The organism is Streptomyces sp. NPDC059917 (genome assembly GCF_042730635.1).
GTDB lineage: Bacteria > Actinomycetota > Actinomycetes > Streptomycetales > Streptomycetaceae > Streptomyces.
Map to the genome: position 1 here is coordinate 54,786 of NZ_JBHWLC010000011.1, position 102,450 is coordinate 157,235.

The following is a 102,450-nucleotide window of genomic DNA, read 5'->3' on the forward strand; positions in this document are numbered from 1 at the left end:
TAACTTACAACCCTTTCTTCCATATCTTCTTCCACGCGGTTTGGGGTTGTGTGTTTTTTTTTTCACCCCCCCCCCCCCCCCCCCGGCGCCCCCCCCCCCACGCCCCCCACCACCCCCCCTCAGGTCCACTGCTCCGACGGCGACTTGCCCGGCAGGGGCTTGCCGATCAGGGCCAGGGCGGAGAAGAAGTTGACCTGGCCGATCGCCATCGTCAGGGTGGCGAGTGCCTTGGGGTCGTACTGGTCGGCCGCTCGGGCGTAGAGCTCGTCGGAGACGCGCTCGCCCTGGGCGTTCGGCAGGATGACCGCCTCGAGCAGTTCCAGGGCCACTCGCTCGGCCGGGGTGAAGAACGGCGCGTCCCTCCAGGACGCGACGGCCGTGATGCGCTCCTCCGACTCGCCCGCCTTGCGGAGCAAGGTCGAGTGCATGACCGTCAGGTAGGTGTTGCCGACGATCTGCCCCGCCCGCAGCTGGATCAGTCCGATGGTGGAGCGCGGCACCGAGCGGTTGCCCGTCGCCTTGAAGAGCGCGCCGGCGATGGTCGCCAGCTCCGGGATCAGCTCGGTCGGGTCGGACATCCGCGAGCCCGCGATCCGCTCCACATCGGTCTTCGTGTCCATGGCGTTCCCCTCTCACGGTGGCGGCTGCGCCGCCCCTCTCGTCGTCTACACACCCATGACCCATCTCGACGCACGGATGTGACAGGACTGCGGAGGAAATCCGCGACTAGTTCGAGAAGGCCGCCGTCGCCAGGTCCACCACGCGCTTGCGCTGGAGCGCGCCGGGCGCTTCGGGACGGGGGTTGAGGGCGTAGACGAGGTGGCGGCGCAGGTCCTTCGTGGCGAACATGCCGCTCGTCCAGGCGGTCCCGCTGGAGCCCGTCTTGCCCCAGACGGTGACGCCGCCCGGCAGGTCGACCTTCATCAGGCCGCCCGCGCTGAAGCACGCGGCGCGGGTGAGGCAGGTGTTGGTCCCGGCGCCCGGGACGGCCGGGACCTCGAAGAGGGCCGCCTGTTGGGCCGGGGGCAGCAGGCGGCCGCGCAGCAGGGCCGTCTGGAAGCGGTCGAGGTCCGCCGCGGTGGAGACGAGGCCGCCCTCGGCCCAGAAGTAGGCCACCCGCGGGTCGGTGGAGAGGCCCGTGTCGCGCAGGCCCAGGGGGCGCAGGACGCGGCGCTGGAGTTCCTCCGCGTACGTGCGCCCCGCGACGCGCTCGACGAGGAGGCCGAGGACGAAGTAGTTCAGGCCGTTGTACTGCTGCTCGGCGCCGGGGGCCGGGGTGTGGGTGTCGGCGGCGAAGGAGGCGGTGACCAGGGTGCGCGGGTCGCCGGGCACCTGGGTGGCCATGGGGAAGTCGCTGGTGTGGTCCAGGAGTTGGCGGACGGTGACGGTCGAGTACGCGGCGGGGAGCAGCTCGGGGAGGTGGCGGCGTACGGGCTCGTCGAGACCGATGCGGTGTTCGGCGACGAGCTGGAGCACCACGGCGCCCGTGAAGGTCTTGCTGACGCTCCCGATCGGGAAGCGCGCGTCGGCGGGGACCCCTGCGGCGGTGCCGGTCCACGGTGTGCGCAGGCCCGCGCCCGCCACCCGGGCGAGGCCGCCCGCGGTGACGTCGTCCGGGAGCCTGCGCAGCAGGTCCGCCACCGCCGCGGGGTCGTAGGCGGGCACGGCGGCGCGGGTCCCGCTCGGCGCCGGGGCCGCCACCGCCGCGGGGACGGCCGCTCCGGCGGTGACGGCGGCGAGGACGAGGCCGGCGGCGGCCAGCTGGCGGAACCTGCGCATGGGGTGCTCCTGGAGGGGCGTCGGGGATGTCTTCGGCGACGCCAACTCTGCTGGTCACGGCGCGTGTTTCCCATGGGTGACGGCCCTGGCGCGACCCCGAGGCCACCCTTGCCCCGCCTCAGGGGTCAGGCGTCGAGGCTGACCGGCATCAGGAGGGAGAAGGTGTCCTCGCTGTCGGGGCGCAGCACGACGAGGGGGGCCTTGGGGCCGACGTACTCCAGGAGGAGTTCGTCGGCGGCGAGGGCCTCCAGGAGGTAGCCGGGGTTGACCCCGACGCGCTCGCCGGTCGGCTCGTCGTCGCCCCCGGCGACGGTGACCGCGTCCGCCGTCAGGACGAGGGTGCACACGTCCTCGGCCCGGTCGGCGAGCGCGTCGCGCAGGGCCGGGACGTCGAGGGGGATCCGGCGGCCCTCGGGCAGCCGGGTCAGGCGCCGGTAGTCGGGGAAGTCCTCGCCGAGGCCCTGCCCCGCGGCCTCGCGCCCGCGGGTCTCCAGCTCCACCCGGTCGCCGGCCACGGTGAGGCGGGCCGGGGCGTCGTCGTCGGTCAGCAGGGCGCGCATGGCGTCGACGAGCGGGGTGGGCACGGTCACCTGGACCCGTTCGCCGTCGTGGCCGGTGGTGGCGGTGCGGGCGACGGCCATCCGGTAGCGGTCGGTGGCCACGAGGTGCAGGTCGCGCCCCTCGATGTCGAAGAGGACCCCGCCGAGCAGCGGGAGCTCGGGGTCGCTGCCGGCGGCGAAGCGGACGGCGTCGAGGGCGGCCGCGAGGGCGGCGGCGGGCACGGTCAGGCGGGCGGTGCTGGTGGTCACGGAGGTCCCCTTGGGTGCGAGTAGCGCTCGTATCGCGGAGAACTCCGTGCGCGCCTCGGTGAGGCCGCGCTCCAGGCGGCGCAGATGGCCGTCCAGCAGGCTCGGCACCAGCCCGGTGTCCGCGCCGGACCAGCCCGCGAGGACGAGCCGGATGTCCGCCAGGGGCATCCCGGCCCGGCGCAGCCGGGCCAGGACGCGTGCCTCGTCGAGCTGCTCGGGCCCGTACCAGCGGTATCCGGTCGCCGGGTCGACCCGTGCGGGCATCAGGACGCCCGCACGGTCGTAGAACCGCAGGGCGCTCACGCCCAGGCCGCTGTCCCGCGCCATTTCGCCGATGCTGCGCATGGCGCGCTCGTCGCGCATGTCGTTCTCCACGCCCTTGACTGTGCGACCTCCACCAGGTCGAGGGTCAAGTCTGCGGGCGCCGGTGCGTCAGCGGGGGCGGCGGGTCAGTGGCCCGCGGGTGCGCCGCCGACCTTCGGGGTCTTCGGCAGGCCGGTCTCCAGGGCGGTGCCGGTGCCCGCGAGGGAGCTGTCGGTGGCGTGGGCGGAGGTCTTGGCGGCGCCGGCGGCCACGCCGACGGCGGTCTTCGCGTCCTTGACGGCCCCGCTCGGGTTGTCGACGATCTCGCCGAGCCGCGCGGTGATCGGCGGGCCCTGCGGCGTCGTCTGGTCGGCGGCCTGGGCGAGCCCGGGGGTGAGGGCGATGGCGGCGCCGCCGGAGAGGACCAGGGCGGCGAGGGTGCGCTTCATGGCGTTCATGCCCCGCCCAACGACCCCGGCCCCCGCGGGTCACCCCGGCTCACCCCGCCTCGCCCCGGCCCGTTGACGTACGGGTCACCCGGGCCGTCGACGGGTCGGGCCCGCCGGTGCGGGGTTCGGGTCAGTCGTTGACGACCAGCGAGGGGGTCGCCTTGGTCAGGACGCGGCCGCGGAAGAAGTCGGGGCTGCGGCGTTCGGTGACCAGCATGACGATCAGGCCCAGGAGCAGCAGGCCCACGCCGATGACGAAGACGCTGCCGACGCCGAGGACCGTGGAGCCGGAGCCGTAGGACGGGTTCCACATGTCGATCAGGGTCTTGCAGAAGACGGTGGCCAGGAGCAGCCCGCCGGCGACCGGGAAGACGCCCTTGAAGAGCAGGTCGCGGGTGGAGCGGCGCAGCTCGCCGCGGAAGTACCAGGCGCAGGCGAAGGCCGTCAGGGAGTAGTAGAAGCAGATCATCAGGCCGAGCGCGAAGATCGTGTCGGTGAGGACGTTCTCGCTGATCAGCGTCATCACGGTGTAGAAGGTGCCGGTCGCCGCGCCCGCCATGACGGTCGCGCGGCCGGGGGTCTTGAACCTCGGGTGGACCTTCGCGTACGCGGGCGGCAGGGCCTCGTAGGTGGCCATGGCCAGGACCGTGCGGGCGACGGGGATGAAGGTCGTCTGGAGGGAGGCGGTGGCCGAGGCGAGGACCGCGATGAAGAGCAGGACGCCGAGGCCGGGGCCCATGACCGGGCCGGCCAGGGCGGCGAAGACGTTGCCGGAGGTCTCGGGGTTGCCGAGGCCGAGGCCCTTGTCGCCGGAGCCGACGGCCATCTGCGCGACGATGCCGGTGGCCAGGTAGGAGCCGACCAGGACGACCATCGCGATGAGCGAGGCGCGGCCGGGGGTCTTCGCGGAGCCGGTGGTCTCCTCGTTGGTGGCCAGGCAGGCGTCCCAGCCCCAGTACATGAAGATCGAGAGCGAGAGTCCGGCGGTGAAGGAGGCCATGGATTCGACCGCGAAGGGGTTCATCCACTGCCAGGAGAAGTCGAGCCCGGTGTCGAAGGTGCCGGCGGAGGCCTTCTGGAGGGCCATCGCGACGAAGACGGCGAGCACGACGAGCTGGAGGCCGACCAGGGTGTACTGGATGCCCTTGGTGGCGGTCATGCCGCGGTAGCTGATGGCGGTGGCGACCGCGATCAGGCTGAGGCAGGTGGCGATGTGGACGAGTTTGTTGTCGTCCAGGGCCGCGATGCCCGGATCGCCGGTGATCTCGCCCGCGAGGAGCCAGAAGTAGGAGGTGGCGACGCCCGCCAGGTTGGAGAGCACGATGATCGTGGCGATCACCAGGCCCCAGCCGCACATCCAGCCGACGCGGGGCCCGAAGGCCTTGACGGTCCAGGTGAAGGAGGTGCCGCAGTCGGGCATCGCCTTGTTCAGCTCGCGGTAGGCGAAGGCGACGAGCAGCATCGGCAGGAACCCGGCCAGGAACACGGCGGGCATCTGGACGCCGACCTCACCGGCGGTGGAGCCGAGGGTGGAGGTCAGGCAGTAGACCGGGGCGACGGTGGAGATGCCGATGACGGCGCTGCCCAGGAGGCCGACGGAGCCCTTGCCGAGGCCCTTGCCGCGCACGCCGCCGTCCGGGCCCGCCGTGCCGGCGGCGCCGCTTACCGTGTCTGCGACCCGAGGCCGAGCGTCCAGCTGTGTCATGTGAAGGGACGTTAGACGGTGCGGTTTCCACATCCGGAGGACATAAGTCCGGTTCAAAGGTCCCGGAATTCCCTTTGAATCTTGAGGTCAATAGACCGGGCGATCACTTAATGAAAGGTTCACGGTCCCGCCGATCATCGTTTCGGCGGGACCGGATGCCATCTTTCGGCATACGGAAACCGCAGCCATGTCCGATATGCCGGACTTCAAACTTTCCCGATCAAATTTTGGTCAAGCGTGCATCAAGTCCACACGATGGACTGGATCTCGCTGTAGGCGTGCAGCGCGTACGAGCCCACGTCCCGCCCGACCCCGCTCCGCTTGAAGCCGCCGAACGGGGCCTCCATGTTGCGGCCGATCGTGTTCACGCCGACCCCGCCCGCGCGCATCCGCCGCGCCACCCGGAAGGCCCGCGCCGCGTCCCCGGACCACACGTAGTGCAGCAGCCCGAAGTCGCTGTCGTTGGCCAGCGCGATCCCCTCCTCCTCGTCGTCGAAGGGGACCACCACGACCACCGGGCCGAAGATCTCCTCCCGGACCACCCGCATGTCGTTCGTGCAGTCCACGAGCAGGGTCGGGGCGACGTAGAAGCCCTTGCCGTGCGGCCCCACCACCGGGCGCTCGCCGCCGTGCGCGATCCGCGCCCCTTCCTTGCGGCCCAGCTCGACGTACGACTCCACCCGGTCCCGGTGCGCCGCGGAGATCACCGGGCCGACCACCGTGCCGCGCTCGCCCGGGTCGCCGACCTTCATGAAGCCCAGGTAGCCCGTCAGCTTCTCGACGAGCTGGTCGTGGATCCCGCGCTGGGCGATCACCCGGGTCGGGGCCGTGCAGATCTGGCCGCTGTAGAAGGAGAAGGTGGTCCCGATCCCCATCACCGCCGCGTCGAGGTCCGCGTCGTCGAAGACGACCGCCGCGCCCTTGCCGCCCAGCTCCATCAGCTGCCGCTTCATGGTCCGGCCGCAGACCTCCGCGATCTTCTGCCCGACGCCCGTCGAACCGGTGAAGGACACCATGTCCACGTCCGGGCAGTCCACGGCCGCCTCGCCGACCTCCACCGAGGTCCCGTTGACCACGTTCACCACCCCGGGCGGCGCACCGGCCTCCTGGAGCGCCGCCGCCATCTTGAACACCGACAGCGGATCCTGCGGGGCGGGCTTGACCACGACCGTGTTGCCCATGGCCAGCGCGGGGGCCACCTTGCCCGCCGGGTTGGCCCAGGGGTTGTTGTAGGAGGTGATGCAGGTGACCACCCCGACCGGCTGGCGGATCTCCAGCGCGCCCAGGACGCTGGCCGCGCCCATCGGTCCGGCCTCGGTGACCTGCGGCGGCAGACCCCGCTCGACCGGTTCGAGCGCGCCCTTCGCGTACCGCCGGAAGCGGGCCACCCCGACGCCGACCTGCATGCCGCGGGCGATGCCGGTGGGGGCGCCGGTCTCCGCCTGGGCGAGGCGCGCCCACGGCTCGTACTCGCGCTGCATGATGTCCGCGGCCCGGTCCAGGATCTCGGCCCGCTCCTGCGGCTTCGTACGGGACCAGCTCGCGAAGGCGTCCCGGGCCGCGGCGGCGGCCTCGTGGACCTGCTGCCGCGAGGCCTCGGGGGCCAGGCCGACCACCGACTCGTCCGCCGGGTTGACCACCTCGTAGTGGCCGCCCGCGGGCGCCACCCATTCGCCGTTGATCAACAGCTGCTGCGGCCGGTCCCCCGCACCTGCCTGACCTGTGGTGCTCAACGCGTGCTCACCGTCCTCGTGTCCCGGCCCGACCGGAGCACGATCCCCGGCACGGCCCCCGTCACTTCGTCGTCGCGGATCGTCTCCACCCCGTTGACCCGTACGGACACGACGCCGATCGCCCGCGAGTCCAGCCGCGGGCTGTCCCCCGGCAGGTCGTGCACCAGCGTGGCGGGGCCCGCCTCGATCCGCTCCGGGTCGAAGAGGACCAGGTCCGCGTGCCAGCCCTCGGCGATCCGGCCCCGCTCGCGCAGCCCGAACAGCTGGGCCGGGTCGTCCGTCAGCATCCGCACCGCCTGCTCCAGCGGCACCAGCTTGCGCCCGCGCAGGCAGTCCCCGAGGAAGCGGGTCGTGTACGGCGCCCCGCACATCCGGTCCAGGTGCGCGCCCGCGTCCGAGCCGCCCAGCATCACGTCCTCGTGCTGCCAGGTCTCCTGGCGCAGCGCCCAGCTCGCCGGGTCGTTGTCGGTGGGCATCGGCCACAGCACGGTGCGCAGCCCGTCGGCCGCGCAGATCTCCACCAGGCAGTGGAAGGGGTCCTGGCCGCGCTCAGCCGCGATGTCGTTGACCACGCGGCCCGAGAGCCCGGCGTTCTCCTCGGTGTAGGTGTCCCCGATGACGTAGCGCCCGAAGTCCGCGAGGCGCCGGAAGACCCCGGCCTCCTTGCTGTCGGCGCGGCGCAGCATCTCGGCCCGTACGTCCGCGTCGCGCAGCTTCGCGATCCGCTCGGGCACGGGCAGGCCGAGGACCTCGCCCCAGCCGGGGATCAGGTTCAGCGCGCAGAAGGTGCCGAGCGACATGTTCATCGGGGTCAGGATCGGCATGGTGAGCGCGACGATCCGGCCGCCGGCCTTGCGGGCCCGCTCGCTCGGCAGGAGCTGGCGCGGTACCCGCTCGGGGACGGCGGCGTCGATGGTCAGCACGTTCCAGTTCAGCGGCCGCCCGGCGGCGGCGCTCATCTCGACGAAGAGGTCTATCTCCTCGTCCGCGAACTGGTCCAGGCAGCCCGCGACGATCGCTTCGAGCTGGGTGCCCTCGTGTTCGCCGACCGCCCGGGAGAGGGCGAGGAGTTCCTCGGGCCGCGCGTGCCGGGAGGCGACGGGGGCGCCCGCGCCGTCGGAGTGGGTGGCGGACTGGGTGGTCGACAGGCCCCAGGCGCCCGCGTCCATCGCGTCGTGGAAGAGGTCCAGCATCTGCTGCATCTGCTCGGGCGTGGGCTGCCCGCCCACCGCGTCCTCGCCCATGACGTGGCGGCGCAGCGCGCAGTGGCCGACCATGAACCCGGCGTTGACGGCGATCCGGCCGTCGAGGGCGGCGAGGTACTCGTCGAAGCCGGACCAGCTCCAGTCGACGCCCTCCTCCAGGGCCTTGAGGGCCATGCCCTCGACCTTGCTCATCATCCGGCGCGTGTAGTCGGCGTCCTCGGGGCGGTCCGGGTGGAGGGGGGCCAGGGTGAAGCCGCAGTTGCCGCCGGCGACGGTGGTGACGCCGTGGTTCATGGAGGGGGTCGCGTAGGGGTCCCAGAAGAGCTGGGCGTCGTAGTGCGTGTGCGGGTCGATGAAGCCGGGGGTCAGGACGAGGCCGTGCGCGTCCTCCGTGGTCCGGGCGGGCTCGGTGACGGTGCCGGGCTCCGCGACGACGGCGATGCGGCCGTCGCGTATCCCGACGTCCGCCACGCGGGCGGGGGCGCCCGTACCGTCCACGACGGTGGCGCCCCTGATCAGGTGGTCGAGCATGACGTCCCTTCTGGCGGTGCGGTGCGGTGTGGTGCGCGGTCGCTCGGGTGCCTCCGGCGGCGCCTCAAACGCCGGCGGGGCTGGATTTCCAGCCTCGCCGGCGTTTGAGGCGTGGGGGATCAGACCGCGTCGCGGAAGCGGGTCGTCCGGTGGACCGGGTCCGTGTCGATCTTCGGGATCACGTGCTCCCCGATGAGCTTGACGGTGTTCATCGTGTCCTCGTAGGAGACGCCGGTCGGCAGGCCGAAGGACAGCTGGTCGGCGCCGGCCTGCTCCCACCGCTTGCACTGCTGGAGCACCTCGGACGGGTCGCCGCAGATCAGCAGCTCCTCGGCGATCAGCAGCTCGATGATCTCCGCGTTGTACTCGGGGAGGATCTCGGGCCACTGCGGGATCGCCTCGGGCCGCGGGAAGGTGTCGTGGTAGCGGAAGACCAGCGACTGGAAGCGGTTCATGTTGGCGTTGACCGCTATCTCGACGGCCTTGTCGTGGGTCTCGGCGCAGATCGCGGTCGAGGTGACCATGACGTTGTCGTTGACGAAGGCGCCGATGGCCTTCGCCTCCTGGATGGCCGTCTTGTACTGCTCCAGCACCCAGGCCATGTCGGAGACCTTCTGGACGCTGAAGCCGAGGACGCCGAGGCCCTTCTTGGCCGCCATCGCGTACGAGGCCGGGGAACCGGCGGCGTACCACATGGCCGGGTGCGCCTTGCCGTACGGCTTGGGGAAGATCTTCCGCGGCGGCAGCGACCAGTGCTTGCCCTGGAACCCCTCGTACTCCTCCTGGAGGAACATCTTGGGGAACTCCGCGATGGTCTCCTCCCAGATCTCCTTGGTGCCGTTCATGTCCTCGATGCCCGGGAGGAAGCCGAGGATCTCGTGGCTGCCCGCGCCGCGGCCGGTGCCGAACTCGAAGCGGCCCTTGGAGAGGTGGTCGAGCATGGCGACCTTCTCGGCCACCTTGACCGGGTGGTTCACCGGGGCCAGCGGGTTGAAGATGCCGGAGCCGAGGTGGATGCGCTCCGTGGCGTGGGCGAGGTACCCGAGGAAGACCTCGTTCGCCGAAAGGTGCGAGTACTCCTCCAGGAAGTGGTGCTCGGAGGCCCAGGCGTACTTGAAGCCGGACTTGTCGGCCTGGATGACGTACTCGGTCTCCTCGATCAGCGCCTTGTGCTCTGCCTCGGGGTCGACCTTAGAACGCGCCTCAGCCACGTATCCCTGCACAAAGAGCCCGAATTCCAAGGGGTTCACCGTCCTTAGGTTTCTGACGTTGCGTCAGATTTGATGGGCCTGACTGTTCCACCGAGCACCGGAGCCGTCAATACCTGACGCTCCATCAGATGCGGGGTCAGAGGATGCTGACGCCGGCCATCCAGCCGCCGTCGATCACGAACGGCTGGCCGGTGATGTACGAGGAGTCCTCGCTGGTCAGGAACAGGGCCAGGCGCGCGATCTCGTCCGGGCGGCCCACCCGCCCCATCGGCACGACCCGCTTGTAGAGGTCCGCCATCGCGTCCCGGGCCTCGTCCGTCATCCCCGCCGGGTCCAGCAGCCCGGGGTTGGCCATCGGCGTGTCCACGGCGCCCGGGCACATCGCGTTGACCCGGATGTTCTTGGCGGCCAGCTCCAGCGCGGCCACCCGGGTCAGGCCGAGGATGGCCGCCTTGGTGGCGGCGTAGCCGCCCACGTAGGCCATGCCCGTCAGCCCCGTGTAGGACGAGGTGTTGACGATGGTGCCGCCGCCCGCCGCCTCGATCTCGGGGGCGACCGCCTTGATGCCCAGGAAGGCCCCGACCTGGTTGACCTGGATGATCTGCTGGAACTCCGCCAGCGGGGTGCTCACCAGCTCGTTGAAGCGCAGGATGCCGGCGTTGTTGACCAGGCCGTCGATCGCGCCGAAGGCCTCCTTCGCGGCGTCCACGGCGGCCGCCCAGTCCTCCTCCCGGGTCACGTCCAGCCGCACGTACCGGGCCCGCTCCTCCCCTATCTCCTTGGCCACGGCGGCGCCCTGCTCGTCCAGCACGTCGCCCAGCAGCACCTTCGCGCCCTCGGCGGCGAAGATCCGGGCCTCCTGCTCGCCCTGGCCGCGCGCCGCCCCCGTGATGATGACGACGCGCCCGTCCAGCTTGCCCATGCCGATGCCCCTGTCAGTCGTTGAGGAGGGGGCCGACCTCGGCCCCGAAAGCGCTGATCTGGTCGACCAGTTCGGCCCGGTCGCGGCTGCGGAAGCGGACCTGGATCTGGTCCATGCCGAGCGCCTTGTACGCGCGCAGGGACTCGGCCAGGGCCTCCGCCTTGCCGGTGAGGGTGCGCCGACCGGTGTCCCAGCCGGGCTCGCCGACGTACAGCGCCTCCGTGATCGCGCCCATCTCGATGGGCGCGGTGACCCCGGCGGCCGCGCGCAGCTCGCGGATGCGGGCCACCTGCGCCGGGAGCTTGTCCCGCGGATCGCCCTGCGGCAGCCAGCCGTCACCCCGTACGGCCGCCCGGCGCACGGCGGCGGGCGAGGACCCGCCGACCCACACCGGGATCCGCTCCTGGGCCGGGCGCGGCAGCTGACCCAGGTCCTTGAAGGCGAAGGTCTCCCCCTCGAACTCCGGGTACTCCTCGGGCCCGAGGGCCGCCCGCAGCGCGTCGAGGGTCTCGTCGAGCAACGGGCCGCGCCGGGCGAAGTCCACGCCGAGGGCCTCGAACTCCTCCTGCACGTGCCCGGCGCCGACGCCGAGGATCAGCCGGCCGCCGCTGAGGTGGTCGAGGGTCGCGTACTGCTTCGCGCTGATCAGCGGGTGCCGCAGGCCGACGATGGCCACGTGGCTGAGCAGCCGTACGTGGTCGGTGATCGCGGCCAGGAAGGACAGGGTGGCGACCGGGTCGTACCAGACGGTGCTCATCGGCCCGGCCATCCGCCGGGGTATCGCCACGTGGTCGCAGGAGGCGAGGTACCCGAACCCGGCCCGGTCCGCGGCCCGTGCGACCTCGGCGAGGTCGGCGGCCCCGGCCGACGCCTCCCAGGGCTCGGCGTAGATGGTGCTCTGCGACTGGATCGGGAGCTGCATCCCGTAGACCAGCCGACCTTCCGGAAACACACGCGCCATGCCGTCCCCGCCTCGCCTTCGCCGTCACCACCACCGCGACCGCCTCGCCATCACCTGACGATTCGTCATACGGATGCCGGGGCCCATCGTCGTAGCTGACGGACCGTCAGGCAAGGGGTACGACGGCACGGGGACGGTGGGGGCGGGTCGGCGGTGGCGGGTCGGCGGGGCGCGGGCGGGCGGGGCCGCGGTGGACCTCGGCCGGTCAGCGGGCTAGGGTGCGGCGCCAGAGCCGGCCGCGGCGTGCGGGTCCGGGGTGGCGCGAGCGCGGGAGACGTGCGTGGAGCTGTTCCTGACCCTGGTCAGCGGGATCGCCTGGACCATCGTCTACGTCGAGGCCATCCGGCTCGGGCTGCGCCAGCGGACGTACGCGATGCCCGTGGCCGCGCTCGCCCTGAACTTCGCGTGGGAGACGACGTACGCCGTCAACGACGTCCTCGGCGGGATCTCCGCCCAGGGAGTCGTCAACATCGTCTGGGCGCTCGCCGACGTGGTGATCGTCTACACGTACTTCCGGTTCGGCCGGGCCGAACTGCCCGCCTTCGTCACCCGGCCCCTCTTCGCCGCCTGGGGCGTGCTGGTCTTCGCCGCCGCCTTCGCCGTGCAGTGGCTCTTCCTCGCGCACTTCGGGGCGAGCGACGCCTCCCGCTACTCGGCGTTCCTGCAGAACCTGCTGATGTCCGGCCTCTTCATCGCACTGTTCGCCGGGCGCGGCGGGGCGCACGGGCAGAGCCTGCTCATCGCCGTCGCCAAGTGGCTCGGCACCCTCGCCCCGACCGTGCTCTTCGGGGCGATCGAGGACGCGCCCTTCATCCTCGGCCTCGGCGTGCTGTGCGCCGTCTTCGACCTCGCCTACATCGCGCTGCTGGTCCGCGACCGGCGAGCCGGGGCGGCGGCCCGGCCGTCGGCCGTCAGAACCCCGCCGGTCCCATCACGATGACCGGCTTCGCCGCCGGGTCCAGGGTCTCCAGGACCTTGCGCATGCCCTCCTCGGGAATGCCGACGCAGCCCTGTGACGGGCCGTCGTGGTCCACGTGCAGCCAGATGTTCCCGCCCTTGGTCTCGCCCTCCGGCTTGGTCGGGTCGAGCGGGGACGCGCCCTTCTTGCGGTTGAAGTCGACCGCGACCACGTAGTCGAAGGACCCGGCCAGCGACTCGCCGTTGACGCCGCGCCCCGAGGGGACGAAGGAGCTGTCCTTGTCGTACGGGAGCCGGGTGCCGGGCGGGGCGGAGAGCAGCCCGCCCGCGTCGGTGAGCGAGAACACGCCCTGCGGCGAGGTCAGATCGCCGTACGTGCGCTCCGTGGACCACCCCTTGGCGCCGTTGCGGGCGGGCCAGCTGCCCACCGGCGACCAGCGCCCGCCCGCCTGCGCGCGGGTGTAGAGCGCGGCGGTGCCCTCCGAGGAGTCCTTGGCCTTGCCGGTCACCAGGACCAACTGGCGCGCGTCGGCCGGAATCCTGGCCCGGGTCGCGTCGCTGACGCCCGGCAGGCCGCTCAGGTCCTCCCGCTCACCGCCCCGGGCGGCCCGCGCCCCGGCGCCCGTACCGTCCTTGCCGTCCCCGCCGGCGCGCGCGTGCGCGTCCAGCGCCGCCTCCGTGCGCCGCTCCCGGTCGCCCCGGTCGTGCACGGCGTACGCCCACCCCGCCGAGCACGTCAACAGCCCGAGGGCGGCGGCCACGACCAGGCTCCGGGAGGATCGGGAGGACCGGGTACGGGTGCGGGTGCGGGGCGCGGTGCGGGGTCGGGCGTGCTTGCTCATGCGTTCGACCGTACACAGCCGGCCCCCGATTCCCTTCACCGGTCAACCAGTGATCATCCGGGGCGTCAGCCCGTCAGGGCCCGGCGGACCTCGCTCAGACGGGGGTTCACCATGGTCCGTTCCGTGCCGGTGGCGCTGCGGACGCGGACCGTGGGAACCGTCTCGTTGCCGTCCGCGACGCTGCGGACGAAGGCCGCCGCCTCCGGGTCGCGCCATATGTTGACGGGGCGGTAACGGGTCCCGGTCAGCCGCATCTTGAGCCACAGCTTCATGCAGAACACGCACCCGGGCCGCCAGTAGACGGTGATCTCAGCGCTCATGTCGCCACACCCTACGGGCGGCTCCGCGGCGGTCCCCCGGGTGGGCCCGGCGCGGGGCCCTGCGCCGGGCCGGTCGCAGGGAAGCGGACGCTGATCGTCAGACCGCCGTCCGGAGCCGGGTTGGCCGCGGCCGCCAGCTCCGCGCCGTGCGCCCGCGCGATCGAGGCGACGATCGAGAGCCCCAGCCCGGCGCCCTCCCCCGCCGTGTGTCGGCGCTCCGCGCGCCGCCGGAACGGCTCCATCAGCCGGGCCACGTCCTCGGGCGGGATCACCGGGCCGGTGTTCGAGACCGTCAGCACCCCGCCCGCGGAGGTGCGCAGGGTGATCCGGCCGCCGGGGCGGTTGTGCCGGACCGCGTTGGCCAGCAGATTGCGGACCAGGTGGCCGAGCAGCAGCCGGTCCCCCTTCACGAGCAGCGGCGCCAGCTCCCGCTCGACCAGCAGCCCGGTCGCGCCCCTGGTCCCCGCCCGCGCGCCGTCCGCCCCCGCGCCGGGCGACCACTCGGCGGCCGACGGCTCCACCGCGGAGAGTTCCGCCGCCGCCAGCGCCGCGAGGTCCACCGTCTCCGTGCCCTCCAGCCCCTCCTCGGACACCGCGAGCAGCAGCAGCGACTCGATGAGGTGCTCGCTGGAATCCGCGACCCCGATCAGCTTGTCCCGGATCCGGGCGACCTTCTGCGGATCCGGATCCCCGGCCAGCCCGATCTCCGCCGCCGCCCGCTGCACGGCGAGCGGGGTGCGCAGCTCGTGGGCGGCGTTCGCCGCGAACCGCCGCTGCGCGCCGACCAGGTCCTGCATCCGGTCGAGCATCCCGTCGAAGGTGTCCGCGAGCCGCTTGAGCTCCCCCGGCGGGGCGTCCAGGCCGATCCGCTCGTGCAGGTTCTCCCCGGACAGCCGCCGGGCCGTCTCGGTGATCACCCCGACGGGCCGCAGCACCCGCCCCGACATCCACCAGGCCAGCCAGATCGACAGCGCGGCGAAGACCGCGAGCGCGACGAGCGACACGGTCAGCAGCTCGTGCAGGGCGGCCTGCTCGGCGGCGCTGCTGAGGTTGCGCGTGGCCGTGTACACCGCCACCTGGTCCGGCGAGGAGGGCAGCACCTGGCCGGGCGGCCGTTGCGCGGGCACGGGGACGTGCTGCCCCTCCTGGAGCACCTGGGTCTGGTTGAGCGCCGGGACGTAGGTGGTGACGGCCTGGTTGATGCGGCGGAAGAGGCCCTGGCGCACGAGCACGTTCAGCAGCGCCACGAGACCGCCGCCCGCGAGCACCAGCAGCGAGCCGTACAGCGTGGTCAGCCGGGCCCGCTCGCCGCGGGGCAGCAGCCGGGCCCAGGGGGAGCGGCTCACCGCGCGATCCGGTAGCCCGCGCCCGGCACCGTCTCGATCAGCGACGGCTCCCCCAGCTTGGCCCGCAGCTTGCTGAGCGTCACCCGCACCGCGTTCGTGCTGTAGCTGGTGTCCGCCTCCCACACCTGCTCGATCAGGTCCTCGTTGCTGATCACCGCCCCCTCCGCCCGCAGCAGCGTCTCCAGCACCGCGAACTCCTTGCGCGACAGCGCGAGCCGGTGCCCGTCGCGGACCGCGCTGCGCCGCGCCGTGTCCAGCGCGATCCCGGCGGCCTCCAGGACGGGCGGCAGCGCGGGGCGGGCGCGCCGGCCCAGGGCGAGGACCCGGGCGAGCAGCTCGTCGTAGGCGAAGGGCTTGGTCAGGTAGTCGTCGGCGCCCAGCCCCAGGCCCTCGACCCGGTCGCGGACCGTGCCGGAGGCGGTGAGCATCAGGACCCGGGTGAGCAGGCGCTCGCGGACCACCTGGCGGCACACCTCGTCGCCGTGCAGCCCGGGCAGGTCCCGGTCCAGGACCAGGACGTCGTACTCGCCCAGGCGCAGCCGCCGCAGGGCCTCCAGGCCGTCGCTCGCCTCGTCCACGGCCAGCGCGTCGCGGCGCAGCCCCTCGGCGATCATCTCCCGGAGGAACTCCTCGTCCTCCACCACCAGAACTCGCATGGTGTCCTCTTTACCCGAGAGCGACATTTCGCCGTTGTAAGCGCGGAGCCTTAGAGAAGCGAAACCCCCCTCTCGCGCACGCTTCGGCGCATGAAGCAATCCACGACCATGACCACGGCCGCGCTCCTCACCGGGATGGCCCTCTTCGTCACCGCGTGCGCGGGCGGTGTCGGCGGCTCGGACGGCAAGAAGGACGACAAGAAGGAGTCGTCGAACTCCGCCTCGGGCGGTGGCGGCAACAGCGGCGCGGACGCCGACAAGGCGCTCAAGACGCGCAAGTGCCTGCGCGACAACGGCATAGACGCCCCCGACCCGAAGGCCGGCGAGGACCCGCGGGGCATGACCCTGGGCGGCGGCTCCCAGGATTCCGAGGCGTTGAAGAAGGCCTTCGAGAAGTGCGGGATCCAGGCCCCGGGCGGCGGCGGCGAGGTCCCGCAGGCGACCAAGGACCAGGCGCTGAAGACGGCCAAGTGCATGCGGGACCACGGCTTCGACATGAAGGACCCGGAGTTCAACGGCAACGCGATGACCGGGACGACGATCCCGGACGGTGTCGACAAGGACGCCTTCATGGCCCAGATGAACAAGTGCAGCGCCGAGAAGTGAGTCGACGCGGCAAGTGGGTCCTGGGGTCGGTGGCCGTCGTCCTGGCGGTGTCGGGCGGCGGGTACGCCGTCGTCGCGCAGGCCGGGACGGACGGCAAGGACGCGAAGCAGCAGCGCTCGGACGGGCTGCCGGGCGCGACGGCGCCGGTCACGCGCGGCGACCTGAGCTCCGGGCTCAAGGTGGACGGCACGCTCGGGTACGCGAAGGAGCGCAAGCTCAGCGCGGCGGGTGCGGGTGCGGGTGCGGGTACGGGTGCGGGCGGTAGCGGCTCGGGCGGCGGCTCCGCGTCCGGATCCGGCGGCGGCTCCGGGTCTCCCCAGGGCGGCTCCGGCGGCTCCGCGACCTTGACCTGGGTCGCGCCCGCCGGCTCCTCGATCGAGCGCGACGGCAAGCTCTACGAGGTCAACGGCAAGGCGGTGCGCCTCATGTACGGCACCACCCCCGTCTACCGGACCATGAAGAGCGGGGACAAGGGCGACGACGTCAAGCAGCTCAAGCGCAACCTCCAGGCCCTCGGCTTCGGCGTCGGCCTGGACCCCTCGGACGGCACCTTCACCGACGGCACGGCCACCGGCGTCAAGCGCTGGCAGAAGTCCCACGGCCTCAAGGAGACGGGCGAGATCGGCAAGGAGGACATCGCCTTCGCCTCCGGTCCGCAGCGCGTCCAGAAGAACGACATGGCGGTCGGCGACGAGGCGGGGTCCGGCAAGCCCGTCATGACCCTGACCGGCACCGAGCGCATGGTCCGCTTCCAGCTCGACGTGGCCAAGGCGGGCGCGGTCAAGACCGGCGACCCGGTGAGCGTGGGCCTGCCCGGTGGCGGCACCGCCGACGGCAAGATCGAGTCGGTGGGCAGCACCGCCAACCCCGACGATCCGCCCACGGGCGGCGGGGGCGGCGGCGGCGGGGACAAGAAGCCGAAGGTGCAGGTCGAGGTCACCCTCGACAACGCCGCCGGGGCCAAGGGCGCCGACCAGGCACCGGTCTCGGTGAACCTGACCGGCGAGGTCCGCAAGGGCGTCCTCTCGGTACCGGTCAACTCGCTCCTCGCCCTGGCCGAAGGCGGCTTCGGCGTCCAGGTCGTCGAGAACGGCAAGGTCCGCGAGGTCAAGGTCGAGCTGGGCATGTTCGGCAAGGGCCGGGTCGAGGTGAAGGGGGACGCCCTCAAGGAGGGCATGCACGTGGGAGTCCCCGCATCATGACCGACCCCTCGAACCCGAACGACCCATCGCACCCGAACGACCCCGCGCACCCGACCGACCCGGCGCACCCCGTGCACCCCACCGAGCACACGCTCCCGATCGCCCTCGCCTTCCCCGACGGGGATCCGGGCGCCGAGCGGGACGCCGCCGACCGGGACGCCGACCGGCGGGACGTCGGCCCGGACGCCCGGTACGCCCACCCGGTCGTCGAGCTGACCGGCGTCACCAAGGAGTACCCCGGCGGGGTCGCGGCCCTGCGCGGGGTCGACCTCACCGTCCTGAGCGGCGAGCTCCTCGCCATCGTCGGGCCGTCGGGCTCGGGGAAGTCCACCCTGCTGCACATCGTGGGGACGCTGGACCGGCCGACCGCCGGACGCGTCGCCATCGCCGGGTACGACATCGCCACCCTCTCCGACCGGTCGCTGTCGGCCCTGCGCTCGCGCCACGTCGGCTTCGTCTTCCAGTCCTTCCACCTGGTGCCGGGCATCAGCGCCCGGGCCAACGTCGCCGAGGGACTGCTGTACTCCGGCCTCTCCCGGGCCGAGCGCGGGCGCCGGGCGGAGCGCGCACTGGAACGCGTCGGCCTCGGCGACCGCATGGACCACCGGCCGCACGAACTGTCCGGCGGCCAGAAGCAACGCGTGGCGATCGCCCGCGCGGTCGCGGGCGAGCCGGACCTCCTGCTCGCCGACGAACCGACGGGCGCCCTCGACACCGCGTCCGGCGAATCGGTGATGGAACTGCTGCACGAGCTCAACCGGGACGGGGCCACCATCGCCGTGATCACCCACGACAACGAGATCGCGGCGAGCCTGCCCCGGCAGGTCCGCATCCGCGACGGCGAGGTCGTGGCGGACGTGTGGAACGCGGGCGCCACCCGCACCGGCGCGGCGGGGGTGGCGTGATGGGGGCCCGTACGAAGTCCCGCGCCCGCAAGCTGTCGCCCCCGCGCCTGGGGCCCCGGGACGTCCTGCACGTCGGATCGGCGGGGCTGCGCTCCCGCCCCATGCGCGTGTTCCTCTCCGCGCTCGGCATCGCGATCGGCATCGCGACGATGATCGCCGTGGTCGGCATCTCCTCGTCCAGCCAGGCCAAGCTGCTCCAGGAGCTCGACAAGCTCGGGACGAACATGATGGTGGCCACCCCGGCGCCGTCGATGTTCTCCGGGCAGGACACCCGGCTCCCGAAGGAGGCCCCGGGCATGATCGCCCGGATCGACGGGGTCGAATCGGTCGGTACGACGGGCGACGTGAAGGAGTCGGTCCGCCGCAGCGAGAACATCCCCGCGGAGGACACGGGCGGCATCGCCCTCAAGGCCGCCAAGGACGACCTGCTCAAGACGCTGCGCGCGCGGATGCGCAGCGGCACCTGGCTCAACGAGGCGACGGGCCGCTACCCCTCCGTCGTCCTCGGGCACGTCACGGCCGAACGCCTCGGCATCACCCGGCCGGGCGGCCAGGTCTTCATCGGCGGCCAGTACTTCACCGTCATCGGCGTCCTGGACCCGATCCCGCTCGCGCCGGAGATCGAGCGCTCGGCGCTGATCGGCTGGCAGGCCGCGCAGGACCTGCTCGGCTTCGACGGCCACCCCACCTCCATCTACGAGCGTTCGACGGACGACCGCGTGCAGGCGGTCCGCGGTCTCATGGGCAGGACCGCCAACCCGGCCACCCCGAGCGCGGTCGCCGTGACGGACCCCTCGGCGGCGCTCCAGGCGAAGGCGGCCACCGAAGGCGCCTTCAGCACCCTCCTGCTCGGCCTGGGCGGCATCGCCCTGCTGGTGGGCGGGGTCGGCGTGGCCAACACGATGATCATCTCGGTGCTGGAGCGACGGCACGAGATCGGGCTGCGGCGCTCCCTGGGCGCGACCAAGGGCCAGATCCGGGTGCAGTTCGTGACGGAGTCCCTGCTGCTGTCGGGGCTCGGCGGGCTGGCGGGCATCGCGCTCGGCGCGATCGCGACCCTGGTCTACGCCCGGGCCGGGGACCTGCCCTGGGTGGTCCCGCTGTGGGCGGTCACGGGCGGCTTCGGCGCGACGCTGGTGATCGGTACGGTCGCGGGCCTCTACCCGGCGGTGCGGGCGGCCCGGCTGTCCCCGACGCTGGCGCTGCAGGCCGCGTAGGCCGTGGCCGGGGGCGGACCGCGGGTCGGGTCGTGGGGGTGCGTGCACACCCCTACGGCCCGCACGGGGTCCCGTCGTACATTGATCTGATGAGAACTCCACGGCAGGCCGCGAGAATTGTCGTCCTCTCCCCCGACGGATCCGTCTTCCTCTTCCGCGAGAACAACGTGGAGGTCGGGATCCACTGGCTGCCGCCCGGCGGCGGGATCGATCCCGGCGAGAGCCCCGAGGAGTGCGTGCGGCGCGAGCTGCGCGAGGAGACGGGCTGGACGGACCTCGCCCCGCAGCGGCTGCTGTGCACGTGGGAGCACGACTTCACCCACCAGGGCATCCCGGTCCGCCAGCACGAGCACATCTACCTCACCACCGGCCCGCACCGCGACCCCGTCCCGGAGGACCCGGCCGCCCACTGGCAGTGGCTCTCCCCGCGGGCCCTCGCCGCCCTCGGCGAACCCCTGTGGCCCCCGCTGCTCCCGACCCTCCTGGCCGCCGAACCGACGAGCGGCCCGGTCCACATGGGGCTGGTGGAGCAGGTCACCCCCTAGGCCTTCCCGCATCACCCCGGGCCGGTCACGCCTTGGGGGCGGTGGCCTTCGCGTAGAGGGCGCCGGCCCAGTCGCCGAAGACGGTGCTGGTCGAGACGTCGTCGGTGTCGCCGCCGGTCAGGATGCCGATGATCTTTCCGTCGCGGGCGATCCAGGCGCTGCCGCTCGTGCCGCCGGGGAAGTCCGCGCAGTCGAAGCGCTGCTCGGTGGGGCTGTCCCGGATCGTGACGGCCGTGCAGGTGCGGGGCACCTTGCGGTCGGCGGGGTAGCCGGTGACGGTGACCTCCTCGGCCGACCGGCCGGAGACGTCGAGGGTCGCGGCGCCGGTGACGTCCTCGACGTCGCGGCCCGCGGAGTCCGGGGCGAGCCGGGCGAAGGCGAGGTCGAAGGCGTCGTCGTTGCCGTCGGACCAGCGCGCGTCCTCGAAGACCTTCTCGATCTTCCAGGTGCCGTACGGGGCCGCCCCGTTCGCGTACGCGGGTGCGAAGACCGGACCGGCGTCGCCCTGGTCCCCCTCGACCAGGCAGTGCCCGGCCGTGACGATCATGTTGCGGCCCGCGCTGTGCACCACGGTCGCCGTGCAGAAGTGGTCGCCGTCCAGCCCGCCGGTGAACAGCGCCCCGGCGATGGCCGTGGGCTTGCCGGGCGGGGACGAGGGCGCGGGCTTCCCCGAGGCGGAGGGTGCGGATGAGCCGCCCGGGGCCGGAGTGGTCAGCTGTGGCTGCGTGGACGATTGCGATCGCGACGACGAGGGGGTCGGACGCTTGGGTGCGGGCGCGGCCTTGACCTGTACGGACGGCTCGGCCCCGGGGGCCGGTACCACTTCGGTCATGGCCGCGGAGGCACCGAGCGCCGCCACCGCGCACAGCACCACCGTCACCACGGTCCGCTTGTCCACCACAGCCGCTCCTCCCTCTTTGCTCCGGCGAAGCATGCCCTGAGGTCAACACGACCGCAAGGGGTACTTCGTTGGTGGAGCCCCGGGCCCCACCATCTCACTTCCGGAGCAGGAGGGTTGACGCCTCGCCGGGATGCCGCGGGGCCGCCCGGGTGACGGTCGGTCGGCCGCCCCGCGCGGCACCGCCCACCACCCCTACCCCGCCCACAGCCCTTCCGGGGTCAGCCCCAGCAGGTCGATCGCGTTGCCGCGGACTATGCGGTCGACCACGTCCGGGGCGAGGTGGCCCATCTGGGCCTCGCCGACCTCGCGGGACTTCGGCCAGGTCGAGTCCGAGTGGGGGTAGTCCGTCTCGTACAGGACGTTGGCGACCCCGATCGAGTCCAGGTTCTTCAGTCCGAAGGCGTCGTCGAAGAAGCAGCCGAAGACGTGCTCGGCGAAGAGTTCCGACGGCGGCCGCAGCACCTTGTCGGCGACGCCGCCCCAGCCCCGGTTCTCCTCCCAGACCACGTTCGCGCGCTCCAGGATGTAGGGGATCCAGCCGATCTGGCCCTCCGCGTACATGATCTTCAGGTTGGGGAAGCGCTCGAACTTGCCGCTCATCAGCCAGTCGACCATCGAGAAGCAGCAGTTGGCGAAGGTGATGGTGGAGCCGACGGCGGGCGGGGCGTCCGCCGAGGTCGACGGCATCCTCGACGAGGAGCCGATGTGCATGGCGATGACCGTGCCGGTCTCGTCGCACGCCTGCAGGAAGGGGTCCCACTCGTCCGTGTGAATGGACGGCAGGCCCAGGTGCGGCGGTATCTCGGAGAAGGCGACCGCCCGCACGCCGCGCGCCGCGTTGCGCCGGACCTCGGCGGCGGCGAGCCGCGGGTCCCACAGCGGGATGAGGGTGAGCGGGATCAGCCGGCCCTGCGCGAGCGGGCCGCACCACTCCTCCACCATCCAGTCGTTGTAGGCCCGCACGCCGAGCAGCCCCAGCTCACGGTCCTTGGCCTCGGTGAAGGTCTGCCCGCAGAACCGCGGGAAGGTGGGGAAGCACAGGGCCGACTGGACGTGGTTGACGTCCATGTCGGCGAGGCGCTCGGGAACCGAGAAGGACCCCGGGCGCATCTGCTCGTAGGTGATGACTTCCAGCTTGATCTCGTCGCGGTCGTACCCGACCGCCGTGTCCAACCGGGTCAGCGGCCGGTGCAGGTCCTCGTAGACCCACCAGTCGCCGATCGGCCCGTCGTCGCCCTTGGCGCCCATGACCGGCGCGAACTTGCCGCCCAGGAAGGTCATTTCCTTCAAGGGGGCGCGTACGACGCGGGGGCCGACGTCGTGGTACCTGGACGGGAGCCGGTCCCGCCAGACGTGGGGGGGCTCAACCGTGTGGTCGTCCACCGAGATGATCTTCGGGAAGGTCTCCATGACCCCCACGGTAGCGCCGATCTGACGATGCGTCAGCTAGTTGGACGGCGATCGGTCCACCGCGGACTGACGTCTCACCGCAAGACAGGGCAGACTGGCCACCACACCGACGGAAGGCAGGGGGGACGAGAGATGCAGGGCATACCGGCCATCCCGCACCAGCGGAACCACCCCGAAGCGGCCCGACCCGGCTCCGCGGCAGCCCGATCCGCCGTCCCGCCCCCCGCTCCCGCCGAACCGGAACGGGACCCGGCGCCCACCGCGCCGATCCCGGAGGCCACGAAGGCCCCGAAGGCCCCACCCGGGCCCACGGTCCCCACGGCCCCCACGGCCGATTCCCGGTTCGCCGTGCTCGGCCCCATCCGCGCCTGGCGCGGCAGCGAGCCGCTGTCCTCCGGCAGCCCGCAACAACGCGCGCTGCTCGCCGCCCTGTTGCTGCGCGACGGCCGCACCGCCACCGCCCCCGAGCTGATCGACGCGATCTGGGGCGAGGACCCGCCGCCGCAGGCCCTGGCGGCCGTACGGACCTACGCCTCCCGGCTGCGCAAGGTGCTCGACACCGGCCTGCTCGTCAGCGAGTCCGGCGGGTACGCCATCCGGCTCGGCTCCGCCGCCGCCCTCGACCTCGGCGTCGCCCGCTCCCTCACCGCGGACGCCGACAAGGCCCGCGCCGCCGGTGACCGCGCCCTCGCCCGGACCCTGCTGGCCCGCGCGCTGGACCTGTGGGACGGCGAGCCGCTGGCCGGGGTGCCCGGGCCCTACGCCGAGACCGAGCGCGTCCGGCTCGGCGAATGGCGCCTCCAGCTGCTGGAGACCCGCCTCGACCTCGACCTCGACATCGGCCACCACGCCGAGGCCGTCTCCGAACTGACCGCGCTCACCGCCGCGCACCCGCTGCGCGAACGCCTGCGCGAGCTGCTCATGCTCGCCCTCTACCGCAGCGGGCGCCAGGCCGAGGCCCTCGCCGTCTACGCCGACACCCGCCGCCTCCTCGCCGACGAACTGGGCGTCGACCCCCGCCCCGAACTCGCCGCCCTCCAGCAGCGGATCCTGCGCGCCGACGCCGAACTCGCCGTCGCCGCCGACCCGGCCCCGACCGCCACCCCGGTCCAGATCCGCCCGGCACAACTGCCCGCCACCGTGCCCGACTTCACCGGCCGCGCCACCTTCGTCACCGAGCTGAGCCGGGTGCTCGCCGGAGCCGACGGCCAGGTCATGGCCGTCTCCGCGCTCGCCGGCATCGGCGGCGTCGGCAAGACCACCCTCGCCGTGCACGTCGCGCACGCCGCCCGCCCGCACTTCCCCGACGGACAGCTCTACGTCGACCTCCAGGGCACCGAGGCCCGCCCCGTCGAGCCCGAGGCCGTCCTCGGCGCCTTCCTGCGGGCGCTGGGCACCCCCGACGCCCGCATCCCCGACTCCCCCGCCGAACGGGCCGCGCTCTACCGCTCCACCCTCGACGACCGCCGCGTCCTGGTCCTCCTCGACAACGCGCGCGACGCCGCCCAGGTGCGCCCCCTGCTCCCCGGGACGGCGGGCTGCGCCGCCCTGGTCACCAGCCGGGTGCGGATGGCCGGGCTGGCCGGGGCCCACCTCGTCGACCTGGACGTGATGAGCCCCGACGAGGCCCTGCTCCTCTTCACCCGGATCGTCGGCGCCGAGCGGGTCGGCGCCGAGCGCCAGGCCGCTCTCGACGTGGTCGGCGCCTGCGGGTTCCTGCCGCTGGCCATCCGCATCGCCGCCTCCCGGCTCGCCGCCCGCCGCACCTGGACCGTCTCCGTCCTCGCCGCGAAGCTCGCCGACGAACGCCGCCGCCTGGACGAGCTCCAGGCCGGCGACCTCGCCGTGAAGGCCACCTTCGAGCTGGGCTACGGCCAGCTGGAGCCCGCCCAGCAGCGCGCCTTCCGGCTGCTGGGCCTCGCCGACGGCCCCGACATCTCGCTGTGCGCCGCGGCCGCCGTGCTGGACCGCAGCGAGCACGACACCGAGGACCTCCTCGAAGCCTTAGTCGACTGCTCCCTGCTGGAATCCGCCGCGCCCGGCCGCTACCGCTTCCACGACCTCGTACGCCTCTACGCGCGTGCGTGCGCCGAACGCGACGAGCAGCCCGCGAGCGAGCGGACCGCCGCCCTGGACCGGCTCCTCGACTTCTACCTCGCCACCGCCTCCCGCGTGTACGCGCTGGAGCGCCCCGGCGACCGCCTGGTGGCCCACCTGTCCCCGACCCGGTACCCGGGGCGGGACTTCGCCGACCCGCGCGCCGCCCTGGACTGGCTCTACGCCGAGGCCGACACCGTCCTCGCGTGCGTGCGCCAGACCGCCGCCCGCAGCGCGCCCCCCGCGGCGCCGGGCGGCGCGCCCGACGACGTACTGCGGCGCGCCGTGGACCTCCTGTGGGCGGCGAAGGACCTCGCCGAATCCGGGGCCAACTCCAAGCAGTACGAATCCACGGCCGGCGCCGTCCGCGACGCGGCCCGGGCCGCCGGCGACCCGCGCGCCGAGGGACGGGCCCGCACCACCCTCACCACCGTCCACCTGATCGCGGGCCGCTTCACCGCGGCCGACGGCGAGGCCCGCCAGGCCCACGCCCTGGCCAAGGCCGCCGGAGACCCGCTGCCCAGCTGCTGGGCGCCCAACGACCGCGGGATCATCGCGCTGCACCAGGGCCGCTACACCGACGGCGAGCGCTTCCTGCTGGAGGCCATCGACAACTTCCGCGCCGACGGGAACCACGTCGGCGAGGCCTCCGCCCTGTGCAACCTCTCCCGCATCCACGTGGAGCTCGGCCGACTGCCCAGCGCCATAGAGCTGGCCCAGCAGGGCATCGCCATCTACGACCGGATGGGCCTGAGCCTGCGCCTCGCCAACGGCCGCTACGCGCTCGGCATCGCCCTGACCCAGGCCGGTCGGCTCCAGGAGGCCCAGGACCAGCTCACCGAGGCGCTGTCGCTCTTCCACGAGAACCGGCAGCCCCTGTGGGAGGGCGTCACCCACTACCGGCTCGCCGAGGCGCACCTGGCCGCGCGCCGTCCCACGCTCGCGGCCTCGCACGCCGAGCAGGCGATCGCGCTGCGCGGGATCGGCGGCGAGTGGCGGCGGGCGACCGTGCTGACGGTGCTCGGCAAGGCGCTGCGCAGCCTGGGGCAGACGGACCGGGCGCGGGTGTGCTGGCGGGACGCGGAGTCCGTGTTCGAGCAGCTCGGCTCCTCCGAACTGGCCGAAGTGCGCGCACTGTTGGCGTCGGCGATCGCCGCGTGAACACATCCGGCCAGCGGACGCCCCGGCCCTGACCTGGGGCGGGCGGAGATGAACGGCTCGTTCATCGTTCGTTTATCGCCGCCCGCCACCATGAGTGCATCGACTCGTCGCTTCGGGGGAGGCGGGTCGGCTGGACCACCCGTTCGGCGGTCGCGGGGGAATCGCCGAACGGGCCCGACCCATCATCAGGAGTGCGCGATGACGACGAACGAGAACGCCCTGCCGAACGTGCCGAGCGTGACGGCCGTACCCAAGGCACCGACCGCGCCCGGCCTGCTGCCGCTGACCGATGACGGCGAGCTGAATCCGCTCGACAACCACGCTTCCGGTGGCGAGACGAAGCCGCTGGACAACCACGCCTCGGGCGCCGACACCAAGCCGCTCGACAACCACGCCTCCGACGAGGAACTCCGCACGATGGACAACCACGCGTCGGGGCCGCGTCCGTAGGGACGCCCACACGTCCGGTCCTCACCCGTCACAGGGGGTCACGGGTAAGGGCTGACGAAGGTACGGGGGACGGCGGTCGCGATGGCCCGGAGGGGGAGCCATCGCGGCCGCCGCGTACGTGTGTCCGCACCCGGATCCGCGCGGGCGGCCGTACCCGTCGTACGGGCGGGCGGGCCGTCGTACGGGCGGGCGGGCCGTCGTACGGGTGGCTCGCGGGGAGCCGTGGCGGTCAGCCCCGCTGGAGCAGCCGTTCCACGCCGCGCGCCGCCTCCAGCAGGGCCGGGGCGTACGCCTCCAGCTCCTCGCCCGAGGTCAGGAAGGTGACCGTGCTCAGGCCCAGCCCGCCGATGGGCGCGCCGTCGCGGTCGAAGACCGGGGCGGCCATGCAGCGCACGGAGACCTCGTTCTCCTCGTGGTCCAGCGCGTAGCCGCGGGCCCGCACCGCGACCAGCTCGTCCGCGAGGCGCTCCACCGTGGTGATGGTCCGCCGGGTCATCGGCGCCAGCCCGGTCGCGAGCGCGAGCGCCTCGACCTCCGCGCCGGGCAGGTGGGCCAGGACGGCCTTGCCGATGGCGCTGGCGTGCAGGGGCAGCCGCGTACCGACGCGGGTCGAGGTGCGGAAGGCCCGGTCGCTCTCGGCCTTGCGGACGCAGGTGAGGCCGCTCCCGCCGTCGTAGAGGGCGAGGTGGACCGACTGGCCGGTGCTGCGCTGGAGGAATTCCAGCAGCCGCACGATGCCCTCGGGCCGGTCGGCCCCGACCTGGGCGGCGAGCGTGCGCAGCTGGAGGCCCATGCCGTAGCCGCCCTCGCCGTCGGTGACGGCGTAGCCCTGCTCGACCAGGGAGACCAGGACCCGGTAGGTGCTGGACTTGGGGACGCCCGAGGAGGCGGCCACCGATCCGAGCCGGTGCGGGCCGCCGGGAGCGGCCAGCGCCTCCATGATCCGCAGGGTCTTCTCCAGCGCACTTCCGGCCGCCGGGGCGCGGTCGGCCGACCGCGGGGCCGCCACCCCGGTCCGTATGGCATTCACCACGAAATCCTCAAGAATTGGCAAAGTCGTCTGTTTCACCCTACGACACGCACCGCGGGCTCCCGGGCGGGCCGAAGGACCCGAAATGCCGGTCCCTACGGCGTTAGGCTGAGCCGGTGTTCACCACCGAGGGTCCGAGCGTGCGCGAGCTGGCCGTACAGGCCCTGTCCTCCGTCGAGCGGGGTTACGACCTGCTCGCACCCACCTTCGACCACACCCCCTTCCGCACCCCCGACCGGATGCTCGACGCCGTCGAGGAGACCCTCGCCCGGCACGAGGGGTCCTTCGGCGCCGGGCTGGACCTGTGCTGCGGCACCGGGGCCGGGACCGGGATGCTGCGGCGGCTGTGCCGGGACCGGGTGACCGGGGTCGACCTCAGCGGCGGGATGCTGGAGCGCGCCCGGCTCGCCCACCCGGGCGGGGCAGGGGAGGCCGGCCGGGGCGGTCCGGACGCGCCCGAGTTCGTACGGGCCGACGTCCTCGCCCTGCCCGCGGGCTTCGCGGACTGCTACGACCTGGCCGTCAGCTTCGGCGCCTTCGGGCACTTCCTGCCCGCCGAGCGGCCCGCCCTCTTCGCCGCCGTGCACGGCGCGCTGCGTCCCGGCGGGCTCTTCGCCTTCCCCATCGGGGCCCCCTCGGCCCCGGGCTCGGCGGCCTGGTGGGTCACCGCCGGCTTCGACGCGGCGATGCGGGTGCGCAACGCGGTGTGGCGGCCGCCCTTCGTCATGTACTACCGGACCTTCCCGCTGGGCGCGGTCCGCACCGACCTCGCGGCGGCCGGCTTCGCCGTGGAGACGGCGCCCCTGGAGCACTTCGGACGCCGCCCGCGCGACGGCAGGCCGAACTGGCGGCTCGTCCTGGCCCGCAAGGCGGCCTGACGCCCGGCCGCGGCGCGGCGGCGCCCACGACCGGGCGCGACCGCCGGCCCGTTCACGACCGGGCGCGCAGCTCCGTCTTGAGCACCTTGCCGCTCGCGTTGCGCGGCAGGTCCGCCACGAACTCCACCGACCGCGGCACCTTGTAGTTCGCCATCTCCCGGCGCGACCAGGCGATCAGGTCGTCCGCGGTCAGCGTCGAGCCGGGTCGGCGCACCGCGTACGCCCGGCCGACCTCGCCCAGCCGGGGATCCGGTACGCCGATGACCGCCACATCCGCTATGTCCGGGTGCAGGCCGATGAGTTGCTCGATCTCGGCCGGATAGGCGTTGAAGCCGCCCACGATGAACATGTCCTTGATCCGGTCGGTGATCCGCAGGTTCCCCGCCGCGTCCTGCACCCCGACGTCACCGGTGCGCAGCCAGCCCTCGGGGGTGATGGCCCGCGCGGTCTCCCCGGGATCCTCGAAGTACCCCCGCATGACGTGGTGCCCGCGGACCCAGACCTCGCCCGCCTCCCCCGCGGCCCGCGCGCCGCCCTCCGCGTCGACGATCATCACCTCGGTCCCGGGGATGGGCCGACCCGAGGTGGCCGCGATGGTCTCGGCCGGGTCGCCGCGGCGGCACATGGTCACGATGCCGCTGGCCTCGGAGAGCCCGTAGGCCGTCAGGACCGTGGCGATCCGCAGCTCGCCGCGCAGCCGTTCCACCAGCCGCAGCGGGACCACGGCGGCGCCGGTCACCACCAGGCGCAGCGCGGAGAGGTCGTGGTGGTCGCGGGAGGGGTGGTCGAGGATCGACTGGTGCAGGGTGGGCGGACCGGGCAGGACGGAGATCCGCTCGGCGGCGACGTTGGCGAGGACGGTGTCCACGTTGAAGACGGGTTGCGGCACCATCGTTGCCCCGCGCATCAGGCAGGCGATGATGCCCGCCTTGTAGCCGAAGGTGTGGAAGAACGGGTTCACGATCAGGTAGCGGTCGCCCTCGCGCAGCCCGGCCAGCTCGCTCCACACCTGGTAGCAGCGCAGGGTCTGGGCGTGCGTGATGACCGCGCCCTTGGGGCTGCCGGTGGTGCCCGAGGTGAAGATGATGTCGGAGGGGGCGTCGGGGCGCACCGCCTCGGCGCGCGCCCGCACGGTGTCCGCGGTGACGGCGTCGCCGCCCGCCAGGAAGTCCTTCCAGGTGCGGAAGGACTCGGGGGCGTCGTCGGCGAGGACCACGACGTGCTCCAGGTGGGCCAGCCCGGGCAGCGGACCGCGACCGGGGCCCTCGGCGGCGGCGCGGCGCAGGGAGGCGACGTAGGAGGTGCCGAGGAAGGTGCCGGTGACGAAGAGCATCCGGGCCCGGCTGCGCTCGAGCACGTACGCCGCTTCCGCGCCCTTGAAGCGGGTGTTCAGCGGCACGAGCACCGCGCCCGCCGAGACCGCGCCGAGCGCGGAGACGATCCACTCCAGGGTGTTGGGGGCCCAGACCGCGACCCGGTCGCCCGGCTCCAGACCGGCGGCGATGCAGGCGGCCGCGGCGCGCTCGACCCGCTCGCCGAGCTGCGCGTAGCTGATCCGGGACCGGCCGTCGACGACGGCCTCCCGCGCGCCGAACCGGTCGGCGGCGTCGCGGACCAGCCCGCCGATGGTGCCCCAGCGCACGTCACCGCGCAGGTCGCCGGGCAGCTCCGGACCACCGGGACCGCCCTCGTCCCCGCCGTCGCGCAGGTGCTCTTCCGCTTCCTCGCCCATCGCACGCCCCTCACCCGTCGTCGTCGCCCGTGAACCAGTAGCTGACTGTTCGTCAGATTAGCTGTACCCTTCGCGGCTGTCAGTACTGACGCACCCCGGAGGTGGCGATGGCGGCAACGCTCAAGGACGCTACGGCGATAGTCGGCATCGGGCAGACCCCCTTTGCCAAACGACTGCCGCAGACCGAGAAGGAGTTGGCCTGCCGCGCCATTTTGGCGGCACTCGCCGACGCGGGGATAGCCCCCTCCGAGGTCGACGCCTTCTCCTCCTACACGATGGAGGAGACCGACGAGGTCGAGGTCGCCAAGGCCATCGGCGCCGGCGACGTGACCTTCTTCTCCAAGATCGGCTACGGCGGCGGCGGTTCCTGCGCCACCGTCGGCCACCTCGCCGCCGCCGTCGCCACCGGGCAGGCGAGCGTCGGCGTCGCCTGGCGCTCGCGCAAGCGCGGCTCCGGCCCGCGCCCCTGGAAGAACACGGCCGTCCAACTGCCCACCCCGGGCCAGTGGACCCGCCCCTTCGGCCTGCTGCGCCCGGCCGACGAGATCGGCATGCTGGCCCGCCGCTACATGCACGAGTACGGCGCCACCCGCGACCACCTCTTCAACGTGGCCCTGGCCTGCCGCAACCGCGCCAACCAGAACCCGGCCGCGATGATGTACGAACGCCCGATGACCCGCGAAAGCTACATGACCGCGCGGATGATCAGCGAGCCGCTCTGCCTCTTCGACAACTGCCTCGAAACCGACGGGGCGTTGGCCTGCGTGATCGTCTCCGCCGAACGCGCCAGGGACTGCCGCCAGAAGCCCGTCTACGTCCACTCCGTGGCCCAGGGCCTGCCCGCCCAGCACCACGGGATGGTCAACTACTGGAACGACGACCCGCTGACCGGCCCCGCCTGGACGGCGGCCCGACACCTGTGGAAGCAGGCCGACTTCGGGCCCCAGGACGTGGACGTCGCGCAGATCTACGACGCCTTCACCCCCCTCATCCCGCTCTCCCTGGAGGGCTACGGCTTCTGCGAGCGCGGCGAGGGCGCCGCCTACACGGAGGGCGGGGCGCTGGAGATCGGCGGGCGCCTGCCCATCAACACCGGTGGCGGCGGACTCAGCGAGGCCTACGTCCACGGCTTCAACCTGATCAACGAGGGCGTCAAGCAACTGCGCGGGATCTCCACCGCCCAGGTGCCGGACGCCGCGACCTGCCTGGTGACGGCGGGCGAGGGAGTCCCGACGTCCGCGATCCTGCTGAGGAGCTGACCGCCCCATGACCACCACCGCCGCCGCGGACGCTTCCCCCTCCCCGGGCACGAACTCGACCACGGAATCGACCGCGAACTCGACCACGGACACGGCCCCCGACCCGGCCGCCGACCCGGCCGCCGAGGGGCTGCTGCTGCCCGTCCCCGACGAGGACGGCGCGCCCTTCTGGGAGTACGCCGCCCGGGGCGAGCTGCGCATCCAGGCCTGCGCCGCGCCCGGCTGCGGCGAGCTGCGCTTCCCGCCGCGCCCGTGCTGCCCGCACTGCCAGTCCTTCGAGAGCGAGTGGCGGCTGATGAGCGGCCGGGGCCGGGTGTGGTCCTTCGTCCGGCCCCATCCGCCGCTGCTGCCCGCCTACGCCGCGCAGGCCCCGTACAACGTGATCCTGGTCGGGCTGGCCGAGGACCCCCGCATCCGGCTCGCCGGGAACCTGGTCACGACCCCCGACGCCCCGCTGGACTCCCTGGACCCGGCGCGGCTGCGGATCGGGGCGAGGGTCCACGTGGCGTTCACCGTGCAGGACGGCGTGAGCGTGCCGCGCTGGCTGCTGGAGAAGTCGTGAGCGTACGGGTCGAGCGGGACGAGAAGACCGGCGTCGCGGTCGTCACCCTCGACCGGCCGGACCGGCACAACGCGGTCGATCTGGATACGGCCGCCGAACTGTCCGCCCTGTGGCGGGAGTTCCGCTTCGACGAGGGCGTGCGCGCGGTGGTGGTGACCGGCGCCGGGCACGCCGCCTTCTGTACGGGCATCGACCGCTCGGTGGAGGTGGCGCAGCCCGCGTCCCCGTACTCCATCGACGACCCGATGATCGCGATCGGGCCCAAGGCCAACGACCTGTGGAAGCCGGTGGTCGCGGCGGTCAACGGGATGGCCTGCGGCGGCGCCTTCTACCTGCTGGGCGAGGCGGAGTTCATCGTCTCCTCGACCAGCGCGACGTACTTCGACCCGCACACCGCCTACGGCATGGTCAGCGCCTACGAGGCGATCTACATGGCGCAGCGGATGCCCTTCGGGGAGGTCGCCCGGATGTCCCTGATGGGCACGGCCGAACGGCTCTCCGCGCAGCGCGCGTACGAGATCGGGCTGGTCTCCGAGCTGGCGGAGCCCGCGGAGCTGCTGGCGGCGGCGGAGCGCTCCGCGCGGACCCTGGCGGGCTTCCCGACCGGGGCCGTGCAGGGGACGGTACGGGCGCTGTGGGCGGCGAAGGAGGCCGCGCGGGCCCAGGCCCTGGCCCAGGCGCCCCATCTGATCGCGCTCGGCAACCTGCCGCCGGAGCGGCAGGCCGAGCTCTTCGGCGCCCGCCCGCGCTCCACGGACTTCCGCGTCCGCTGAATCCCGGGCCCGTGGGGCCCCGGTTACGAGACGGTGCCGATCCGGCAGGTGCGGACCTTCGCCGCGTCGCCGGGGGTGCGCATCGGCACGGTGACGGTCCGGGTCTCGCGCGCCTTGAGCGTGACGGTGGCGGAGCCGTAGTCGTCGCCGCTCACGCCCTCGGCGCTGCTGAGCACCGGGACGGTGACCGTACGGGTCACGTCGACGTCGGAGGTCACCCGGACGGTGGCCGTGGCCGAGGCGGGCCCCGCGCAGCTGACGACGACGGCGTGGGCGGGCGGGCCGGACTTGCTGGGCTTGGGCGTGGGCGACGCCGTGCCGTTCGAACCCGAGCCGCCACTGCTGCTGGACCCGCCGCCGGTACCGCCGGAGGTGCTGGTGCGGTGGCCGGACTTCGAGCTGGAACACCCGCTCCCGCCGCTGCTCTTGTGCTTCCCGCTCGAAAACCCGGTCAGCGCGCACACCACGGCGACCACGACGACCCCGAACCTCATACGACGTGCCAACACGGCGCGTTCCCTCCCCCGGACGACGGCGCGTCACGCTACCAGGCACTTACGTGCCGCATACGGGGCCGTACGGCGGCGTCCCGGCATGCGGGCCGGGCGGCCCCGACGTAGCGTCGGGGATCAGGACCCACCCCACTCCCCGGAGGCCGGGCATTGATCCGCAACGCAATCGGTTCCCTGCTGGGCCTCATCGGAGCGGCGGCGGCCGTGTGGAGCCCCTTCCGCGCCTGGTACGACGGGCGGCACGGGCGCGACTACCGCCTGAGCGACCTCTTCTCCGGCTCCGGCATCGACCCCACCGCCACGTCCGGCGCCATGACGTCGATCCTGCTGGCCTTCCTCGTCGCGGCCCTGATCACTCTCGCCGCGGTCGTCCTGCGCTCGCGCGTCCTCATGGGCCTCGCCGCGCTCGTGGTCATCGGCATCACCGTGCTGTGGATGGTCCGCCAGGGCCAGGCCGTGGGCAGCCTCTCGGTCGGCGGTGAGGGCACGGGCCTCGGCGTGGGCGTCGCGAACGCCTTCGGCGGCGGCGCCCTCCTGATCCTGGCCACGGCCGTCATGCGCGGCCGCCCCCGCCGCAGAACCCGCGCCCCGGCCCCCTACGAACCCCTCGACCTCCCCCCGGTCGCCCCGACGAACACCGCTTGGCCCCCGCCCCCGGACCGCACCTAGGGCGTGCGACGGAAGAATTTCCGGAGCGGCCGTGGGGTCGCTTGGCTGTGGTGCGGCCATCGCGAACTATGTGCTGGTTGCAGGTGCGAGGCTGGGGTCGTGGGCGCGCCTGGCGCGCGTGGTCTTCGTCGACTCCAGCATTCCGGCCGATGGGGAACCGTTCATCGCCTCCTGGCCGTACGGCGGTGCGGCGATGAGGGCATCGATCGCCGAGAACGGGGGATTCTGGCCGATCGCGCCCGCGACCCACTTCGAGGGCCACGGCCTCACCGAGGAGCAGATCGCACGGATCGTTCACGGCTAGACGCCGCACCCGGGCGCGACCCTGACCGAGGCCGCCGAGCTGGCACTGCCGCGCGGTGACCTCCCGGCCCCTCGAACTGGCGCGGATCCTCCTCGACACCGCCGGGGAGTGACCGCCCACCGCCAACTGGGCGCGGACCGGCACTCCGTGACTCCCTGTCGGGCCCGCATGGCATCCTGATTCGCACACGCACGCTGCGAACGTTCGTGCCAACGGGGGGAGTGAGAGGTATGTCGGTCACCGTGCCGGACTGGGCGGACACGCTGCTGGACCTCATCGGCGTGGCCTGGCCCAATGTCGACGAGGACGCCTACCGCGACATGGCGGACGCGCTGCGGGAGTTCGCGGAGGACCTCGAGGACGACGGGCAGCTCGCCAACAACCACTTCGAGCGGCTGCTGTCCTCCGGCAAGGGCGAGTCCATCGAGGCGCTCAACGCCCACTGGAACACCGTCAAGGGCAAGCACTTCAAGGACATCGCCGGGGCCGCCCGCACCATCGGCGGAGCGATGGACATGGCCGCCGGGGCGGTCGAGGGCATGAAGCTCGCCGCCCTCGTCCAGCTCGGCTACCTCGCCGCCGAAGCCGGGATCGCGATCTCGCTGATCCCCGTCACCGGCGGCCTCTCCGCCCTGATCGGCGCGGGCGCCATGCGCGCGACCCAGGAGGTCGTCAAGCGCCTGATCAAGGAGTGCGTGGAGGAGGCCGTCGGCTACATCGTCTCGGCGCTCACGGAACCCGCCGTCTCGGCGCTGGAGGAGATGGCGGCCGACCTGGTCGTGCAGCTCGGCGCCATGGCCATCGGCCTCCAGGACGGCGTCGACCTCGGCCAGACGAAGAAGGCCGGCCAGGACGGCTTCGACAGCGGGGTCCAGGGCGGCAAGGAAGCCATGCACCTCGCCTCCGCGGGCGGCGGCGGCGCGGGCGGCGGCACGGGCCTGGTCGACCTCCAGATCGACCACGCCGAACACGACCGCGCCGGCAGCCAACTGAACACCGTCAGCACCAGCATCCACGGCAAGACCACCACCAAGCTCACCAAGGCCAAGTCCCACCACGGCCGCACCCGCGGCCGCGACTCCATCGCCCGGGCCATAGACCCCATCGCCGACAAGGCCATGACCGCCCTCACCAAGGCGACCAAGTCGATGGGCGACCACGTCGGCCAGACCCTCCCCAAGGCCGTCAAACAGATCTCCACGGACCACAAGAACAACGACGACGCCATCCGCGACCGCATCAACCGCCAGAAGGGCGACCGCGTCCACGAGGGCAAGGGCGGCGGCGGCCGCGACGACCACGGCGGCGGCAAACCCCCCACCGGCGGCAACGGCGGCCCGCCCTCCGAGGACGGCCCCAAGGGCCGCCGGATGGAACCGCAGCCCCCGTGGCACGGCCGGACCAGTGGAAAGATGAAGCACCACCGGCGGGACGTCCTGGAGGTGGACCACCTGCCCGAGGCCGACCAGCGCAGGCTCATGGTCGACGAGGCCAGGAGGCTCGCCGACGACGCGCAGAACCAGCCGCAGTCGAACCCGTATCCGGACGGAAAGCACCGGCTCAAGACCGCCTGCGCCGGATCGCTCCTGCACGACGGCGTGCTCACGGTGCATTCGAGCAGCACCGCCACCGGCGGTTCGACGACGCATCCGCACCCCGCGATGCAAGGGATCCTGGACCAGGTGGAACGGGACCTGACCGCCGAGAACCAACCGACGGGAACGGGTCACGGCAAGTGCGCGGAGATCTCGCTGATATCCGACCGCCTGCACCAGATCGATCCCACGGGAACGAAGATCACCACGCCCGCCCAGGTCCAGGAAGCGATGCGCGGCTCACTCGTCTATTCCTTGCAGATCGGCGACTTGCGCCCCGGGGAGGGGCAATTGTTCCATGGGGACTACAAACCGCCCTGCAGGTCCTGCAGCAGAGTGCTGCCCCTCGCCGGAGTGACCGCGCACCACTGAACAGGAGGATGGAGTGGCAAGACTGACACCCGCCGAGGTCGAGGCGGCGCTGACCGAGGTGGGTTGGCACCCGGGGCGGGACATCGGCGACGAGGTGCCCGCTTTGCTGCGCGTCGTCACCGAGAAGTACGCGGCCGAGGGATTTCCCCTGGAGCCGATCCCGACGGCGGTGGCATTCCTCAGGGAGTACGGCCTGCTCAAGCTCACCATCCCGGGCGAACCGACGGCGACACTGGTCCTCGCCCCGCACTGGATCTACGAGGAGAGCGGCGAGGACGTTGCCGAATTCGCCGGCAATCTGGGCGTGAAGGTGTTCCCCGTCGGCTACGAGACGTTCGACGGGTCGATGCTCCTCGTCGACGAGAGGGACCGCTTCTTCCTGCTGCACCACACGGGAAGCTATTTCGCCGGAAACGACAAGTACGAGGCGGTCAGCTGCCTGCTGCGCGGACCGCTGCAGGACGCGGAGGATTATTTTGTCTGACGGAATTCCCGGCGTGGCCGCCTCGCTGCTCGTGCGGGGGGCCGTGGTCAGCCACACCAACCTCAGCGGCGACGGCGAACCGCAGCTGCACCCCGCCGTGCAGGGGTTCTTCGACGCGCTCCCGGCCGCGCAGCGCGAGCCGTTCATCGGGTACTGCGCCGAATCGGCCCTGGTGTCGGACCAGTTGTACGCACTCGACGCCGAGCGCGCCGACGGCCGCACCGGCACCCTCGACGAGGCGCTGGCGCACTTCGCCGGCGCCGCGATCGTCGCCCGGAAGATCCGCCCCCACGGCGACCCCGAGCACGGCACGGAGGCCGAGGTCTGCCGCTCCTGTTCCGCGCTGCTCGACCACCTCGGCGTCCACATCATCCATGACCGGTGACACCGCTCCCGCGCCCCTGACCGCCGCCGGCTGGCGACCCGGCCGGGATGCCGGCCAGGCCGCGATGCTGGCCGTCCTCGCCACCGCCCCGCTCGGCCCGTGGGAGCTGTTCCCGGCGGCAGAGAGCGCGCTGCGCGAGTTCCACGGGCTCCGGATCGCGGCCACCGGCCCGGGCGTCGACGTCGCGCCCACCGGATGCCTCGTCGACCCGGGGGAAGCCCGGTACGGCGCGGCGCCGCTGCGCCGGATCGCGCAGGCCGTCGGCCTCCGCGTCTTCCCCTTTGGGCGCACCGACGCCGACGGCCTCCTCGGCGTCGACGAGCTGGGCCGACTGTTCTGCGTGGACCACGGCGGCGCCCGGCTGCTCGGGGAGACCGTGCGCGACGGGCTCACCGCCCTGGCCGAGGGCCGCGCGCCCGTACGGCTGACCGCCAGGCGCCGCGAGTGGCACCTCGACGCCCGCGCCTACGGCGACGCCGCGGATCCGGTCCGTGTCGCCGCGCGGGCCGCTCTGGTCGCCGTGTACGTCCTGCACGCGCACGCCGCCTTCGCCGCGCGCGAGGTCCGCCTGCGCGCCACCACCCTGCGCGGGGTCGGCGTACTCGCGGTCGACCGGGCGTTCCCCCTGCACCCCGGCCCGCTCCAGGACAGCGCCGATCCGCTGGCCGCAGCCGTGGCGACCGCCGTGGAAGCCGCGGGCCTCCGCCCGCAGGGCGCCGAGCTGACGTTCTCCGTACCGGCCGCCCCGACCCCCGGGCAGCTGGAGTGCGCCGTCACCGTGGGCACGGCGGGCACCCCGGCGCCGCGCCTGACCCTGACGGCGGGCCCGGGCGCCACCATCGGACGCCCGGCAGCCCTCTTCACGGCCTGCGCCACCGCCTTCGACCGCCAGATCGGCGCGCAGGGCGGGTCGCCGCGCGGGCCGTCGGCGGACGCGGAGGACCACTTTGTCTGACGGGCCCCACCCGCACCCAGTCGTGCCGGTGCTCATGAGACCGCCCGCGCCGCCGCGAGAGGCGGGGGCCCGGCTCCGCGGCCACGGCCGGAACCCGGTTCCGCGCCGCACGGCCGAGGCCGACCGGCTCGCCGCCGCCCGCGTCGGGGACGGCGCCGGGCGGGGGTCTTCGCCGCTGCCCCGGGTCGCGGTACGGGAATCCGTCAGCCGCCACGACCACCGCGCGGGCCGGCCGTGCCGAGACTGAAGACCCCTGAGGACGTCGAGGCCTGGTTCCTCCGGTACGGCTGGTTCCCCGGCCGGAACATCGGAAGGCGGGCCGACGACCTGGTCGCGGAGGTGATCGCCGAATACCGCGCCGAGGGCGTCGACCTGTGCCCCCTGGAGCCGGCCACCGCCTTCCTCCGGGAGCACGGCCTGCTCCGCCTCGTCATCTGCCCGCGCAGGGGCGACTCGATCGTCTTCGAGCCCGCGAAGACGTGGCCCGGCGATCCCGCCGACGTACGCGCACTCGCCGACCTCCTCGGCGTCGAACTGTTCCCCATCGGCTACGACACGTCCGAGGGGTCCTCCGTCCTGATGGACGGGCGCGGACGGTTCTTCTGCGTGCACGAGACGGGCAACTACTACATGGGGGCCGACCGGGCCGAGGCCTTCATCAGCCTGGGGAACGCCCCCATGCGGGACGCGGAGGAATTCTCCGCCTGACCCCGGCACGGGCCGCCGGCGGCGGCCCGGCCCCGATACGGCGGCGGCCCCGCCCCCTGGTGGGGGCGGGGCCGGCGTGCCTGGGGGCCTGGGGCCTCCGGGGGACTGACTACTTCTCGACGACGCCGGAAGCGGCGATCTCGATCTTGGCGCGGGTGGCGCCGGACTGGGAGCCCAGGGCCTCGATCTTCTCGACCAGGTCCGAACCCTCGACGACCTCGCCGAAGACGACGTGCTTGCCGTCGAGCCACGGGGTGACGACGGTCGTGATGAAGAACTGCGAGCCGTTGGTGTTGCGGCCGGCGTTCGCCATCGACAGCAGGAACGGGCGGTCGTGCTTCAGCTTGAAGTTCTCGTCCTCGAACTTCTCGCCGTAGATGCTCTTGCCACCGGTGCCGTTGTGGTTGGTGAAGTCACCGCCCTGCAGCATGAACTGCGGGATGACGCGGTGGAAGCCCGAGCCCGCGTAGCCGTAGCCGTGCACGCCCGTGGCCAGCTCGCGGAAGTTCGTGGCGGTCTTCGGGACGACCTCGTCGAAGAGGTTGAAGACGATGCGGCCAGCGGCCTCGCCGTTGATGTTGATGTCGAAGTAAACGTTGCTCATGGGGTCCATCCTGTCACTCCCGGTGCCGTGCGCGACCCGGCGGGGCCGCAGTGCCTCACCCGTGCAGGTCAGGCGCCCGTGCGCGTGCCCGTCCCCTTCGCCGCGTCCAGGGCGTACACGCAGCGGTCCTTGCTGCACGCGTACACCACCCCCGCCTCCGCCACCGGCGAGCCGGTGATCTCCCCGCCGGTGGCCAGCTTCCAGCGGAGCTGGCCGCCCGCCGCGTCCAGCGTGTACAGGCAGTGGTCCGCGGAGCCGAAGTGCACCCGGCCGTCGGCGACCGCCGGGGACCCGGTGATCTCGCCGCCCGCGGCGAAGCGCCACTTCGGGGTGCCGGTGACCGCGTCCAGGGTGTAGAGCGCGCTGCCCGCGCCCAGGTGGACGTTGCCGTGCGCGACGATCACCGGGTCCGGGGACTGGCGCGGCTCGGTGGCGATCCGCCAGCGGTCCGCGCCGGTGGTGGCGTCGAGCGCGTACACGGTGCCCAGGTAGTCCACCAGGTACACGCCGCCGCCCGTCACCGCCGGGCCCGGCGCGAAGGCGGGCGGGGCCATGAAGACCGCGGGGGCCTCGAAGTGCCAGCGGACCCGGCCCGAGGCCCGGTCCACCGACAGCACCCGCGAGCCGGCCGCGACGTACACGTTGCCGTCGGCCGCCGGAGCGACCCGCACGGGGACGTTCCCGCAGGAGGCCGCGTCACCGATCGGGTACGACCAGGACTCGCGGCCCGTACGGGCGTCCAGCGCGCGCAGCCGGGCGTCCTGCCAGACGTACACCGTGCCGTCGTGCAGCGCCGGAGCGCCCTCCGGGGTCTCGAAGTCGCTCTGGGCCCCGGTCAGCTCCCACAGCTTCTGGCCGTTGGCGGCCTCCCAGGCCTGTACGCCGCCCCCGCGCGTCGCGGTGACCACCGTGCCGCGGTCGGCGCGCAGCGCGTACACCCAGGCGTCGGTGGACAGGCGCCAGCGTTCGGAGCCGTCGACGGAGTCCAGCGCGTAGAGCGAGGGACCGTCCGAGGCGTGGATGCGACCGTCGGAGACGGCCATGGACCAGGCGACGTCCCGGGTCTTGAACTGGCGGCGGCCGCTGGCCACGTCCAGGGCGTGCACCTCGAAGGAGGAGACGTACAGCAGCTCGCCCGCGACGGTCGGGGTGCCCCAGACCTCGTTGGACATGCGGAAGCGCCACGGCCGCCAGCGGCCGCTGTCCGGCGCCGGGCCGGGGCGCGGCACCCCGGCGGTGTCCGGGAGCGCGCCCGGGGAGACCCGGGAGGGCGGGACGGACCCGCCGGAGGGGGTCGCGGAGCCGCCGGGCGGGCGGACCCACCCCGTGGCCGAGTCGGCGCCCGCGGGGGCCGCCGCCAGCGCGGCCACGGCCACCCGCGGCCCGGGACCGATCGGCACCGGCGAACCGCCGAGCCGCACCGGCTCGCCCGGCAGCGGAGCCATCGGCGGGTGCTCCGGGCGCGGCGGCGGGGCCTGCCCGGTGCGCGGGTCGGCCCAGGGGTCGGAGCCGCGCGGCGGGGTGGTCCGGCGCTGGTGGGTACCGGCGCCGCGGCCCGCGGATTCGCGGCCGCCCGCGCCGGGACCGGGACCGGGTCCACCGGCCGCGCCGCCGCGGGCCGCCGCACCGGATCCGGGCGTACGGTGGCCCACCGCGCGCCGGGTCTCGATCATCGCGACGGCCCGCGGGGGCAGCCAGGCCGAGGCCGTACCGCTGTCGTCGCCGACCTCGCCCACGGCGAAGAGGTGCGGGGCGAGCTGGGCCTGGAGGTCGGCCGGGGTCGGCCGGTTCAGCGCGTCCATCTGCATGCACGAGTCGATCAGCGGCCGCAGCTCGTCCGGCAGCCCGTCCAGGTTCGGTCCCTCGCGCAGCAGCATGAAGACCGTCTCGACCGGATTGGCCCCGTGGTAGGGCGGGTGTCCGGTGGCGGCGAAGACCAGGGTGGAGCCGAGCGAGAAGACGTCGCTGGCGCCCTTGACGCTGCGCGAGTCCTTGGCCTGCTCGGGCGACATGTAGGCGGGCGTGCCGACGGCGACGTTCGTCATGGTCAGACGGGTGTTGGAGACCCCGCTGGCGATGCCGAAGTCGATCACGCGCGGCCCGTCCTCGACGACCAGCACGTTGGACGGCTTCAGGTCGCGGTGGACCAGGCCGGCCCCGTGGATGGACTGGAGCGCCTCGGCGATCCCGGCGGCCAGCCAGCGGACGGCCTGGGCGGGCATCGGCCCGCACTCGTTGACGATCTCCTCCAGGGAGGGCGCCGGCACGTAGGCGGTGGCCAGCCACGGGACGGCGGCGCGCGGGTCCGCGTCGACCACGGCGGCGGTGTAGAAGCCGGACACGGCGCGCGCGGCCTCGACCTCGCGCGTGAAGCGCACCCGGAAGAGCTGGTCCTCGGCGAGTTCGGTGCGCACGGTCTTGATCGCGACCCGTCGTCCGGACGCCGACCGTGCGAGATAGACCAGCCCCATGCCGCCGGCGCCGAGCCGTCCCAGCACCTCGAAGGGGCCGATCCGTCTCGGGTCGTGCTGCGTCAGCTGTTCCACCACTCGCCTCACACCTCCCCGTACGGACCTGCGACGGCCCGTTTCCGCCGGCGTCCCCGCCGGCCCCGTGCAGCGTCTCACTCCCCGGGCACCCGCCCGGGGGTCGCGCATGCCGATTCTGTCAGGCCCGCGCCGGGTCCGGGCCCTGGCTCCGCCGAGGCTCCGGCACCGGCTACGTCACACTTCGCGCCCGCGGCCGCCCGGCGGCCCGCCCCCGGCCCCCCGGGTCACGGCTGAACGTCGGGTTCCGCCAAGAGGGCGAAGACGGCGCCCTGGTTGTCGGCGACGACCGCGATCCGGCCGTAGGGGGTGTCGAAGGGGTCGGCCGTGATCCGGCCCCCCAGGCGGCGTACGGTCGCGGCGGCCGCGTCGCAGTCCCGGACGGCGAAGTACACCAGGAAGTGTGCCGGCATGGCCTCGGGGAAGGCGTCGGTGATCAGGCTGCGCCCGACGACGGCGGTGGCCGGTCCGGGGACGCTGCCGGGCGGGGACCAGGTGCGGTAGTCGGTGCCCGCGTCGTCCTGGTCCTCGGCGACGTAGCCGAAGACGTTGGTGTAGAAGACGTCCACGGCGTCGCGGGCCCGGGTGTACAGCTCGGTCCAGCAGTACGAGTTCGGCTGCTGCTGGACCTCGAAGCCGTCGTGGGTGCCGGGCTGCCAGAGCCCGAAGACCGCGCCGCCCGGGTCGGCCGCCATCGCGGCCGTGCCGTACGGGCCCACGGCCACCGGGTCGGTCACCAGCTGCCCGCCCGCCGCGCGGATGCGGGAGGCGGCGGCGTAGGCGTCGGAGGTGTGCAGGTAGACGCCCCAGACGGTGGGCATCCGGCCGTCGGGCTTGGGCGCGAGGGCGGCCACGTTGCGGCCCTGGTGGTAGGCCTGCGTGTAGTGCCCGTAGGCGGCGCCCGCGCTGTCCCCGAAGGTCCAGCCGAAGAGTTCGCCGTAGAAGCGCTTGCCCGCCTCGACGTCCGGAAGGGAGGCGTCCACCCAGCAGGGCGTGCCCTCCGAGAATGCGGCCATGGACCCTCTTCCTTCCGATTTCATGCGGTGCCATACGGTGTCATGCGGTCTCGCACCACATGCGCCAGTCTGCCCCTCCGGCCATGATCCCCCCGACAACTTGTCCACAGCCTGTTGATAAGACTATTCGGGGGACGGCGCGGGGCGGGCGGCGGGCCGGGTGCCCGGGTCGGCGCGGAGGCGGCCGCGGGGGCACGGCCGGGGTGCGGCCGGATTCCGCCCCCTGGACGCAGTACGCGCAGGCCACGCACCGGTAACCCCATTTGCAGGCGGCCGAATCGCGCGCCGATCACCCCTCGGTAAGCTGACGGCATGACAGGACAAGTACGCACCGTCGACGGCCGCGTGGCCGGTCGGCGCGGCCAGGCGACGCGGCAGAAGCTGCTCGACTGCCTCAGCGAGATGCTCAGCTCCTCGCCGTACCGCGACGTCAAGGTGATCGACGTCGCCCGCAAGGCCGGCACCTCCCCCGCGACCTTCTACCAGTACTTCCCGGACGTCGAAGGTGCCGTCCTGGAGATCGCCGAGCAAATGGCCAATGAGGGCGCCCAGTTGACCGCGCTCGTCGAGGGTCGGGCCTGGGTCGGCAAGGCCGGCTGGGCCGCCGCGGAGGAACTCGTCGAGGGCTTCCTGGACTTCTGGCGGCGCAACGACGCGATCCTGCGGGTCGTCGACCTCGGCGCGGCCGAGGGCGACAAGCGCTTCTACAAGATCCGCATGAAGATCCTGAATTCGGTCACCAACTCCCTCACCGAATCGGTGAAGGAGCTCCAGGCGAAGGGCAAGGTCGACAAGGACGTCAGCCCTGCCGCGATGGCCGGTTCCCTGGTCGCGATGCTCGCCGCGGTGGCCTCGCACCAGAAGGGGTTCCAGACCTGGGGCGTGAAGCAGGCCGAGCTCAAGCCGAACCTGGCGCTGCTCGTCCACCTCGGCATCACCGGCAAGAAGCCCACCCGGTAGCGGCGGACCCCCAAGGGTCCGCCGCCCCGGCGGTCACCGCTCCAACTCCCGTTCCTCCGGCCCGATCAGCGACGCTCCAGCCGGAACAGTCGGATCTCGCGCTCGATGCGCGCCTGGTACGCCGCGTACGGCGGCCAGAACTTCAACGCCGCCTGCCACGCCGCCACGCGCTCCTCGCCCTGGAGCAAACGGGCCCGTACGGCGATGTCCTGGCCCTTCCAGCTGACGTCGGCGTCCGGGTGCTTGATCAGGTTCCCCGTCCAGGCCGGATGGCCGGGGCGACCGAAGTTCGAGCCGATCAGGATCCAGCTCGCCCCGTCCTGCTCCGGCATGCACGCGAGCGGCGTGGTGCGCGGTTCGCCCGTCTTGGCGCCCTTCGCCGTGAGGATCACGCCGGGCAGCATCTGCGCGCTCAGGATCACCTTGCCGCGCGTCAGCTTGTGCACCGCCTTGTCCATGGCGGGGATGAAGTGCGGTGCGATCTTGGCGAAGAGGAGGGTCGAGGAGACCTTCTGCATGAGTTTGACGCCGGGAGCCATCAGACGGCCACCCTTTCTCTGCTCGGCGCCGGGCCGGTGGCCCGCCCCTGCGGGGCGAAGAGACCGGCCCGGTCTGCGGCGTGCGCGCGCAGCCGGTGGACCGGCCCGAAGAGCAGCTCGTCGGCCGCCGCGCGCTTGAAGTACAGGTGGGCGTCGTGCTCCCAGGTGAAGCCGATCCCGCCGTGCAACTGGATGGCCTCCCCCGCGGTCACGCGCAGCGCCTCCAGGGCCTGGGCGAGCGCGAGTGCGCCCTGTTCCGGGTCCCAGGCGGTGTAGTAGGCGGCCGACCGGGCGGCCTGGACGCGGACGTACAGGTCGGCCAGCCGGTGCTTGACCGCCTGGAACGAGCCGACGGCCCGACCGAACTGTTCGCGCTGGCGCACGTACTCCACGGTCCGCGCGAGCGCCTGCCCGGCCGCGCCGACCGCCTCGGCGGCCAGCACGGCGGCCGCGCCCCGCCCGGTGGCGGCCAAGGCGCGTGCGATGTCCGCGCCTTCGCCGGATCCGCCGACGCCGCGGACGCCGCCGTCACCGCCGTCGCCGTGGTCGCCCCCGAGCAACTGCGCCGGGGTGTCGCGCAGTTGGACGCGCGCCTGCGGCCGGGTCTCGTCCAGGGCCGCCTGCCGGGACCGTACGAGCCCGGGCGCGTCCGCCCGTACGAGGAACAGCAGGACGCGGCTGCGGGCGAAGCCCCCGGCATGGGCGGCGACCAGCAGGACGCCCGCGCTGTGCCCGTCCAGGACCTGGGTGGCCTCCCCGTACAGGCGCCACCCCTCCTCCCCCTCGGGGCGGCGGGCCTGCACCCCGCCGGCCCGGCCGCCGCCCGCCCACTCGCCGCCGGTGTTGTCCGCCGTGAGCCCCAGGGCCGTGGACAGCGCGGCGCCGGGGACGGCGAGGGCGGCGGTCAGCGTGCCCGCGGCGAAGCCCGGCAGCAGGGCGGAGCGCTGGGCGGGGCTGCCCAGCGCGGTGACCAGCGGCGCGGCGAGCACGGCGGTGGCCAGCAGCGGCGAGGGGAGCAGGGCGCGCCCGGTCTCCTCGCAGGCCAGGACCAGATCGGCGGGGGCGCAGCCGACGCCCCCGTACTCCTCGGCGACGGCGATGCCCGGCAGCCCGAGCTGTTCGGCGAGCCGCTGCCACAGCTCCGGGTCGTATCCGGTGTCGGTGCGGACGGCGGCCTTGACCTCGTCCGGACCGCAGCGTTTGCCCAGGATTTCGCGCAGGGTGCGGCGTATCTCTTCCTGCTCCGCGGTGAAGGCGGCGTCCATCGTCGGGCTCCTCCCCAGATCTGACGGGCCGTCATGTTAGGCCGGAGGGGCGCAGATGCACAGAGGGGCGGCGACCGCATCACCCACTAGAAACTGACGCGCCGTCAGTTGTACCGTCAGCCCATGCCTGGACCCCTAGCTGTCTCCGCAGCCACCTCCGCGCCCCGCCGCCGGGTCGCGGTCGCGGGCGTCGCCCTCTCGGACTGCGGCCGGGTGGACGGCCCCACCCCCTACGCCCTGCACGCGCAGGCCGCGCGCCGCGCGCTCGCCGATTCCGGGCTGGAGCGCTCGGTCATCGACGGCTTCGCCTCGGCGGGCCTCGGCACCCTCGCACCGGTCGAGGTCGCCGAGTACCTGGGACTGCGCCCCACCTGGGTGGACTCCACCTCGGTCGGCGGCTCGACCTGGGAGGTGATGGCGGCCCACGCCGCCGACGCCATCGCGGCGGGCCACGCCAACGCCGTGCTCCTCGTCTACGGATCCACCGCACGCGCCGACATCAAGGCGCGCCGACGCACCTCCAACCTCTCCTTCGGTGCGCGCGGACCGCTGCAGTTCGAGGTGCCGTACGGGCACACGCTCGTCGCCAAGTACGCCATGGCCGCCCGGCGGCACATGCACGAATACGGCACCACGCTGGAGCAGTTGGCCTCGGTGGCCGTCCAGGCCCGGGCCAACGCCGCGACCAACCCGGACGCCATGTTCCGCGACCCCGTCACCGTCGAGGAGGTCCTCTCCGGCGACATGATCGCGGACCCCTTCACGAAGCTGCACTGCTGCATCCGCTCGGACGGCGGCTGCGCCGTCCTGCTGGTGGCGGAGGACCTGGTGCCCGACACCGCGAAGGCGCCGGTGTGGGTGCTCGGCACCGGCACGGCCGTCTCGCACACCACGATGTCCGAGTGGGACGACTTCACCGTCTCCCCGGCGGCCGTCTCGGGCCGACTGGCCTTCGAGCGCGCGGGGGTGACCCCGGCGGACGTCGACGTCGCCGAACTCTACGACGCCTTCACCTACATGACCCTGGTCACGCTGGAGGACCTCGGTTTCTGCGCCAAGGGCGAGGGGGGCGCCTTCGTCGAGAAGGGCCGCCTGCTGCGGGACGGGGAACTCCCGGTCAACACCGACGGCGGCGGCCTCTCCGCCTGCCACCCGGGCATGCGCGGCCTCTTCCTCCTCGTCGAGGCGGTGCGCCAGCTGCGCGGCGAGGCGGGCGCCGGGCAGGTCCGCAAACCGGGCGACCGCCTCCCGGAAATCGCCCTCGCCTCCGGCACGGGCGGCTGGTTCTGCTCCTCGGGGACGGTGATCCTGGGGCGCTGAGGCGCGTACCTCGGGGGCGGCAGCGGGGGCGGGCGCCCGCGCACCCGGGGACGGCAGCGGGGCGGGCGCCCGCCCCTGGTGTTCGATGGCCGCATGACCACCGATGACGAGTTCCGCGAGATCCTGCACTCCCTGCGCGTGTGGGACACGGACGAACTGCCAGCCTTCGACCCGGACGGCGCCCCGGCCGCACCGCTGGCGCTCTTCCACGACTGGTTCGCGCACGCCGCCGCGGCCGGGCAGATCGAGCCGCACACCATGACGCTGGCCACGGTCGACGCCGAGGGGCGCCCCGACGCGCGGACGGTGATGCTGCACGACGCCGACGCCGCCGGGTGGCACTTCGCCTCCCACGCCACCAGCGCCAAGGGCCGCCAGCTCGCGGCCCGCCCCGAGGCCGCGCTCGGCTTCTACTGGCCCGCCGTCGCGCGCCAGGTCCGCATCCGCGGCCGGGTCGGCGCGGCCGGCGCCGCCGCGAGCCGCGCGGACCTCTCCGTACGCTCGCGCGGCGCGCTCGCCGCCGCGCTCACCGGACGCCAGAGCGAGGTGCTCGGCTCCCTGGACGAGCTGGCGCGCGCCTCGGCCGCGGCGTGGGAGCGGGCCGCCGCCGAGCCAGACGCCCCGGCCCCGACCTGGACGCGGTACGTCCTGGACGCCGACGAGGTCGAGTTCTTCCAGGGCGACGCCCGGCGCCGACACGTCCGGCTCCGCTACCGCCGCACGCCCGAGGGCGCCGCCTGGACCCGCGAACTGCTCTGGCCCTGAGCCCGGGGCGCGCCGGTCCGTCGGCCACCCGGCGGACGGGCGATGGACGGACGGGTGATGGACGGACGGGTGACGGACGGGCGGGTGACGGACGGGTGACGGACGGATGGACAATGGACAGATGTCCATTTACTCTGGACACCTGTCCATCATTGGGCTGCCCATCACGGGATCGACATCGGGAGAGGACGGACCGGACCGTGCACACCACCGCGCAGGTACTCGTCGGACTCGTCGCACTACTGCACGCCTACATCCTGGTCCTGGAGATGTTCCTGTGGGAGCGGGCCCCGGGCCGCGGCCTGTCCGGCTTCGACGCCGCCATGGCCAAGGCCACCGCCCCGCTCGCCGCCAACCAGGGCCTGTACAACGGCTTCCTCGCCGCCGGCCTGGTCTGGGGCCTGATCGCCGCCGACCCCACCGGCTACCGCGCCCAGGTCTTCTTCCTCGCCTGCGTGGTCGTCGCCGGGGTGTACGGCGGCCTCACCGCCAACCGCCGGATCCTCCTCGCCCAGGCGCTGCCCGGCGCCCTGGCCCTGGCCGCCGTCCTCGTCGCCGGGCAGAGCGCCTGATGGGGCCGCGGCCCGCCGGCGACCCGCGGACCGCCCGGACCCGGGAACGGCTGCACGCGGCGCTGCTCGCGGAGTGCGCCGAGCGGCCGCTGCGGGAGATCTCGGTGGCGATGCTCGTCCGGCGGGCCGGGGTCGCCCGGGCCACCTTCTACCTGCACTACACCGACGCGCAGGACCTCGCCGTGGACGCGTGCGCCGAGACGGTACGGGAGGCGGTCGAGGCACTGCACTCCTGGCGCGGGACCCCCGACCCGGCGGCCCCGCCGCCCGCGCTGACCGCCTTCTTCGCGAGCGTGGCCGACGGCGCCCGCACCGACCTCTACCGCACCCTGCTGCACCCGGGCGGCGGCGGCCCGCTGGGCGACACCCTGCACCGGGAGCTGCGCGAGCGCAGCCTGACCGAGCGCACCGCGGCGGGCGGCGCCGCCCCGGAGCTGATCGCCTCGGCGGTGGCGGCCACCTTCACCGGGGTCCTGGCGGACTGGGTCCACGGCCTCCTGACCGGCTCCCCGCACGCCCTGGCGACCGACGCGTGGCGGCTCCTGATCGTCCTCCACCGCCACGGCGCCCCGCCCCCGGCCACCGGGGCCCCCACCGGGCCGCGCCCTTAGACGGAACCGCCCGCGGGCCGGAACACCGCCACGGAGACCGCGTCCCCGCCCTCCCCCTCGACCCGGAAGGCGACCTCCAGCGGCATCCCGACGCGCAGGGCGTCCGCCGCGCAGTCGACCACCTCGGTCATCATCCGGGGCCCTTCGGCGAGGTCGACCACGGCCGCGACGTAGGGCACCCGGGCGCCGAAGGGCGGCAGGTCGTTCCGGTGCACCACCGACCAGGTGTAGAGGGTCGCCCGGCCGCTCGCCGGCTCCCAGGCCACCCGGTCCTCGCCCGCCCAGCAGTGCGGGCAGAACTCGCGCGGGTAGTGGTGGACCCGCCCGCAGTCGGCGCAGCGGCGCAGCAGGAGCCGCCCGTCGGCCGCCGCGTCCCAGTAGGGGCGGGTGAAGTCGTCGACCTCGGGCAGGTCGAAACGGGCGGCGCCCGCGGCCCGCGCCCCGCTCACAGGAAGAGTCCGATCGCCGCGTCGAAGGACCAGACCTGCCAGCTCATCGTCACCAGCGCGACGAAGGAGATGAGCGCCATCATGGCGTTCTGCCCCTGCTCGGCCCAGTCGTGGATCATCAGCACCAGGTACAGCAGGTTCAACAGCAGGCCCGCGACCAGCGCGACGGGCGTGAGGAATCCCGCGACCAGCCCCAGCCCCAGGGCGAGTTCGGCGTAGACGACGACGTACGCCATCACCTTCGGCCGCGGCTTGACCACCGCGTCGAAGCCGCCGCGGACGAAGCCCCAGCGGTGCTTGCCCGCGACGTCCGCCGCCCAGGCGATGCCCGTGCCGCGCTCGAACCAGCCCTTCTTGTCCTTGTGCCGCCAGCTCTCCAGCCACCACAGGCCGAGGCCGATCCGGAGCACGGCGAGCCATTCGGCCCCACTGAGCCAGACGCTCTGCATGCGGCAGTCCCTCCACCCTCAACAACCAGCCCTATCTGATGGTACGTCAGTTCACCGGATGCGCCGCCTTCCCGCAAGGGCCCGCACACCAGCAGGACGCTCCGGCGCCCACCCACGGGGCACACCGGGACCGCACCCGCGACCGCGCGGTCCCCGCGCCCGTGACCACACGGACCCCCCGCCCGCCACCACGCAGCCCGGCACCGCCGCCACGCAGCCCCGCGCCGCCACCGCGCCGGGGACCGGCGCCCGTGACCGATCCGGGACCGCGCCGCCACCACGCCGGGACCGCCACCACCGACCGATCCGGGACCGCGCCGGGACCGGCGCCCGTGACCGATCCGCAACCGATTCCCTCCTCGTCCGAGACCCACCGGCCCCTCCCGGCGATACGCTCACACCTCATGCCTGGAGCGCCCGCACAGCCCGACATGACGACCCAGCCCCGCCCCGTGTACGTGATCGGCGCCGGGCCGGGCGGCCTCGCCGTCGCCGCCGCGCTGCGCGCCCGGGGCGTCCGGGCCGTGGTGATCGAGAAGTCGGACCGGGTCGCCACCTCCTGGCGGGGCCACTACGACCGGCTCCACCTGCACACCACGCGCCGCCTCTCCGGCCTCCCGGGCCTGCGCATACCGCGCCGCTTCGGGCGCTGGGTCTCGCGCGACGACGTGGTGCGCTACCTGGAGAAGTACGCCGAACACCACGAGCTGGAGATCATCACCGGCGTCGAGGTCACCCGCATCGACCGCGCCCCCGGCGGCGCGGAGGCCGACGGCTGGACCCTGCACGCCACCGGCGGCCGGGAGTTGGCCGCCGCCGCCGTGGTCGTCGCCACCGGCTTCAACCACACCCCCGCGACTCCCGACTGGCCGGGCGCGGGCACGTACACCGGGCGGCTGCTGCACGCGAGCGAGTACCGCGACGCCGCCCCCTTCGCGGGCCTCGACGTCCTCGTCGTCGGGGTCGGCAACACGGGCGCCGAGATCGCCGTGGACCTCACCGAGGGCGGCGGCGACCGGCGCCGCGGCAGGCGCGGGCGCGGGGCCGCCGACCCGGGCGACCGACGGGCCGCGAGCGTCCGCCTCGCCGTGCGCACCGCCCCCCACATCGTGCGCCGCTCCACCGCCGGGTGGCCCGCCCAGCGCACCGGCATCCTGGTCCGCCGGCTGCCCGTGCGGCTCGTCGACCGGCTCGGCGCCCTCGTCGCGAAGGCGTCCGTGCCGGACCTGTCCGCGTACGGGCTCCCGCGCCCCACGACCGGCCTCTACAGCCGGGTCCGCGAGGGCGCGATCCCCGTCCAGGACGTCGGCCTGATCGACGCGGTCCGCGCGCGGACCGTCCTGCCGGTCGCCGCGGTCGAGTCCTTCGACGGCGCCGAGGTGGTCCTGGCGGACGGCTCCCGGATCGCTCCGGACGCGGTGATCGCGGCCACCGGCTACCGGCGCGCCCTGGAGGGACTGGTGGGGCACCTCGACGTGCTCGACGGGCGCGGCCGCCCGCTCGCGCGGGCCGGGCGCAGCCCCGTTTCGGCCCCGGGGCTGTATTTCACCGGTTTCACCAACCCGATCAGTGGAATGCTGCGGGAACTGGCCCTGGACGCCGAGAAGATAGCCAAAACCCTGCCGCGCCACCTCTCCTAGCCGCGCTCCCCGCCACCTTCACCAAACCCACGCACCAGCTTTCCTGCGCAGCCCTGTTCCTGACGGCCCGTCAGTTCAGTAACCTGACCATGCGTCAGTTACGGGACGGTCACCGCGCACCAGCGGTCACCGCGACGGCCGGCAAGGCGGTCAAGGCCGTCGCCGAGGCAGTCAACGAGGCAGTCATCGAGCGGGAAGCGGGCGGAACGATGCTTGGATCTACTCACGGCACCCTCACCACTCACTTCCGCGCCAGGGTCGAGGCGTGCGGCGAGACCCCGCGGACCGCCGTCCACTCCACGACGGCCCCCGACGCGGAAGGCGCGGACCCGGCCGCCGCCGCCGTCGACGTCAGCGGCCGACCGCTGCACGCGGACGTGCCCGACCTGGACCGGTTCTTCCGCCCCGAGTCCGTCGCCGTCATCGGCGCCTCCGACGCCGAGGGGCGCCCCAACACCGGCATCACCCGCCAGCTCATCGCCTGGGCGGACCGCGTCGGCGCCCGCCTGCACCCCGTGCACCCCACCCGCACCACGGTCTTCGGCCTGGCCTGCCACGCCTCCGTCGCCGACCTGCCCGAACAGGTGGACCTCGCGGTGCTCCTGGTCGCCGACCCGCTGCCCGTCATCGAGGAACTCGCCGAATCCAAGGTCAAGTTCGCGGTGGCCTTCGCCTCCGGCTTCGCCGAGACCGGCGACGCGGGCGCGGCCGCCCAGGCCCGGCTCGCCGCCGCCGTCCAGCGCTCCGGACTGCGCCTGCTCGGCCCCAACACCAACCTCAACGCCTTCGAGGAGTTCCGCGAGGACCTCGACGGCCCGGCGATCGCGCTCATCACCCAGTCCGGCCACCAGGGCCGCCCCGTCTACACCCTCCAGGAGCTCGGCATCCGCCTCTCCCACTGGGCGCCGACGGGCAACGAGGCCGACCTGGAGACCTCCGACTTCATCTCCTACTTCGCCGAACAGCCCGAGGTCGGGGCGATCGCCTGTTACGTCGAGGGGCTCAAGGACGGCCGGTCCTTCCTGCTCGCCGCCGACCGGGCCGCACGGCGCGGCGTACCGGTCGTCGCCGTCAAGGTGGGCCGCACCGAGACCGGCGCGCGCATGGCCGCCTCGCACACCGGCAAGCTCACCGGCGCGGACCGGGTCGTGGACGCGGCGATGCGCCAGTTCGGCGTGATCCGGGTCGACGGGCTCGACGAACTCCAGGACACCGCCGCCCTACTGGCCCGCGCGCGCAAGCCGCTGGCCGACGGCGTCGTCGTCTACTCCATCTCCGGCGGCACGGGCGCCCACTTCTCCGACCTCGCCACCGAGGCGGGGCTGAGCCTGCCCACCCTCGGCCAGGCCAAGCAGGACGAGCTCCACCAGTGGATCCCGGAGTACCTGAACGTCGCCAACCCCGTCGACAACGGCGGCCACCCCGTCGGCGACTGGCGGGGGCGGAAGATCATCGACGCGATCCTCGCCGACCCGTCCGTGGGCGTCCTCATCTGCCCCATCACCGGGCCCTTCCCCCCGATGAGCGACAAGCTCGCGCAGGACCTCGTCGACGCCGCCGAGGAGAGCGACAAGCTCATCTGCGTCATCTGGGGCTCCCCCGTCGGTACCGAGGACGCCTACCGCACCACCCTCCTCGGCTCCTCCCGCGTGGCCACCTTCCGCACCTTCGGCAACTGCATCACCGCCGTACGGGCCTACCTCGGCCACCACCGCTTCACCGCCGCCTACCGCTCCCCCTTCGACGACGCCCCCCGCACCCCCTCCCCCTCCTACCGCAAGGCCCAGGCCCTGATGCGCCCCGGCCAGCAGCTCAGCGAGCACGCGGCGAAGCAGCTGCTGCGCGCCTACGGCATCCGGGTCCCGCGCGAACAGCTCGTCACCAGCGCCGCCGCCGCCGTCCGCGCGGCCGGACTCGTCGGCTACCCGGTGGTGATGAAGGCCTCGGGCCCCCAGCTCGCCCACAAGACCGAACTCGGCCTGGTCAAGGTCGGCCTGACCTCCGCCAGCCAAATACGCGACGCCTACCGCGAACTCACCGACATCGCCCGCTTCGAGAACATCCCCCTCGACGGCGTCCTCGTCTGCCAGATGGTGGAGAAGGGCGTGGAGATGGTCGTCGGCGTCACCCAGGACGACCTCTTCGGCCCCACCGTCACCGTCGGCCTGGGCGGGGTCCTCGTCGAGATCCTCAACGACACCACCGTCCGCGTCCCGCCCTTCGGCGAGGACCAGGCCCGCGCCATGCTGGGCGAACTCCGCGGCCACGCCCTCCTGGAGGGCGTCCGCGGCGCCCCGCCCGCCGACGTCGAAGCGCTGGTGGAGGTCATCCTGCGGGTCCAGCGGATGGCCCTGGAACTCGGCGGCGAACTCGCCGAACTCGACATCAACCCCCTCATGGTCCTCCCCCGCGGCCAGGGCGCCGTGGCCCTCGACGCCCTCGCCATCTGCCGCTGAGAGCCTCCCGGTCCCGCCGACGCCTTGGAGCGACGAACCCCATGAACGAGGTCCTGCACCACACCGAGAACGGCGTCTCCTGGATCACGCTGAACCGCCCCGACGCCATGAACGCCCTCACCTGGGACCAACGCGAGCACATCATGACCCTGCTCGCCGCGGCCTCCGCCGACCCGGCCGTGCGCGCCGTCGTCATCACCGCCACCGGCAAGGGCTTCTGCGCGGGCGCCGACCTGCGCGGCTCCCCCGCACCCGCCGGCGAACGGGTCGCGGGCGACGTCGCCCGCATGATCCGAAACGGTGCCCAGCGCTTCATCACCGCCGTCATGGACTGCGAGAAGCCGGTCATCGCCGCCGTCAACGGCACCGCCGCGGGCATCGGCGCCCACCTCGCCTTCGCCTGCGACCTCGTGCTCGCCGCGGACTCGGCGCGCTTCATCGAGGTCTTCGTCCGCCGCGGCCTGGTCCCCGACGGCGGCGGCGCCTACCTGCTCCCCCGACTCGTCGGCCCGCAGAAGGCGAAGGAGCTGATGTTCTTCGGCGACGCCCTGCCCGCCGCCGACGCCGAACGCCTCGGCCTCGTCAACCGGGTCGTCCCGGCCGACGACCTGGCCGGCACCGCCCGGGAATGGGCGGAGCGCCTGGCCCAGGGCCCGACCCGCGCCCTGGCCCTGACCAAGCACCTGGTCAACGCCTCCCTGGACGGCGACCGCGCCACCGCGCTGGCCGCCGAGGCCACCGCCCAGGAGATCAACATGACCACGGCGGACGCGAACGAGGGCGTGGCCAGCTTCGTCGAACGCCGCACCCCGAAGTACCGGGGCGTCTGACCGCCGCGCCCCGCCCCGGCGAGGTCCGCCCCGCCGGGGCTCAGCCCTGCCGGGGCTCAGCCCTGCCGGGGCTCAGCCCTGCCGCGGGTTGGGCTTGAGCAGAGCGAAGACCGCCCCGCTCGGGTCCGCCAGCCAGGCGATCCGACCGACGTCCGGCACATCGGCGCCCGGCATCAACACCGAACCCCCACTGGTCCGCGCGGTGTCCACCACGGCGTCCACGTCGGCCACCGCGAAGTACGGCACCCAGCGCGCGTTCGTCTCCCCCTCCATCAGCGGCGCCACCCCGCCGAAGGACCCGTCCTGCTGGTCGCCGTCGGCGATGCTCACCACCCGGTAGGTCATCCCCGGCACGTCCATCTCCTGCGAACGCCAGCCGAAGAGATCGCGGTAGAACGTGACGGCCGCGACCGGATCGGCCACATGCAGCTCCACCCAACACACCGTGTTGTCGACCGAGGTCAGGCCCAGCCCCGCCGTCCTGCCCGGCTTCCAGACCGCGAAGTCCGCGCCCTGTTGGTCGGTGTACTGCGCGAGCCACCCCTCACCCATCACGTCCATCGGCTCCACGCGCACCGCGCCCCCGCCGTCCCGCACGCCCTGCGTGGTCGCGTCCGTGTCCTGCGTCTTGAAGTACACGGTCCACGCGGAGGTCGCACCGGGGTCCAGGGACCCGACGGCCGCGACGGTCTTCCCGTCGACCTGGAAGAAGCCGTACCCGCCGGTCTCCGGCCCGAGCAGGTGGAACTCCCAACCGAACACCGCCCGGTAGAAGGCCGCGGCCCGCGGGATGTCCGGACTGCCGAGGTCGATCCAGTTGGGCGATCCGGTGCGGTAGTCGGTACCGAGCATGGGTTCCTCCTGCGATGCGGGTGCGGTGTGTGCGCTGCGAGTGCCACGGGGCCTCGTCGAACCGCCTACGAGGTCTCGCCGCGAGCGCTAGGCGTATGTACGACTACACGCCCGAACACCCCCGCCACGCCGCCCACCCGTGCCCCGCCCACCCGCATTCACCCGCCCGGAGGTACACCGCCCGCAGCCCGTCAGCCCCCACGCACCGGCGGAGCCGCTACCGGCAGGACCCGCCAGCTCGGCTCCAGGGGTATGAGGTGGCCGGTCGTCGAGCGGAGATCCTCGCGCAGGCCCGCGCGAGTGAGCAGGGCCGGAAGGTGCGCGGCGGCATACCGCTCGTGCGCCTCCGGGCCGGACCACAAGGTGGTGACCAGGTAGCGATGGCCGCCGAGCCCCGTGACGACTCCGGCGAGCATGCCCCCCGCCGCCATGCCCGGCGCCCACACCTCCCGCTGCACCTCCATGAAGTGCTCCTCCCGACCCGGGACCAGACGGCAGTCGGCGACCCTCAGCAGCGTCGCGTCCTCCAACGCCTGCGCCAGATCCGCCGCGTCCCCCGCCATCTCCAGGACGCTCTCGCCCCCGGCCGTCTCGATGCCGGTGCAGCTGCCCGCCTGCCCGCTCCCCGCGAACACCTCGTCGTGCCGGTCGTCCATGAACCGCCCGTACGCCTCGACGTCCTCCCACAACCCCAGGACATGGGCCCGCCCGCCGGCAGCGTCCCAGCCGCCCACCTGCCCGACCAGCCCGGGCTGGTCACCGATCACCGCCCAAGCGCGCTGCCCCGCGGAAAACCCCTCCCGCGCACCCTCCGGCACACCACAGCCGATCCACTTCCCCCACATGCCGCCCAGCCCCTCCCCACCCGTTCCCATGCCTTCCCCGACACCAACGATCATCGGCCCGAGGCCCGGGGTAGCGTCAATCACCCTCGAGTAGCAGACCCCACCCCCTACGCGAGAAGTACCCCCACAGCAGCAGCGACGACCGACCACCTGGCCGGACCCCTGCACCCCGCGCTCCTGCCCCCACAGGCGTGCGCCGACGTCCTGCGAACCCACCTGCGCGATCTCTCACTACCCGCAACCACTCCGCGCCCAGCACACTGACCACAGCAACGCCCACCGCCATCAGGCCCGAGGACGGCCTGTCACTGGGCCAGGGCAGACTGCGCGAATGAGCGAGAGAGCCGACGCGATCCGTCCCGGTCCCGGTCCTACGTGGGTGGAGTCCATGGGTGGACCGCTGATCGTCGTTCCCGTGTCCGCGCTGCACCAATGGGACGGCTGCACCAAGGAAGGCGTGATCCTCGGTGGCACCGACGAACCAGACGACTACGACCGAGCCTGCGCGGTCGAGGAGTACGCCGCAGTGATCAGCCTGGGCGACACCGGCACCGCGTCCGCACTGGTGCTGGGGGACGAGGCCGCCAGCACCTGCTACCTGCCGGAGCAGAAGCTCTTCCTGCGGTGGCTGGCCGCCGACTCCGACACCGAACTGCTCGCCGCCGCAGCGGCCGTCCTGAGCGACCCGGCGACCCCTTGGGAGGACTGCGGAGTCTGGGAAACCGATGGCCCCGCGGTCCTCATGGATTCCGCAGAGGCGGGTAAGGACCTCGGCGCGCCCTACCCCGACGGCAGAGGACAACCGGACGAAGCGCCGGTCGACGTATCCGCAGGACGATGGGAAGTCCGCGCCTGCCACAAGACCGGCGAGTTCCCCTGGGTCGGCGTAGTCCAGCTCCTACCAGCCACTGCTCCACCGAGACCCCGCACGTGACCCCGCACCACCGGAACCCCAGCGCTCCACGGCTCCCGGCGAGACGACTGCGTTCACCGCCCGGAACCCCGGGAAGTGGTCCTGTCCCCCCCTGCCCTTCCGTCGGGGGCTTCCCGCCCCCGCCCCCGCCCCCGCGCGGGCTGCCTTACCCTCACCCCCATGACCACTCCGCTGAACTCCCGCATCGTCCTGCACCAGATGGTCGTGGACGCCCGCGATCCGGGAGCGCTCGTCCGGTTCTGGGCGCGGTTGCTCGGTGGGGAGCCGGTGGACCGGGCGCGCGGGTGGTCGCACGTCGATCTGCCCGGGGGCGTGCGGTTGGCCTTTCAGCCCGTGCCCGAGGAGAAGGCCGGGAAGAACCGCCTGCACCTCGACGTCCGCGCGGACGACATCGGGACCGCCGTCGCCGCCGCGCTCGCCCTGGGCGCGGCGGCGACGGGTGAGACCGTCACCGACGACCAGGGGTCCTTCCAGACCATGCGCGACCCCGAAGGAAACGAGTTCTGCGTGGTCACCGCCTGACCACCCACCCGCGGCACTCACCCACAGCACCCACCCGCAGCACTCACCCGCGCCGCAGGATCCGGACCTCGTCCGGGTCGACGCCGTACGCGGCGAACAGTTCGGGGTGGTCCCGGTCGCCCGCCACCTGCCAGTCGTACGCGTCGTCGCACGACGGGAGGGTCACCGTGACGCCGTCGCGCACGAAGCGGGTTTCGTGCCGACCGGCGGACCCCTCCTCCCGGAACTGCCACGTGCCCGTACCCGTGCAGCGCTCCCCTCCGACCTCGCGCCCCGGCCCCACCCGCGGCAGGCGTTCGGCGGTGGCCGAGCCGTCGGCTCGCAGCGTCAGTCGCGCCCCGTCGTCACCGGTCCACCGGGCGACGTACTCCGTACGCTCCAGCCGGGGCGGCTCGTACGTCCTGATCCAGCCGGCCTGGTCGGCGATGATCCCGCCGCCGAACCCGAACAGCAGGCCGAAGCCCAGCAGCCAGCCCGCCGCCCGCATCACCGTCCTCCCCGAGGCCCCGCGCCGGGCCGCGTGGGCGACCCCCGCAAGCGGGAGCACACCGAAAGCTGCCGCCCAGGCCCACACCTGCGCGTAGGGCGCCGCGCCCACCCGGGCGAGGGGCCAGGCATAGCCCGCCGCCAGGAGCACGAGCCCCGCCGCCGCCCACCAGCGGGCCCGCGTCTTCGTCCGGGCCGCGCCGGTCCGCGCCAGGGCGGTCACCGGCCAGGTGAACACGAGGGAGTGCAGGAAGCCCGCCAGGACCGCGGCGAGGGGGCCCAAGCAGCAGATCCCGATGGCGGCGATACCACCGCCCAGACCGAGGCCGTAGTCGTCCCGCGTGTCGATGGTGATGAGCCACCACAGCCACCACAGGACGAACTGGGCCCCGGCGATCGCGCCGCCTCCCCGCAGGATCTGGCCCTCGCGGAGGTTCCTCGCGCCCCCCTGCTCCGCACCTTCCGTCCCACCCGTCACCCGGAGCCCCCACTCACCGCCTGAACGCGTTCAATTCCTCCGGACCCTACACCTCATCACCCACCCCCCCTCCTCGCCCCTCCCCGCCCCTTCCCATCTGACATACCGTCAGGTTCAATCGTTCTCGTGATGGGACACGCAGGGATGGCGGCCACCGTCGTCCGATACCTCAGGTCCGCCGGGCACCCGGGATCCGCCACCTCCCCCGCCGGGGTCGACGCGCATCCGCGCCCCGAGCTGCGGGCCGTCGGCGACGACGAGCGCGCGCCCATCGATCCGGCCGAATTCCGGTCCGTCATGGGCAACTTCGCCAGCGGCGTCACGGTCATCACCGCGCCCGCCGCGGAGGGCGAGGACACCCCGGCCGGCTTCGCCTGCCAGTCCTTCGCATCACTGTCGCTCGACCCGCCACTGGTGACCTTCATGGTCGCCCGTACGTCGACCACCTGGCCGCGGATCGCGCGCGCCGGGGTGTTCTGCGTCAACATCCTGGGGGCCGAACAGGGCCTGCTGTGCCGGGCGTTCGCGGTCAGCGGGGCCGACAAGTTCGCCGGTGTGGTCCACCACCCCGCCCCCGTGACCGGCTCGCCCCAGCTGGACGCCGTACCGGCGTGGATCGACTGTCGCATCCACGCCGTGCACACCGGCGGCGACCACCTGATCGTCGTCGGCCGCGTCGAGGCGATGGGCGCCGCGGGCGAGGACGGCCCGCTGCTCTTCCACAAGGGGAAGTTCGGCCGCCTCAGCCAGTGACCCGCGCCCCCGCCCGCGGGCGGACGAGGAGCACCCGGCCCAGGTCCAGCACGCTCAGGCCGAACATCAGGACGCCCAGCGGCACGTGGTACGTCGGCACGTGCGCGATGCCGAGCACCACCTGGACCGAGGCGAGGACGAGGAAGCCCGACGCGTACAGGGTCGGGCGCGCCGAGCCGCCGCCCGGGCGCCACGCCAGGACCGCGGCGAGCAGGTACAGCATCGAGGCGCCGTACATCACGCGCGCCCCGACTCCGTGCAGCGTCTCGCCGTAGGACGTGGCCAGCAGCAGTCCGGCGGTGGACGCCTGGAAGAAGATCGACAGGGTCTGGAGGGCGATCGAGACCCGCACGAACCGCGCGAACCTGCCCGAACCCTCGCGCGCCCCGCCCTGAACTTCCTGCGTTCCCACCGGTGTTGCCGTCGCGTGCGTGCTCATGATGCGGTCCCCTCGTCTGCCTCACGGCGGTGGATCGGTACTCTCTCGATGGTCCGACGAGACGGGCCCGCGAAATGTGAGGTGAGCGCCATGACCAGCAGCAACACCACCCACAGCGCCGACCGCGACCTGAGCCTCATCGTCGGCGAGCGGCGGCGGCTCACCAACCTCGCCTACCGGCTGCTCGGTTCGCTGGCCGAGGCCGAGGACGCCGTGCAGGAGACCTACGCCCGCTGGTACGCGATGTCCCCGCGGCGGCAGGAGGCGGTCGAGTCCCCGGGCGCCTGGCTGACGACGGTCGCCGGACGGATCTGCCTGGACGTGCTCGGCTCGGCGCGGGTCCGGCGCGAGCGCTACGTCGGCGAGTGGATACCCGAGCCGTTGCCCGACCGCACGGAGTGGTTCAGCGGCCGCACGGGCGGCGGGGACCTGCCGGACGACCCCGCCGACCGGGTCACCCTGGACGAGTCGGTGAACATGGCGTTCCTCGTCGTGCTGGAGTCGATGACCCCGGCCGAGCGCGTGGCGTTCGTACTGCACGACGTCTTCCGGTACCCCTTCGGCGAGATCTCCGACATCGTCGGCCGCACGCCCGCGGCCTGCCGCCAGTTGGCGACCTCGGCCCGCCGCCGGGTGCGCTCCGCGCAGGTGCCACCGCTCCCCACGGCCGGTCAGAACGAACAGCCCGGCCGGAGCGAACGGCCCGCGCGACCCGGGCAGCCCGGTCGCCCCGGGCAAGCCACCCTGGTCCGGCACTTCAAGGAGGCCTGGGAGGCCAAGGACATCGAGGCCCTCGTCGGCCTGCTCGACCCCGCGGCCACGATGACCGCCGACGGCGGCGGCGCGGTCGGCGCCGTCCTGCACCCGGTCGAGGGCAGCGAGCAGATCGCCGCGTACCTGATCCACATCGCCGACAGGGCCCCCGGGTTGACCCTCCTGGAGCGGACGGTCAACGGCGTGCCCGGGCTGGTCGCCCAGCACTCCGGCGTGACCGTGACCGTGGCGGCCTTCGACCTCACGGACGACGGCCGCGTCCGCCGCATCTGGGCGGTCCGCAACCCGGACAAGCTCCGCCCCTGGAACACCCCCCGACCGGGAACGCAGTAGGCGGGGGCGGGGCGGGACCGCAGGAGGTCCCGCCCCCGCCCCTCAGAAGGTCAGGACCCCCCGCGCCACGCGCCCGTGGTGGGCGTCGTCCGCCGCCTTCGCGAAGTCCTCGACCGGATAGGTCTCGGTGACCAGTTCGTCCAGCAGCAGCCGGCCCTGGCGGTACAGCTCGGCGTAGAGGGCGATGTCGCGCTGGGGGCGGGAGGAGCCGTAGCGGCAGCCCATGACCGTCTTGTCCAGGTACATGGACGAGACCAGGAACGACGCCTCCTCCTTGAAGCCCGGCACGCCCAGCAGGATCGCCTGGCCGTGGCGGTCGAGCAGGTCGATCGCCTGGCGGATCAGCTTGACGTTGCCCACGCACTCGAAGGCGTGGTCCGCCCCCGTCGGGAGGACCTCGCGCACCGCCGCCGAGGAGTCCGCCACCGCCGAGGCGTCGATGAAGTGCGTGGCGCCGAACTGCCGGGCCACCGCCTCCTTCGCCGGATTGGCGTCCACGGCCACGATCGTCGTCGCGCCCGCGATGCGGGCCCCCTGCAGGACGTTCAGGCCGATCCCGCCGGTGCCGATGACGACCACCGACTCGCCGCGGTCCACCTTGGCCCGGTTCAGCACCGCGCCGACCCCGGTCAGGACCCCGCAGCCGATCAGCGCGGCCGAGGTGAAGGGGATGTCAGCGGGGATCTTCACGGCCTGGACGGCCTTGACGATGGTCCGCTCGGCGAAGGCCGAGTTGGACGCGAACTGGTACAGCGGCTCGCCTCCGCGCGAGAAGGGCCTGCCCGGCATCCCGATGGCCTTGCGGCACATCGTCGGCCGGCCCCGGTCGCAGTCGGCGCAGGCGCCGCAGTTCGCGAGGGTGGACAGCGCCACGTGGTCGCCCGGGCCCACGTGCGTGACGCCCGCGCCGACCGCCTCCACGACCCCGGCGCCCTCGTGCCCGAGGACCACCGGCGGCGGGAAGGGGATCGTCCCGTCGATCACCGACAGGTCGCTGTGGCACAGCCCGGCCGCCTTGATGGCGACGAGCACCTCCCCCGGCCCGGGATCCCGTACCTCCAGGTCGTCGACCACCTGGGTCTGCTTGCCGTCGAACACGACGCCTCTCACCTGGACTCCTTAGGCAGGCCGAGCACGCGCTCGGCGATGATGTTCCGCTGGATCTCGTCCGAACCGCCGTAGATCGTGTCGGCGCGGGTGAACAGGAACAGTCGCTGCGCCTCGTCGAGGCCCAGCTCGTACGGAGTCCCGCGCGCCCACGGCGCGGACCCGGCGGTGGCCTGCGCGCCGCGCACCGCCACCGCGAGCTCGCCGAGCCGACGGTGCCAGCCGCCCCACAGCAGCTTGGCCACGCTGGGCGCGCCCGCGTCCGGCGCGGCCGCCCCCAGGGTGCGCAGCGCGTGCCACCGCATGGTGCGCAGCTCGGCCCACTGGGTGACCAGCCGATCGCGCAGGACCGGGTCGCCGGCCTGTGCGGAGGTCAGGAACGCGGCGACCACCCGCTCCAGTTCGGCGGCGAAGCCGATCTGCTGGACCAGGGTGGAGACCCCGCGTTCGAGGGCGAGCAGACCCATGGCCACGGCCCAGCCGTTGCCCTCGCCGCCGACCACTTCGTGGGCCTCGGCGCCGTCGAAGAAGACCTCGTTGAACTCGGCGGTCCCCGACATCTGCCGGATGGGCCGGACCTCGATCCGGCCGGGCTGGTCCATCGGCAGGAGGAGGAAGGACAGCCCGTGGTGGCGCCGCGAGCCGGACTCGGTGCGGGCGAGCACGAAGCACCAGTCGGCGTCCCGGGCCAGCGAGGTCCAGATCTTCTGGCCGGTGACGCGGTGGCGGCCGTCCGCCGGGTCCCGCACCGCGCTCGTGCGGATCCCGGCGAGGTCGGAGCCCGCGCCCGGTTCGCTGTAGCCCTGGCACCACAGCTCCTCGCCGCGGGCGATGCCGGGCAGGAAGCGGTCCCGCTGCTCCCGGGAGCCGTGGGCGATCAGGGTCGGCGCGAGGAGGTTCTCGCCGATGTGGCCGACCCGGCCGGGCGCGCGCAGCGCCGCGTACTCCTCGGCCCACACGACCTGCCCGGTGAGGGAGAGCCGGCGCTGCCCGTAGGCGCCGTCGGGCACGTCCCAGCCCTGGCCGATCCAGCCGCCCCGGCCGAGCTCGCGCTCCCAGGCGCGGCGCTCGGCCACGCCCTCGTGCTCGCTGCCGGGCCCGCCCAGTCCGCGGGCCCCCGCGTACGGTCCCACGAGGTGCTCGCGGAGCCAGTGCCGCGCGTCGGCGCGCAGTTCCTCGTCCGCCGCCCCGAAGCCGAAGTCCATGGGAGCTCCTACGCGTTGGGGCGGTCCTTGGCGGCCGCCGCCTTGGCCATGGCCTCCAGCTGCGCCAGCATCGGCATGGGGTCGGTGCCGACGGTCCCCGGGAGGAAGTCGGCGATCTTCTCGGGGGTCCAGGAGCCTTCGGCGTATCCGGCGCGCAGTTCGCGCGGCTGCGCCCAGACCGCGATCTTGGGTCCGGCGATCGTGTACACCTGCCCGGTGATCCTCTCGCCGCCGACCGCGACGGCCCGGTCGCTGAGCAGGTAGGTGACCAGTGCGGCCACGTCCTCCGGTTCGCCGATCTCCTTGAGTTCCATCGGTACGTTCGCCGACATCCGGGTCCGGGCGACCGGGGCGACGGCGTTGGCGGTGACGCCGTACCGGTTGAGGCCGAGGGCGGCGGAGCGGACGAGGGAGATGATCCCGCCCTTGGCGGCGCTGTAGTTGGCCTGGGCGACCGAGCCCTGGTGGTTGCCGCTGGTGAAGCCGATGAGCGTGCCGGTGCCCTGCTTGCGCATGACGGCGGAGGCGGCGCGGAAGACGGTGAAGGTGCCCTTGAGGTGGGTGGCGACGACGGGGTCCCACTCCTCCTCGGACATGTTGAAGAGCATCCGCTCGCGCAGGATGCCCGCGACGCAGACGACGCCGTCGATCCGGCCGTAGCGCGCGAGCGCGGTGTCCACGATGCGCTGGCCGCCCGCCATGGTCGAGATGTCGTCGGCGACGGCGACGGCCTCCCCGCCCGCGGCGAGGATCTCCTTCACCACGCCGTCGGCTATCTCGCTGGTGGGCTCGCCGCCCTCGATGCCGACGCCGTAGTCGTTGACGACGACCTTGGCGCCCTCGGCGGCGGCCGCGAGCGCGACCGCCCGCCCGATGCCCCGGCCCGCGCCCGTGACGGCGACGACCTTGCCTGCCAAGAAGTTCCCCATGTCCGGCCCCTTCCCGCTGTTTCTGACGGACCGTTAGATTCTATGGGCAGTCAGATGCGCCAGCACAAGCCCCAGTCCATAAGGAGTGACGAGACCCATGGGCCTGCCCCCCGAGTTCCACGACATCGCCAAGCGCGTCAACAACTGGGGCCGCTGGGGCGCCGACGACGAGATCGGCACCCTGAACCTGATCACCGACGAGGTGGTGCGCGCGGCCGCCGCCGAGATCCGCACCGGACGCCGGATCCCGCTCGCCCTCCCACTGAAGGAGGACGGCGTCCAGGCGGGCATGATCCCGGGCCGGATCAATCCGCTGCACACGATGGTGCAGATCAACCAGGAGATCTTCGGCCCGGGCACGGTGGCGTGCAGCGACGACGCCGTGACCATGGGCCTGCAGTCGGCGACGCACTGGGACGCCCTGACCCACGTCTCGCACTCGGGGAAGATCTACAACGGGCGCCCCGCCGACACCATCACCGCGCACTCCCGCGCCCAGTTCAGCGGCATCGACAAGGCCGGCCACATCGTCTCGCGCGGGGTGCTGCTGGACGTGGCCCGCGCCAAGGGCCTGGACCGGCTGCCGGGCGGGCACGCGGTGACCCCGGAGGACCTGGTGGAGGCGGAGGAGTTCGGCGGGGTCACGGTCCGGCCCGGCGACATCGTGCTGGTGCGCACCGGGCAGGTCCAGGTCTACCTGGCGGGCGACAAGCACGGCTACGGCTATCCGTCGCCCGGGCTGTCCGTCCGCACGCCCGAGTGGTTCCACGCGCGGGACGTCGCGGCCGTCGCGAACGACACCCTGACCTTCGAGATCTTCCCGCCGGAGATCGAGAACCTGTGGCTGCCGGTGCACGCCCTCGACCTGGTCGAGATGGGCATGCACCAGGGCCAGAACTGGAATCTCGAAAAGTTGTCCACAGCCTGTGGAGAAGAGCGGCGGTATTCCTTCCTGCTCTCCGCGATGCCGGAGCCCTTCGTCGGCGGGACGGGCACGCCGGTCGCCCCGGTCGCCATCCTCTGACCCTCACGGACGGCGTCCGACCCTCACGGACCGCGTCCGACCCTCGCGGACGGCGCAAGCCCCGCACGGACGGCGTCCGGGGGCGTCGACTGTGGGTGGCGGCGTACATTCGTGCACGCCCCGAGCGCCGCACGGCAGCCGCCACCCAACGACCCGCACTCGTCAAGGTCTGCCCTTGGCGTCCCCTCGCGACGAATCGCTCCCCCAAGGGTGATCAATGCATGACGGTCCGTCAACACCTCGTTAGAGGTACACGCGCGGTTCCCGTACCTGGTCACATTTTTCGGAAACTTCCTCGGCGGGGCCGCCGAGGCCCCCCGCGGAGCCCTCCCCGGCGCAGTCGATCTCGCACCAGATCTGCTTGCCGGAGCCCTCGCGCTGCCAGCCCCAGCGGTCCGCGAGGCCGTCCACCAGCTCCAGGCCGCGCCCGTTGGTGTCGTCCCCGTCGGCGTGCCGGGGGGCGGGCGGGCGGTCGCTCGCGTCGGCCACCTCGACCCGGACCGCCGGGCCGCCGAAGAGCATCCGCAGCACGGCCGGGCAACCGGTGTGCACCACCGCGTTGGTGACCAGCTCCGAAATCAGCAGGAGCAGGGTGTCCGCGAGCGGCTCGTCGTCCCCCATTCCACATCCGGCCAGGCGGGACCGGGCCCACCTGCGCGCTCGGCCGACCTCTGCGGGATCCGGCCCGACCTCAAGCTGAACCTGAAGCACCTGCACCGCTCACACCACCCGAACCGGCGGACACATCGCCTCGCGACAGTACGGGATCACGGTCCGTGATCCCCTTGCCGAGCAGCATGGTTGACATACAGTCACCACAACAAGCGCTTCGGGCATATTCCAGCGCGAAGGAGTAGGCGTGCTGCATACTGTGCGACGCCCGCGCCGCTCAACCGCTCGCATTCGTCGGAGCGTACCGGAGCACGCGACCGACTCCGGTCCGTAGCGAGGGGGGCGAAGGACACAAACCGATATCAACTCTCTGTAATCGGACATGCGTCCTGCGCCGTCCCAACCGTTACAGCGCTCCGGGCCGCCTCACGGCAGCAGGGCGCCCAGCTCCCGCGCCAGCAGTTCCTCCGCCTCGGCCGCCGTGCGCCACTGCTCGGCCCGCACCCACGCCCGCTTCAGGTGCAGGTGCACGTCCGCCTCCCAGGTGAACCCCATCCCGCCGTGCACCTGGAGGCAGTCGCGCGCATTGCGCACGGCCGCCTCGTCGGCCAGCAGCTTGGCGCCCGCGATCTCCCCGGTGTCGCCCGTCACCGCCGCCGCGTAGACCGCCGTACGGGCCACCTCGCCCCGCACCAACATCTGCGCGCACAGGTGCTTGACGGACTGGAAGGCCCCGATCGGCTGCCCGAACTGCTCGCGCTCCTTCGCGTACCGCACCGCCAGCTCGCAGGTCCGCAGCGCGCTGCCCACCTGGAGGGCCGCCGTCAGCAGGGCCCCCTCGTCCCGCAGCGCGGCCGACGGCGCGCCCGCGGACCCCGGCCCCGGCGTCCGGTACAGGGGCGTCAGCGGATCCACGGACCGCACCGGCACGCAGCCGCCCGCCGGCCACGGGCCCTGCGCGGGACCTCCCCCGGGGTCGCCCGGGGGAGGTCCCGCCCCCAGCACCGCGTCCGCCTCGCCCAGGTACGCGACGAAGGGGCCGTCCAGGTCGAAGGCCGTCACCACCGCGGCGCCCTGCGCCGCGCCCGGCACCACCCCGGCCGCCAGGTGCGTGGCCACCAGCGGCCCCGGCAGCAGCACCCGCCCGGCCTCCTCGAAGACCAGCACGGCCTCCGCGAGCCCGAGCCCCACGCCCCCGTCCGGGCCGCCCTCCGGCAGCCGCAGCGCGAAGAACCCGGCCTCGCCCAGCTCCCGCCACAGCACCCGGTCGACCACGCCCGCGCCGTCCCGCTCGGCCGCGTCCACCGACTCCCGCAGCGCCTCGCGCCCGTACCGCCCCGCCAGCAGCTCCCGCACGCCCGCGCGCAGGTCCCGCTGGTCCTCGGTCAACTGGAAGTCCACGGTCCCTCACCGGCCCTTCGGGAGGCCGAGGATCCGCTCGGCGACGATGTTCCGCTGGATCTGCGAGGTCCCGGCCGCGATCGTGTAGGAGAGCGAGGAGAGCCGGTCCAGGGTCCACTCCTCCTCCAGCGACAGCGCCCCGCCCGCCGCGCCCAGCACCTCGGCCGCCGTGTCGTACAGCTCCTGGCGGGCGTGCGAGTAGCGCAGCTTGAAGACGGAGCCGCCGATGCCCGGGACCCCGCCGGAGCGCGTCGACTCGCTCACGTTCCACTGGGTGAGCCGCCACAGGGCGCCGAACTCCCCGTACAGCCGCCCCAGCCTGCGCCGCAGCACTGCGTCGTCCCAGCGCCCGTTCGCCTTGGCGGTGCGGGCCAGCGCGGCCAGCGTCCGGCGGCAGGCGACGACCTCGCCGACGAAGGCGGTGCCGCGCTCGAAGGACAGGGTGACCATGGTGACGCGCCAGCCGTCGTTCTCGGCGCCGACCCGGTTGCCGACGGGCACCCGTACCCCGTCCAGGAACATCTCCGCGAACTCGGTCGACCCGGCCAGCGTGCGCAGCGGCCGCACGCTCACCCCGGGCGCGTCCATCGGCATCGCGAGCCAGGTGATCCCGCGGTGCTTGGGCACGCTCGCGCTGACCGGTTCGGTGCGCACCAGCAGCTCGCACCAGTCGGCGACCTCCGCGTGCGAGGTCCAGATCTTCGACCCGGTGATCACGTACTCGTCGCCCTCGCGCACCGCCTTCGTGCGCAGGGAGGCCAGGTCCGAGCCCGCGTCGGGCTCGCTGAAGCCCTGGCACCACACCTCGTCCCCGCGCAGCACGGGCGGCAGCCAGCGGGCCCGCTGCTCGGCGGTGCCCTCGGCCGCGATCGTGGGCCCGGCGTGCAGCAGCCCGACGAAGTTGGCCCCGACGTACGGCGCCCCGGCCCGCTCGGTCTCCTCCAGGAAGATCAGGTGCTGGGTCGGGGTGGCGCCGCGGCCGCCCGCGTCGAGCGGCCAGTGCAGACCGGCGTATCCGGCGTCGTACAGCCGCCGCTGCCAGCCGAGGTCGTAGGAGCGGCGGCCCGGCCAGTCGTCGGGGGACGGCCGGGCGGGCAGTTCGGGGAGCGTCTTGCCCAGCCACTCGCGCAGCCGGGCCCGGAACTCCCGCTCCTCCTCGGTGTAGGTGAGGTCCACCGCGGCTACCGTCCCGCCGGGCGCCGGTCGCGGTCGAGGTCGAGGCCGAGCATCCGGATGGCGTTCCCGCGCATCAGTTTGTAGACGGTCTCCTCGTCCAGTCCCTTGACGTGGTCGAGGGCGACCTCCTTGGTGTGCGGGAAGGTCGAGTCGACGTGCGGGTAGTCGGTCTCGAAGGTGGCGTTGTCGCGCCCGACGACGTCGAGCGAGGCGATGCCGTGCTTGTCGCGGAAGAAGCAGCAGAACATCTGCCGGTAGTAGTAGGTGGAGGGCGGTTCGGGGATCAGGTCGCGGACGCCGCCCCAGGCGCGGTGCTCCTGCCAGACGTCGTCGGCGCGCTCCAGGGCGTAGGGGATCCAGCCCATCTGTCCCTCGCTGTAGGCGAGTTTGAGGGTGGGGAACTTGACCAGCACGCCCGAGAAGAGGAAGTCCATCATCGAGGCCATCGCGTTGTTGAAGCTGAGCGAGGCCTGGACGGCGGGCGGCGCGTCGGGGGAGGCGGCGGGCATCTGGGAGCTCGACCCGATGTGCATGTTGATGACCGTGCCGGTCTCCTGGCAGACCGCGAAGAAGGGGTCCCAGTAGCCGGAGTGGATGGACGGCAGCCCGAGGTAGGTGGGGATCTCGGAGAAGGTCACGGCGCGCACCCCGCGGGCCGCGTTGCGGCGGATCTCGGCGACCGCGAGGTCGATGTCCCACAGCGGGATGATGCACAGCGGGATCAGCCGTCCGCCGCTGTCGCCGCACCACTCCTCGACCATCCAGTCGTTGTACGCGCGCACGCAGGCCAGGGCCACTTCCTTGTCGTGGGCCTCGGCGAAGGTCTGCCCGCAGAAGCGGGGGAAGGTCGGGAAGCACAGGGAGGCCTCGACGTGGTTGAGGTCCATGTCGGCGAGCCGGGCCTTGGGGTCCCAGCAGCCGCGGCGCATCTCGGCGCGGGTGATCCCTTCGAGGGTCATGTCGTCGCGGTCGAAGCCGACGGCGGCGATGTTGCGCTTGTACGGGAACTTGAGGTCCTCGTAGATCCACCAGTCGGTGGGCGGTCCGTCGGGGTCCATGGTGATCACGTACTTGCCGCCGGTGTAGGCGAGTTCGCCGATGCCCGCGGTGAGCGCCTTGGGCCCGCGGTCGCGGTACTTGGCCGGGAGCCAGACGTCGAAGAGGTGCGGGGGCTCGATCACGTGGTCGTCGACGCTGATGATCCGGGGCAGTTCCATGTATCCGGTTTCCCCTCGCTGGCATCCGATGCATCTGATGGGTCGTCAGAAACAAGCTAGCTCCGCCACCCCTGGACCGACAAGCGCCGGAGCCCTACGCTCTGCGCTGTATCTGACGTCCCATCAGAAATGGGCCGCGCGCCGAGCCGGGGAGGCCGGGAATGACGGACGACACCGCGAGGGACAGCGCCACGGACACCGCACGGGACCTGGAGCGCTCCCCCACCCTCTGGGAGCTGATCGCACGCCGCGCCGCCCTCACCCCGGACGCCCCCGTCCTCGTCGAGGCCGCCGAACGCCCCGCCGACGACCGGACCCTGACCTTCGGCGCCCTGCGCGACCGCGCCAAACGCGTCGCCGCGGGCCTGTACGCCATGGGCGTGCGCCCCGGCACCGTCGTCGCCTGGCAGCTGCCCACCCGCATCGAGACCGTGCTGCTCTCCGTCGCCCTCGCCCGGATCGGCGCCGTCCAGTCCCCCGTCATCCCCTTCTACCGGGACCGCGAGGTCGGCTTCGCGCTGCGCGAGTCCAAGGCCGAGTTCTTCGCCGTGCCCGGCGTCTGGCGCGGGTACGACCACACCGCGATGGCCGAACGGCTCGGCGCCCGCGGCATCTTCGAGGCCTACGCCGACCTCCCCGACGGGGACCCGGCGCTCCTGCCCCCGCCGCCCGCCTCCGGAACCGACGTCCGCTGGATCTACTGGACCTCGGGCACCACCTCCGACCCCAAGGGCGTCCTGCACACCGACCGCTCCCTGATCGCGGGCGGCTCCTGCCTCGCCCACGCCCTGCGGCTGGGCCCCGCCGACGTGGGCTCGATGGCCTTCCCCTTCGCCCACATCGCCGGGCCCGACTACACCGTGATGCTGCTCCTGTACGGCTTCCCCGCGGTGCTCTTCGAGAAGTTCGCGATGCCGGACGCGCTGGCCGGGTACCGGCGCCACGGCGTCACCATCGCGGGCGGCTCCACCGCCTTCTACTCGATGTTCCTCACCGAGCAGCGCAAGGCCCCCGGCGTTCCGCTGATCCCCACCCTGCGCCTGCTGGCCGGCGGCGGCGCGCCCAAGCCGCCCGAGATCTACCACGCGGTCGTCCGCGAGCTGGGCTGCCAGCTCACCCACGGCTACGGCATGACCGAAGTCCCCATGATCACCATGGGGTCACCGCTGGACAGCGCCGAGAACCTCGCCACCACCGAGGGCCGGCCGCCCGCGGGCATGTCCATCCGCATCACCGCCCCCGACGGCAGCCCCCTGCCCGCCCGCACCGACGGCGAGGTACGGCTGCGCGGCGAGGCCGTCTGCCGCGGCTACCTGAACCGCGACCAGAGCGCCGAGGTCTTCGACGCCGACGGCTACCTGGTCACCGGCGACCTCGGCCACCTCACCGAGGACGGCTACCTGGTGCTCACCGGCCGCAGCAAGGACGTCATCATCCGCAAGGGCGAGAACATCTCCGCGAAGGAGATCGAGGACCTCATGCACCGGCTGCCGGGCATCGGCGACGTGGCCGTCATCGGCCTGCCGGACCCGGAGCGCGGCGAACGCGTCTGCGCCGTCGTCGAACAGCCGCCCACCGCCGCGCCGTTGACGCTGGCCGAGGTCACCTCGTACCTGCGGGCCGAGGGCCTGGCCACCCACAAGCTCCCCGAGCAGCTGGAGCTGGTGGAGGCCCTGCCCCGCAACGACGCCCTGCGCAAGGTCCTCAAGTACCAGCTGCGCAAGCGCTACGCGTAGGGCGCCCCGCGCCCCCTCAGCCCGCCGCCCCCTCGGCACCGGCGTCCAGCGCGGCCAGGTCCCGCGCGGAGAGCCGGACGGCCCCGGCGGCCACGTTCTGGGCCAGGTGGTCCAGGTCGCCGGTGCCGGGAATGGCCAGCACGTGCGGGCCCTGGTGCAGGGACCAGGCCAGCCGGACCTGCGCCGCGCTCACCCCGTGGGCGCGGGCCACGGCGCGCACGGCCCCGTCGCCCGTGCCGTCGGGGGCGTAGCCCTGCTCGCCGCCACCACCGGCGCCCGCCGTGCGGCCGGTGCCCGCGATCGCGTAGAACGGCACGAAGGCGACGCCCTGCTCGCCGCACTCGCGCAGGAACCGCGCCTGGGCCGGGGCGCTGCCCAGTCCGAAGGCGTTCTGCACGCAGACCACCGGCGCGATGGCGCGGGCCTCGGCGAGCTGGTGGGGGCGGACGTTGGACAGTCCCAGGTGCCGGATCAGTCCCGCCGCGCGGAGGTCGGCCAGCGCCCCGAACCGCTCGGCGACCGAGTCCTCGCCCACCACGCGCAGGTTCACCACGTCCAGGTGGTCCCGGCCGAGCTGGCGCAGGTTCTCCTCCACCTGGCCGCGCAGCTGCGCCGGGGTGCGGGCGTGCTGCTCCCACTCGCCGCTCGCGTCGCGGCCCGGGCCGACCTTGGTGGTGACGACGACGTCGTCGGCGTACGGCGCCAGCGCCCGGTTGATCAGCTCGTTGGCCGACAGGAGCCGCGAGAAGTAGAACGCGGCGGTGTCGAAGTGGTTCACGCCCAGCTCGACCGCCCGGCGCAGCACCGCGACCGCCTGGTCGCGGTCGCGCGGCACGGCGTCGGCTATCAGCGCCTCGCCGGTCTGCGGCAGCCGCATCGTGCCGAAGCCGATCCGGTTGACCTCCAGGTCGCCGAGCATCCAGGTGCCGGCCGCCGCCGCGGTGATCGGAGCGCTGATCGGGGCGCCGATCGGGGCGGTGGTGATCGGGTTCGCGTGCGGGGTCACGTCTGAAGCCGCTGTCGCGGTGGGGTACGAGGTCATGCCGCAATGATCGTCAGTCGATAGGGTGACCGCCAAAGATTCGGGCATGTGTGAATCCTGGGGGTGGACGTCCTGGCGGAGCTGGCGTTCTCGGCGAGCGACCTGGCGCAGGTGCGCTTCGCCGTCTCGCCGATGTGGCAGGTCGCGACCAGCTTCCGGCTGCTGACCGGCCGCGCCGGCGCCTCCCCGGTGCACCGGCCGTGGATCGAGCAGGTCCGGCCCCGGGTGGTGGCCGCCGGGCTGGACCGGGGCCGGCTCGCGGAGCTGCTCCCGCCGACGGGCTTCTTCCCGTACTTCCTCACCCCCGCCCCCACCGGGCCCGCCCCGGCGCTGGCCGACGAGCTGGCCGCGATCCGGGCCACCGGCCCCGACCGGGTCCGCCGCGACCTCGACCACCTCGCCCACCACCAGGGGCCGCCCGGGCCCCGGCTGCGGTCCCTGCACCACGATCCGCGGGCCCGGCTCGCCCGCGTCACCCAGGAGATCGACGCGTACTGGGAGTTGGCGCTGGCCCCCTACTGGGCGCGGATCCGCGCGGTGCTCGACACCGACGTCCTGTACCGCGCCCGCCAGGTCGCCGCGCACGGCGCCGGTCGGGTCCTGGACGACCTGCACGCCTCGGTGCGGTGGGACGGCAACGCGCTCCACCTGGTCCGGCGCAGCAGGCCCATGCCCCGCGCCACGACCGGCCCGGGGCTGCTGCTGGTCCCCTCGGCCTTCACCGGGCCGCGGCTGCTGACGACCCAGGTCCCGCCCGATCCGCCGCAGCTCGCCTACCCCGCGCGCGGGGCGGGCACCTTGTGGGCGCCGGGGCCCGGCGCCGACCCGGAAGCGCTGAGCGCCGTACTCGGGCGCTCCCGGACGCTGTTGCTGACCGAGCTGGACACCCCGGCCTCCACCACGCAACTGGCCCACCGCACCGGGCTGTCCCCGGCCGGGGTGTCCCAGTACCTGACCGCGCTGCGGCGGGCCGGTCTGGTCAGCGCGCACCGGGCCGGCCGCTCGGTCCTCTACGCCCGCACGGCCGCCGCCGACACCCTGCTCCGGGCGGCTTCGGCCGCTCAGGCGTCCGGGGCCGCCACTCCGCAGTAACCGGCGAAGGCGGCCAGGATCTCGTCCTCGGAGATCCGGCCGTCGCCGTCCGCGTCCAGGGCCGCCGCCACGCCTTCCGCCAGTTCCGGTGCGGTCCCCAGCACGCGCAGCACCCGCGCCGCGGCGGAGGGGGTGGTGCCCGCGCCGCCCTCGCCGTCCGCCGCCACCGCGATCACCGCGTGCAGGAAGGGGCGGGCGATCTCCGCGAACCGCCGTGGGTTGTCCCGCAGTCGTTTGGCCGCCCCGGTGATGAACTCCTCGCGGGTCACCCGCTGGTCACCGTCCACGTCGGCGATCCCGGCCATGCCCTGCCAGAAGGCCTCGGCGCCGTTGAAGACGGCCTGGCCCTTGTCCGAGCGGGCCGTGGTGCCGAATTCGGCCAGCACGGACTTCGCGGCCGCGCTGAAGTCCTCGCGGTCGATATAGCCGTTGCCGTCCTGGTCGAAAGTGGCGAATCGGGCGGCGATCTTGCGCTCGTACTCTGCGCTGTCCATATTCGGCTTCCGCCTTCACATGTGCGGTGGGGTTCAGATCAAGACAGGCGGAAGCGTAAGCCCTCGGTGGCCTGCGCGTTAAGCGAAGTCGGCAAGCAGGTGGCCGCATCGAACCCGCGCACGGGAAGCGCGACGGGGCGCGTACAGATGTGCCCATGACGCAGCGTCGGGTCCCATATCACGGAGGGTGGGGTTCCGGGGCGGACTTGCCCCGAAACAGGCGCACGAGGCCATGTGCCCACTACATTCAAGGAGTCGACACATGGCTGGGGGCACCATGCCGAAGGACGCACCACCCCGCTGGGACCGCAGGATGCAGCAGCGGCTCGCGCGCGGCGAGGCCGCCGCGCTCGGAGAGCTGTACGACCGTTTCGCCTCGCTCGTCCACAGCCTCGCGCACCGCGTCCTGCGCGACGAGAAGGCGGCCGACCGCATCACCCGCGAGGTGTTCGGCTACATCTGGGAGAATCCGGACGCCTACGACCCCAAGCAGGGCTCCATGCGCTCCTGGGTCGCCCGGATCACCCAGGGCCAGGCCGTGGCCCGGCTGCGCCAGGCCGAGTTGGGCCGCGGCTCCCGCGAGGAGCTGGAACAGAAGGTCCGCCGCGCCAACGCCGCCGCCCGCGCCGACTACATCGTCACCTCCATGCCCGCCCCACTGCGGGCCGCGCTGGAGCTGGCCTACTTCAAGCGGCGCGACTACCGGCAGGCCGCCGCCGACCTCCAGATCAGCGAGGACGAGGCGCGGCGGCGGCTGAGACTCGGCCTCCAGCTCCTGTCGACCGCCAACAACCTGCCGCAGGAAGACCTCTCCCCGCCCGGATACGGAAGCACCCGATGAACGGCCGCGCCGAGTCACATGACGACGAGTACGAAGGCCGGGGAGAGCGCTCCGGTACCAGTGCCTGGATACCCGGTCCGCGCGACGCCGCCGACGACTGGGAACGGCTGCCCACGGCGCTGGCGCCCCTGCCGCCGGTCCCTGCGGCGACCCCGCCCGTCGACGAACCCGAACCCGCGCCCTCGCCCTCGCCCGAACCTCCGGCACCGGTCGCGCCGATGCCCCCGCCCACGCACGCCGTGCTGAAGTCCCTCCTCGGCGCCTGGGCGTTGGCCGCGTGCTCGCCGGAGGAGACCCAGGCCGTCGAGGACCACCTCACCGAGTGCGCGCCCTGCGCCGACGAGGCGCTGCGGCTGCGCGACGCGGTCGGCCTGCTGCGGCCCGAGGAGAGCCTCGACCTCAAGCCGCTGCTGCGGTCGCGGGTGCTGGAGGACTGCCTGGGCAAGCGGCCCGCGCGGATCCCGGTGCCGGGGTGGGCGAGCCCGTACGACACCGAGACGGCGCGGCTCGACGCGCTGCTGCGGGACTTCGGTGACGCGGAGTGGCACACGCCGGTGCGGTTGAAGTGGTTCGAGGACGAGGGCCAGCAGTCCCGGCGGACGACGGTGGCCGGGGTGATCGGGCACCTGCTGTCGGTCGACGGCCTGATCGCGGCGGCGCTCGGGCTGGACGACCCGCTGGGGCCCGACGCGCCGTCGGGGGCGGTGCGGCGCACCGAGCACTTCTGGACCTCCTCGCCGCACCCGGTCACCCGGCAGGTCCGCGAGCCGTGGCGGGAGCAGGGCCACACGCTGGTGCGGACCGTGTCCTTCGCCGGGCACGGGGTCGCGGAGCTGGCCGTGGGGTACGGGGACTTCGCGCTGCCGCTCGGTGACGCGTTCCTGGAGCGGGCCTTCGAGTGCTGGGTGCACGCGTGGGACATCGCGGACGCGGTGGACTACCCGTACGACCCGCCGTCGGGGCCGCACCTGCACCGCATGATCGACCTGGCCGCGCGGCTGCTCCCGGGCACGCTGGCGGACCGCCGCCGGTCGGGCCTGGCGGCCCCGCCGCGCCGCCTGGTCGCGGCCGGAACCCCCGGGCGCACGCTGCACCTGGAGATCGAGGGCGCGGGCGGGGGCGGCTGGGACATCGCCCTGGACTCACCGGCGGCGGCGACCTCCGCGGAGCACACGGTGGCGGAGATCGCGCTGGACGGCGTCGAGTTCTGCCAGCTGGCCGCGGGCCGGATCTCCCCGGACGACGCGGCCGCCGGCCAACACGGCGACCGCGAAGCCATCCACGACGTCCTCACCGCAGCCGCCTCCTTGAGCCGCCTGTGACTCCGTCGGCAGCCGAACCCAGCCCCGCGGGCGCCCGAGCCGCAGGTCCGGGCCGAGCCCGTGGCGGCCCGCCAGGGCCGTTGTCCCCTGCGGGGCTCCCGGGGCCCCGGCTCAGGCGAAGACGACCGTGCGGGCGCCGTTCAGGAGGACGCGGCGCTCGCTGTGCCATTTGACCGCCCGCGCGAGCGCCTGGCACTCGACGTCCCGCCCGACCGCCACCAGCTGGTCCGGCGTCACCTCGTGGCCGACCCGCTCGACCTCCTGCTCGATGATCGGGCCCTCGTCCAGGTCGGCCGTGACGTAGTGCGCGGTGGCACCGATCAGCTTCACGCCCCGCGCGTGCGCCTGGTGGTACGGCTTCGCGCCCTTGAAGCTCGGCAGGAACGAGTGGTGGATGTTGATGATCCGCCCGCTCAGCGCCTTGCACAGGGTGTCGGACAGCACCTGCATGTACCGGGCCAGGACGACCAGCTCGACGTCCTGCTCCCGGACCAGCTCCAGCAGCTGCGCCTCGGCCGCCGCCTTCGTGTCCTTGGTGACCGGGATGTGCACGAAGGGCACGCCGTACGAGCCGACCAGCTCGGCGAAGTCGGTGTGGTTGGAGACCACGGCCGCGATCTCGACCGGCAGCGCCCCGATCCGCGAGCGGAAGAGCAGGTCGTTCAGGCAGTGCCCGAACTTCGACACCATGAGCACGATCCGCATCCGCTCGTCCGCGCGGTGGATCTGCCAGTCCATCCGGAAGGAGTCGCCGATGGCGGCGAAACTGGCCCGCAGCTTCTCGACCGTCACCGGCGGCGTCGCCGAGAAGTGGACCCGCATGAAGAAGAGGCCCGTGTCGTGGTCGCCGAACTGCTGGCTGTCCTCGATGTTGCAGCCGGTCATGAACAGGTAACTGGACACGGCGTGCACGATGCCCTGCTTATCGGGGCAGGACAGGGTCAGTACGTACTGCTGGGGCTCGCTCTGCTGCGGGTCGTCGCTCATGACCGGCAAGACTTTCACATCCCGGCCCCACCTCGCCTCACGCGGCCCGCGTGATGATCCTCAACACGTCGAGGGAGCGGGGGCGCACGTCGGGGTCCTCCCCGTCGGCCGCCGCCAGCCGTACGTGCGCTTCGCGCGCCGCCCGGACCGCCTCCGGCCAGCCGTGGTGCTCCAGGTAGACGGAGACGGGGGCGTCCGGCCCGACCTGGTGCAGGATCCGCAGCACGCGCAGGACGGCGAGGTCCACGAGGGCCGCCTCCTGGGAGTCGCGGAAGATCGTGCCGACGTACTTCTCGGCGGACCAGCTGTCGAGCCAGGTGTCCTCGACGAGCCGGTAGACGGCGTCGGTGACGTCACCGTAGCCGTCGAGCCCGGCGAGCCAGGTGTCCTCCTGGAAGGCCGGGTCGGAGAGCATGTGCAGGGCCGAACGCACGTTGGTGCGCCAGCGCCACCACGGCATGTCGTTGAGGGGCATGCCGCCCATGGTGGAGGAGCGGCGGCCGCGGCGGGAAGGGTTCTTCGGACCTGGGTCGAATGTCACGCGCTCGATCGTACGTTCCCCCGCGCGCCCGCCTTGCCTGCCCTTGCCCGCCTTGCCCACCAGGGGTCCCCCGGCAATTCACCCGGGCGTCACCCGATGTTGTGTACACCTCACACTTCAGTTCCCCGTGGGCCGGAAGTGTGACGGGTCATGACCGACTGGCGAACAGCACCACGTTCCCGCTACCGCTCCCGCACGCTCCTGACCAGGGCGGTGACCACGGCGGCGAGCACGGTGGCGGGTGCGTGTCTCCTGACCGGCTGTGGCCTGGTCCCCGGAGCCACGGGGGGCTCCGGGGACACCATCACCGTCATGACCTGGGCCCCCGAGGGCACCAAGGCCACCAACATGGGCGGCATGCCCGCCATGGCCAAGACCTACGAGCGTTGGATCAACGCCAAGGGCGGCATCAACGGCCGCAAGCTCCGCGTCCTGACCTGCAACGAGCACAACACCGCCACGGGCGCCGCCGACTGCGCCCGGCAGGCCATCGCCGCCAAGGCCGTGGCCGTCGTGGGCTCGTACAGCCAGTGGGGGCGCGCCTTCATGGCTCCGCTCGAAGCCGAGGGCATCCCCTTCGTCGGCGGTTACGGCGTCTCCGCCGAGGAGTTCCAGAGCACCCTGTCCTACCCCGTCAACGGCGGTCAGCCGGTGCTGCTCGCCGGAGCCGGGCACCAGCTGGGCAAGGCCTGCGAGGACGTGGCGCTCGTACGGCCCGACACCCTCGCCGGCGACTCCATGCCCATCCTCCTCAACGCCGGGTTCAAGGCCGTCAAGCCGCAGCGCGAGGCCGCCGACGTCCGGGCGCCCGAGGACTCCGCCAACTACGGCACCCAGGCGACCGAGGCCCTCACCGAGGCCGGGAAGGGCAAGGACAAGTCGAAGGGGTGCGTGGCCGCCGTCCTCGGCGAGCGCACCGAGACCTTCTTCGACTCCTTCCGCCGACTCGACACCCAGACCAAGAAGCCGCAGCTCTCCTCCGTCCTCGGCAGCGTCAGCCAGTCCCTGGTGGACCGCACCGGCGGCAAGGAGAGCCAGTTCGAGGGCGCCTACGTCACCAGCTGGTACCCGGTGGCGAGCGACCCGCTGTGGCAGCCGATGCGGAAGGTCATCGCCGAGAACGCCTTCGGCGACAACCGGGTCGACCCGGACGACACCGGCACCCAGACCACCTGGATCGCCTACTCCGTCCTGACCGAGGTCGTCAAACGCCTCGGCAAGGACGAGGACGTCACCGGCCGCACGGTCACCCGTGCCCTCAACCACTCGGCGGGGATCAAGACCGGGGGCCTCACCCCCGACCTGAGCTGGCGCTACCAGGACATGCGCGCGGTCGGCGGCTTCCCCCGCATGGCCAACGGCCGGGTCACCTTCCAGATCGTCCAGGACGGCCGGATCGTCGCGCAGCCCGGCGAGAGCACTATGGACATGACCCAGACCCTGGAGGCGGCCCCTCGCGCCAGCTGAACCGCGGCGCGGGCCGCGGGGCGCGCCGCGGGGCGCGCCGCCCGGCCCGCGCTCCGGCTCAGAGGTCGGAGGGGTCCCGCTTCGTGAGGCCGTACTGGGTCGCGATCTTGTTCCACATGCCCGAGGCCGACTCCTTCGCCTTGGTCGCCTCGCCGCTCGCCTTGTCGCCGTTGTTGGCGTTGCCCGTGGACTTGGCCTTGCCGTCCTTGCAGGTCTTGCGGTCGCCGGCGGCCTCGTCCGCCCAGGAGGCGTAGTACTGGTCCGCCGAACCCGACGACTTCCACGCCTTGGTGAGGGCCGCGGTCAGCTTGGCGTGGTCGGGCAGCTTGTCGGTCTTGAGCTCCTGGAGCTTGGTGACCAGCTCTTCGCGCTTGCGGGCCGCGTCGCGCAGGTCCTCGGCCGACTGCGCGAGGTTCTTGCAGGACCTCACGTCGTCCACGGCGCGGATCACCGTGGCCCGGCTGTCGTTGCTGTCCGCGAGCACCTTGTCGAGCTGTACGGCCTGACCGCGCGCCGGATCCACCGGCGCCTCGTCCGCCGGGGGCTTGGCCGAACCGGTACCGGCCGGCTTGCTCGCCGAGACGTCCACCGCCGCCGGGTCGTTGTTCTGCGCCTTGCCGTCGCCCAGCAGGGAACCCACGCCCAGTCCGACCACGGCGAGCGCGAGCACCGAGACCCCGATGACCACGGGCGACACCTTGCGCGCGGGCTCCGGCGGCGGCTGCTGGAAGGGCGCCGGCTGCTGGCGGTGCGGCGGCGGCGGGGGCTGCTGGAAGCCGCTCGTCTGCTGGAGGTGCGCCGGCTGCTGCTGGAAGGGCTGCTGGGGCTGCTGCGGCGGCTTCTGACGGCGCTGCTGGAAGGGCGGCGCGGGCGGCGGGGCCTGGCTGCGCACCGGCTCCTGGACGGGCGGCAGCACCTGGGTCTGCCCCTGGTCGTCGCCTGGGCCCGCGCCGCGGAACAGGCCGTCGAAGACGTCCGGCTGGCCCTGCCCCTGACCGGGGGCCTGGCCGGGCGCCTGGCCCGCCGCGACCGGCGGGATGTACTGCGTCGCCGCCTCGTGCATCCCCGGTCCGGCCGGAACGGGCGGGATGTACTGCGTGGCCGCCTCTCCGTGCACCGGAGCCGCGGGGACCGGCGGGATGTACTGCGTGGCCGCCTCCCCGTAGCCCGGCGCCGGGGCGACCGGCGGGATGTACTGCGTCGCCGCATCGCCGTACGACGCGTCCCCGTAGCCCGCACCGCCGAACGAACCGTCCCCGTACGCCGGAGCGGCGGGGACGGGCGGGATGTACTGCGTGGCCGCATCCCCGTGCGCCGGGGCGCCGAACTGCGGCTCCGGGTGCGCCGGGACCGGCGGTATGTACTGGGTCTCGGCCTCGGGGATCGGCGGGTAGCCGTAGCCGTGCGGGGCGCCCGGGCCCTCGTACCCCGGTCCCAGGACGTGGCCGGGCGGCGGCGCGTCCTGGGGCGGGTGTCCGTATCCGTACTGCGGCGGGGACGGGGGCTGGGGCGTGGATGCTTCGTACACGGGAGGCTGGGTCTCCGCGGGCTGCCGCGAGTCGCCGCCTCGTCCGCCGCTCTGCGTCACCGGGACTCCTTATCCGACCGTCCGACCCTACGGAACAGTCGGTCACGCTACCCCGTCACCCCCCGTGTCCGTCACGCCACCTGTGTCTCCAACCGCGCGCTGAACTCCCGCACCGCCGCTTCCTCCCGGTACGGCTCCAAACGCGACCGGAAGTCGTCGAGGTAGTCCGCGCCCCGGTTCGAGCGCAGGCCGGAGAGCAGGTCGACCGCCTGCGCGGCCGTGTGGCAGCCCTGCTCCACCTCCCGCCGCTGCACCTGCGAGGTCGCCAGCAGCAGCATCCCGATGGCTCGTCTGCGGGCCTTGGTCCGGGGCAGCGCCCGCAAGGCCTCCTCCGCCCGCCGCCCCGCCGCGTCGGCCTGCCCCAGGTCCCGGTGGCAGTGCGCGAGCTCGTCGGCGAGGTAGGCCTGGTCGAAGTGCCGGATCCACACCGGGTCGTCGCCGGACTCCGGCTCGGCCCGCTCCAGCGCGGTCACGGCCCGCGAGGACAGCACCGCCGTGGCCCGGGCGTCGCCCAGCAGCGCGTGCCCGCGCGCCTCGGCCGCGTAGAACATGGCCTCCGCCCGCGGCGTGACCTGCCCGCGCGTGCCCTCCTGCGCGGCCCGGGCCAGCTGCGCGATCTCGCGCGGGTTGCCCAGCTCGGCCGCGAGGTGGCTCATGGACGCGGCCAGCACGTACCCGCCGTAGGCGCGGTCGCCCGCCGCCTGCGCGAGCCGCAGGGCCTGGATGTAGTAGCGCTGGGCGAGCCCGGGCTGGCCCGTGTCCACCGCCATGTAGCCCGCGAGTTCGGTGAGCCGGGCCACCGCCGCGAAGAGCGCGCGGCCCACCGGCTCCCGGTAGGACCCGCCGATCAGCCCGGAGACCACGCTGTTGAGGTAGTGGACGACCACGGGCCGTACGTGCCCGCTGCCGAAGCGGTGGTCGAGGTCCGTGAGGGCGTCGGTGGTGGCCCGCACCGCCTCGACGTCGGACATGCCGACGCGCGAGCCGCCCGTACGGGCCACCTGGGCGTCGGCCCCGGTGATCAGCCAGTCGCGGCTGGGCTCGACGAGGGCGGAGGCGGCCACGGTCGATCCGGACAGGAAGTCGCGGCGGCCCACGTCGCTGCGCCACAGCTCGCAGACCTGCTCGATGGCGCCGATGACGGTCGGCGAGAACTGCAGGCCCACGCCGGAGGCGAGGTTCTTGCCGTTGGCCATGCCGATCTCGTCGATGGTGACGGTCCGGCCGAGCTTGCGGCCCAGGGCCTCGGCGATGATCCCCGGGGCCCGGCCGCGCGGCTGCTGTCCGCGCAGCCAGCGGGCCACGGATGTCTTGTCGTAACGGAGGTCGAGGCCGTGTTCCGCGCCGCACATGTTGACCCGACGAGCGAGGCCGGCGTTGGAGCAGCCGGCTTCCTGGATGAGTGCCTGCAACCGTTCGTTCGGCTGGCGGGCGACGAGAGGCCTGGCTGCCATGAGTAAACCCCCTGCTGGCCGCGGGTGATCGAGCATGTGATCACTTCCCGGCTGATCTGCGAAGAATGCGGAACACCGTCCGGAACGTGGTGAGTCGTACCCAGTCGTGCACTCATACGTCACGCAAGTGGTGGACCGCCGCTCTCCGGTCTGCTGCGAGTTGTCGCTACCCAACCCCCGGCTCCCGGTCCCCTGCGCGCCCCCGCCCGTGCACCGGTGCGCCCCACATGCAGGATCGATGCTCCGTCCACCGGCCGGTTTACGCCCGTAACTCCCGGTGACCGCGGTAGTTGTGCTGATCGTGGAAGAGACCATCGGAGTCACGGAGACCGCGCCCATCCCCCAGCAGCGCGGCGAACTGCTGCTGGACCATGCCGTGCGGTACGCGGAAGAGCGGCACTGGGACGTGTTCGCGGGCACCTGGCTGGAGCCCGGCGACGGCCGCGAGGTCTGCTCCTGCGGGGTCGCGACCTGCGAGAAGCCCGGAGCGCACCCCGGGGTGAAGGAGTGGGCGGCCCTGGCCTCGGGCAGTGCGGTCCGGGTCCGTCAACTGTGGTCGCGCCAGCCCGCCGCGTCGATCCTGCTGCCCACCGGCCGCACCTTCGACGCGATCGAAGTACCCGAGGTCTCCGGCTTCCTGGCCCTCGCGCGGCTGGAACGACTCGGCCTGACCATCGGGCCGGTGACCGCCACCCCGGACCGCCGGATCCAGTTCTTCGTCCTGCCCGGCGCCGGGGCGAAGCTCCCCGACCTGCTGCGCAAGCTGGGGTGGCAGCCCGCCTCCCTCGACCTCGTCGCGCGCGGCGAGGGGGACTACGTCGCCGCCCCGCCCACCCGCTACGGCGGCCGGGGCCAGGTGCAGTGGGTCCGCCGCCCCACCCCGGCGAACCGGTGGCTGCCCGACACCGAGGAGCTGATCGACGTACTGGCCTACGCCTGCGGGCGCGAGGCGGCGGCGGCCCGGGCCCGCCGGGGCTGATCGACGCCAGGTCGGTACATTCAGCCCTACGGCCGTCCCGGCCTGCCCTCGTAAGGTGAACGCGACCAACGGGGACAGAACGAGAGGCAGGGCGCGATGCCGGACCAGGCATTGTCGACGGGGGACACGGCATCGGTAGCCGCCCCCGCCGTACGGGTCGAAGGGCTGTGGAAGCGTTTCGGCGAGCAGATCGCGGTGGCGGGGATCGATCTCGAACTGCCCGCGGGGCAGTTCATCGGTCTCGTCGGACCGAACGGGGCCGGCAAGACCACCACGCTGTCGATGGTGACCGGGCTGCTGCGTCCGGACCAGGGCCGGGTCGAGGTCGCCGGACATGACGTATGGCAGGACCCGGTTCAGGTGAAATCCCGGATCGGCGTGCTGCCGGAGGGGCTGCGCCTCTTCGAGCGGCTGTCCGGTCGGGAACTGCTCGGTTACATGGGCCGGTTGCGCGGGGTCCCGGGACCCGAGACCGACAAGCGCGCGACGCAGCTGCTGGAGGTCCTCGACCTCGCGGGCTCGCAGCACAAGCTGGTCGTGGACTACTCGACCGGCATGCGCAAGAAGATCGGCCTGGCGGCGGCGCTGCTGCACAACCCCGAAGTGCTCTTCCTCGACGAACCGTTCGAGGGGGTGGACCCGGTGTCGGCGCAGACCATCCGCAGGGTGCTGGAACGTTACACCGCGTCCGGAGCCACGGTCGTCTTCTCCTCCCACGTGATGGAGCTCGTCGAGTCGCTGTGCGACTGGGTCGCGGTCATGGCGGGCGGGCAGATCCGCGCCGCGGGCCCGCTCGACGCCGTGCGCGGCAGCGCGCCCAGCCTCCAGCAGGCCTTCCTCGAACTGGTCGGCGCCCAGGGGCTCGACACGGGCGAGTCCCTGGACTGGCTCGGCGGCGGGGCGGGTTCGCGATGAGCGCGGCCGCCGAAGCATCGCTCACGCCGGTCTTCGTCCGGCTCAAGCTGTCCCTGCTGCGCAACGGCCTCAAGGGCTCCTCGAAGCGGAAGGCCGCCTACATCAGCACGCTGGTGCTGGCGCTCGGCGTCGGCGTGCTCCAGATGATCGGTCTGGCCGTACTGCACGGGAACGCGCACGCGGGCACCGTCGTGGTCCTGCTCGCCGCGATCCTGGCCCTGCTCTGGTCCGTGATGCCGCTGTTCTTCCCCACCGGGGACGAGACCCTCGACCCGACCCGGCTCGTGATGCTGCCGCTGCGGCCGCGGCCGCTCGTACGGGCCCTCCTGGCGTCCTCGCTCGTCGGCATCGGGCCGCTCTTCACGCTGTGCCTCGCCGTCGGTTCGGTGACCGCGGTGGCCCAGGGCCCGGCGGGCATCGCCGCCGCCGTGCTCGGCGTGCCGCTGCTGCTGCTCGGCTGCGTCGCCCTGGCGCGGGCCGTGGCCACGGCCAACGTCCGGCTGTTGACCAGCCGCAAGGGCCGCGACCTGGCCGTGCTCAGCGGACTGCTGATCGCGGTCGTCGCCCAGTTCGCCAACTTCGCCAGCCAGCGCCTCTTCCAGGCCGGCGGGCTGGCCGCCCTGGAACCCGTCGAGGCCGTGGTGCGGTGGCTGCCGCCCGCGACGGCCGTCGGCATGGTCGACTCGGCGAGCCGGGGCTCGTACGCCGTGGCCGCCGCCCAGCTCGCGCTGACCGTCGGCGGGATCGGCGCGCTGCTGTGGTTCTGGGAGCGCGGCCTGACGAAGCTGATGGTGACCCCGGACGGCTCCACCATCGGGGCGGCCGACTCGGGCAGGAAGCGCGGCTCCGAGGCGGGCTCCGGCGGCTGGTCCGTGCTCCCGGACGGGCGCACCGGCGCGGTCGTCCAGCGCGCCCTGCGCTACGCCGTCCGCGACCCCAAGACCAAGGCCGCCTGGCTGAGCTCGCTGGCCATCGGCCTGATCATCCCGGTCGCCAACGCGCTCCAGGGGCACGGCTCGGTCTACCTGGCCTGCTTCGGTGCGGGCATGCTGGGCGTCCAGATGTACAACCAGTTCGGGCAGGACACCTCGGCGTTCTGGATGGTCGCCCAGACCATCTCCACCCCGCGCGAGGCCTACGCCGAAATGCGCGCCCGGGCCCTCGCGCTGGCCCTGGTCACCGTCCCGTACACGGTGCTCGTGACCGTGGTGACGGCGGCGATGGTGGGCGACTGGGCCGCCCTGCCGGAGGTCGTCGGGCTCGCGCTGGGGCTACTGGGCGCGATGCTGTGCGCGGGGGCGCTGGCCTCGGCCCGTTTCCCGTACTCCATCCCGACCGACGGCGCGTTCAAGAACGTCGCCCCGGGTCAGGCCGGCCTCGCCTGGATCGGCATCGCCCTCGGCCTGGTCTCCTCGGCCCTGCTGTGCGCGCCGCTGATCGTGCTGGCGGCCTGGTTGCACCTGGCGGACCACCAGGACGCCACCTGGCTGCTGCTCCCGCTGGGCATCGCCTGGGGCGTCCTGGCCACCTGGTCGGGCCTGCGCCTGGCCGCCCCCACGGTCGCCCGCCGCATCCCGGAAATCCTGACCGCGGTCAGCAAGGGCTAGCCCCACCCTCCGGGGCCGCCTCAAACGCCGGCGAGGCTGGATCTTCCAGCCCGTCCGGCGTTTGAGGACCGGGCTCGGACGGAGCCCGGGGGCCCGGTCGCGGCCCGGGCCTCAGGCCGAGGCCGTGACCCCGTCCAGGAACGGCTCCAGCGCCGCCCGCCACGCCCCCGGCTGGTCGTAGTGGAGGTAGTGACCGGCATCGGGGATCTCCGCGTACTGCCCGGCCGGCAGCACCCGCACCATCTCCTGCGCCTCGGCCCGCCCCAACTCCCCGTCCAGGCCCCGCACCACCAGCGTCGGGCAGCGGACCTGCGCCAGCTCCTCCCAGTGCGCGTCGTGCACCCACGTCTCCCGGGCGGTGAGCATCTGCCGGCGGGAGAAGAGCGGGCGCCACCCGTCGGACGCCTGGTGCATCACCTCGGCGAAGAAGGCTCCGCGCCCGGGATCGGGCCGCTCCACCCGGGGATCGTCCTCGCCGAACCAGCGGCGCGCGGCGTCCTGCGTGGGGAAGGGCAGCGGCCAGCGGTGGAACCACTCCTCCCACTCCCGCTGCGAGGCGGCCCCGAGCGCGGAGGCCCGCATGTCGCAGATGACCAGGGCCTCGACGAGGTCGGGGCGGCGGGCGGCGAGCTGCCAGGCGGTGAGGGCGCCCATGGAATGGCCGACGAGGGTGACGGGGGCCAGGCCGAGCTGCTCGACCACGGCTTCGGCATCGGCCACGAAGGCCTCGCGGGCGAAGGCGGTCGGGATGTCCGGACCGTTGGCCAGCCGCTCGCTCTGGCCGTGTCCGCGTTGGTCGAGGGCGACGACGCGGCGCCGCTCGCCGAGCCAGCGGGCGGTACCGGCCCAGTGGAAGGCGCGGCCCATCAGCCCGTGGAGTAACAGGACCCCGGGTCCGGAGCCCGGGCCACAGCCCTCGGCCGGGGCTCCCGGGGCGGAGGGTTCCCGAAACTCCCAGGCCGCTAGGCGTACGCCGTCGGACCCCGTTACATCGAAGCGCTGTACCACCGCAGATGCACCCCCTTCGCTCCCCGCCAGACTATCGAACCCGCATTCGAAGACAGCCTTCTCGACGGCAACACCACTCTTTCGAATGACCTTGCTCAAGGATTGGCCGCCGCTGCCGAGGGGAGATCTTCAACGGGAGGCGGGCCGCTCGGGGAAGACGGTCCGAGGGGATGACCTTGAGAGCTCGGGGCTCCGGGTCAAACAGGGGAGGACCGGTCCCGGCGCCGCGAGGCGCCGGGACCGTCCACACCGCAAGCGTCAGTCCGTACCGGCGGTAGGGACGGTCACCGCTTGGCCACGAACACGTGCGAGGCGACTTCCGCCTCCAGCTCGGCGGCCTCGCCGCCACTGCCGACCAGCACTCCCCCCGGGGACTCGGTGACGCTGACGACCGAACCGGGCTGCACGCCCGCCCGCCGCAGCGTGTACATGAGCTGGGCGTCCGTCTGGATCGGCTCGCCGATCCGGCGCACGACCACGGTCTTGCCGTCGGCGCCCGGGTCCAGCTCCGCCAGGCTCACCATGTTGTCGTCGAGGAAGGGATCGGCCTCGGCCTTCTCGCCCAGCTCCTCCAGCCCGGGGATCGGGTTTCCGTACGGCGACTCGGTCGGGTGGCGCAGCAGCTCCAGCACCCGCCGCTCCACCGCTTCGCTCATCACGTGCTCCCAGCGACAGGCCTCGGCGTGCACCTGCTCCCATTCGAGCCCGATGACGTCGACGAGGAGACACTCGGCCAACCGGTGCTTGCGCATCACGCGCGTGGCCAGCCGCCGCCCCTCCTCCGTCAGCTCCAGGTGCCGGTCGCTGGCGACGGCCACCAGGCCGTCGCGCTCCATGCGTGCCACCGTTTGGCTGACCGTCGGGCCGCTCTGGTCGAGCCGCTCCGCAATTCGGGCGCGCATGGGGACCACGCCTTCCTCTTCCAGCTCGAGGATGGTGCGGAGATACATCTCCGTGGTATCGATCAGTCCGGACATTCGTGCCCCTCGGGATATCGTGCGCTGGCCCTGCACCCAATTCTGACGCATCGGGCCGACAACCGTTCCGTGCTGGAGGTCAAGGCCCGTCCTGGACCGCTCCAAGGGCTTTCGCCCCTGGATTGACGTCGGTATTGACACGCCCTTGGTCCAGACCGCACGGTGAGCGGCGGACACGGACGCACCCCACCTCTGGAAGGGCCCCTCAGCGCATGAGCGAGAGCAAGCTGGCCGGTCAGTTCATCGATGCCGCCATCGGCCTCCTGGAGCGGGTGCGGGACGAGGAAGCGTCGAACATCTCCGAGGCCGGCGCCGTGATCGCCGAGGCGGTCGCGGCCGGGAACCGGCTCTTCGCCTTCGGCGCCGGACATTCCTCCCTCCCCGCCCAGGACGTGGTCTACCGGGCGGGCGGACTCGCCCTGATGAACTTCCTCGCCGTCCCCGGCACCGCGGGGATCGACGTCATGCCCGCGACCCTCGGCAGCGCGCTGGAGCGGGTGGACGGCCTGGCGGGGGCGGTCCTGGACAGCAGCCCGGCCGCGGACGGCGACGTCCTGGTGATCATCTCCCTCTCCGGGCGCAACGCGCTGCCCGTCGAGATGGCGATGAACGCGCGGGCCATCGGGCTCAAGGTGATCGGCGTGACCTCGGTGGCCTACGCGACCGAGACCCGTTCGCGGCACGTCTCGGGCACCTTCCTCAAGGACCACTGCGACATCGTCCTGGACAGCAAGATCGCGGTCGGTGACGCCGAGCTGAGCCTGGCGGGGATCGACGCGCCCTTCGCCCCGGCGTCCACGGTCGTGACCAGCGCGATCATGCAGGCGGTCATGGCCGCAGCGGCGGGCGACCTGGCCGCCCGCGGCGTCGAGCCGCCGCTGCTGCGCTCGGGCAACGTCGACGGCGGGCACGAGTGGAACGGCCGCGTCATGCAGGAGTACGGCGACCGGATCTTCTTCCGCCACTAGGCGGTACCCGCGAGACCCGCCCGCCGGGGCCGTCACGCCGCCGGGGTCGACAGCGCCAGGTCCGTGGCCACGCGCGAGGCGACCTCCTCGGCGTAGGCGGCGTCCGCGCGGTCGAAGGGCGGGCGCGAGGGGCCGCGCAGGAACGTCAGGATCCCCAGGCTCCGGCCCCGGCTGCGCAGGACCACGCACAGCGCGTGCGCGGCGCCCTGCGGCCACCGGCGGGCCGTGAGCCAGCCCTCGGCCGCGGCGCCCCCCGGCGCGCTGGCCCGGACCGAACCGATCCGGTCCAGCGCCTGGAGCGCCGGGTGCCCCGGCTCGTAGCGGACCGGGATCGCCCCCGGCCCCGGCAGCAGCGGGCCCGCGGCGGGCACCGCCCCGGACGGGGACACCGGCGAGCGGACCAGGCGCGCCCCGTCCGCGGCCAGTACGTCGATCAGCGCGTGGTCCGCGAAACCGGCCAGCGCGAACTCCAGCCGGACCGACGCCGCCTCCGCCGACTCCTCGCACTCCCCCGCCGCCCGGCCCGCCCGGTGCAGCTGCTGGGAGCGGAAGCGCAGCTGCGCGGTGTCCAGTTCCGCCTGCCGGGCCTCGGTGATGTCCTGGAACAGCCAGCCGACCCCCAGCGGCACCGGTTCCTCCGCGAGCGGCGAGGCCAGCCGAAGGAAGCCGCTGCGCCAGCAGCGCCGGCGGACACCGGCGGCCGTGCGCACGGAGACCCACAGCTCCACCGGCCCCGGCGGCGGTCCCTCGGCCAGGACGTGCTGGAGCGCGCCCTCCAGCTCCTCCACGCCCTGCGCGAGCAGCTCCCCGAGCGGCCGGCCCAGCAGGGCGGTCCGCCCCGAGCCGAAGGCGGCGGCCGCCTGCGCGTTGACCACGGCGGGCCGCAGGTCGACGTCGACGAGCACGACCCCCCACGAGGCGTCGTCCATCAGGGCCTCGCTGAGCGCGATGGAGCGCTCCAGGTCGATCTGCGCGTGCACCTCGCTGAACGCGCAGTACACCCCGGCCGGTTTTCCGCCCGCGCCCGGCACCCCGGCCGACTGGGTCCGTACGAGCACCCGCCCGCCGTCCTTGGTGAGCAGGGCGAACTCGTGCACCTGGCGGCCGGGGACGTCCTGCGCGGCCATCAGTCTGGCCTCGACGTCCTGCGCGTCGGCGGCCCGCGCCGCCCATCCGGCGAATCCGCGCCGTCCCACCGCCTCGGCGGCCGACCAGCCCAGGATCCGCTCGGCCTCGCGGTTCCAGTGGGTGATCACGCCGTCGGCATCGAACGCGCAGAGCGCCGCGTCCATCCCGTCCAGCAGTGCGGCGAGCAGATCGTCGGTGGTCTCGCTACGTCCGGAAGCACTCACCTGGGACCCCCTGCAGGTGTTCGCGTGTGCGGCACGTCAGATCATTGAACTGGAACGTGACGCAGCCCACACCTGATTCCCCGGATTCCCCCCGAATTAAATCGCTTGAGCGGCGTGCGGCGCCGTCCTAGGCTCTGCCGTACACGAGAAGGGAGGTGGTTCCGGAAATGTCTGGCAACCGGACGCGTGAGGTGACTGCGGGCTGACGCCCGTTGTCGTACGCACCCAAGCAGTGCAGTGCCGACAGGTGTCGGCGCCAATCCCAAGCAGTCACCCGACCCGCGGGCTCGCCGGTACGTCCGGCCGGCTCCTCTCACTGCAGGAGAGGAACCCGAGCCCGCGGGTCGCCTGCTGTCCCCGCCCGGTCGGGCGGGGCACGCCCTCAGGGGCAGAGCCGCTCGACGCGCCACTTCTCGCCGTCGCGGACGTACTTCAACCGGTCGTGCAGGCGGTTCTCGTGGCCCTGCCAGAACTCCACCTCCTGCGGCACCACCCGCACCCCGCCCCACTCCGGCGGCACCGGCACCTGCTCCCCCTCCGGGTAGCGCTGCGCCAGCTCCGCGTAACGGCGGTCCAGCTCGGCGCGCGAGGAGATCACCCGGGACTGGTCGCTGGCCCAGGCCCCCAGCTGCGAACCGTGCGGGCGCGAGCGGAAGTACGCGGCGGTCTCGTCCCGGCCGATCCGCAGCGCGCTGCCGGTCACCAGGACCTGCCGGGCGATCGGGTGCCACGGGAAGAGCAGGCCCGCGTGCGGGTTCTCGGCCAGTTCCCGGCCCTTGCGCGAGCCGTAGTTGGTGAAGAAGACGAAGCCGCGCGCGTCGAACTGCTTGAGCAGCACCGTGCGGGAGCTGGGCCGCCCGTCGGGGGTGGCGGTCGAGACGACCATCGCGTTCGGCTCGAACAGGTTCGCGTCGGCGGCCTGCCGGAACCACTGCGCGAACTGCTCCATGGGGTCCGCGGCGAGGCCGTCCTCGGCGAGGATCTCCGAGCGGTACTGCATCCGCATGAGTGCGGGGTCAAGATCCTTGTCTGTCACCCCGCCATCCTGCCGCAGGACGCCCCGCGGGGGTGTGCCGCATGTCACGCTTCCGCAGGCCATCCGGAACGGACAAAATCTTGGGGCCGGTCCGCTGGTCCACCCGAGGGTGACCATCGGCCCGGCCGGGCATCAACGGGGATGACCGCGCCGGACCGCGAATCACGCCGGGAGCCGCGCGTGTTCGCATCTATCTGAGGAGCCGCCTGATGTCCGACTTCGTACCCGGGCTCGAAGGGGTCGTCGCGTTCGAGACCGAGATCGCCGAGCCCGACAAGGAAGGCGGATCGCTCCGCTACCGGGGTGTCGACATCGAAGACCTGGTCGGTCACGTGTCCTTCGGGAACGTCTGGGGACTGCTGGTCGACGGTGCGTTCAACCCGGGGCTGCCCGCCGCCGAACCCTTCCCGATCCCGGTGCATTCCGGGGACATCCGCGTCGACGTGCAGTCCGCGCTCGCGATGCTGGCCCCGGTGTGGGGTCTGAAGCCGCTGCTCGACATCGACGAGCGGACCGCGCGTGACGACCTCGCGCGCGCGGCCGTGATGGCCCTGTCGTACGTCGCCCAGTCCGCCCGCGGCCAGGGCCTGCCGATGGTGCCGCAGAGCGAGATCGACAAGGCCGAGTCCGTCGTCGAACGCTTCATGATCCGCTGGCGGGGCGAGCCCGACCCCAAGCACGTCAAGGCCGTCGACGCGTACTGGACCTCGGCCGCCGAACACGGCATGAACGCCTCCACCTTCACCGCCCGGGTCATCGCCTCCACCGGCGCCGACGTCGCGGCCGCCCTGTCGGGCGCCGTCGGCGCCATGTCCGGGCCGCTGCACGGCGGTGCGCCGTCGCGGGTGCTGGGCATGATCGAGGAGATCGAGCGCAGCGGCGACGCCGTGGCGTACGTGAAGAAGGCCCTGGACAAGGGCGAGCGGCTGATGGGCTTCGGGCACCGCGTCTACCGCGCCGAGGACCCGCGCGCCCGCGTGCTGCGCCGCACGGCCAAGGAGCTGGACGCGCCGCGCTACGAGGTGGCGGCCGCGCTGGAGAAGGCCGCGCTGGAGGAGCTGCACGCGCGGCGCCCCGACCGGGTGCTCGCGACCAACGTGGAGTTCTGGGCGGCGATCATGCTGGACTTCGCGGAGGTCCCGGCGCACATGTTCACCTCGATGTTCACCTGCGCCCGCACGGCCGGCTGGTCCGCGCACATCCTGGAGCAGAAGCGCACGGGCCGCCTGGTCCGTCCCTCGGCGCGCTACGTGGGCCCGGGCACCCGGGAGCCGCAGGCCATCGAGGGCTACGCCGACATCGCCCGCTAGCGGGCCGGTCCCCCGCCCCGCCCCGGCTCAGTCCCGGGGCGGGCCGAGGGCGGTGTCGAGGATGGCCGCCCACTGCGTGACCACCCGGGCCCGGCGGGCGGTGTCGTCGGTCAGGACGTTCGCCAGCCCCAGCCCGCGCGCCATGTCGAGGAATCCCTGGACGCTCTCGCGCACCCCGGGCACGGACTCGTCGGCGCCCAGGAGTTCCACGGCGATGCGGTGGGTCTCGCGCCCGACCCGCGCCTCCAGTTCGATGACCGGGGGCCGCAGCTGCTCCTCGTTGGAGGCGGCCACCCACAGCTGGAGCGCGGCCCGGAAGAGCGCGCCCGTGTAGAGGTCCACCACGGCGTGGACCACCTCGGCGCGCGGCGCCGGGGCCGCCTGGAACAGCTCGCGCAGGGCGGTGGACCGCTCCTCGGCGACGTACTGGACGGCGGCGGTGAAGAGGGCCTCGCGGGTGGGGAAGTGGTGCTGGGCCGCGCCCCTGGAGACGCCCGCCCGCTCGGCGACGACGGCGACGGTGGAGCCCGCCCAGCCGTGCTCGGCCAGGCAGGACACGGCCGCCTCCAGGAGGTGGCGGCGGGTGACCCGGCTCCGGGCCTGCTTGGGTCCCGCGGGCCGGCGGGGACCGCTGTGCTGCGGATCGGTCAGGACGTCCACGACGGGTCCCGGCGCTCGAAGAGGGCGGTGATGCCCTCGCGGGCCTCCGCGGAGGCGAAGAGGGTCGCCGACAGGGCGGTCAGCCGCTCGCCGTCCCGCTCCAGGGCTGCCCGTACGGGCGCGGTGACCAGCGCCTTCGACGCGGCGAGGCCCTGCGGCGAGGCCCTGCGCAGGCCCGCCAGGACCGGTTCGAGGGCTTGGTCGACGTCGTCGGCGTGCAGGGTGAGCAGTCCGATCCGGGCCGCCTCGGCCGGTCCGAAGCGCTCGGCGGTGAGGAAGTAGCGGGCCGCGGCCCGCGGGTCGAGCCGGGGCAGCAGCGGGATCGAGATGACCGCCGGGGCCAGGCCCAGGTGGCTCTCGGTGAAGGCGTACGAGGACTGCGGCCCCGCGGCGGCGATGTCGCAGGCCCCGAGCAGCCCGAGGCCACCGGCCCGGACGTGGCCGGTCACCCGGGCCACGACCGGTGTGGGCAGTTCGGCCAGCTCGCGCAGCAGCGCGAGGAAGTCCTCGGGCGCGAAGGGGTTCTTCAGGTCCGCTCCGGCGCAGAAGGTGGTGCCGGTGTGGGTGAGGACGATGGCCCGGACCGCCGGGTCCGCACCCGCCGCGGCGAGGGCCGCGCGCAGCTCGCCGACGAGTTCCGCGGAGAGCGCGTTGCGGTTGCCCGGCGAGTCGAGCGTGAGGGTGGTGATGCCGCTGGCGTGCGCGGATCCGACGATCGGGGTCATGTCCGTTCCTCCGGCCGTTCCGTTCTAGTAGGACTTGGGCAGGCCCAGGGTCTGGTGCGAGACGAAGTTGAGGATCATCTCGCGGCTGACGGGTGCGATGCGGGCCACCCGGGAGGCGGTGATGAGGGCGGCGAGTCCGTATTCGCGGGTGAGGCCGTTGCCGCCCAGGGTGTGGACGGACTGGTCCACCGCCCGCACGCAGGCCTCGCCGGCAGCGTACTTGGCCATGTTGGCCGCCTCGCCGGCGCCCATGTCGTCCCCGGCGTCGTAGAGGTGGGCGGCCTTCTGCATCATCAGGCGGGCCAGCTCCAGCTCGATGTGGGCGGCCGCCAGCGGGTGGGCGACGGCCTGGTGGGCGCCGATCGGCTCCTTCCACACCTGCCGGGTCTTGGCGTAGTCGACCGCCTTGGCCAGGGCGTAGCGGCCCATGCCGATGGCGAAGGCGGCGGTCATGACGCGTTCGGGGTTGAGTCCGGCGAAGAGCTGGAGCAGGCCCGCGTCCTCGTCGCCGACCAGGGCCCCGGCGGGCAGCCGCACCTCGTCCAGGACCAGTTCGAACTGCTTCTCGGCAGCCTGGAGTTCCATGTCTATGACCGAACGGGTGAAGCCGGGGGTGTCGCGGTCCACGATGAACAGGCAGGGCTTGAGGCGTCCGGTGCGGGCGTCCTCGGTGCGCCCGACGATGAGGGTGGCGTCGGCGATGTCCACGCCGGAGATGAAGACCTTGCGCCCGGACAGCACCCAGTCGTCGCCGTCGCGCCGTGCGGTGGTGGTGATGCGGTGGGAGTTGGATCCGGCATCCGGCTCGGTGATCCCGAAGGCCATGGTCCGGCTGCCGTCGGCGAGGCCGGGGAGCCAGGCCCGCTTCTGCTCCTCGGTGCCGAAGCGGGCGATGACCGTGCCGCAGATGGCGGGCGAGACCACCATCATCAGCAGCGGACAGCCCGCGGCGCCCAGCTCTTCGAGCACGATGGAGAGTTCGGCGATGCCTCCGCCACCGCCCCCGTACTCCTCGGGGAGGTTGACCCCGAGGTAGCCGAGCTTGGCGGCGTCGGCCCACAGCTCGTCGGGGTGGCCGCCCTCGCGGGCCACCCGGGCGAGGTACTCGCGACCGTAGCGCTGCCCGAGGGCGGCGACGGCCGCGCGCAGGGCCCGGTGTTCTGCTGATTCCACAACGGCGTTGCTCATGCGGGCGGTTCCTCCTGGACGACGGCGAGCAGGGCGCCGAATTCGACCTGGCGGCCGAGGGCGGCGTGGAGCGCGGTGAGCGTGCCGGAGGCGGGCGAGACGATGCGGTGCTCCATCTTCATGGCCTCCAGCCAGAGCAGGGGCTGCCCGGCGGTGACGGCGGAGCCGGGGGCGAGGCCCTCGGCGATCCGCACGACGGTGCCGGGCATGGGGGCGAGCAGGGATCCCGGTGCGGTGCGGTCCCGGGGTTCGGTGAAGCGCGGTCGCCGGATCAGGGTGTGCGCGCCGAGCGGTGAATCGACGTACACCTCGGGGCTGTTCGATTCGTGTTTCACGTGGAACACCCGGTGGACGCCGTCGATGTCGAGGGTGACCGACTCGGGTGCGACGGCCACGACGCGGACGCCGGGCTGGTCCACGAGCTGCGGGGGCCCGTTGCGGGTCGGGCGGTAGCGGACCTCGTACGCCGTCCCGTCCACGGTGTAGCCGCGGCTCTGCGGTTGGGACGGCACGTTGCGCCAGCCGCCGAGCCGCCCGGCGAGCGGCGCGTCGGCGGCGGGGGCGGCCTCGGCGAGGGCGGCGGCGAGGGCCGCCCGGGCGGCGTCCGGGGCCGAGGCGGTGAGCTCGGCGAGGTGGCGTTCGTAGAAGCCGGTGTCGAGGCGCGCGGCGGTGAACTCCGGGTGGCGCAGCGAACGCACCAGCAGGTCCCGGTTGGTAGTGAGCCCGTGGATGCGGGCCCGGGCCAGGGCGCGGGTGAGCGCGCGGACGGCTTCGGCGCGGGTGGGGGCGTGGGCGATGACCTTGGCGAGCATCGGGTCGTAGTGCACGCCGACGGTGTCGCCGTCGGCGAAGCCCGTGTCGATCCGGATCCCGTCCCCGGGGACGGACAGGGTGTGCAGGACCCCGGCCTGCGGGCGCCAGTCCCGGGCCGGGTCCTCCGCGTACAGCCGGGCCTCGACGGCGTGGCCTTCGGCCGGGGGCGGGTCCAGGGGCAGCGCCCGGCCCTCGGCGACGCGCAGTTGGAGGGCGACGAGGTCGATCCCGAAGACGGCTTCGGTGACCGGGTGTTCCACCTGGAGGCGGGTGTTCATCTCCAGGAAGTACGGGCGCCCGTCGGCGGTGACGAGGAACTCGACGGTGCCCGCGCCCTGGTAGGACACCGCGCGGGCGGCGGCGACGGCGGCTTCGCGCAAGGTGGTGCGCAGGCTCTCGGGGAGGGCGGGGGCCGGGGCCTCTTCGATGACCTTCTGGTGGCGGCGCTGGAGGGAGCAGTCCCGGGTGCCCAGTGCCCAGACGGTGCCGTGGGCGTCGGCGAGGACCTGCACCTCCACGTGCCGGCCGCGCTCGACGTAGGGCTCCGCGAAGACCTCGCCGTCGCCGAAGGCGGACCGGGCCTCGGCCGCGGCGGCTTCGAGCTCCTCCTTCAAGGAGTCGAGGTCGCGGACGACCCGCATGCCCCGGCCGCCGCCACCGGCGGCGGCCTTGAGGAGCAGCGGCAGGTCCGCGGCGGTGGCCGTGGCCGGGTCGACCGGGTCGAGCAGGGGGACCCCTGCGGCGCGCATCAGCTCCTTGGCGCGGGTCTTGGAGGCCATGGCCTCGATCGCCTCGGGGGGCGGCCCGATCCAGAGCAGTCCGGCGGCGCGCACGGCCCGGGCGAAGTCGGCGTTCTCGGAGAGGAACCCGTAGCCGGGGTGGACGGCGTCGGCGCCGGCGGCGAGGGCCGCCCGTACGAGGAGTTCGCCGCGCAGGTAGGTCTCGGCGGGGGCGGCCCCGGGCAGCCGGACGGCCGCGTCGGCCTCCCGCACGTGCAGGGCCCCGGCGTCGGGGTCGGCGTACACGGCGACGGTGTCGAGGCCGAGGGCGCGGGCGGTGCGGAAGATCCGTACGGCGATCTCCCCGCGGTTGGCGACGAGCAGCGAGCCGATCGTCCGGGGCGCGGCGAGGTCGGCCGCGGTGGGCCCGGACGCGGTGGGTGCGGGTGAGGTGGTCATGTGGGGGCTCACATCCGGAAGACGCCGAAGCCGCCACGGGCGCCCTCGACGGGGGCGTTGTGGACGACCGAGAGGCACAGGCCGAGGATGGTGCGGGTGTCGCGCGGGTCGATGACCCCGTCGTCGTACAGCCGCCCGGACAGGAACATCGGCAGGGACTCCGACTCGATCTGCTGCTCCACGAAGGCCCGCATCCCGGCGTCGGCCTCGTCGTCGTACGGCTGCCCCTTCGCGGCGGCCGAGGCGCGCGCGACGATCGACAGCACGCCCGCGAGCTGCTGCGGTCCCATCACCGCGGACTTCGCGCCGGGCCAGGCGAAGAGGAAGCGGGGGTCGTAGGCCCGCCCGCACATGCCGTAGTGGCCCGCGCCGTAGGAGGCGCCGATGAGGACGGACAGGTGCGGGACCTTCGAGTTGGACACCGCGTTGATCATCATCGAGCCGTGCTTGATGATCCCGCCCTGCTCGTACTCCTTGCCGACCATGTAGCCGGTGGTGTTGTGCAGGAAGAGGAGCGGGATGTCGCGCTGGTTGGCGAGCTGGATGAACTGGGCGGCCTTCTGCGACTCGGCGCTGAACAGCACGCCCTGGGCGTTGGCGAGGATGCCGATCGGGTAGCCGTGCAGGCTCGCCCAGCCGGTGACCAGGCTGGTCCCGTACAGCGGTTTGAACTCGTCGAAGTCGGAGCCGTCGACCAGCCGGGCGATGACCTCGCGCGGGTCGAAGGGGGTCTTGAGGTCGGACGGCACGATGCCGAGCAGCTCCTCGGCGTCGTACAGCGGCTCCCGCGCCACCGGCGGCTCCGGCCGCGCCTTGCGGTGGTTGAGGCGGGCCACGATCCGTCGGGCCCGGCGGATCGCGTCCTCCTCGTCGACGGCGTAGTAGTCGGCGAGGCCCGAGGTGCGGGCGTGCATGTCGGCGCCGCCGAGGGACTCGTCGTCGCTCTCCTCGCCGGTCGCCATCTTGACCAGCGGCGGGCCGCCGAGGAAGACCTTCGACCGGTCCTTGATCATCACGGTGTGGTCGGACATCCCCGGGATGTAGGCCCCGCCCGCCGTGGAGTTGCCGAAGACGACGGCCACGGTGGGGATCCCCTCGGCGGAGAGCCGGGTGATGTCCCGGAAGATCGCCCCGCCGGGGATGAAGATCTCCTTCTGGGACGGGAGGTCGGCGCCGCCGGACTCGACCAGGCTGATGCAGGGCAGCCGGTTCGCCCGCGCGATCTCGTTGGCGCGCAGCGCCTTCTTCAGGGTCCAGGGGTTGGAGGCACCGCCGCGCACCGTCGGGTCGTTGGCGGTGACCAGGCATTCGACGCCCTCGACCACACCGATCCCGGTCACCATCGAGGCGCCCACCGGGTAGTCGCTGCCCCAGGCCGCGAGCGGGGACAGCTCCAGGAACGGGGTGTCCGGGTCGAGGAGCAGCTCGATCCGTTCCCGGGCGAGCAGCTTGCCGCGCGCCCGGTGGCGGGCCGTGTACTTCTCGCCGCCGCCCGCGAGCGCCTTGGCGTGCTCGGCGTCGAGGGCCTCGATGCGTTCCAGGGCGGCGGCCCGATGGGCCAGGTGGTCGGGGTCGCGGGTGTCGACGCTGGTGCCGAGCCGGGTCATGGGCGGCTCACCTCCGGAAGGGGTGCGAGAGGGGGGAGAAGGCTGACGGGGACGTCCAGGTGGCGGGCGCGCAGCCATTCGCCGAGCGCCTTGGCCTGCGGGTCGAAGCGGTGCCCGGAGGCGACGCCGTCGCCGAGGATCCCGGTCACGACGAAGTTCAGGGCGCGCAGGTTCGGCAGGTCGTGCCGGGTCACCGGCAGGGTGCGGGTCTCGGGGAGCAGCTCCCGGAACAGGTCGACGGTGAGGGTGCTCCGCAGCCACTCCCAGGCGTCCGCGCCCTCGACCCAGACGCCGACGTTCGCGTCCCCTCCCTTGTCCCCGCTGCGGGCCCCGGCCACCAGCCCGAGCGGCGCGCGGCGGGTGGGGACCTCCCCCGCCGGGGCTCCCGCGGGGCCCGGGTCGGGCGGGACCGGCAGCGGCGGCAGCGGGGAGAGCGGCGGCGCCCCGGGGCCGGGCGCCGGGATGGCCAGGCGGCTGCCGTCCGGGAGGACCGCCACGTGGGGGACGGTGTCCGCGGGCAGCTGCCCGGAGCTGAACACCCCGTACGGCTGGGCCGGTCCGGGCGGGGCCGTCACGTGGAACCCGGGGTAGCTGCCGAGGGCCAGCTCGATCGCCGCCGAGGTCAGGGCCCGCCCGACCCGGTCGGCGGAGGGGTCCCGGACCACCAGCCGCAGCATCGCGCTCGCCGTCTCCTGGGTCGGCGCGTCCGCGTGGTCACCGCGGACGAGGGTCCAGCCGACGTCGGCCACGCCCTCCAGCGCCCCGGCCAGTTGGTCCCGTACGAGCTGCGCCTTCGCCTCGATGTCGAGGCCGGTCAGGACGAACACCACCTCGTTGCGCCAGCCCCCGATCCGGGTCACGCCGGTCTTGAGGGTCGGGGGCGGCGCCTCGCCCCGCACCCCGCTGATCCGGACCCGGTCCGGGCCCTCCTCGCGCAGCCGCACGGTGTCGAGGCGGGCCGTCACGTCGGGGCCGAGGTAGCGGGCGCCCTGGGTCTCGTAGAGCAGCTGCGCGGTGACGGTTCCGGTGGTCACCGCGCCGCCCGTGCCGGGGTGTTTGGTGAGGGTGCAGGAGCCGTCCGCCTCGATCTCGGCGAGCGGGAAGCCGGGGCGGGCCATCGCCGCGTGGCGGGTGAAGAAGGAGTAGTTGCCGCCGGTGGCCTGGGTCCCGCACTCCAGGACGTGCCCGGCGACCACCGCTCCCGCCAGCCGGTCGTGGTCCCCGGGCGACCAGTCGAACCACCAGGCGGCGGGGCCGCTGACGAGCGCCGCGTCGGTCACCCGGCCGGTGACGACGACGTCCGCCCCGGCCCGCAGGCAGGCCGCGATCCCGGCGCCGCCGAGGTAGGCGTTGGCGGTCAGCACCCCTTCGGCGTAGGGCATCACGTCATCGCCCTCGACGTGCGCGACGCGCACCGGTACGCCGGTCTTCGCGGCCAGTTCGCGCACGGCGTCCGCGAGCCCGGCCGGGTTGAGGCCGCCCGCGTTGGCGACGATCCGCACGCCCCGCTCGTGCGCGAGGCCGAGGCCCTCCTCCAGCTGGCGCAGGAAGGTCTTCGCATAGCCGAGGCCCGGATCCCTGAGCCGGTCGCGGCCGAGGATCAGCATGGTCAGCTCGGCGAGGTAGTCCCCGGTCAGGACGTCCAGTTCGCCGCCGGTCAGCATCTCGCGCACCGCCGAGAACCGGTCGCCGTAGAAGCCGGACGCGTTGCCGATGCGCAGGGCGCGCCGCGCGCCGCTCACGCGGGACCGCCACCCGGCTCGCGGCCGGGACCGGCCGGGCCCGCGAAGGCCTGCGCGATGTCGAGCCACTGCTCGGCGTCGGCGCCCAGCGCCCGTACGCCGAGGTCGGCGCGGTGCGCCCGCTGGGTCACCAGCAGGCAGAAGTCGAGCGCGGGGCCGGTGACGCGCTGCGGGGCGTCCGGGGGCCCGTACGTCCATGCGCCCGCCCCGTCGGGGGCGGTCAGCTCCACCCGGAACTCCTCGGCGGGAGCGGGCAGTCCGCGCACCGCGAAGGCGTAGTCGCGGGCCCGCACACCGATCCGGGCGACGTGCCGCAGCCGGTCGGTGGGCGTACGGCGCACCCCGAGCGCGTCGGCGACGTCCTGGCCGTGCGCCCAGGTCTCCATCAGCCGGGCACTGGCCATCGAGGCGGCCTTCATGGGCGGCCCGTACCAGGGGAAGCGCGTGTCGGGCGAGGCCGCGGCGAGCGCCCGGTCCAGTGCGGTGCGCCCGGCCCGCCACGTGCTCAGCAGCTCGGCGGGCGCGAGCGCGGCCCCTTCGGCCGCGCCGTCGTCGACGAACGAGTCGGGCGCCGCGAAGGCGGCCGCGACCATCCCCGCGAAGCCGTCGGCGTCGGTGAGCGCCAGCAGCGCCGCCCGGTCGGTCCACGCCAGGTGGGCGATCTGGTGGGCGATGCTCCAGCCGGCGGCGGGGGTCGCCGCGGCCCAGCCGGGGTCGGACAGCTCGGCGACGAGGAGGTCGAGGTCACGGCCCTCCTCGCGGAGATCGACGTACACCGCTGCTGCGGCGTGTTCGGTGGCGGCGGACGACGGCTCGGGCACGGTGCGCTCCCTCGGGACCCCAGGACACGGCTGTGGGGGGAAGCGTGGCAGCGCACGACAAAACAATCAAGCATGCTTGCATTATTTGTCCGGAGCGCGCCCCCTTCAGGAACGGGGGGTGACCGCAGGGGAGTTGGCACCCTCCAAGGCGTCCAGGCGGCGCAGGCACCCCCGGCGCTGCACCACCGACAGACCCGCCACCGCACCGCCCAGCAGGAGCCAACCGGCCGGGCCCACCGCCATGACCGCACCGGTGAGCAGGAGGGGCCCGGCCGACTTCTGGATCGACTGGGCCATGCCGGCCACGCCCAGGTAGGCGGCCCTCGACTCCGGCGGGGCGAGGGAGACCGCCAGCTCCCAGGAGCTGACCGAACGGATCAACTCGGCCGCGGTGACCAGCACCGCGGCGACGAGCAGGGCGAGCGAGGCGCTCCACGCCCCGCCCCCGGTGGCGGTCGCCAGCACGACGCAGCAGGCGAGCAGGGTGGCGCCGTAGAGGAGCACCACCCCGGCGGCCCGGCGCGGCCCCCGCACCCGGGCCGACACGTGCAGTTGGAGGATGACGACGAGCACGGTGTTGATCGCCAGGAAGGCCGGGACCACGGCGTGCGGCGCCGAGGTGTGCTCCACGAGCCACAGCGGCAGGCCGACATTGAGGATCGAGTCGTCGAGGCTCATCGGGATGTCCAGCAGGACGAACCGCAGGTAGCCGCGATCGCGCCACGGACTGGCGGGGGCGACGGGCTCGGCGTCCGTGGAGCGCGCCACGACGTGGGCGCGGGCCCGCGGCTCGCGGGTGCGCCACACGAGCGCGGCGGCCAGGACGAACGACAGGGCGTTGGCGAGGATCAGCGCGGCGAACGCCCCGCGGCTGCCGACGGCGAGCCCGAGCGCGGCGATCCCCGCCCCCACCGCGACCCCGGCGTTCGCCGCACTGCGCGAGAGGGCCTGGTACTCCGCGCGCCGCTCACCCGCGACGCGCGTGGCGAAGAGCATCTCCAGCGTCTTGGCCGCCCGGTCGCCCAGGTAGGTGATCGCGACGACGGGCAGCAGCACGTCGAAGCGCGTGCACACCAGCATCAGGCACAGGGTCGCCAGCCGCAGGAGGTGGCAACCGATCAGCAGGGCCCGTACGGAGAAGCGCCCGGCCAGCCGCCCCGCCAACGGCGACCCGGCGATCCCCGCCACCCCGGCCACCCCCAGCAGCAGGCCGAGCTGCCGGGCGTCGAAGCCGACGACGAACGTGAAGTACAGGACCGAGGAGGCCGCCCAGACCCCCGACCCGGTGCGGTCCAACAACTGGGCGAACAGCATGATCCGCGCATCCCGCCCACCGGGCGGCCGCCGCAACCGTGCCCACAGGCCGCCTCCCGGCTCGACCTCCATCACGCGCGCCCTTCCGCTCACCCCGAAAGTCTCTTGACATCAAGAGACCCAACGGGTGGCAGCCTGCCGGACATCAATCTCGACGTCAAGATACTTTCGGGGG

97 protein-coding genes and 1 pseudogene are annotated in these 102,450 nt (G+C 73.4%); 43 read left to right on the forward strand and 55 right to left on the reverse strand.

Annotated elements, in window-relative coordinates; translation table 11 throughout:
* Positions 1-119: 119 nt before the first annotated feature.
* From ACFWAR_RS09420 to ACFWAR_RS09465, 10 genes are all read right to left on the reverse strand, one after another.
* Positions 120-620, reverse strand: coding sequence for a carboxymuconolactone decarboxylase family protein (locus ACFWAR_RS09420; RefSeq protein ID WP_385774800.1), 501 nt, complete (start codon positions 618-620; stop codon positions 120-122).
* Positions 621-726: 106 nt separating this feature from the next.
* Positions 727-1,779 (reverse strand): serine hydrolase domain-containing protein, encoded by a 1,053-nt coding sequence (locus ACFWAR_RS09425; protein WP_385774802.1) that lies wholly within the window; start codon positions 1,777-1,779, stop codon positions 727-729.
* Between the two features lie 125 nt (positions 1,780-1,904).
* Positions 1,905-2,951: a MerR family transcriptional regulator gene (locus tag ACFWAR_RS09430; RefSeq protein ID WP_385774963.1), complete on the reverse strand. Its 1,047-nt coding sequence runs from the start codon at positions 2,949-2,951 to the stop codon at positions 1,905-1,907.
* 86 nt (positions 2,952-3,037) lie between these two features.
* Positions 3,038-3,349, reverse strand: coding sequence for a hypothetical protein (locus ACFWAR_RS09435; RefSeq protein ID WP_385774804.1), 312 nt, complete (start codon positions 3,347-3,349; stop codon positions 3,038-3,040).
* A 121-nt stretch (positions 3,350-3,470) separates the two neighbouring features.
* Positions 3,471-5,045 (reverse strand): APC family permease, encoded by a 1,575-nt coding sequence (locus tag ACFWAR_RS09440; RefSeq protein WP_385774806.1) that lies wholly within the window; start codon positions 5,043-5,045, stop codon positions 3,471-3,473.
* 242 nt (positions 5,046-5,287) lie between these two features.
* Positions 5,288-6,778 carry an aldehyde dehydrogenase family protein gene (locus ACFWAR_RS09445; RefSeq protein WP_385774808.1) on the reverse strand — a complete coding sequence of 497 codons (1,491 nt, stop codon included), beginning with the start codon at positions 6,776-6,778 and terminating at the stop codon, positions 5,288-5,290.
* Positions 6,775-8,514: an amidohydrolase family protein gene (locus tag ACFWAR_RS09450; protein ID WP_385774810.1), complete on the reverse strand. Its 1,740-nt coding sequence runs from the start codon at positions 8,512-8,514 to the stop codon at positions 6,775-6,777. The genes ACFWAR_RS09445 and ACFWAR_RS09450 overlap by 4 nt, the downstream gene beginning before the upstream one ends.
* A gap of 119 nt (positions 8,515-8,633) precedes the next feature.
* Complete coding sequence (locus ACFWAR_RS09455) at positions 8,634-9,755, reverse strand: LLM class flavin-dependent oxidoreductase (protein ID WP_385774965.1); 1,122 nt, start codon at positions 9,753-9,755, stop codon at positions 8,634-8,636.
* A 106-nt stretch (positions 9,756-9,861) separates the two neighbouring features.
* Positions 9,862-10,647, reverse strand: a complete 786-nt coding sequence (locus tag ACFWAR_RS09460; RefSeq protein ID WP_385774812.1) for an SDR family NAD(P)-dependent oxidoreductase — start codon at positions 10,645-10,647, stop codon at positions 9,862-9,864.
* A 13-nt stretch (positions 10,648-10,660) separates the two neighbouring features.
* The gene (locus ACFWAR_RS09465) at positions 10,661-11,608 is read right to left on the reverse strand and encodes an LLM class F420-dependent oxidoreductase (RefSeq protein WP_385774814.1); all 948 of its coding nucleotides are present in this window, start codon (positions 11,606-11,608) and stop codon (positions 10,661-10,663) included.
* A 280-nt stretch (positions 11,609-11,888) separates the two neighbouring features.
* Between ACFWAR_RS09465 and ACFWAR_RS09470 the strand changes: the two genes are divergently transcribed.
* A complete protein-coding gene (locus ACFWAR_RS09470; protein ID WP_385774815.1) occupies positions 11,889-12,548 on the forward strand; it encodes a hypothetical protein in 660 nt (219 codons plus the stop codon).
* On the opposite strand, the gene ACFWAR_RS09475 is transcribed toward ACFWAR_RS09470, so the two are convergent.
* The 4 genes from ACFWAR_RS09475 to ACFWAR_RS09490 form a co-directional block, all read right to left on the reverse strand.
* Positions 12,520-13,368, reverse strand: a complete 849-nt coding sequence (locus ACFWAR_RS09475) for a hypothetical protein (RefSeq protein ID WP_385774817.1) — start codon at positions 13,366-13,368, stop codon at positions 12,520-12,522. The genes ACFWAR_RS09470 and ACFWAR_RS09475 overlap by 29 nt on opposite strands.
* Before the next feature lie 65 nt (positions 13,369-13,433).
* Positions 13,434-13,688 carry a glutaredoxin domain-containing protein gene (locus ACFWAR_RS09480; RefSeq protein ID WP_385774819.1) on the reverse strand — a complete coding sequence of 85 codons (255 nt, stop codon included), beginning with the start codon at positions 13,686-13,688 and terminating at the stop codon, positions 13,434-13,436.
* Positions 13,689-13,699: 11 nt separating this feature from the next.
* The gene (locus ACFWAR_RS09485) at positions 13,700-15,034 is read right to left on the reverse strand and encodes an ATP-binding protein (protein ID WP_385774821.1); all 1,335 of its coding nucleotides are present in this window, start codon (positions 15,032-15,034) and stop codon (positions 13,700-13,702) included.
* Positions 15,031-15,690: a response regulator transcription factor gene (locus ACFWAR_RS09490; protein ID WP_385774824.1), complete on the reverse strand. Its 660-nt coding sequence runs from the start codon at positions 15,688-15,690 to the stop codon at positions 15,031-15,033. The genes ACFWAR_RS09485 and ACFWAR_RS09490 overlap by 4 nt, the downstream gene beginning before the upstream one ends.
* Positions 15,691-15,780: 90 nt before the next feature.
* Here ACFWAR_RS09490 and ACFWAR_RS09495 point away from each other — a divergent pair, with 90 nt between their 5' ends.
* The 5 genes from ACFWAR_RS09495 (at position 15,781) to ACFWAR_RS09515 (ending at position 20,165) form a co-directional block, all read left to right on the forward strand.
* Complete coding sequence (locus ACFWAR_RS09495) at positions 15,781-16,296, forward strand: hypothetical protein (RefSeq protein ID WP_385774826.1); 516 nt, start codon at positions 15,781-15,783, stop codon at positions 16,294-16,296.
* Entirely contained in the window at positions 16,293-17,498 is a 1,206-nt protein-coding gene (locus tag ACFWAR_RS09500) for a peptidoglycan-binding protein (protein ID WP_385774829.1), read from the forward strand. The genes ACFWAR_RS09495 and ACFWAR_RS09500 overlap by 4 nt, the downstream gene beginning before the upstream one ends.
* A 212-nt stretch (positions 17,499-17,710) precedes the next feature.
* Positions 17,711-18,403: an ABC transporter ATP-binding protein gene (locus ACFWAR_RS09505; protein ID WP_385774967.1), complete on the forward strand. Its 693-nt coding sequence runs from the start codon at positions 17,711-17,713 to the stop codon at positions 18,401-18,403.
* The gene (locus ACFWAR_RS09510) at positions 18,403-19,620 is read left to right on the forward strand and encodes an ABC transporter permease (RefSeq protein ID WP_385774831.1); all 1,218 of its coding nucleotides are present in this window, start codon (positions 18,403-18,405) and stop codon (positions 19,618-19,620) included. Before ACFWAR_RS09505 ends, ACFWAR_RS09510 begins: the two co-directional genes overlap by 1 nt.
* An 89-nt stretch (positions 19,621-19,709) precedes the next feature.
* Positions 19,710-20,165: an NUDIX hydrolase gene (locus ACFWAR_RS09515; protein ID WP_385774833.1), complete on the forward strand. Its 456-nt coding sequence runs from the start codon at positions 19,710-19,712 to the stop codon at positions 20,163-20,165.
* A gap of 25 nt (positions 20,166-20,190) precedes the next feature.
* Here the strand turns inward: ACFWAR_RS09515 and ACFWAR_RS09520 are convergent, their stop codons facing one another.
* The gene (locus ACFWAR_RS09520; protein WP_385774835.1) at positions 20,191-21,063 is read right to left on the reverse strand and encodes a trypsin-like serine peptidase; all 873 of its coding nucleotides are present in this window, start codon (positions 21,061-21,063) and stop codon (positions 20,191-20,193) included.
* A 195-nt stretch (positions 21,064-21,258) separates the two neighbouring features.
* Positions 21,259-22,476, reverse strand: a complete 1,218-nt coding sequence (locus tag ACFWAR_RS09525; RefSeq protein WP_385774837.1) for an amidohydrolase family protein — start codon at positions 22,474-22,476, stop codon at positions 21,259-21,261.
* A 132-nt stretch (positions 22,477-22,608) separates the two neighbouring features.
* On the opposite strand from ACFWAR_RS09525, the gene ACFWAR_RS09530 reads away from it, so the two are divergent.
* A complete protein-coding gene (locus ACFWAR_RS09530; RefSeq protein ID WP_385774839.1) occupies positions 22,609-25,734 on the forward strand; it encodes a BTAD domain-containing putative transcriptional regulator in 3,126 nt (1,041 codons plus the stop codon).
* Positions 25,735-25,932: 198 nt separating this feature from the next.
* Complete coding sequence (locus ACFWAR_RS09535) at positions 25,933-26,184, forward strand: hypothetical protein (protein WP_354381806.1); 252 nt, start codon at positions 25,933-25,935, stop codon at positions 26,182-26,184.
* 229 nt (positions 26,185-26,413) lie between these two features.
* Here ACFWAR_RS09535 and ACFWAR_RS09540 read toward each other — a convergent pair whose 3' ends face one another.
* Positions 26,414-27,214: an IclR family transcriptional regulator gene (locus ACFWAR_RS09540; RefSeq protein WP_385774842.1), complete on the reverse strand. Its 801-nt coding sequence runs from the start codon at positions 27,212-27,214 to the stop codon at positions 26,414-26,416.
* Between the two features lie 116 nt (positions 27,215-27,330).
* On the opposite strand from ACFWAR_RS09540, the gene ACFWAR_RS09545 reads away from it, so the two are divergent.
* Positions 27,331-28,092 carry a class I SAM-dependent methyltransferase gene (locus ACFWAR_RS09545; RefSeq protein WP_385774844.1) on the forward strand — a complete coding sequence of 254 codons (762 nt, stop codon included), beginning with the start codon at positions 27,331-27,333 and terminating at the stop codon, positions 28,090-28,092.
* Between the two features lie 52 nt (positions 28,093-28,144).
* On the opposite strand, the gene ACFWAR_RS09550 is transcribed toward ACFWAR_RS09545, so the two are convergent.
* Positions 28,145-29,746 (reverse strand): FadD3 family acyl-CoA ligase, encoded by a 1,602-nt coding sequence (locus ACFWAR_RS09550; protein ID WP_385774969.1) that lies wholly within the window; start codon positions 29,744-29,746, stop codon positions 28,145-28,147.
* Positions 29,747-29,931: 185 nt separating this feature from the next.
* On the opposite strand from ACFWAR_RS09550, the gene ACFWAR_RS09555 reads away from it, so the two are divergent.
* From ACFWAR_RS09555 to ACFWAR_RS09565, 3 genes are all read left to right on the forward strand, one after another.
* Entirely contained in the window at positions 29,932-31,083 is a 1,152-nt protein-coding gene (locus ACFWAR_RS09555; RefSeq protein ID WP_354381799.1) for a lipid-transfer protein, read from the forward strand.
* Positions 31,084-31,213: 130 nt separating this feature from the next.
* A complete protein-coding gene (locus ACFWAR_RS09560) occupies positions 31,214-31,645 on the forward strand; it encodes a Zn-ribbon domain-containing OB-fold protein (protein WP_385774971.1) in 432 nt (143 codons plus the stop codon).
* Complete coding sequence (locus ACFWAR_RS09565; protein ID WP_385774846.1) at positions 31,642-32,418, forward strand: enoyl-CoA hydratase/isomerase family protein; 777 nt, start codon at positions 31,642-31,644, stop codon at positions 32,416-32,418. Before ACFWAR_RS09560 ends, ACFWAR_RS09565 begins: the two co-directional genes overlap by 4 nt.
* Before the next feature lie 23 nt (positions 32,419-32,441).
* Here ACFWAR_RS09565 and ACFWAR_RS09570 read toward each other — a convergent pair whose 3' ends face one another.
* Positions 32,442-32,927, reverse strand: coding sequence for a hypothetical protein (locus ACFWAR_RS09570; protein ID WP_385774848.1), 486 nt, complete (start codon positions 32,925-32,927; stop codon positions 32,442-32,444).
* A 153-nt stretch (positions 32,928-33,080) separates the two neighbouring features.
* Here ACFWAR_RS09570 and ACFWAR_RS09575 point away from each other — a divergent pair, with 153 nt between their 5' ends.
* From ACFWAR_RS09575 to ACFWAR_RS09610, 8 genes and pseudogenes are all read left to right on the forward strand, one after another.
* Positions 33,081-33,599, forward strand: coding sequence for a hypothetical protein (locus ACFWAR_RS09575; RefSeq protein WP_385774850.1), 519 nt, complete (start codon positions 33,081-33,083; stop codon positions 33,597-33,599).
* A gap of 31 nt (positions 33,600-33,630) precedes the next feature.
* Entirely contained in the window at positions 33,631-33,903 is a 273-nt protein-coding gene (locus ACFWAR_RS09580) for a hypothetical protein (RefSeq protein WP_385774852.1), read from the forward strand.
* 230 nt (positions 33,904-34,133) lie between these two features.
* Positions 34,134-35,240, forward strand: a pseudogene (locus tag ACFWAR_RS09585) (type IV secretion protein Rhs); the annotation flags it as partial.
* A 141-nt stretch (positions 35,241-35,381) separates the two neighbouring features.
* Positions 35,382-35,870: a YwqJ-related putative deaminase gene (locus ACFWAR_RS09590; protein ID WP_385774973.1), complete on the forward strand. Its 489-nt coding sequence runs from the start codon at positions 35,382-35,384 to the stop codon at positions 35,868-35,870.
* A gap of 13 nt (positions 35,871-35,883) precedes the next feature.
* On the forward strand, positions 35,884-36,354 hold the full coding sequence (locus ACFWAR_RS09595) for an SUKH-3 domain-containing protein (RefSeq protein ID WP_385774854.1): 471 nt from the start codon (positions 35,884-35,886) through the stop codon (positions 36,352-36,354).
* Complete coding sequence (locus ACFWAR_RS09600) at positions 36,347-36,739, forward strand: YwqJ-related putative deaminase (protein WP_385774856.1); 393 nt, start codon at positions 36,347-36,349, stop codon at positions 36,737-36,739. Before ACFWAR_RS09595 ends, ACFWAR_RS09600 begins: the two co-directional genes overlap by 8 nt.
* The gene (locus ACFWAR_RS09605; RefSeq protein WP_385774858.1) at positions 36,729-37,694 is read left to right on the forward strand and encodes an SUKH-3 domain-containing protein; all 966 of its coding nucleotides are present in this window, start codon (positions 36,729-36,731) and stop codon (positions 37,692-37,694) included. Before ACFWAR_RS09600 ends, ACFWAR_RS09605 begins: the two co-directional genes overlap by 11 nt.
* Before the next feature lie 234 nt (positions 37,695-37,928).
* A complete protein-coding gene (locus ACFWAR_RS09610; protein WP_385774860.1) occupies positions 37,929-38,402 on the forward strand; it encodes an SUKH-3 domain-containing protein in 474 nt (157 codons plus the stop codon).
* A gap of 109 nt (positions 38,403-38,511) precedes the next feature.
* On the opposite strand, the gene ACFWAR_RS09615 is transcribed toward ACFWAR_RS09610, so the two are convergent.
* The 3 genes from ACFWAR_RS09615 to ACFWAR_RS09625 all read right to left on the reverse strand — a co-directional run bounded on the left by ACFWAR_RS09615 (position 38,512) and on the right by ACFWAR_RS09625 (position 42,568).
* A complete protein-coding gene (locus ACFWAR_RS09615) occupies positions 38,512-39,006 on the reverse strand; it encodes a peptidylprolyl isomerase (protein WP_385774862.1) in 495 nt (164 codons plus the stop codon).
* 68 nt (positions 39,007-39,074) lie between these two features.
* On the reverse strand, positions 39,075-41,555 hold the full coding sequence (locus ACFWAR_RS09620) for a PQQ-binding-like beta-propeller repeat protein (protein WP_385774864.1): 2,481 nt from the start codon (positions 41,553-41,555) through the stop codon (positions 39,075-39,077).
* 224 nt (positions 41,556-41,779) lie between these two features.
* A complete protein-coding gene (locus tag ACFWAR_RS09625; protein WP_385774866.1) occupies positions 41,780-42,568 on the reverse strand; it encodes a VOC family protein in 789 nt (262 codons plus the stop codon).
* 312 nt (positions 42,569-42,880) lie between these two features.
* Here ACFWAR_RS09625 and ACFWAR_RS09630 point away from each other — a divergent pair, with 312 nt between their 5' ends.
* Positions 42,881-43,528, forward strand: coding sequence for a TetR family transcriptional regulator (locus tag ACFWAR_RS09630; RefSeq protein ID WP_354381786.1), 648 nt, complete (start codon positions 42,881-42,883; stop codon positions 43,526-43,528).
* 65 nt (positions 43,529-43,593) lie between these two features.
* On the opposite strand, the gene ACFWAR_RS09635 is transcribed toward ACFWAR_RS09630, so the two are convergent.
* Together ACFWAR_RS09635 and ACFWAR_RS09640 are read right to left on the reverse strand one after the other, a co-directional pair.
* Positions 43,594-44,067: a nitroreductase family deazaflavin-dependent oxidoreductase gene (locus tag ACFWAR_RS09635; RefSeq protein ID WP_385774868.1), complete on the reverse strand. Its 474-nt coding sequence runs from the start codon at positions 44,065-44,067 to the stop codon at positions 43,594-43,596.
* Positions 44,067-45,332 (reverse strand): acyl-CoA dehydrogenase family protein, encoded by a 1,266-nt coding sequence (locus tag ACFWAR_RS09640; protein WP_385774870.1) that lies wholly within the window; start codon positions 45,330-45,332, stop codon positions 44,067-44,069. The genes ACFWAR_RS09635 and ACFWAR_RS09640 overlap by 1 nt, the downstream gene beginning before the upstream one ends.
* A gap of 123 nt (positions 45,333-45,455) precedes the next feature.
* On the opposite strand from ACFWAR_RS09640, the gene ACFWAR_RS09645 reads away from it, so the two are divergent.
* The 4 genes from ACFWAR_RS09645 (at position 45,456) to ACFWAR_RS09660 (ending at position 48,600) form a co-directional block, all read left to right on the forward strand.
* Positions 45,456-46,652: an acetyl-CoA acetyltransferase gene (locus tag ACFWAR_RS09645; protein WP_385774872.1), complete on the forward strand. Its 1,197-nt coding sequence runs from the start codon at positions 45,456-45,458 to the stop codon at positions 46,650-46,652.
* A gap of 93 nt (positions 46,653-46,745) precedes the next feature.
* Entirely contained in the window at positions 46,746-47,417 is a 672-nt protein-coding gene (locus tag ACFWAR_RS09650; RefSeq protein WP_385774874.1) for a pyridoxal 5'-phosphate synthase, read from the forward strand.
* A 200-nt stretch (positions 47,418-47,617) separates the two neighbouring features.
* Complete coding sequence (locus ACFWAR_RS09655; RefSeq protein ID WP_385774876.1) at positions 47,618-47,989, forward strand: DUF1304 domain-containing protein; 372 nt, start codon at positions 47,618-47,620, stop codon at positions 47,987-47,989.
* A complete protein-coding gene (locus ACFWAR_RS09660) occupies positions 47,989-48,600 on the forward strand; it encodes a TetR/AcrR family transcriptional regulator (RefSeq protein ID WP_385774878.1) in 612 nt (203 codons plus the stop codon). Before ACFWAR_RS09655 ends, ACFWAR_RS09660 begins: the two co-directional genes overlap by 1 nt.
* Here ACFWAR_RS09660 and ACFWAR_RS09665 read toward each other — a convergent pair.
* Together ACFWAR_RS09665 and ACFWAR_RS09670 are read right to left on the reverse strand one after the other, a co-directional pair.
* Entirely contained in the window at positions 48,597-49,049 is a 453-nt protein-coding gene (locus ACFWAR_RS09665; protein WP_385774880.1) for a Zn-ribbon domain-containing OB-fold protein, read from the reverse strand. The two genes, ACFWAR_RS09660 and ACFWAR_RS09665, sit on opposite strands and share 4 nt — an antisense overlap.
* A complete protein-coding gene (locus ACFWAR_RS09670) occupies positions 49,046-49,498 on the reverse strand; it encodes a DoxX family protein (RefSeq protein ID WP_385774882.1) in 453 nt (150 codons plus the stop codon). Before ACFWAR_RS09670 ends, ACFWAR_RS09665 begins: the two co-directional genes overlap by 4 nt.
* A gap of 404 nt (positions 49,499-49,902) precedes the next feature.
* Here ACFWAR_RS09670 and ACFWAR_RS09675 point away from each other — a divergent pair, with 404 nt between their 5' ends.
* The 3 genes from ACFWAR_RS09675 to ACFWAR_RS09685 all read left to right on the forward strand — a co-directional run bounded on the left by ACFWAR_RS09675 (position 49,903) and on the right by ACFWAR_RS09685 (position 54,424).
* A complete protein-coding gene (locus tag ACFWAR_RS09675) occupies positions 49,903-51,138 on the forward strand; it encodes a flavin-containing monooxygenase (RefSeq protein ID WP_385774884.1) in 1,236 nt (411 codons plus the stop codon).
* A gap of 209 nt (positions 51,139-51,347) precedes the next feature.
* Entirely contained in the window at positions 51,348-53,594 is a 2,247-nt protein-coding gene (locus ACFWAR_RS09680) for an acetate--CoA ligase family protein (protein WP_385774975.1), read from the forward strand.
* A 41-nt stretch (positions 53,595-53,635) separates the two neighbouring features.
* A complete protein-coding gene (locus tag ACFWAR_RS09685; RefSeq protein WP_385774886.1) occupies positions 53,636-54,424 on the forward strand; it encodes an enoyl-CoA hydratase/isomerase family protein in 789 nt (262 codons plus the stop codon).
* Between the two features lie 72 nt (positions 54,425-54,496).
* Here ACFWAR_RS09685 and ACFWAR_RS09690 read toward each other — a convergent pair whose 3' ends face one another.
* Positions 54,497-55,276, reverse strand: a complete 780-nt coding sequence (locus tag ACFWAR_RS09690; protein WP_385774888.1) for a VOC family protein — start codon at positions 55,274-55,276, stop codon at positions 54,497-54,499.
* Positions 55,277-55,467: 191 nt separating this feature from the next.
* A complete protein-coding gene (locus ACFWAR_RS09695; RefSeq protein ID WP_385774890.1) occupies positions 55,468-56,175 on the reverse strand; it encodes a DUF4937 domain-containing protein in 708 nt (235 codons plus the stop codon).
* A 277-nt stretch (positions 56,176-56,452) separates the two neighbouring features.
* On the opposite strand from ACFWAR_RS09695, the gene ACFWAR_RS09700 reads away from it, so the two are divergent.
* Positions 56,453-57,055 carry an Imm21 family immunity protein gene (locus ACFWAR_RS09700; protein ID WP_385774892.1) on the forward strand — a complete coding sequence of 201 codons (603 nt, stop codon included), beginning with the start codon at positions 56,453-56,455 and terminating at the stop codon, positions 57,053-57,055.
* A gap of 159 nt (positions 57,056-57,214) precedes the next feature.
* Positions 57,215-57,577, forward strand: coding sequence for a VOC family protein (locus ACFWAR_RS09705; protein WP_385774894.1), 363 nt, complete (start codon positions 57,215-57,217; stop codon positions 57,575-57,577).
* 43 nt (positions 57,578-57,620) lie between these two features.
* Here the strand turns inward: ACFWAR_RS09705 and ACFWAR_RS09710 are convergent, their stop codons facing one another.
* Entirely contained in the window at positions 57,621-58,541 is a 921-nt protein-coding gene (locus tag ACFWAR_RS09710; protein WP_385774896.1) for a hypothetical protein, read from the reverse strand.
* 129 nt (positions 58,542-58,670) lie between these two features.
* Between ACFWAR_RS09710 and ACFWAR_RS09715 the strand changes: the two genes are divergently transcribed.
* Positions 58,671-59,294: a flavin reductase family protein gene (locus ACFWAR_RS09715; RefSeq protein WP_385774977.1), complete on the forward strand. Its 624-nt coding sequence runs from the start codon at positions 58,671-58,673 to the stop codon at positions 59,292-59,294.
* On the opposite strand, the gene ACFWAR_RS09720 is transcribed toward ACFWAR_RS09715, so the two are convergent.
* Entirely contained in the window at positions 59,284-59,733 is a 450-nt protein-coding gene (locus ACFWAR_RS09720; protein WP_385774898.1) for a hypothetical protein, read from the reverse strand. The two genes, ACFWAR_RS09715 and ACFWAR_RS09720, sit on opposite strands and share 11 nt — an antisense overlap.
* Positions 59,734-59,823: 90 nt before the next feature.
* On the opposite strand from ACFWAR_RS09720, the gene ACFWAR_RS09725 reads away from it, so the two are divergent.
* A complete protein-coding gene (locus ACFWAR_RS09725; RefSeq protein ID WP_385774900.1) occupies positions 59,824-60,840 on the forward strand; it encodes a sigma-70 family RNA polymerase sigma factor in 1,017 nt (338 codons plus the stop codon).
* Between the two features lie 42 nt (positions 60,841-60,882).
* Here the strand turns inward: ACFWAR_RS09725 and ACFWAR_RS09730 are convergent, their stop codons facing one another.
* From ACFWAR_RS09730 to ACFWAR_RS09740, 3 genes are read right to left on the reverse strand one after another with little or no spacing between them, the layout of a single operon-like run.
* Positions 60,883-61,950: a Zn-dependent alcohol dehydrogenase gene (locus ACFWAR_RS09730; protein ID WP_385774902.1), complete on the reverse strand. Its 1,068-nt coding sequence runs from the start codon at positions 61,948-61,950 to the stop codon at positions 60,883-60,885.
* Positions 61,947-63,152, reverse strand: a complete 1,206-nt coding sequence (locus ACFWAR_RS09735; protein WP_385774904.1) for an acyl-CoA dehydrogenase family protein — start codon at positions 63,150-63,152, stop codon at positions 61,947-61,949. The genes ACFWAR_RS09730 and ACFWAR_RS09735 overlap by 4 nt, the downstream gene beginning before the upstream one ends.
* Positions 63,153-63,160: 8 nt before the next feature.
* On the reverse strand, positions 63,161-64,081 hold the full coding sequence (locus tag ACFWAR_RS09740) for an SDR family NAD(P)-dependent oxidoreductase (RefSeq protein WP_385774906.1): 921 nt from the start codon (positions 64,079-64,081) through the stop codon (positions 63,161-63,163).
* Positions 64,082-64,178: 97 nt separating this feature from the next.
* On the opposite strand from ACFWAR_RS09740, the gene ACFWAR_RS09745 reads away from it, so the two are divergent.
* The gene (locus ACFWAR_RS09745) at positions 64,179-65,105 is read left to right on the forward strand and encodes a cyclase family protein (protein WP_385774909.1); all 927 of its coding nucleotides are present in this window, start codon (positions 64,179-64,181) and stop codon (positions 65,103-65,105) included.
* A gap of 243 nt (positions 65,106-65,348) precedes the next feature.
* On the opposite strand, the gene ACFWAR_RS09750 is transcribed toward ACFWAR_RS09745, so the two are convergent.
* From ACFWAR_RS09750 to ACFWAR_RS09765, 4 genes are all read right to left on the reverse strand, one after another.
* On the reverse strand, positions 65,349-65,822 hold the full coding sequence (locus ACFWAR_RS09750) for an ATP-binding protein (RefSeq protein WP_385774911.1): 474 nt from the start codon (positions 65,820-65,822) through the stop codon (positions 65,349-65,351).
* Between the two features lie 321 nt (positions 65,823-66,143).
* Entirely contained in the window at positions 66,144-67,118 is a 975-nt protein-coding gene (locus ACFWAR_RS09755) for an acyl-CoA dehydrogenase family protein (protein ID WP_385774913.1), read from the reverse strand.
* Positions 67,119-67,124: 6 nt separating this feature from the next.
* Positions 67,125-68,294, reverse strand: a complete 1,170-nt coding sequence (locus ACFWAR_RS09760; protein WP_385774915.1) for an acyl-CoA dehydrogenase family protein — start codon at positions 68,292-68,294, stop codon at positions 67,125-67,127.
* Positions 68,295-68,299: 5 nt separating this feature from the next.
* The gene (locus ACFWAR_RS09765) at positions 68,300-69,511 is read right to left on the reverse strand and encodes an amidohydrolase family protein (protein ID WP_385774917.1); all 1,212 of its coding nucleotides are present in this window, start codon (positions 69,509-69,511) and stop codon (positions 68,300-68,302) included.
* Between the two features lie 161 nt (positions 69,512-69,672).
* Here ACFWAR_RS09765 and ACFWAR_RS09770 point away from each other — a divergent pair, with 161 nt between their 5' ends.
* Entirely contained in the window at positions 69,673-71,247 is a 1,575-nt protein-coding gene (locus ACFWAR_RS09770) for a class I adenylate-forming enzyme family protein (protein ID WP_385774919.1), read from the forward strand.
* 16 nt (positions 71,248-71,263) lie between these two features.
* Here the strand turns inward: ACFWAR_RS09770 and ACFWAR_RS09775 are convergent, their stop codons facing one another.
* Complete coding sequence (locus ACFWAR_RS09775) at positions 71,264-72,166, reverse strand: aldo/keto reductase (protein ID WP_385774978.1); 903 nt, start codon at positions 72,164-72,166, stop codon at positions 71,264-71,266.
* Between the two features lie 186 nt (positions 72,167-72,352).
* Here ACFWAR_RS09775 and ACFWAR_RS09780 point away from each other — a divergent pair, with 186 nt between their 5' ends.
* Positions 72,353-73,381 carry an ArsR family transcriptional regulator gene (locus tag ACFWAR_RS09780; protein WP_385774921.1) on the forward strand — a complete coding sequence of 343 codons (1,029 nt, stop codon included), beginning with the start codon at positions 72,353-72,355 and terminating at the stop codon, positions 73,379-73,381.
* Here ACFWAR_RS09780 and ACFWAR_RS09785 read toward each other — a convergent pair.
* Positions 73,351-73,875 carry an EF-hand domain-containing protein gene (locus ACFWAR_RS09785; RefSeq protein ID WP_385774924.1) on the reverse strand — a complete coding sequence of 175 codons (525 nt, stop codon included), beginning with the start codon at positions 73,873-73,875 and terminating at the stop codon, positions 73,351-73,353. The genes ACFWAR_RS09780 and ACFWAR_RS09785 overlap by 31 nt on opposite strands.
* A 277-nt stretch (positions 73,876-74,152) precedes the next feature.
* Between ACFWAR_RS09785 and ACFWAR_RS09790 the strand changes: the two genes are divergently transcribed.
* Positions 74,153-74,716, forward strand: a complete 564-nt coding sequence (locus tag ACFWAR_RS09790; protein ID WP_385774981.1) for a sigma-70 family RNA polymerase sigma factor — start codon at positions 74,153-74,155, stop codon at positions 74,714-74,716.
* On the forward strand, positions 74,713-76,038 hold the full coding sequence (locus tag ACFWAR_RS09795; protein WP_385774926.1) for a zf-HC2 domain-containing protein: 1,326 nt from the start codon (positions 74,713-74,715) through the stop codon (positions 76,036-76,038). Before ACFWAR_RS09790 ends, ACFWAR_RS09795 begins: the two co-directional genes overlap by 4 nt.
* 111 nt (positions 76,039-76,149) lie before the next feature.
* Here ACFWAR_RS09795 and purU read toward each other — a convergent pair whose 3' ends face one another.
* A complete protein-coding gene (gene purU, locus ACFWAR_RS09800) occupies positions 76,150-77,025 on the reverse strand; it encodes a formyltetrahydrofolate deformylase (protein ID WP_385774928.1) in 876 nt (291 codons plus the stop codon).
* A gap of 37 nt (positions 77,026-77,062) precedes the next feature.
* Complete coding sequence (locus ACFWAR_RS09805; RefSeq protein ID WP_354381333.1) at positions 77,063-77,509, reverse strand: hypothetical protein; 447 nt, start codon at positions 77,507-77,509, stop codon at positions 77,063-77,065.
* Between the two features lie 207 nt (positions 77,510-77,716).
* On the opposite strand from ACFWAR_RS09805, the gene ACFWAR_RS09810 reads away from it, so the two are divergent.
* Positions 77,717-79,033, forward strand: coding sequence for an ABC transporter substrate-binding protein (locus ACFWAR_RS09810; protein WP_385774930.1), 1,317 nt, complete (start codon positions 77,717-77,719; stop codon positions 79,031-79,033).
* A 58-nt stretch (positions 79,034-79,091) separates the two neighbouring features.
* Here ACFWAR_RS09810 and ACFWAR_RS09815 read toward each other — a convergent pair whose 3' ends face one another.
* Positions 79,092-80,621: a hypothetical protein gene (locus ACFWAR_RS09815; RefSeq protein WP_385774932.1), complete on the reverse strand. Its 1,530-nt coding sequence runs from the start codon at positions 80,619-80,621 to the stop codon at positions 79,092-79,094.
* A 71-nt stretch (positions 80,622-80,692) separates the two neighbouring features.
* On the reverse strand, positions 80,693-82,075 hold the full coding sequence (locus tag ACFWAR_RS09820) for a transcriptional regulator (RefSeq protein WP_354381314.1): 1,383 nt from the start codon (positions 82,073-82,075) through the stop codon (positions 80,693-80,695).
* 292 nt (positions 82,076-82,367) lie between these two features.
* Between ACFWAR_RS09820 and ACFWAR_RS09825 the strand changes: the two genes are divergently transcribed.
* From ACFWAR_RS09825 to ACFWAR_RS09835, 3 genes are all read left to right on the forward strand, one after another.
* Entirely contained in the window at positions 82,368-83,054 is a 687-nt protein-coding gene (locus ACFWAR_RS09825; RefSeq protein WP_354381332.1) for a bifunctional DNA primase/polymerase, read from the forward strand.
* Positions 83,055-83,150: 96 nt separating this feature from the next.
* Positions 83,151-83,969, forward strand: coding sequence for an ABC transporter ATP-binding protein (locus ACFWAR_RS09830; protein WP_385774934.1), 819 nt, complete (start codon positions 83,151-83,153; stop codon positions 83,967-83,969).
* On the forward strand, positions 83,966-85,576 hold the full coding sequence (locus tag ACFWAR_RS09835) for a transporter (RefSeq protein WP_385774936.1): 1,611 nt from the start codon (positions 83,966-83,968) through the stop codon (positions 85,574-85,576). The genes ACFWAR_RS09830 and ACFWAR_RS09835 overlap by 4 nt, the downstream gene beginning before the upstream one ends.
* A gap of 111 nt (positions 85,577-85,687) precedes the next feature.
* Here the strand turns inward: ACFWAR_RS09835 and ACFWAR_RS09840 are convergent, their stop codons facing one another.
* On the reverse strand, positions 85,688-86,584 hold the full coding sequence (locus tag ACFWAR_RS09840; RefSeq protein ID WP_385774938.1) for an alpha/beta fold hydrolase: 897 nt from the start codon (positions 86,582-86,584) through the stop codon (positions 85,688-85,690).
* Positions 86,585-86,868: 284 nt separating this feature from the next.
* Positions 86,869-87,561: a metal-dependent transcriptional regulator gene (locus ACFWAR_RS09845; protein ID WP_354381309.1), complete on the reverse strand. Its 693-nt coding sequence runs from the start codon at positions 87,559-87,561 to the stop codon at positions 86,869-86,871.
* A gap of 212 nt (positions 87,562-87,773) precedes the next feature.
* Here ACFWAR_RS09845 and ACFWAR_RS09850 point away from each other — a divergent pair, with 212 nt between their 5' ends.
* Positions 87,774-88,529 carry an SIS domain-containing protein gene (locus ACFWAR_RS09850; RefSeq protein WP_385774940.1) on the forward strand — a complete coding sequence of 252 codons (756 nt, stop codon included), beginning with the start codon at positions 87,774-87,776 and terminating at the stop codon, positions 88,527-88,529.
* 32 nt (positions 88,530-88,561) lie between these two features.
* Here the strand turns inward: ACFWAR_RS09850 and ACFWAR_RS09855 are convergent, their stop codons facing one another.
* Complete coding sequence (locus ACFWAR_RS09855; protein ID WP_385774942.1) at positions 88,562-89,881, reverse strand: PAS domain-containing protein; 1,320 nt, start codon at positions 89,879-89,881, stop codon at positions 88,562-88,564.
* A 382-nt stretch (positions 89,882-90,263) separates the two neighbouring features.
* Positions 90,264-90,887, reverse strand: a complete 624-nt coding sequence (gene pdxH, locus ACFWAR_RS09860) for a pyridoxamine 5'-phosphate oxidase (protein ID WP_385774984.1) — start codon at positions 90,885-90,887, stop codon at positions 90,264-90,266.
* A gap of 239 nt (positions 90,888-91,126) precedes the next feature.
* Between pdxH and ACFWAR_RS09865 the strand changes: the two genes are divergently transcribed.
* The gene (locus ACFWAR_RS09865) at positions 91,127-92,227 is read left to right on the forward strand and encodes a citrate synthase 2 (protein ID WP_385774945.1); all 1,101 of its coding nucleotides are present in this window, start codon (positions 91,127-91,129) and stop codon (positions 92,225-92,227) included.
* Positions 92,228-92,254: 27 nt separating this feature from the next.
* Here ACFWAR_RS09865 and ACFWAR_RS09870 read toward each other — a convergent pair whose 3' ends face one another.
* The 8 genes from ACFWAR_RS09870 to ACFWAR_RS09905 form a co-directional block, all read right to left on the reverse strand.
* Complete coding sequence (locus tag ACFWAR_RS09870) at positions 92,255-92,887, reverse strand: TetR/AcrR family transcriptional regulator (RefSeq protein WP_385774948.1); 633 nt, start codon at positions 92,885-92,887, stop codon at positions 92,255-92,257.
* Positions 92,875-93,612 (reverse strand): enoyl-CoA hydratase family protein, encoded by a 738-nt coding sequence (locus tag ACFWAR_RS09875; RefSeq protein ID WP_385774950.1) that lies wholly within the window; start codon positions 93,610-93,612, stop codon positions 92,875-92,877. Before ACFWAR_RS09875 ends, ACFWAR_RS09870 begins: the two co-directional genes overlap by 13 nt.
* A 24-nt stretch (positions 93,613-93,636) precedes the next feature.
* Complete coding sequence (locus tag ACFWAR_RS09880; RefSeq protein WP_385774953.1) at positions 93,637-94,800, reverse strand: acyl-CoA dehydrogenase family protein; 1,164 nt, start codon at positions 94,798-94,800, stop codon at positions 93,637-93,639.
* A complete protein-coding gene (locus tag ACFWAR_RS09885; protein ID WP_385774955.1) occupies positions 94,797-96,791 on the reverse strand; it encodes a biotin carboxylase N-terminal domain-containing protein in 1,995 nt (664 codons plus the stop codon). Before ACFWAR_RS09885 ends, ACFWAR_RS09880 begins: the two co-directional genes overlap by 4 nt.
* 8 nt (positions 96,792-96,799) lie before the next feature.
* The gene (locus tag ACFWAR_RS09890; RefSeq protein ID WP_385774957.1) at positions 96,800-98,398 is read right to left on the reverse strand and encodes an acyl-CoA carboxylase subunit beta; all 1,599 of its coding nucleotides are present in this window, start codon (positions 98,396-98,398) and stop codon (positions 96,800-96,802) included.
* Complete coding sequence (locus tag ACFWAR_RS09895) at positions 98,395-100,062, reverse strand: acyclic terpene utilization AtuA family protein (RefSeq protein WP_385774986.1); 1,668 nt, start codon at positions 100,060-100,062, stop codon at positions 98,395-98,397. Before ACFWAR_RS09895 ends, ACFWAR_RS09890 begins: the two co-directional genes overlap by 4 nt.
* A 74-nt stretch (positions 100,063-100,136) precedes the next feature.
* Positions 100,137-100,961: a TIGR03084 family metal-binding protein gene (locus ACFWAR_RS09900; RefSeq protein ID WP_385774959.1), complete on the reverse strand. Its 825-nt coding sequence runs from the start codon at positions 100,959-100,961 to the stop codon at positions 100,137-100,139.
* 105 nt (positions 100,962-101,066) lie between these two features.
* Positions 101,067-102,368, reverse strand: coding sequence for an MFS transporter (locus tag ACFWAR_RS09905; RefSeq protein WP_385774961.1), 1,302 nt, complete (start codon positions 102,366-102,368; stop codon positions 101,067-101,069).
* Positions 102,369-102,450: the final 82 nt, after the last annotated feature.

Coding starts and splice junctions, on each gene's coding strand:
- ACFWAR_RS09420 (WP_385774800.1), bottom strand. CDS start 620: ATGGACACGAAGACCGATGTGGAGCGGATCGCGGGCTCGCGGATGTCC.
- ACFWAR_RS09425 (WP_385774802.1), bottom strand. CDS start 1,779: ATGCGCAGGTTCCGCCAGCTGGCCGCCGCCGGCCTCGTCCTCGCCGCC.
- ACFWAR_RS09430 (WP_385774963.1), bottom strand. CDS start 2,951: ATGCGCGACGAGCGCGCCATGCGCAGCATCGGCGAAATGGCGCGGGAC.
- ACFWAR_RS09435 (WP_385774804.1), bottom strand. CDS start 3,349: ATGAACGCCATGAAGCGCACCCTCGCCGCCCTGGTCCTCTCCGGCGGC.
- ACFWAR_RS09440 (WP_385774806.1), bottom strand. CDS start 5,045: ATGACACAGCTGGACGCTCGGCCTCGGGTCGCAGACACGGTAAGCGGC.
- ACFWAR_RS09450 (WP_385774810.1), bottom strand. CDS start 8,514: ATGCTCGACCACCTGATCAGGGGCGCCACCGTCGTGGACGGTACGGGC.
- ACFWAR_RS09460 (WP_385774812.1), bottom strand. CDS start 10,647: ATGGGCAAGCTGGACGGGCGCGTCGTCATCATCACGGGGGCGGCGCGC.
- ACFWAR_RS09465 (WP_385774814.1), bottom strand. CDS start 11,608: ATGGCGCGTGTGTTTCCGGAAGGTCGGCTGGTCTACGGGATGCAGCTC.
- ACFWAR_RS09475 (WP_385774817.1), bottom strand. CDS start 13,368: ATGAGCAAGCACGCCCGACCCCGCACCGCGCCCCGCACCCGCACCCGT.
- ACFWAR_RS09480 (WP_385774819.1), bottom strand. CDS start 13,688: ATGAGCGCTGAGATCACCGTCTACTGGCGGCCCGGGTGCGTGTTCTGC.
- ACFWAR_RS09490 (WP_385774824.1), bottom strand. CDS start 15,690: ATGCGAGTTCTGGTGGTGGAGGACGAGGAGTTCCTCCGGGAGATGATC.
- ACFWAR_RS09495 (WP_385774826.1), top strand. CDS start 15,781: ATGAAGCAATCCACGACCATGACCACGGCCGCGCTCCTCACCGGGATG.
- ACFWAR_RS09510 (WP_385774831.1), top strand. CDS start 18,403: ATGGGGGCCCGTACGAAGTCCCGCGCCCGCAAGCTGTCGCCCCCGCGC.
- ACFWAR_RS09515 (WP_385774833.1), top strand. CDS start 19,710: ATGAGAACTCCACGGCAGGCCGCGAGAATTGTCGTCCTCTCCCCCGAC.
- ACFWAR_RS09525 (WP_385774837.1), bottom strand. CDS start 22,476: ATGGAGACCTTCCCGAAGATCATCTCGGTGGACGACCACACGGTTGAG.
- ACFWAR_RS09530 (WP_385774839.1), top strand. CDS start 22,609: ATGCAGGGCATACCGGCCATCCCGCACCAGCGGAACCACCCCGAAGCG.
- ACFWAR_RS09535 (WP_354381806.1), top strand. CDS start 25,933: ATGACGACGAACGAGAACGCCCTGCCGAACGTGCCGAGCGTGACGGCC.
- ACFWAR_RS09555 (WP_354381799.1), top strand. CDS start 29,932: ATGGCGGCAACGCTCAAGGACGCTACGGCGATAGTCGGCATCGGGCAG.
- ACFWAR_RS09590 (WP_385774973.1), top strand. CDS start 35,382: ATGGTCGACGAGGCCAGGAGGCTCGCCGACGACGCGCAGAACCAGCCG.
- ACFWAR_RS09605 (WP_385774858.1), top strand. CDS start 36,729: ATGACCGGTGACACCGCTCCCGCGCCCCTGACCGCCGCCGGCTGGCGA.
- ACFWAR_RS09615 (WP_385774862.1), bottom strand. CDS start 39,006: ATGAGCAACGTTTACTTCGACATCAACATCAACGGCGAGGCCGCTGGC.
- ACFWAR_RS09625 (WP_385774866.1), bottom strand. CDS start 42,568: ATGGCCGCATTCTCGGAGGGCACGCCCTGCTGGGTGGACGCCTCCCTT.
- ACFWAR_RS09630 (WP_354381786.1), top strand. CDS start 42,881: ATGACAGGACAAGTACGCACCGTCGACGGCCGCGTGGCCGGTCGGCGC.
- ACFWAR_RS09635 (WP_385774868.1), bottom strand. CDS start 44,067: ATGGCTCCCGGCGTCAAACTCATGCAGAAGGTCTCCTCGACCCTCCTC.
- ACFWAR_RS09640 (WP_385774870.1), bottom strand. CDS start 45,332: ATGGACGCCGCCTTCACCGCGGAGCAGGAAGAGATACGCCGCACCCTG.
- ACFWAR_RS09645 (WP_385774872.1), top strand. CDS start 45,456: ATGCCTGGACCCCTAGCTGTCTCCGCAGCCACCTCCGCGCCCCGCCGC.
- ACFWAR_RS09650 (WP_385774874.1), top strand. CDS start 46,746: ATGACCACCGATGACGAGTTCCGCGAGATCCTGCACTCCCTGCGCGTG.
- ACFWAR_RS09660 (WP_385774878.1), top strand. CDS start 47,989: ATGGGGCCGCGGCCCGCCGGCGACCCGCGGACCGCCCGGACCCGGGAA.
- ACFWAR_RS09670 (WP_385774882.1), bottom strand. CDS start 49,498: ATGCAGAGCGTCTGGCTCAGTGGGGCCGAATGGCTCGCCGTGCTCCGG.
- ACFWAR_RS09675 (WP_385774884.1), top strand. CDS start 49,903: ATGCCTGGAGCGCCCGCACAGCCCGACATGACGACCCAGCCCCGCCCC.
- ACFWAR_RS09680 (WP_385774975.1), top strand. CDS start 51,348: ATGCTTGGATCTACTCACGGCACCCTCACCACTCACTTCCGCGCCAGG.
- ACFWAR_RS09685 (WP_385774886.1), top strand. CDS start 53,636: ATGAACGAGGTCCTGCACCACACCGAGAACGGCGTCTCCTGGATCACG.
- ACFWAR_RS09690 (WP_385774888.1), bottom strand. CDS start 55,276: ATGCTCGGTACCGACTACCGCACCGGATCGCCCAACTGGATCGACCTC.
- ACFWAR_RS09695 (WP_385774890.1), bottom strand. CDS start 56,175: ATGATCGTTGGTGTCGGGGAAGGCATGGGAACGGGTGGGGAGGGGCTG.
- ACFWAR_RS09700 (WP_385774892.1), top strand. CDS start 56,453: ATGAGCGAGAGAGCCGACGCGATCCGTCCCGGTCCCGGTCCTACGTGG.
- ACFWAR_RS09705 (WP_385774894.1), top strand. CDS start 57,215: ATGACCACTCCGCTGAACTCCCGCATCGTCCTGCACCAGATGGTCGTG.
- ACFWAR_RS09715 (WP_385774977.1), top strand. CDS start 58,671: ATGGGACACGCAGGGATGGCGGCCACCGTCGTCCGATACCTCAGGTCC.
- ACFWAR_RS09720 (WP_385774898.1), bottom strand. CDS start 59,733: ATGAGCACGCACGCGACGGCAACACCGGTGGGAACGCAGGAAGTTCAG.
- ACFWAR_RS09725 (WP_385774900.1), top strand. CDS start 59,824: ATGACCAGCAGCAACACCACCCACAGCGCCGACCGCGACCTGAGCCTC.
- ACFWAR_RS09735 (WP_385774904.1), bottom strand. CDS start 63,152: ATGGACTTCGGCTTCGGGGCGGCGGACGAGGAACTGCGCGCCGACGCG.
- ACFWAR_RS09740 (WP_385774906.1), bottom strand. CDS start 64,081: ATGGGGAACTTCTTGGCAGGCAAGGTCGTCGCCGTCACGGGCGCGGGC.
- ACFWAR_RS09745 (WP_385774909.1), top strand. CDS start 64,179: ATGGGCCTGCCCCCCGAGTTCCACGACATCGCCAAGCGCGTCAACAAC.
- ACFWAR_RS09765 (WP_385774917.1), bottom strand. CDS start 69,511: ATGGAACTGCCCCGGATCATCAGCGTCGACGACCACGTGATCGAGCCC.
- ACFWAR_RS09770 (WP_385774919.1), top strand. CDS start 69,673: ATGACGGACGACACCGCGAGGGACAGCGCCACGGACACCGCACGGGAC.
- ACFWAR_RS09775 (WP_385774978.1), bottom strand. CDS start 72,166: ATGCTCGGCGACCTGGAGGTCAACCGGATCGGCTTCGGCACGATGCGG.
- ACFWAR_RS09785 (WP_385774924.1), bottom strand. CDS start 73,875: ATGGACAGCGCAGAGTACGAGCGCAAGATCGCCGCCCGATTCGCCACT.
- ACFWAR_RS09790 (WP_385774981.1), top strand. CDS start 74,153: ATGCCGAAGGACGCACCACCCCGCTGGGACCGCAGGATGCAGCAGCGG.
- ACFWAR_RS09795 (WP_385774926.1), top strand. CDS start 74,713: ATGAACGGCCGCGCCGAGTCACATGACGACGAGTACGAAGGCCGGGGA.
- purU (WP_385774928.1), bottom strand. CDS start 77,025: ATGAGCGACGACCCGCAGCAGAGCGAGCCCCAGCAGTACGTACTGACC.
- ACFWAR_RS09805 (WP_354381333.1), bottom strand. CDS start 77,509: ATGGGCGGCATGCCCCTCAACGACATGCCGTGGTGGCGCTGGCGCACC.
- ACFWAR_RS09810 (WP_385774930.1), top strand. CDS start 77,717: ATGACCGACTGGCGAACAGCACCACGTTCCCGCTACCGCTCCCGCACG.
- ACFWAR_RS09820 (WP_354381314.1), bottom strand. CDS start 82,075: ATGGCAGCCAGGCCTCTCGTCGCCCGCCAGCCGAACGAACGGTTGCAG.
- ACFWAR_RS09830 (WP_385774934.1), top strand. CDS start 83,151: ATGCCGGACCAGGCATTGTCGACGGGGGACACGGCATCGGTAGCCGCC.
- ACFWAR_RS09835 (WP_385774936.1), top strand. CDS start 83,966: ATGAGCGCGGCCGCCGAAGCATCGCTCACGCCGGTCTTCGTCCGGCTC.
- ACFWAR_RS09845 (WP_354381309.1), bottom strand. CDS start 87,561: ATGTCCGGACTGATCGATACCACGGAGATGTATCTCCGCACCATCCTC.
- ACFWAR_RS09850 (WP_385774940.1), top strand. CDS start 87,774: ATGAGCGAGAGCAAGCTGGCCGGTCAGTTCATCGATGCCGCCATCGGC.
- pdxH (WP_385774984.1), bottom strand. CDS start 90,887: ATGCGGATGCAGTACCGCTCGGAGATCCTCGCCGAGGACGGCCTCGCC.
- ACFWAR_RS09865 (WP_385774945.1), top strand. CDS start 91,127: ATGTCCGACTTCGTACCCGGGCTCGAAGGGGTCGTCGCGTTCGAGACC.
- ACFWAR_RS09875 (WP_385774950.1), bottom strand. CDS start 93,612: ATGACCCCGATCGTCGGATCCGCGCACGCCAGCGGCATCACCACCCTC.
- ACFWAR_RS09880 (WP_385774953.1), bottom strand. CDS start 94,800: ATGAGCAACGCCGTTGTGGAATCAGCAGAACACCGGGCCCTGCGCGCG.
- ACFWAR_RS09885 (WP_385774955.1), bottom strand. CDS start 96,791: ATGACCACCTCACCCGCACCCACCGCGTCCGGGCCCACCGCGGCCGAC.
- ACFWAR_RS09890 (WP_385774957.1), bottom strand. CDS start 98,398: ATGACCCGGCTCGGCACCAGCGTCGACACCCGCGACCCCGACCACCTG.
- ACFWAR_RS09895 (WP_385774986.1), bottom strand. CDS start 100,062: ATGCTGACCGGCGGCGAACTGGACGTCCTGACCGGGGACTACCTCGCC.